This is a genomic window from Novosphingobium mississippiense (genome assembly GCF_044029535.1).
Taxonomy (GTDB): Bacteria; Pseudomonadota; Alphaproteobacteria; order Sphingomonadales; family Sphingomonadaceae; genus Novosphingobium.
Window position 1 is genome coordinate 1,537,222 of the sequence record NZ_CP147001.1, and the last position, 112,772, is coordinate 1,649,993.

Annotated in this window: 108 protein-coding genes and 3 tRNA genes (2 of these 111 only partly in view); 61 read left to right on the forward strand and 50 right to left on the reverse strand. The window is 64.1% G+C overall.

What is annotated here, in order from left to right:
* From WBP06_RS07180 to radA, 4 genes are all read right to left on the reverse strand, one after another.
* Positions 1-1,022, reverse strand: the 5' portion of a protein-coding gene (locus tag WBP06_RS07180) for an MFS transporter (RefSeq protein ID WP_395333263.1). Its footprint begins 625 nt before the window's first position; the window shows 1,022 of its 1,647 coding nt (coding positions 1-1,022); it begins with the start codon at positions 1,020-1,022; its stop codon lies beyond the left edge, outside the window.
* Positions 1,023-1,066: 44 nt separating this feature from the next.
* Positions 1,067-1,510, reverse strand: coding sequence for an iron-sulfur cluster assembly scaffold protein (locus WBP06_RS07185; RefSeq protein WP_395333265.1), 444 nt, complete (start codon positions 1,508-1,510; stop codon positions 1,067-1,069).
* A complete protein-coding gene (locus WBP06_RS07190; RefSeq protein ID WP_395333267.1) occupies positions 1,507-2,037 on the reverse strand; it encodes a CvpA family protein in 531 nt (176 codons plus the stop codon). Before WBP06_RS07190 ends, WBP06_RS07185 begins: the two co-directional genes overlap by 4 nt.
* A 72-nt stretch (positions 2,038-2,109) precedes the next feature.
* Positions 2,110-3,477, reverse strand: coding sequence for a DNA repair protein RadA (radA, locus tag WBP06_RS07195; protein WP_395333269.1), 1,368 nt, complete (start codon positions 3,475-3,477; stop codon positions 2,110-2,112).
* A 71-nt stretch (positions 3,478-3,548) separates the two neighbouring features.
* On the opposite strand from radA, the gene WBP06_RS07200 reads away from it, so the two are divergent.
* On the forward strand, positions 3,549-5,846 hold the full coding sequence (locus WBP06_RS07200; RefSeq protein WP_395333271.1) for a patatin-like protein: 2,298 nt from the start codon (positions 3,549-3,551) through the stop codon (positions 5,844-5,846).
* Positions 5,847-5,957: 111 nt separating this feature from the next.
* Here the strand turns inward: WBP06_RS07200 and dnaJ are convergent, their stop codons facing one another.
* Positions 5,958-7,094, reverse strand: a complete 1,137-nt coding sequence (dnaJ, locus tag WBP06_RS07205; protein WP_395333273.1) for a molecular chaperone DnaJ — start codon at positions 7,092-7,094, stop codon at positions 5,958-5,960.
* Positions 7,095-7,175: 81 nt separating this feature from the next.
* Positions 7,176-9,089: a molecular chaperone DnaK gene (gene dnaK / locus WBP06_RS07210; RefSeq protein WP_395333275.1), complete on the reverse strand. Its 1,914-nt coding sequence runs from the start codon at positions 9,087-9,089 to the stop codon at positions 7,176-7,178.
* A 206-nt stretch (positions 9,090-9,295) separates the two neighbouring features.
* On the opposite strand from dnaK, the gene WBP06_RS07215 reads away from it, so the two are divergent.
* Positions 9,296-9,898, forward strand: a complete 603-nt coding sequence (locus tag WBP06_RS07215; RefSeq protein ID WP_395333277.1) for a copper chaperone PCu(A)C — start codon at positions 9,296-9,298, stop codon at positions 9,896-9,898.
* A gap of 47 nt (positions 9,899-9,945) precedes the next feature.
* Complete coding sequence (locus WBP06_RS07220) at positions 9,946-10,389, forward strand: vgr related protein (protein ID WP_395333279.1); 444 nt, start codon at positions 9,946-9,948, stop codon at positions 10,387-10,389.
* Positions 10,390-10,396: 7 nt separating this feature from the next.
* On the opposite strand, the gene WBP06_RS07225 is transcribed toward WBP06_RS07220, so the two are convergent.
* The 4 genes from WBP06_RS07225 to WBP06_RS07240 all read right to left on the reverse strand — a co-directional run bounded on the left by WBP06_RS07225 (position 10,397) and on the right by WBP06_RS07240 (position 13,073).
* On the reverse strand, positions 10,397-10,651 hold the full coding sequence (locus WBP06_RS07225) for a hypothetical protein (protein WP_395333282.1): 255 nt from the start codon (positions 10,649-10,651) through the stop codon (positions 10,397-10,399).
* Positions 10,652-10,778: 127 nt separating this feature from the next.
* The gene (gene grpE, locus WBP06_RS07230) at positions 10,779-11,330 is read right to left on the reverse strand and encodes a nucleotide exchange factor GrpE (RefSeq protein WP_395333284.1); all 552 of its coding nucleotides are present in this window, start codon (positions 11,328-11,330) and stop codon (positions 10,779-10,781) included.
* Positions 11,331-11,346: 16 nt separating this feature from the next.
* Complete coding sequence (hrcA, locus tag WBP06_RS07235; protein ID WP_395333287.1) at positions 11,347-12,390, reverse strand: heat-inducible transcriptional repressor HrcA; 1,044 nt, start codon at positions 12,388-12,390, stop codon at positions 11,347-11,349.
* 8 nt (positions 12,391-12,398) lie between these two features.
* Positions 12,399-13,073: a hypothetical protein gene (locus WBP06_RS07240; RefSeq protein ID WP_395333289.1), complete on the reverse strand. Its 675-nt coding sequence runs from the start codon at positions 13,071-13,073 to the stop codon at positions 12,399-12,401.
* Between the two features lie 21 nt (positions 13,074-13,094).
* Between WBP06_RS07240 and rph the strand changes: the two genes are divergently transcribed.
* The 4 genes from rph to WBP06_RS07260 all read left to right on the forward strand — a co-directional run bounded on the left by rph (position 13,095) and on the right by WBP06_RS07260 (position 16,575).
* Positions 13,095-13,811: a ribonuclease PH gene (gene rph, locus WBP06_RS07245; protein ID WP_395333292.1), complete on the forward strand. Its 717-nt coding sequence runs from the start codon at positions 13,095-13,097 to the stop codon at positions 13,809-13,811.
* A gap of 66 nt (positions 13,812-13,877) precedes the next feature.
* Complete coding sequence (rdgB, locus tag WBP06_RS07250) at positions 13,878-14,507, forward strand: RdgB/HAM1 family non-canonical purine NTP pyrophosphatase (protein WP_395333295.1); 630 nt, start codon at positions 13,878-13,880, stop codon at positions 14,505-14,507.
* Positions 14,508-14,515: 8 nt separating this feature from the next.
* Positions 14,516-15,667 carry a radical SAM family heme chaperone HemW gene (gene hemW / locus WBP06_RS07255; protein WP_395333299.1) on the forward strand — a complete coding sequence of 384 codons (1,152 nt, stop codon included), beginning with the start codon at positions 14,516-14,518 and terminating at the stop codon, positions 15,665-15,667.
* Positions 15,664-16,575 (forward strand): tyrosine recombinase XerC, encoded by a 912-nt coding sequence (locus WBP06_RS07260; RefSeq protein ID WP_395333301.1) that lies wholly within the window; start codon positions 15,664-15,666, stop codon positions 16,573-16,575. Before hemW ends, WBP06_RS07260 begins: the two co-directional genes overlap by 4 nt.
* A 74-nt stretch (positions 16,576-16,649) precedes the next feature.
* Here the strand turns inward: WBP06_RS07260 and aqpZ are convergent, their stop codons facing one another.
* The 5 genes from aqpZ to rsmI all read right to left on the reverse strand — a co-directional run bounded on the left by aqpZ (position 16,650) and on the right by rsmI (position 20,405).
* Positions 16,650-17,348 carry an aquaporin Z gene (gene aqpZ / locus WBP06_RS07265; RefSeq protein ID WP_395333303.1) on the reverse strand — a complete coding sequence of 233 codons (699 nt, stop codon included), beginning with the start codon at positions 17,346-17,348 and terminating at the stop codon, positions 16,650-16,652.
* A gap of 113 nt (positions 17,349-17,461) precedes the next feature.
* Positions 17,462-18,061, reverse strand: coding sequence for a DedA family protein (locus WBP06_RS07270; protein ID WP_395333305.1), 600 nt, complete (start codon positions 18,059-18,061; stop codon positions 17,462-17,464).
* Positions 18,062-18,079: 18 nt separating this feature from the next.
* Positions 18,080-19,066, reverse strand: coding sequence for a glutathione synthase (gshB, locus tag WBP06_RS07275; RefSeq protein WP_395333307.1), 987 nt, complete (start codon positions 19,064-19,066; stop codon positions 18,080-18,082).
* Between the two features lie 152 nt (positions 19,067-19,218).
* Positions 19,219-19,581 carry a YraN family protein gene (locus WBP06_RS07280; protein WP_395333309.1) on the reverse strand — a complete coding sequence of 121 codons (363 nt, stop codon included), beginning with the start codon at positions 19,579-19,581 and terminating at the stop codon, positions 19,219-19,221.
* Positions 19,578-20,405 (reverse strand): 16S rRNA (cytidine(1402)-2'-O)-methyltransferase, encoded by an 828-nt coding sequence (rsmI, locus tag WBP06_RS07285; RefSeq protein WP_395333311.1) that lies wholly within the window; start codon positions 20,403-20,405, stop codon positions 19,578-19,580. The genes WBP06_RS07280 and rsmI overlap by 4 nt, the downstream gene beginning before the upstream one ends.
* Positions 20,406-20,445: 40 nt before the next feature.
* Between rsmI and WBP06_RS07290 the strand changes: the two genes are divergently transcribed.
* Positions 20,446-21,624 carry a penicillin-binding protein activator gene (locus WBP06_RS07290; protein WP_395333313.1) on the forward strand — a complete coding sequence of 393 codons (1,179 nt, stop codon included), beginning with the start codon at positions 20,446-20,448 and terminating at the stop codon, positions 21,622-21,624.
* Between the two features lie 134 nt (positions 21,625-21,758).
* Positions 21,759-23,768: a DNA topoisomerase IV subunit B gene (gene parE / locus WBP06_RS07295; protein WP_395333315.1), complete on the forward strand. Its 2,010-nt coding sequence runs from the start codon at positions 21,759-21,761 to the stop codon at positions 23,766-23,768.
* A 4-nt stretch (positions 23,769-23,772) separates the two neighbouring features.
* On the opposite strand, the gene WBP06_RS07300 is transcribed toward parE, so the two are convergent.
* Genes WBP06_RS07300 through WBP06_RS07310 form a run of 3 tightly spaced genes read right to left on the reverse strand, consistent with a single transcriptional unit; the run spans position 23,773 to position 26,381 of the window.
* Positions 23,773-24,417: a DUF2306 domain-containing protein gene (locus WBP06_RS07300; RefSeq protein WP_395333317.1), complete on the reverse strand. Its 645-nt coding sequence runs from the start codon at positions 24,415-24,417 to the stop codon at positions 23,773-23,775.
* Between the two features lie 7 nt (positions 24,418-24,424).
* Positions 24,425-25,144, reverse strand: a complete 720-nt coding sequence (locus WBP06_RS07305; RefSeq protein WP_395333319.1) for an NYN domain-containing protein — start codon at positions 25,142-25,144, stop codon at positions 24,425-24,427.
* Between the two features lies 1 nt (position 25,145).
* On the reverse strand, positions 25,146-26,381 hold the full coding sequence (locus tag WBP06_RS07310) for a glycosyltransferase family 87 protein (protein ID WP_395333321.1): 1,236 nt from the start codon (positions 26,379-26,381) through the stop codon (positions 25,146-25,148).
* Positions 26,382-26,504: 123 nt separating this feature from the next.
* Between WBP06_RS07310 and WBP06_RS07315 the strand changes: the two genes are divergently transcribed.
* From WBP06_RS07315 to WBP06_RS07340, 6 genes are all read left to right on the forward strand, one after another.
* The gene (locus WBP06_RS07315) at positions 26,505-27,350 is read left to right on the forward strand and encodes an AAA family ATPase (RefSeq protein ID WP_395334077.1); all 846 of its coding nucleotides are present in this window, start codon (positions 26,505-26,507) and stop codon (positions 27,348-27,350) included.
* Positions 27,351-27,451: 101 nt separating this feature from the next.
* Positions 27,452-28,594 (forward strand): hypothetical protein, encoded by a 1,143-nt coding sequence (locus tag WBP06_RS07320; protein WP_395333323.1) that lies wholly within the window; start codon positions 27,452-27,454, stop codon positions 28,592-28,594.
* Positions 28,591-29,031 carry a GFA family protein gene (locus WBP06_RS07325; RefSeq protein WP_395333326.1) on the forward strand — a complete coding sequence of 147 codons (441 nt, stop codon included), beginning with the start codon at positions 28,591-28,593 and terminating at the stop codon, positions 29,029-29,031. Before WBP06_RS07320 ends, WBP06_RS07325 begins: the two co-directional genes overlap by 4 nt.
* 7 nt (positions 29,032-29,038) lie before the next feature.
* The gene (locus WBP06_RS07330) at positions 29,039-29,932 is read left to right on the forward strand and encodes a DUF817 domain-containing protein (protein WP_395333328.1); all 894 of its coding nucleotides are present in this window, start codon (positions 29,039-29,041) and stop codon (positions 29,930-29,932) included.
* A gap of 201 nt (positions 29,933-30,133) precedes the next feature.
* Entirely contained in the window at positions 30,134-31,315 is a 1,182-nt protein-coding gene (locus WBP06_RS07335) for a VWA domain-containing protein (RefSeq protein ID WP_395333330.1), read from the forward strand.
* Positions 31,316-31,379: 64 nt separating this feature from the next.
* Positions 31,380-31,670: a hypothetical protein gene (locus WBP06_RS07340; RefSeq protein ID WP_395333332.1), complete on the forward strand. Its 291-nt coding sequence runs from the start codon at positions 31,380-31,382 to the stop codon at positions 31,668-31,670.
* Between the two features lie 6 nt (positions 31,671-31,676).
* Here WBP06_RS07340 and WBP06_RS07345 read toward each other — a convergent pair whose 3' ends face one another.
* Positions 31,677-32,873, reverse strand: a complete 1,197-nt coding sequence (locus WBP06_RS07345; protein WP_395333334.1) for an exo-beta-N-acetylmuramidase NamZ domain-containing protein — start codon at positions 32,871-32,873, stop codon at positions 31,677-31,679.
* Positions 32,870-33,406 (reverse strand): DOMON-like domain-containing protein, encoded by a 537-nt coding sequence (locus WBP06_RS07350; RefSeq protein WP_395333336.1) that lies wholly within the window; start codon positions 33,404-33,406, stop codon positions 32,870-32,872. The genes WBP06_RS07345 and WBP06_RS07350 overlap by 4 nt, the downstream gene beginning before the upstream one ends.
* Positions 33,407-33,552: 146 nt before the next feature.
* On the opposite strand from WBP06_RS07350, the gene tyrS reads away from it, so the two are divergent.
* The 6 genes from tyrS to WBP06_RS07380 all read left to right on the forward strand — a co-directional run bounded on the left by tyrS (position 33,553) and on the right by WBP06_RS07380 (position 40,557).
* Complete coding sequence (gene tyrS / locus WBP06_RS07355; RefSeq protein WP_395333338.1) at positions 33,553-34,782, forward strand: tyrosine--tRNA ligase; 1,230 nt, start codon at positions 33,553-33,555, stop codon at positions 34,780-34,782.
* Positions 34,783-34,900: 118 nt separating this feature from the next.
* Positions 34,901-35,239 (forward strand): PilZ domain-containing protein, encoded by a 339-nt coding sequence (locus WBP06_RS07360; protein WP_395333341.1) that lies wholly within the window; start codon positions 34,901-34,903, stop codon positions 35,237-35,239.
* A 169-nt stretch (positions 35,240-35,408) separates the two neighbouring features.
* Positions 35,409-37,544, forward strand: a complete 2,136-nt coding sequence (locus tag WBP06_RS07365; RefSeq protein WP_395333344.1) for a TonB-dependent receptor — start codon at positions 35,409-35,411, stop codon at positions 37,542-37,544.
* A gap of 63 nt (positions 37,545-37,607) precedes the next feature.
* Entirely contained in the window at positions 37,608-38,924 is a 1,317-nt protein-coding gene (locus tag WBP06_RS07370) for an MFS transporter (protein ID WP_395334078.1), read from the forward strand.
* Entirely contained in the window at positions 38,921-39,838 is a 918-nt protein-coding gene (gene cysK, locus WBP06_RS07375) for a cysteine synthase A (protein WP_395333346.1), read from the forward strand. Before WBP06_RS07370 ends, cysK begins: the two co-directional genes overlap by 4 nt.
* Before the next feature lie 20 nt (positions 39,839-39,858).
* A complete protein-coding gene (locus WBP06_RS07380) occupies positions 39,859-40,557 on the forward strand; it encodes a dienelactone hydrolase family protein (RefSeq protein WP_395333348.1) in 699 nt (232 codons plus the stop codon).
* Between the two features lie 101 nt (positions 40,558-40,658).
* Here WBP06_RS07380 and WBP06_RS07385 read toward each other — a convergent pair whose 3' ends face one another.
* The 3 genes from WBP06_RS07385 to WBP06_RS07395 all read right to left on the reverse strand — a co-directional run bounded on the left by WBP06_RS07385 (position 40,659) and on the right by WBP06_RS07395 (position 42,909).
* Positions 40,659-40,997, reverse strand: a complete 339-nt coding sequence (locus WBP06_RS07385; protein WP_395333350.1) for a hypothetical protein — start codon at positions 40,995-40,997, stop codon at positions 40,659-40,661.
* A gap of 431 nt (positions 40,998-41,428) precedes the next feature.
* Positions 41,429-41,806: a phosphoribosyl-AMP cyclohydrolase gene (gene hisI, locus WBP06_RS07390; protein ID WP_395333352.1), complete on the reverse strand. Its 378-nt coding sequence runs from the start codon at positions 41,804-41,806 to the stop codon at positions 41,429-41,431.
* 362 nt (positions 41,807-42,168) lie between these two features.
* On the reverse strand, positions 42,169-42,909 hold the full coding sequence (locus WBP06_RS07395; protein ID WP_395333354.1) for a ComF family protein: 741 nt from the start codon (positions 42,907-42,909) through the stop codon (positions 42,169-42,171).
* Between the two features lie 158 nt (positions 42,910-43,067).
* On the opposite strand from WBP06_RS07395, the gene WBP06_RS07400 reads away from it, so the two are divergent.
* Positions 43,068-43,835 carry a methyltransferase domain-containing protein gene (locus WBP06_RS07400; protein ID WP_395333356.1) on the forward strand — a complete coding sequence of 256 codons (768 nt, stop codon included), beginning with the start codon at positions 43,068-43,070 and terminating at the stop codon, positions 43,833-43,835.
* A gap of 51 nt (positions 43,836-43,886) precedes the next feature.
* Here the strand turns inward: WBP06_RS07400 and ppdK are convergent, their stop codons facing one another.
* From ppdK to WBP06_RS07415, 3 genes are all read right to left on the reverse strand, one after another.
* Complete coding sequence (gene ppdK / locus WBP06_RS07405) at positions 43,887-46,550, reverse strand: pyruvate, phosphate dikinase (protein WP_395333358.1); 2,664 nt, start codon at positions 46,548-46,550, stop codon at positions 43,887-43,889.
* Positions 46,551-46,622: 72 nt separating this feature from the next.
* Positions 46,623-48,740, reverse strand: a complete 2,118-nt coding sequence (glyS, locus tag WBP06_RS07410; RefSeq protein WP_395333360.1) for a glycine--tRNA ligase subunit beta — start codon at positions 48,738-48,740, stop codon at positions 46,623-46,625.
* Complete coding sequence (locus WBP06_RS07415) at positions 48,737-49,654, reverse strand: glycine--tRNA ligase subunit alpha (RefSeq protein WP_395333362.1); 918 nt, start codon at positions 49,652-49,654, stop codon at positions 48,737-48,739. Before WBP06_RS07415 ends, glyS begins: the two co-directional genes overlap by 4 nt.
* A 178-nt stretch (positions 49,655-49,832) precedes the next feature.
* Between WBP06_RS07415 and WBP06_RS07420 the strand changes: the two genes are divergently transcribed.
* The 5 genes from WBP06_RS07420 to ychF all read left to right on the forward strand — a co-directional run bounded on the left by WBP06_RS07420 (position 49,833) and on the right by ychF (position 54,199).
* Positions 49,833-50,726: a TraB/GumN family protein gene (locus WBP06_RS07420; RefSeq protein WP_395333364.1), complete on the forward strand. Its 894-nt coding sequence runs from the start codon at positions 49,833-49,835 to the stop codon at positions 50,724-50,726.
* Between the two features lie 7 nt (positions 50,727-50,733).
* Positions 50,734-51,588, forward strand: a complete 855-nt coding sequence (locus WBP06_RS07425; protein ID WP_395334080.1) for a TraB/GumN family protein — start codon at positions 50,734-50,736, stop codon at positions 51,586-51,588.
* A gap of 149 nt (positions 51,589-51,737) precedes the next feature.
* Positions 51,738-52,349 carry a 50S ribosomal protein L25/general stress protein Ctc gene (locus tag WBP06_RS07430; protein WP_395333367.1) on the forward strand — a complete coding sequence of 204 codons (612 nt, stop codon included), beginning with the start codon at positions 51,738-51,740 and terminating at the stop codon, positions 52,347-52,349.
* 107 nt (positions 52,350-52,456) lie between these two features.
* Positions 52,457-53,026: an aminoacyl-tRNA hydrolase gene (gene pth, locus WBP06_RS07435; protein ID WP_395333369.1), complete on the forward strand. Its 570-nt coding sequence runs from the start codon at positions 52,457-52,459 to the stop codon at positions 53,024-53,026.
* Between the two features lie 72 nt (positions 53,027-53,098).
* Positions 53,099-54,199, forward strand: a complete 1,101-nt coding sequence (gene ychF, locus WBP06_RS07440; RefSeq protein ID WP_395333371.1) for a redox-regulated ATPase YchF — start codon at positions 53,099-53,101, stop codon at positions 54,197-54,199.
* A 4-nt stretch (positions 54,200-54,203) separates the two neighbouring features.
* Here the strand turns inward: ychF and WBP06_RS07445 are convergent, their stop codons facing one another.
* Positions 54,204-54,641, reverse strand: coding sequence for a MerR family transcriptional regulator (locus WBP06_RS07445; RefSeq protein ID WP_395333374.1), 438 nt, complete (start codon positions 54,639-54,641; stop codon positions 54,204-54,206).
* Positions 54,642-54,682: 41 nt separating this feature from the next.
* On the opposite strand from WBP06_RS07445, the gene WBP06_RS07450 reads away from it, so the two are divergent.
* Together WBP06_RS07450 and WBP06_RS07455 are read left to right on the forward strand one after the other, a co-directional pair.
* Positions 54,683-55,438, forward strand: a complete 756-nt coding sequence (locus WBP06_RS07450) for a glutaredoxin family protein (protein ID WP_395333376.1) — start codon at positions 54,683-54,685, stop codon at positions 55,436-55,438.
* 43 nt (positions 55,439-55,481) lie between these two features.
* Positions 55,482-56,741 (forward strand): ectonucleotide pyrophosphatase/phosphodiesterase, encoded by a 1,260-nt coding sequence (locus WBP06_RS07455; protein WP_395333378.1) that lies wholly within the window; start codon positions 55,482-55,484, stop codon positions 56,739-56,741.
* Between the two features lie 29 nt (positions 56,742-56,770).
* On the opposite strand, the gene WBP06_RS07460 is transcribed toward WBP06_RS07455, so the two are convergent.
* Genes WBP06_RS07460 through mutL form a run of 3 tightly spaced genes read right to left on the reverse strand, consistent with a single transcriptional unit; the run spans position 56,771 to position 60,170 of the window.
* A complete protein-coding gene (locus tag WBP06_RS07460; protein WP_395333380.1) occupies positions 56,771-57,733 on the reverse strand; it encodes a DUF2167 domain-containing protein in 963 nt (320 codons plus the stop codon).
* 50 nt (positions 57,734-57,783) lie between these two features.
* The gene (locus WBP06_RS07465; protein ID WP_395333382.1) at positions 57,784-58,350 is read right to left on the reverse strand and encodes a hypothetical protein; all 567 of its coding nucleotides are present in this window, start codon (positions 58,348-58,350) and stop codon (positions 57,784-57,786) included.
* A complete protein-coding gene (gene mutL / locus WBP06_RS07470) occupies positions 58,347-60,170 on the reverse strand; it encodes a DNA mismatch repair endonuclease MutL (protein WP_395333384.1) in 1,824 nt (607 codons plus the stop codon). The genes WBP06_RS07465 and mutL overlap by 4 nt, the downstream gene beginning before the upstream one ends.
* Positions 60,171-60,456: 286 nt before the next feature.
* Here mutL and WBP06_RS07475 point away from each other — a divergent pair, with 286 nt between their 5' ends.
* From WBP06_RS07475 to WBP06_RS07510, 8 genes are all read left to right on the forward strand, one after another.
* Positions 60,457-61,503 (forward strand): rod shape-determining protein, encoded by a 1,047-nt coding sequence (locus WBP06_RS07475; RefSeq protein ID WP_132385298.1) that lies wholly within the window; start codon positions 60,457-60,459, stop codon positions 61,501-61,503.
* A 121-nt stretch (positions 61,504-61,624) separates the two neighbouring features.
* Entirely contained in the window at positions 61,625-62,524 is a 900-nt protein-coding gene (gene mreC / locus WBP06_RS07480) for a rod shape-determining protein MreC (protein ID WP_395333386.1), read from the forward strand.
* The gene (locus tag WBP06_RS07485; RefSeq protein WP_395333387.1) at positions 62,521-63,069 is read left to right on the forward strand and encodes a rod shape-determining protein MreD; all 549 of its coding nucleotides are present in this window, start codon (positions 62,521-62,523) and stop codon (positions 63,067-63,069) included. Before mreC ends, WBP06_RS07485 begins: the two co-directional genes overlap by 4 nt.
* On the forward strand, positions 63,066-65,183 hold the full coding sequence (mrdA, locus tag WBP06_RS07490; protein WP_395333389.1) for a penicillin-binding protein 2: 2,118 nt from the start codon (positions 63,066-63,068) through the stop codon (positions 65,181-65,183). Before WBP06_RS07485 ends, mrdA begins: the two co-directional genes overlap by 4 nt.
* Positions 65,183-66,295: a rod shape-determining protein RodA gene (gene rodA, locus WBP06_RS07495; protein ID WP_395334082.1), complete on the forward strand. Its 1,113-nt coding sequence runs from the start codon at positions 65,183-65,185 to the stop codon at positions 66,293-66,295. Before mrdA ends, rodA begins: the two co-directional genes overlap by 1 nt.
* Before the next feature lie 115 nt (positions 66,296-66,410).
* Positions 66,411-66,486 (forward strand) — tRNA-Lys (locus WBP06_RS07500).
* Between the two features lie 25 nt (positions 66,487-66,511).
* Positions 66,512-66,587 (forward strand) — tRNA-Lys (locus WBP06_RS07505).
* A 28-nt stretch (positions 66,588-66,615) separates the two neighbouring features.
* Positions 66,616-66,691, forward strand: a tRNA-Lys gene (locus WBP06_RS07510).
* Positions 66,692-67,191: 500 nt separating this feature from the next.
* On the opposite strand, the gene WBP06_RS07515 is transcribed toward WBP06_RS07510, so the two are convergent.
* Genes WBP06_RS07515 through WBP06_RS07525 form a run of 3 tightly spaced genes read right to left on the reverse strand, consistent with a single transcriptional unit; the run spans position 67,192 to position 74,131 of the window.
* Positions 67,192-67,377 (reverse strand): hypothetical protein, encoded by a 186-nt coding sequence (locus tag WBP06_RS07515; protein ID WP_395333391.1) that lies wholly within the window; start codon positions 67,375-67,377, stop codon positions 67,192-67,194.
* Positions 67,377-71,633, reverse strand: coding sequence for a translocation/assembly module TamB domain-containing protein (locus WBP06_RS07520; RefSeq protein WP_395333393.1), 4,257 nt, complete (start codon positions 71,631-71,633; stop codon positions 67,377-67,379). The genes WBP06_RS07515 and WBP06_RS07520 overlap by 1 nt, the downstream gene beginning before the upstream one ends.
* Positions 71,633-74,131, reverse strand: a complete 2,499-nt coding sequence (locus WBP06_RS07525) for an autotransporter assembly complex family protein (protein WP_395333395.1) — start codon at positions 74,129-74,131, stop codon at positions 71,633-71,635. Before WBP06_RS07525 ends, WBP06_RS07520 begins: the two co-directional genes overlap by 1 nt.
* Positions 74,132-74,240: 109 nt before the next feature.
* Between WBP06_RS07525 and WBP06_RS07530 the strand changes: the two genes are divergently transcribed.
* Positions 74,241-75,326 (forward strand): YihY/virulence factor BrkB family protein, encoded by a 1,086-nt coding sequence (locus WBP06_RS07530; protein WP_395333397.1) that lies wholly within the window; start codon positions 74,241-74,243, stop codon positions 75,324-75,326.
* Here the strand turns inward: WBP06_RS07530 and WBP06_RS07535 are convergent.
* Together WBP06_RS07535 and WBP06_RS07540 are read right to left on the reverse strand one after the other, a co-directional pair.
* The gene (locus tag WBP06_RS07535) at positions 75,323-76,144 is read right to left on the reverse strand and encodes a kinase (protein ID WP_395333399.1); all 822 of its coding nucleotides are present in this window, start codon (positions 76,142-76,144) and stop codon (positions 75,323-75,325) included. The genes WBP06_RS07530 and WBP06_RS07535 overlap by 4 nt on opposite strands.
* Complete coding sequence (locus WBP06_RS07540; RefSeq protein ID WP_395333401.1) at positions 76,141-76,620, reverse strand: MEKHLA domain-containing protein; 480 nt, start codon at positions 76,618-76,620, stop codon at positions 76,141-76,143. Before WBP06_RS07540 ends, WBP06_RS07535 begins: the two co-directional genes overlap by 4 nt.
* 189 nt (positions 76,621-76,809) lie before the next feature.
* On the opposite strand from WBP06_RS07540, the gene WBP06_RS07545 reads away from it, so the two are divergent.
* The 7 genes from WBP06_RS07545 to WBP06_RS07575 all read left to right on the forward strand — a co-directional run bounded on the left by WBP06_RS07545 (position 76,810) and on the right by WBP06_RS07575 (position 82,559).
* The gene (locus WBP06_RS07545) at positions 76,810-77,637 is read left to right on the forward strand and encodes a coniferyl-alcohol dehydrogenase (protein ID WP_395333403.1); all 828 of its coding nucleotides are present in this window, start codon (positions 76,810-76,812) and stop codon (positions 77,635-77,637) included.
* Positions 77,638-77,751: 114 nt separating this feature from the next.
* Positions 77,752-78,555: a crotonase/enoyl-CoA hydratase family protein gene (locus tag WBP06_RS07550; RefSeq protein ID WP_395333405.1), complete on the forward strand. Its 804-nt coding sequence runs from the start codon at positions 77,752-77,754 to the stop codon at positions 78,553-78,555.
* Positions 78,556-78,613: 58 nt separating this feature from the next.
* Positions 78,614-79,939, forward strand: a complete 1,326-nt coding sequence (gene ribB / locus WBP06_RS07555; RefSeq protein ID WP_395333407.1) for a 3,4-dihydroxy-2-butanone-4-phosphate synthase — start codon at positions 78,614-78,616, stop codon at positions 79,937-79,939.
* Position 79,940: 1 nt separating this feature from the next.
* Entirely contained in the window at positions 79,941-80,360 is a 420-nt protein-coding gene (gene ribH / locus WBP06_RS07560; protein WP_395333409.1) for a 6,7-dimethyl-8-ribityllumazine synthase, read from the forward strand.
* An 11-nt stretch (positions 80,361-80,371) separates the two neighbouring features.
* Positions 80,372-81,310: an aldo/keto reductase gene (locus WBP06_RS07565; protein ID WP_395333411.1), complete on the forward strand. Its 939-nt coding sequence runs from the start codon at positions 80,372-80,374 to the stop codon at positions 81,308-81,310.
* Between the two features lie 327 nt (positions 81,311-81,637).
* A complete protein-coding gene (locus tag WBP06_RS07570; RefSeq protein WP_395333413.1) occupies positions 81,638-81,802 on the forward strand; it encodes a hypothetical protein in 165 nt (54 codons plus the stop codon).
* 205 nt (positions 81,803-82,007) lie between these two features.
* Positions 82,008-82,559: a MarR family transcriptional regulator gene (locus WBP06_RS07575; protein WP_395333415.1), complete on the forward strand. Its 552-nt coding sequence runs from the start codon at positions 82,008-82,010 to the stop codon at positions 82,557-82,559.
* Between the two features lie 226 nt (positions 82,560-82,785).
* On the opposite strand, the gene eno is transcribed toward WBP06_RS07575, so the two are convergent.
* Complete coding sequence (eno, locus tag WBP06_RS07580) at positions 82,786-84,072, reverse strand: phosphopyruvate hydratase (protein WP_395333418.1); 1,287 nt, start codon at positions 84,070-84,072, stop codon at positions 82,786-82,788.
* Positions 84,073-84,253: 181 nt separating this feature from the next.
* On the opposite strand from eno, the gene WBP06_RS07585 reads away from it, so the two are divergent.
* From WBP06_RS07585 to WBP06_RS07605, 5 genes are all read left to right on the forward strand, one after another.
* Positions 84,254-84,802 carry a hypothetical protein gene (locus WBP06_RS07585; RefSeq protein ID WP_395333420.1) on the forward strand — a complete coding sequence of 183 codons (549 nt, stop codon included), beginning with the start codon at positions 84,254-84,256 and terminating at the stop codon, positions 84,800-84,802.
* 29 nt (positions 84,803-84,831) lie between these two features.
* Positions 84,832-85,212 carry a phage holin family protein gene (locus WBP06_RS07590; RefSeq protein WP_395333422.1) on the forward strand — a complete coding sequence of 127 codons (381 nt, stop codon included), beginning with the start codon at positions 84,832-84,834 and terminating at the stop codon, positions 85,210-85,212.
* On the forward strand, positions 85,212-85,553 hold the full coding sequence (locus tag WBP06_RS07595) for a hypothetical protein (RefSeq protein WP_395333424.1): 342 nt from the start codon (positions 85,212-85,214) through the stop codon (positions 85,551-85,553). The genes WBP06_RS07590 and WBP06_RS07595 overlap by 1 nt, the downstream gene beginning before the upstream one ends.
* Positions 85,540-86,112 carry a hypothetical protein gene (locus tag WBP06_RS07600; protein ID WP_395333426.1) on the forward strand — a complete coding sequence of 191 codons (573 nt, stop codon included), beginning with the start codon at positions 85,540-85,542 and terminating at the stop codon, positions 86,110-86,112. Before WBP06_RS07595 ends, WBP06_RS07600 begins: the two co-directional genes overlap by 14 nt.
* Before the next feature lie 126 nt (positions 86,113-86,238).
* A complete protein-coding gene (locus WBP06_RS07605; protein ID WP_395333428.1) occupies positions 86,239-86,460 on the forward strand; it encodes a DUF4170 domain-containing protein in 222 nt (73 codons plus the stop codon).
* 89 nt (positions 86,461-86,549) lie between these two features.
* On the opposite strand, the gene greA is transcribed toward WBP06_RS07605, so the two are convergent.
* The 4 genes from greA to carA all read right to left on the reverse strand — a co-directional run bounded on the left by greA (position 86,550) and on the right by carA (position 92,237).
* Entirely contained in the window at positions 86,550-87,026 is a 477-nt protein-coding gene (gene greA, locus WBP06_RS07610) for a transcription elongation factor GreA (RefSeq protein WP_147220537.1), read from the reverse strand.
* 129 nt (positions 87,027-87,155) lie between these two features.
* Positions 87,156-90,479: a carbamoyl-phosphate synthase large subunit gene (gene carB / locus WBP06_RS07615; protein WP_395333431.1), complete on the reverse strand. Its 3,324-nt coding sequence runs from the start codon at positions 90,477-90,479 to the stop codon at positions 87,156-87,158.
* A gap of 47 nt (positions 90,480-90,526) precedes the next feature.
* Positions 90,527-90,904: a hypothetical protein gene (locus WBP06_RS07620; protein ID WP_395333433.1), complete on the reverse strand. Its 378-nt coding sequence runs from the start codon at positions 90,902-90,904 to the stop codon at positions 90,527-90,529.
* A 166-nt stretch (positions 90,905-91,070) separates the two neighbouring features.
* Positions 91,071-92,237, reverse strand: coding sequence for a glutamine-hydrolyzing carbamoyl-phosphate synthase small subunit (gene carA, locus WBP06_RS07625; protein ID WP_395333435.1), 1,167 nt, complete (start codon positions 92,235-92,237; stop codon positions 91,071-91,073).
* A gap of 163 nt (positions 92,238-92,400) precedes the next feature.
* Here carA and WBP06_RS07630 point away from each other — a divergent pair, with 163 nt between their 5' ends.
* From WBP06_RS07630 to WBP06_RS07645, 4 genes are all read left to right on the forward strand, one after another.
* Positions 92,401-92,853, forward strand: coding sequence for a GatB/YqeY domain-containing protein (locus WBP06_RS07630; protein WP_395333437.1), 453 nt, complete (start codon positions 92,401-92,403; stop codon positions 92,851-92,853).
* Positions 92,854-92,880: 27 nt separating this feature from the next.
* On the forward strand, positions 92,881-94,797 hold the full coding sequence (gene dnaG, locus WBP06_RS07635; RefSeq protein ID WP_395333439.1) for a DNA primase: 1,917 nt from the start codon (positions 92,881-92,883) through the stop codon (positions 94,795-94,797).
* Positions 94,798-94,837: 40 nt separating this feature from the next.
* Complete coding sequence (gene rpoD, locus WBP06_RS07640; RefSeq protein ID WP_395333441.1) at positions 94,838-96,847, forward strand: RNA polymerase sigma factor RpoD; 2,010 nt, start codon at positions 94,838-94,840, stop codon at positions 96,845-96,847.
* A 133-nt stretch (positions 96,848-96,980) separates the two neighbouring features.
* Positions 96,981-97,574, forward strand: coding sequence for a DUF2059 domain-containing protein (locus WBP06_RS07645; protein WP_395333443.1), 594 nt, complete (start codon positions 96,981-96,983; stop codon positions 97,572-97,574).
* A gap of 9 nt (positions 97,575-97,583) precedes the next feature.
* Here WBP06_RS07645 and WBP06_RS07650 read toward each other — a convergent pair whose 3' ends face one another.
* The gene (locus WBP06_RS07650; protein WP_395333445.1) at positions 97,584-99,293 is read right to left on the reverse strand and encodes a M28 family peptidase; all 1,710 of its coding nucleotides are present in this window, start codon (positions 99,291-99,293) and stop codon (positions 97,584-97,586) included.
* 271 nt (positions 99,294-99,564) lie between these two features.
* Between WBP06_RS07650 and rpiB the strand changes: the two genes are divergently transcribed.
* The 7 genes from rpiB to WBP06_RS07685 all read left to right on the forward strand — a co-directional run bounded on the left by rpiB (position 99,565) and on the right by WBP06_RS07685 (position 103,998).
* Positions 99,565-100,002: a ribose 5-phosphate isomerase B gene (rpiB, locus tag WBP06_RS07655; protein ID WP_395333447.1), complete on the forward strand. Its 438-nt coding sequence runs from the start codon at positions 99,565-99,567 to the stop codon at positions 100,000-100,002.
* A gap of 17 nt (positions 100,003-100,019) precedes the next feature.
* A complete protein-coding gene (gene glyA, locus WBP06_RS07660; protein ID WP_395333449.1) occupies positions 100,020-101,318 on the forward strand; it encodes a serine hydroxymethyltransferase in 1,299 nt (432 codons plus the stop codon).
* A gap of 18 nt (positions 101,319-101,336) precedes the next feature.
* Positions 101,337-101,561, forward strand: a complete 225-nt coding sequence (locus tag WBP06_RS07665) for a hypothetical protein (RefSeq protein ID WP_395333452.1) — start codon at positions 101,337-101,339, stop codon at positions 101,559-101,561.
* Positions 101,562-101,608: 47 nt separating this feature from the next.
* Positions 101,609-102,094, forward strand: a complete 486-nt coding sequence (gene nrdR / locus WBP06_RS07670) for a transcriptional regulator NrdR (protein WP_395333454.1) — start codon at positions 101,609-101,611, stop codon at positions 102,092-102,094.
* Entirely contained in the window at positions 102,094-102,846 is a 753-nt protein-coding gene (locus tag WBP06_RS07675; RefSeq protein ID WP_395333456.1) for an RNA methyltransferase, read from the forward strand. The genes nrdR and WBP06_RS07675 overlap by 1 nt, the downstream gene beginning before the upstream one ends.
* Before the next feature lie 213 nt (positions 102,847-103,059).
* On the forward strand, positions 103,060-103,674 hold the full coding sequence (rpsD, locus tag WBP06_RS07680) for a 30S ribosomal protein S4 (protein ID WP_395333458.1): 615 nt from the start codon (positions 103,060-103,062) through the stop codon (positions 103,672-103,674).
* 159 nt (positions 103,675-103,833) lie between these two features.
* Positions 103,834-103,998: a hypothetical protein gene (locus WBP06_RS07685; RefSeq protein WP_395333461.1), complete on the forward strand. Its 165-nt coding sequence runs from the start codon at positions 103,834-103,836 to the stop codon at positions 103,996-103,998.
* Positions 103,999-104,046: 48 nt separating this feature from the next.
* On the opposite strand, the gene WBP06_RS07690 is transcribed toward WBP06_RS07685, so the two are convergent.
* From WBP06_RS07690 to WBP06_RS07730, 9 genes are all read right to left on the reverse strand, one after another.
* Positions 104,047-106,047, reverse strand: coding sequence for an alpha/beta hydrolase family protein (locus WBP06_RS07690; protein WP_395333463.1), 2,001 nt, complete (start codon positions 106,045-106,047; stop codon positions 104,047-104,049).
* Between the two features lie 72 nt (positions 106,048-106,119).
* Positions 106,120-107,244 carry a tRNA guanosine(34) transglycosylase Tgt gene (gene tgt / locus WBP06_RS07695; RefSeq protein ID WP_395333465.1) on the reverse strand — a complete coding sequence of 375 codons (1,125 nt, stop codon included), beginning with the start codon at positions 107,242-107,244 and terminating at the stop codon, positions 106,120-106,122.
* A gap of 19 nt (positions 107,245-107,263) precedes the next feature.
* Positions 107,264-108,292: a YdiY family protein gene (locus WBP06_RS07700; protein WP_395333467.1), complete on the reverse strand. Its 1,029-nt coding sequence runs from the start codon at positions 108,290-108,292 to the stop codon at positions 107,264-107,266.
* A 75-nt stretch (positions 108,293-108,367) separates the two neighbouring features.
* Positions 108,368-109,141: an ABC transporter permease gene (locus WBP06_RS07705; protein ID WP_395333469.1), complete on the reverse strand. Its 774-nt coding sequence runs from the start codon at positions 109,139-109,141 to the stop codon at positions 108,368-108,370.
* Positions 109,138-110,073 (reverse strand): ABC transporter ATP-binding protein, encoded by a 936-nt coding sequence (locus WBP06_RS07710; protein ID WP_395333471.1) that lies wholly within the window; start codon positions 110,071-110,073, stop codon positions 109,138-109,140. Before WBP06_RS07710 ends, WBP06_RS07705 begins: the two co-directional genes overlap by 4 nt.
* Positions 110,074-110,115: 42 nt before the next feature.
* Positions 110,116-111,150: a tRNA preQ1(34) S-adenosylmethionine ribosyltransferase-isomerase QueA gene (queA, locus tag WBP06_RS07715; RefSeq protein WP_395333473.1), complete on the reverse strand. Its 1,035-nt coding sequence runs from the start codon at positions 111,148-111,150 to the stop codon at positions 110,116-110,118.
* 50 nt (positions 111,151-111,200) lie between these two features.
* On the reverse strand, positions 111,201-111,899 hold the full coding sequence (locus WBP06_RS07720; RefSeq protein WP_395333475.1) for a peptidylprolyl isomerase: 699 nt from the start codon (positions 111,897-111,899) through the stop codon (positions 111,201-111,203).
* Positions 111,900-111,987: 88 nt separating this feature from the next.
* Positions 111,988-112,500, reverse strand: a complete 513-nt coding sequence (coaD, locus tag WBP06_RS07725; protein WP_395333477.1) for a pantetheine-phosphate adenylyltransferase — start codon at positions 112,498-112,500, stop codon at positions 111,988-111,990.
* A gap of 44 nt (positions 112,501-112,544) precedes the next feature.
* A protein-coding gene (locus WBP06_RS07730) for a hypothetical protein (RefSeq protein WP_395333479.1) crosses the window boundary here: on the reverse strand, positions 112,545-112,772 show its 3' portion. 177 nt of this gene lie beyond the right edge of the window; only the last 228 of its 405 coding nucleotides appear in the window; its start codon lies beyond the right edge, outside the window; its stop codon occupies positions 112,545-112,547.

Here is a 112,772-nt window from a genome sequence, read left to right on the forward strand (position 1 = left end):
GGGTTTGCGTAGGCACCGATCGCCCAGAACGACGGGAACAGCAGCAGCAGCGTCAGCACATAGCCCATGACGATCGGCTGCTTGCGGCCGACCCGGTCGGACAGGCTGCCGAAGATCACGAAGAACACCATGCCCAGCGCGGCGGAAATGCCCACGATCAGTTCCGCGCTGGTATCCTCCATCCGCATGGCGCTTCTCAGGAAGCTTAATGCCGAAAACATGGCGGTGTACCAGATCACCGTCAGCCCGGCGGCGATGCCGAACAGCGCGATGAAAATGCGCTTGCGATTGCCCGGATAAGTGAAACTTTCCTTGAACGGATTGCCGGATACCTCCCCTTCTTCGCGCATCGCCTTGAAGACGGGGCTTTCGGAAAGCTGCAGGCGCATCCACAGCGAAACGCCCAGCAGCACGATCGAAAGCACGAACGGCAGGCGCCAGCCCCATGCTTCCCAGGTCGCGGCGCTCATCACCGCCTTGCAGGACAGCACCACGATCAGACTGAGCACGAAACCGCCGACGACGCTGGCCTGGATGAAACCGGTGTGGAAACCACGCCGATGCGGTGGCGAATGCTCCGAAACATAGATCGCCGCGCCGCCATACTCGCCGCCGAGCGCAAGGCCCTGCAACACGCGCAGCAACAGCACGATGGCCGGCGCTGCCATGCCAATGCTGGCTGCGGAAGGCGTCAGGCCGACACCGGCGGTGGCGATGCCCATGAGCGTCACGGTGACAAGGAACGTATACTTGCGCCCCAACCGGTCACCCAGAAACCCGAACAGAGCCGCGCCCAGCGGCCGGAACCCGAATCCCACCGCGAAGCCCACCCAGACCAGCAGCGTTTCCAGCGTGACGTTACCCGCCGGGAAAAACGTCTTGCCGATGACGGCGGATAGCGTGCCGTAGATGAAGAAGTCGTACCATTCGAACACGGTGCCCATCGACGAGGCGGCGATCACCAGCCTGATGTCGGACGCACTCGGTTCCCGAGCCTGCGAATGCTGCACGGCTTTTGCCATTCCATCCCCCCAAGGCCCGCTTCCCCCCGGGCCGCCCGCGCAATCTAGCCGTTAGCAGCCCTCCCGGAAAGCGCCGAGAGAGCAGCCTTCCACGGCAGCATGACGGCACCGTGGCGCGCCGGATAATCCCGCGCCGCAGCGATCTGCGAAAGACCGGGCCATTCGGGCAGCGGCGCCTCTCCGCCAAGCCAGCGGGCAATGTCCTGCGCGGCGGCAGCGAGGTCTGCCTGCGTGCGCCCTTGCGCGGCATCGGCAAAGATCGCGGCCGCGGCCTGGCCGATGGCGCAGGCCTGGCTGCGCACGCCGACCCGCTCCACCCTGCCCTCGCCATCCAGCGCAAGGCCAAGCGCGATCGTGCTGCCGCAACTGGGCGAGCGCGCCTCTGCCTTGAACGGAAGATCACCGTCCCAGCCATGCGCCGCCAGCCTCACGGCAAGCCCCAGCACTTCGGGCGTGTAGAGTACCGCTGTCGACACCGGCGCGCTCAAGCCCCGCTGTCCTGCGCCGCCTCGGCCGCGTGCGCCTCACGCCGGCGTTCGGCCAGCATCTTCACCAGCGCTTCGCTGCTGGCATTGATGAAGGAATAGGTGCGCGCCTGCTTGATCCAGTCCGGCCGGCCGGCCGCGCCCCAGATCGTGTCGTAGCCCAGCACCAGGATCGAGAAGCCCAGCACGGCGATCAACACACCCTTCACCGCGCCGAAGCCGAAGCCCAGCACGCGGTCGATCGGGCCCAGCAAGGAGGCCCTGCTGGCGCGCCCCGCCCAGTTCGCCACCAGCTTCACTGCGGCAAAGGGCACCAACAGCAGGATGGCGAAAGCCAGCACCGGCGTGGCAGACCCGGTGCCGGTGTGCGGTTCCAGCCAGTGGACCAGCGGCGTATGCATCGTGCGGATGGCGATGACGGCGAAAACCCAGGCGCCCAAGGCAAGAATTTCCTGCACGAAACCGCGCATGAAACCCGTTATGGCGCCGACGCCGACGATGACGAGAACTGCAATATCGAAACCGGTCATGGTATCCGCAAAACTAGAGCCTGCATGGCCGAAGAGGAAGTACCGAGAACCCCTCCGGCTTTGCCGCAGGCTCTAGGCATCTGCCAGAATACGGTCAACGAGGTTGGGCAACATGGAAAGGCCCGTGAATTCCAGCCCCTTTTCGGGCTTGGCGGTCGCTACCGGGCCATAGGCGCGACCGAAGCCCAGCTTGGCCGATTCGCGCTGTCGGATCGATGAATGGGCGACGGGACGAATCTCGCCCGCCAGCGAAACTTCCCCGAACCAGACCGTGTTCTTCTGCAAGGGCCGGTCCCCCAGCGCCGAAACCAGAGCCGCCGCCACCGCAAGGTCCGCTGCCGGATCGGCCAGTCGATAGCCGCCCGCCACGTTCAGGTAGACTTCCGCGCTGGAGAAATTGAGCCCGCAGCGCGCCTCCAGCACCGCCAGCAGCATCGCCATGCGGCCCGAATCCCAGCCCACGACCGCGCGGCGCGGGGTGGCCCCGCTCTGCAATCGCACGATCAGGGCCTGGATCTCGATCAGGACCGGCCGGGTACCTTCCATCGCCGCGAAGACCGCGCTGCCCGCCATCGCATCCTCGCGGCCGGACAGGAACAGCATCGAGGGGTTGCCCACTTCGGCCAACCCGGCGCCCTCCATCGCGAAGACGCCGATCTCGTCCACCGGGCCGAATCGGTTCTTCAGGCTGCGCAGGATGCGATACTGGTGGCTGCGCTCTCCCTCGAAGCTCATCACCACGTCCACCATGTGTTCCAGCACGCGGGGGCCGGCGATATTGCCGTCCTTGGTGACGTGGCCGACGAGGATCAGGGTGACGTCGTTTTCCTTGGCATAGCGGATCAGTTCGAACGCGCAGCCGCGCACCTGGCTGACCGTGCCCGGGGCACCCTCGATCGTGTCCGAATGCATGGTCTGGATCGAATCGATCACCAGCAGCGTCGGCGCCTCCATCATCCCCAGCGTCGTCAGGATGTCGCGCACCGACGTGGCCGAGGCGAGCTGGATCGGCGCTTTCGACAGACCAAGGCGCTCCGCCCGCAGGCGGACCTGCCCGGCAGCCTCCTCGCCGCTTACATAGACTGCCGTGCTGCCCGAATTGGCGATGTGCGCGGCCGCCTGAAGCAGCAAGGTGGATTTGCCGATGCCCGGATCGCCGCCCAGCAGGATCGCGGAACCGGGAACGAGGCCGCCGCCCAGCGCACGGTCGAACTCGGCAAGGCCGCTGGCGCGGCGCTTGGGCAGTTCGCCCGGGGCATCGAGCGGCGTGAACAGGATCGGCCGGCCGCCGGACGATAGATCGTGCTTCGAAGAGAACACCGTCTGCGGCGCCTCTTCGGCCAGCGTGTTCCACTCTCCGCAATCGGCGCACTGGCCCTGCCAGCGGGTGGTGACGCCTCCACAGGCCTGACAGACATATCGACGTTTGGGCTTTGCCATGACGCATCGATTATCTGGAACGGAATGAGAACGCAATTGCCTTTCGGCGCGATGCGCTTCAAGCTAAATCCATGCGCCAAAAGGAACTGCGGATCGCGCTCGTCTGCTATGGCGGGGTTAGCCTTGCCGTCTACATGCATGGGGTCACCAAGGAGCTGTGGAAGGCCCTGCAGGCCAGCCGTGCGTACTGGGCGAACGACATCGAACCCACCGGCACCACCGCGGTCTACCTCAAGCTGCTGCGCAGGCTGGAAGCGGCAGGAAACCTGCGATTGCGCGTATTGTGCGACATCGTGGCCGGGGCCAGCGCGGGTGGCATCAACTCGATCTTCCTCGCACAGGCGATCCATTCCGGGCAGTCGCTGGAACCGCTGACCGACCTCTGGCTGGACGTTGCCGACGTGGACGAACTGCTCGATCCCGAGGCGCGGCCATGGTCCGGGCGGACCAAGTTCTGGGCCCAGCCGATCGCTTCCTACATCCTCAACCGGCCGGGCAATGCCGTTAGCGCCAGCGTCGCGCCGGAAACCCGGCAGGAAGTGCGCGACAAACTGTCGCGCCTGATCCGTTCGCGCTGGTTCGAGCCGCCGTTCAGCGGCATCGGCTTTTCACGCCTGCTCTACAAAGCCATGTCGGCCATGGGCGACACCAGCGGCCCCGCCCTGCTGCCAACGCGCCATCCGATCGACCTGTTCGTCACCGCCACGGACTTCAAGGGCCATCTGGAAACACTGCGGTTGCACTCGCCCGAACTGGTGCTGGAAAGCGAACACCGACTGACCTTCGGCTTCCGTGCGCCCAGCGGTGCGCAGGAGTTGGCGGCCCTGCCCGAACTGGTCATGGCCGCACGCTCCACGGCCAGCTTTCCCGGGGCGTTCCCCCCTCTCCAACTGGAGGAAATCGACCGGCTGGTCGCCGAAAACGGCATCGACTGGCCGGGGCGCGATGCATTCCTGCGCCGCATCATGCCCGAGCATGCGGCGCGTGGCGATCTCGATTCGGTTTCACTGATCGACGGTTCGGTACTGGTGAACGCACCCTTTGCCGATGCCATGCGCGTCCTGCGCAGCCGGCCCGCCACTCGGGAGGTGGATCGCCGTTTCGTCTACATCGACCCCGCACCCGATCGCGTCGGCGCCGACTTGCGCCGCGACACCCGGCCCCCGGGGTTCTTCACGACGATCTTCGGATCGCTGTCCTCGATCCCGCGCGAGCAGCCGATTCGCGACAATCTGGAAGCGCTGGAAGAAGAATCGCGCGAAATGGCCACGCTGCGCGCCATCGTGCGCGCGCTGCGGCCCGAAATCGAGGAGACGGTCGGCAGCCTGTTCGGCCACACCCTGTTCCTCGACCGGCCGACGCCTAAACGCCTTGCCGCCTGGCGGGCACGGGCGCAGCAGGCCGCATTCGAGCAGGCCGGCTTTGCCTATCACGGCTATGTGCAGGTGAAGTTCACCGGAGTCGTCACCATGCTGGCGCGGCTGGTTTTCGAGGCGGCACCGGCACTGGGCGTGGGATCGACCGCGCCGATTGCAGAGCGGCTCTACACCTATCTTTCGGAAAACGGGATCGACCGGATGCAACCCCTGCGCGGGGGCACGTCGCCCGGCATGGCGGCGTTCTTCCGGATGCAGGACATTTCATTCCGCATCCGCCGCCTGCGCCTGCTCGCCCGCCGGGTGACGCAGGAATGGAGCCTGGACGGCGATGTGGACGAAAGCCAGCGCGATGCCGCGAGAGAGGCGATCTACGGCGCGCTGGCCCTGTGCATCGAAGCGGAGGCAGTCTCCTTCCTGGGCAAGGAATTCGTGGAGCGGGCGGAAGGCGTGTTCGAGGATCCCGGCGCCCTGCTCGATCACGTGGCCGATCGGCGCAACCTGCTGGCGATCGACACCCGCGTGGACGAAATTCTGGCGGAGATGCTCTCCACGATGCCCGCCGGGCTGCGCAAGCGGCTGCTGCTCGCCTATCTGGGCTATCCTTTCTATGACACCGTGACGCTGCCCTTGCTGCGCGGAGAGGGATTGGACGAATTCGATCCCATCCGCGTCGATCGCATCTCGCCGGAGGATTGCCACGCCATCCGCCAGGGGCCGATGCTGCGTGGCAGCGAATTCTACAACTTCGGTGCCTTCTTCAGCCGTGCCTATCGCGAGAACGACTACCTCTGGGGCCGCCTGCACGGTGCCGAGCGGATGGTGGAACTGCTGGCGTCGACACTGGAAGGCGAACATGCGCTGGACGAACGCGAACTGGACGGCTTCCGGCGCGAGGCGTTCCTGGCCGTGCTGGACGAGGAACACGGGCGGCTCAATGCCGACCCGGCGCTGGTGGGGAATATCCGAGTCGAAGTGCTGCGTCGCGTCTAAACGATGCACGGTTCGTCATTGCGGGAGGTGGCGAGGCGCCCAAAAAATCACGCCGCCCTCGCGTGGGCGAGAGCGGCGTGATGGAATTCATCGCTGAAGGACTTGCCGAAGTTATTCGGTCAGGTCGTTCCACGCTTCCTTGATACGGTCGAAGAAGCCCTTCGAACCGGGGCACTCGTCCCCCGTCTCGGTCGACTGCAGTTCGCGCAGCAATTCCTTCTGGCGGACGGAAAGCTTCGTCGGCGTTTCCACGGTGATCTCGATGACGAGATCGCCGCGACCGCGACCTTGCAGCACCGGCATGCCGGCACCGCGCTTGCGCAGTTGCTTACCCGACTGGATGCCGGCCGGAATGTCGAGCGTGATGGGCTCGCCATCGATGCCCGGAATCTCGATCGATCCGCCCAGTGCTGCCGTGGTGAAAGTGATCGGCACGCGCGTCAGCAGCGAAGTGCCGTCACGCTCGAACACCTTGTGGCGCTTCACATGGAGGAAGATGTAGAGATCGCCCGGAGGCGCGCCGAACGGCCCTGCCTCACCCTTACCGGCAAGGCGGATGCGAGTGCCCGAATCGACGCCCGGCGGAATTTCCACTTCCAGCGTCTGCGGGCGATCCACGCGGCCTTCGCCGCCGCAGGCGCGGCATGGCTTTTCGATCACCTCACCCCGACCGTGGCAGGTCGGGCAAGTGCGTTCCACCACGAAGAAGCCCTGCTGCGCGCGCACCTTGCCGTGGCCGGCGCACATGTTGCAGGTGCGTTTGCCCGTGCCGGGTTCGGCGCCGGTGCCGTGGCAGGGTTCGCAGCTCTGCGAGACTTCGATGGTGATCTCGGTCGTCTTGCCGTGGAACGCTTCGTCCAGGCTGACTTCCATGTCGTAGCGCAAGTCGGCACCGCGACGCGCCTGCTGGCGTCCGCCGCCGCCACCGCCAAAGGCGCTGCCGAAGATGGATTCGAAGATATCGCCTATGTCGCCGAATTCGGCACCCATGCCGGGTCCGCCGCCGCCCATGCCCTGCTGGAACGCCGCATGGCCATAGCGATCGTAGGCCGCGCGCTTCTGCGGGTCCTTGAGGCAGTCATAAGCCTCGCTGATCTGCTTGAAGCGGGATTCGGAATCGTCGCAGCCCGGATTCTTGTCCGGATGGAAACGCATGGCCAACCGGCGATAGGAAGACTTGATCGTCTTGTCGTCGGCGTCGCGCGATACTTCGAGCAGTTCGTAATAATCGATTTCGGTAGCTGACACGTCTCGTTATTCCCCGCGTGCGACCTGGCCGCCACCATTACGATCCGTAACGATGGCGGCCACGCTTGTCATGAGGACTGGTCAGCCCTTGTTGTTTTCGTCGACTTCCGAGAATTCGGCGTCGACAACGTCGTCGTCACCACCGGCCGGCGCAGCGTCCGGCGAAGCGGCCGAGGCCTGCTCCTTCTCGTAGATGGCCTGGCCCATCTTCATCGCGACTTCGGTCAGCGCCTGCGACTTGGCCGTGATGTCGGCGGAATCGCCGCCTTCGATCGCTGCCTTGGTCGCGGCGATGGCCGCTTCGACTTCCGACTTCAGGCCGGCGTCGATCTTGTCGCCATGCTCGGCGATCTGCTGTTCGGTCGCGTGGACGAGGCTGTCGGCGTTGTTCTTGGCCTCTGCGGCCTCACGACGCTTCTTGTCCTCTTCGGCGAACTTTTCGGCATCCTTGACCATCTGGTCGATGTCGCCGTCCGACAGGCCGCCAGAGGCCTGAATGCGGATCTGCTGTTCCTTGCCAGTGCCCTTGTCCTTGGCGGACACGTTGACGATGCCGTTGGCGTCGATGTCGAAGGTCACTTCGATCTGCGGCACGCCGCGACGCGCCGGCGGAATGCCGACAAGGTCGAACTGGCCGAGCATCTTGTTGTCCTGCGCCATCTCGCGCTCGCCCTGGAACACGCGGATGGTCACCGCCTGCTGGTTGTCCTCGGCGGTCGAGTAGACCTGGCTCTTCTTGGTCGGGATCGTCGTGTTGCGGTCGATCATCTTGGTCATGATGCCGCCCAGCGTCTCGATACCCAGCGACAGCGGGGTGACGTCCAGCAGCAGCACGTCCTTGACGTCGCCCTGAAGCACGCCGGCCTGGATCGCGGCGCCCATGGCAACCACTTCGTCAGGGTTCACGCCGGTGTGCGGTTCCTTGCCGAAGAAGTCCTTCACGACTTCGCGCACCTTGGGCATGCGGGTCATGCCGCCCACCAGCACGACATCGTCGATGTCCTTGGCCGAAAGGCCGGCATCGGCGATCGCCTTGCGGCAGGGTTCCAGCGTGCGCTGGATCAGGTCCGCAACCATCTTTTCAAGATCGGCGCGGGTGACGGTTTCAACCAGGTGCAGCGGGGTGGTGGCGCCGCCTTCCATGCGTGCGGTGATGAAGGGCAGGTTGACCTCGGTCGTCGCGGTGGACGAGAGTTCGATCTTCGCCTTCTCGGCCGCTTCCTTCAGACGCTGCAGGGCCAGCTTGTCGCTGCGCAGGTCCATGCCTTCCTTGGCCTTGAACTTGTCGGCCAGCCATTCGACCAGCTTGGTGTCGAAGTCTTCGCCGCCCAGGAACGTGTCGCCGTTGGTCGACTTCACTTCGAACACGCCGTCGCCGATTTCGAGGATCGAAACGTCGAAGGTACCGCCGCCAAGGTCGTAGACGGCGATGGTCTTGCCGTCCTGCTTGTCGAGGCCATAGGCCAGCGCCGCGGCAGTCGGCTCGTTGATGATGCGCAGCACTTCAAGGCCGGCGATCTGGCCCGCGTCCTTGGTCGCCTGGCGCTGCGCGTCGTTGAAGTAGGCGGGCACGGTGATGACAGCCTGCGTCACGGTTTCGCCGAGGTACGATTCGGCGGTTTCCTTCATCTTCTGCAGCGTGAAGGCAGAGATCTGCGACGGGCTGTAGTCTTCGCCGCCGGCCTGAACCCAGGCGTCGCCGTTCTTGCCCTTGACGATGTGGTACGGAACCAGCTCGGTGTCCTTCTTGGTCACCGGGTCATCGAAGCGGCGGCCGATCAGGCGCTTCACCGCGAAAATCGTGTTGTCGCCGTTGGTCACGGCCTGGCGCTTCGCCGGCTGCCCGATCAGACGCTCACCATCCTTGGTGAAAGCGACGATCGAGGGCGTCGTGCGCGCACCTTCAGAGTTCTCGATAACCTTGGGCTTGCCGCCGTCCATCACGGCGACGCAGCTGTTGGTGGTGCCGAGGTCGATACCAATTACTTTTGCCATTATCCCCATTCCTCACGTCAGTGGATGACACCATGCGGATGGCCTCCCCCAGAAGAGGCAAGGCAGCTTGCACGGCTCGATGACGTTCAAGTCGTCGATCCGGCATATAGGTGCGGATTATCTTGGAACAAGAGCGTTGCAATGGCATTAGGCACGCGAAATTTTCACGGCTCCTCAAGGGCCCTATCGGAAGGGATGCTGCCGCCTTGGACAAAACTCGTTCGCTCAGCCTGATTGCCGTGGCCCTGCTCGCGACGCTAGCAGCCTGCAAGCAGGCATCTTCCCCGCAGGACAGCGCCAGCAACGCGCCAAGCGCGATGTCGAGCGAGGCGGGCGCCGGCATTTCGGCGCGCGACGGCAAACTGGTGCTTTCCCCGGTTTCGGGACGCCCCGGCGCGGCTTACTTCACGGTCCGCAACGATGGTTCCGCCCCGATCGCGCTTACCGGCGTGGAAGTCGGTGGCGCCGGCAAGGCGCAGATGCACGAAACCAGCGGCGGTTCCATGAAGGCGGTTGATTCGCTGCCGATCGCGCCCGGGGCCGAACTGGAATTCGCGCCCGGCGGCTTCCATGTGATGGTGTTCGACATTTCTCCGGTGCTGAAACCGGGGCAGACCACCGATATTACCCTCGCCTTCTCGACCGGCGAAAAGCTGAAGATGCCGGTGATGATCGACAGCATGGGCAGCAGTGACGACGACATGGACGGCATGGGTCCGATGCCGCCCGCAACCGGTGCGGCTCCGGCCAGCGATGCTAACCATGGGCATAGCGGCGGAATGGCCAACATGCCGGGAATGACCCACTGATCGCGCAAGACCGTTCGCCGCCGGCCTGCCAGGCGGGCGGCGAACGAATGCTTACGACAGGGGAAAAGGCGCTGGTTGCCGAAGTCTTCGGCAATTCCGTGGACTGCACCGATGTCCGGTTGCGCCGGCGCAAATGGTTTCCGCTACAACCCGCGAACGTGGTCATGGCACCGTGCGGGCACCTGCACTTTCATCCACGATCGCCACTCTATCTGGATGATTTTTCGGAAGCAGCACCCAGCCTGCAAGGGCTGTTCATCCACGAGATGGTGCATGTCTGGCAGACGCAAAGGCGCGGTCGCTGGTATCTTCCGCTGATGCGTCACCCTTTTTGCCGATACGACTATGCCTTGCGCCCGGGCTGGATGCTGGAACGCTATGGCATAGAACAACAGGCCGAAATCGTGCGCCACGCCTTCATGCTGGCGCGGGGGTGGCAAGTGCCCGGTGCGCCATCACTGGACAGCTACCGGGCGATACTGCCGTTCTGAACCGCGATCAGCAATCGCGATCCCAATAGCGGTTGCCATTGCGGTCATACCGATAGCATCCGTTGTGCTTCTTCTGGGTAGAGCCCACAGCCGCGCCAGCGGCGGCGCCCACTGCCGCACCGGCAGCGGCATCGCCGGCAATCGCGCCAACGCCCGCACCCAGCGCACCGCCGGCAAGAGCACCCTCGCCGCCATAGTTGCTGGCGCAACCGGCCATTCCAAGCGCCGCCACTGCAACGATGGGAATCATGAACTTGCGCATGAAAATTCTCCCGTTTCAGGTTCCATGCCTGACCAACGGGCTGCCTGCTGCGCAGGTTCCTTCAAATCGTACAAATAATCGACGACCTGCCCCTGGGCGTCGTGCGGGGGCAAGTCGTCGGAAGGAATCAGTCCGGCTTCTTGGCCACGGCAACCATCGCGGGGCGAAGGAGGCGGTCCTTGATCATGTAGCCCGACTGAAGCTCCTGCACGATCGTGCCCGGCTCGGCATCGGCCGAGGGAACTTCGATCATTGCCTGGTGCTGGTTGGGGTCGAGCGGCAGGCCCATGGCCGCCACGCGGGTGATGCCGTGATTGCCGAAGACCTTTTCGATCTCGCGGCCGGTTGCCTCGATCCCGGCGACGATGCCCTTCAGCTTCTCGTCCTCACGCAGTTCGGCGGGGATCGCCGAAAGCGCGCGCGAAAGATTGTCGGCGACCGAAAGGATGTCGCGCGCAAACCCCGTTGCCGCATAGGCGCGGGTATCGGCGATGTCCTTTTCAAGGCGGCGACGCACGTTCTGCATTTCAGCACGCGCATAAAGTGCGTCCTGCTTCGCCGTTTCGAGTTCCTCGCGCAGTTTGGCGAGTTCAGGATTGTCGATCATATCCTCGGGCACACCCTTCAGTTCTTCGGCCATGGCCGATTCTTCTGTCGACTGCGTCTTTTCTTCGGTCATTATTCTGTGTTTCCAGCTATCCGATGAGCTTGCCCAGGCTCTGGGCAGTGAAGTCCACCATGGGGACTACGCGCGCATAATTCAACCGAGTCGGGCCGATAACCCCCACTACACCAACCACACGCCCGTCGCGATCCCGATAGGGAGAGGCGATGACGGAGGAACCCGAAAGCGCGAAAAGCCGGTTTTCCGATCCGATGAAGATCCGCGTCGATTCTGCCTCCCGCGCGATGTCCAGCAGTTCGGCGACCGACTGCTTGTTTTCCAGATCGTCCAGCAGCGAACGAACGCGCTCCAGATCGGAAAGCGCGCTTTCGTCCAGCAGATTGGCCTGTCCCCGCACGATCAGCACCGGCCGGGCCAGTGCATCCTCGCTCCAGACGGCAAGGCCACGCTCGACAAGATCGCGGCTGGCCGCGTCCAGCGCCGAACGGCCCGAGGCAATATCGCCGCGCATCGCACGTGCCGCCTGCGCCAGCGTGCGGCCGGACAAATGGGCGGAAATGTAGTTGGACGCTTCCTCCAGCGCGCCAGGAGGCAGATTCGCGGGCAAGTCCAGCACGCGGTTCTCCACCACGCCATCCTCGCCCACCAGCACGGCGAGCGCCCTGCCCGGCCCCAGCCCCACCAGTTGAAGCTGCACCAGTCGTGGCTCCCGCTTGGGCACCATGACCACGCCTGCTCCGGAAGACATGCTGGACAGCAACGCGCTGGTCGCCTCCAGCGCAGCCTCGATCGGTCCGGGCGTAGCGATACGGCTTTCGATCGCGAGCCGTTCCTCCACCGTAGGTTCGGCTACTTGCATGATGCCGTCCACGAACAGCCTCAAGCCCGCCTCGGTCGGCAAACGGCCCGCGCTGGTATGCGGCGCGGCCAGCAATCCGAACGATTCGAGGTCTGCCAGAACCGAACGGATAGAGGCGGACGAAAGGTTGACACCCCCGGCCCCGGTCAATGCCTTCGACCCCACCGGTGCGCCGGTAGCAAGGTAACCCTCCACTACAAGACGGAAAATCTCGCGTGCGCGGGTGGTCAGTTCGGTGATCGGCGGGCTGGGCATAGGCTCGTTCAATCCGTGGTGAGGCGCTCGACACGGAAGCGACTTCGGGGGTCTGTGCCTGTATTGGTTGCCTCTGCGGCGATTTCAAATGCTTTCGCTATCCGATCCAACGCCGCGTCGGTCTGCCTGGTTGCACACCCCGGATGGATGACGGTGATGTCATTCTGTTCCCGCCGCTCACCCCAGTCCAGGACGATAAAATCGCCGTATTGCGGCCCATTGCATGCGATCGGCTTTTGCGCCGCGAACTGCGCCAACCCGCGGCGCCGCGCCATGTCGAGCGCCTGCGGGATGCCCCCGAAGCCCTTCATTGGTGCCAACAATTCCAGAATCCGCGCCCTCACCCGCGAATCGTGCGATGTGTGAACATCATAATAGCGCGAAAGGTCGCCCGGGGCGGCTGGAACCGGAAATCCCGTGTCGCATCCGGTGCAACTGCCAGGGCGGAAAAAAGCGAGGCGCACCTCGTCCCCGTCAACGATCAGCCCCGGAACGTCGGGCCGCGCGCCGTAAACCGCGACACGCTGGACCGATTTCTGCGGCAGCGCGAACGCCCAAGGGTCGTGCCGGCACCACACCCAGCCGCCGACAATCGCCGAAAAAACCAACGCGGCAAAGATGGAGAGGTGTAAGCGTGACGACATAGCTTGGCTCCGGCACGTAACGTGGATATGGGCAGCCATCAATTCTATCCGGAGTAATTCATGCGACCTTCCGGCCGTGCGCCCGACGAGATGCGCGCTATCGACATCCAGACCGGTTTCACCAAGCACGCCGAGGGATCGGTGCTGATTTCCTTCGGCGATACGCGCGTGCTGGTCACCGCCTCGGTCGAGGAAAAGGTGCCTCCGTTCCTGCGCGGCAAGGGTGAAGGCTGGGTAACGGCCGAATACTCGATGCTGCCCCGCGCCACCCACACGCGCGGTTCGCGTGAAGCAGCCAAGGGCAAGCAGTCCGGCCGCACGCAGGAAATCCAGCGCCTGATCGGCCGCTCGCTCCGTTCCGTGGTCGACATGAAAAAGCTGGGCGAGCGCCAGATCGTGCTCGACTGCGACGTGATCCAGGCCGATGGCGGTACCCGCACCGCCTCGATCTCGGGCGCCTGGGTGGCGCTGCGCCTGGCCGTCGACAAGCTGATGGCCGAGGGCAAGATCAAGGAAGACCCGATCCAGGGCCGCGTCGCTGCGATTTCGTGCGGTATCTGCGATGGCACCCCGGTGCTCGACCTCGACTATGTCGAGGACAGCGCCGCCGATGCCGATGCCAACTTCGTGCTGATCGAAGGCGGCAAGATCGCCGAAGCGCAGGCCACTGCCGAAGGCGCCACTTATGACGAGGAAGGCCTGCTGCGCCTGCTGCGTCTGGCCCGCATCGGCTGCGATCGCATCTTCGCCGAGCAGGCCAAGGCCGTCGGCCGCTAATCCCCAAAACTTCCTCCTGCCATCCCCGCACGAGCGCGGATGGCGGGGGGAACACCGGAAGCCCACATGACCCGCAAGCTTGGAAACACCCGCCTCGTCATCGCCACGCACAACGCGGGCAAGCTGAAGGAAATCGCGGCCCTGCTCGCGCCCTATGGCGTCGATTGCGTCTCGGCGGGCGAGCTCGGCCTGCCCGAACCGGAGGAGACGGGCACGACGTTCGTCGAGAACGCGCTGCTCAAGGCCCATGCGGCTGCCAAGGCCGCCAACCTGCCGGCGCTGGCCGATGACAGCGGCCTTTCGGTAGTCGCGCTGGACGGGCGCCCCGGCGTCTACACGGCGGATTGGGCGGAACGGCAGTGGTTCGAAGGCCCTGCCGGGCGCGACTGGTTCATGGCCATGGGCAAGGTCGAAGGCTTGCTGTGCGAACAGGGCGCGGACGTGGACCGTTCCTGCTGGTTCTCCTGCGTGCTCGCCATCGCCTGGCCGGACGGCGAAGAGGCGGTCTATGACGGCCGGTCCAACGGCACGATCACCTGGCCGCCGCGCGGGAAGATGGGCTTCGGCTACGATCCAATTTTCGTGCCGGAAGGCCATGACATGACCTTTGCCGAGCTTGCCCCCGACGATAAGCACAAGATCAGCCACCGCGCCAATGCCTTCGCCAAGCTGGTGGCGGAGCAGTTCGCAGGCTAATCTGCCCCATGGCCCGCGCGCTCTACATCCACTGGCCGTTCTGCCTCGCAAAGTGCCCCTATTGCGACTTCAACAGTCATGTTCGCGAACGGGTCGAGCACGATCGCTGGCAGGCAGGCCTGCTGGCGGACATGCGGCACGAACATGCCGTGGCCGGCGGAGAACCGCTGTCATCGATCTTCTTCGGCGGCGGCACACCCTCGCTGATGCCCCCTGCCCTGGTCGCGCGCCTGCTGGACGAAGCCCAGAAGCTCTGGGGCTTTGCCGAGGGGATCGAGATCACGCTGGAGGGCAATCCGTCCTCGGTCGAAGCGGCAAACTATGCGGCGCTGGCCGATGCGGGCGTCAACCGCGTCTCGCTGGGGCTGCAGGCGCTGGACAACCAGACGCTGCGTTTTCTCGGCCGCCTGCATGATGCCTCGGAAGGGCTGAAGGCGCTGGATGTGGCGCAGAAGCAGTTCTCCCGCGTCAGTTTCGACCTGATCTATGCCCGCCCCGGCCAAAGCCTGGATGCATGGCAGGCCGAACTGGCGCACGCGCTTTCCTACGGCACCGGCCACCTTTCGCTCTACCAGTTGACGATCGAGCCGGGCACGAAGTTCGCCACCATGGTTCGCCAGCACGAGTTCGAGCCACTGGACGAGGATGCCTGTGCGGACATGTTCGCGCTCACCCGCGAGATGACTGCGGCCGCCGGCCTCCCCGCCTACGAGATCAGCAACCACGCCCGTCCGGGTGAGGAAAGCCGCCATAACCTGACCTACTGGCGCTATCAGGACTATTGCGGCATCGGCCCCGGCGCCCATGGTCGTCGCGGCGGTGTGGCGACCACGCGGCATCGCAAGCCGGAAAACTGGCTGGACGCCATCGATCGAGCCGCCCAGGGCATCAACGAAACGCGCGACCTTGGCCGCCGCGAACAGGCGAGCGAGGCCATGCTGATGGGCCTGCGCCTTGACGAAGGTGTCGATCTGGATGCTCTGGCCGGGCGTTTCAGCCTTGCCACGACCGACCTCTGCGTAACATCCAAGGCGGCGTTCTATGAGACGCAAGGCCTTGTCTGGCGCGAGGGAAGCCGCCTTGGCGTGACCGATCAGGGCATGGCACTGCTGGACGGACTGCTCGCCGAACTCGTCCCGGCCGACCTCGTCGAGACATGACGGCAAAGGCGGATCTGCTCGAAGCCTGGGGCGATCACCTCGCCCATGCCCGACGACGCAGCCCGCATACCTGCCGCGCTTATATCGCCACTGCCGCGCGGCTGATCGACGGGATCGCCGGCATTGGCGGCAAAACCGATTGGGACGCGCTATCGCGGCTCGATGCCGGCACGCTGCGCCTGCATCTGGCCGATCGGCGTGGCGACGGGATCGGTAACGTTTCCGCCGCGCGCGAACTTTCCGCGATCAAGAGCTTCCTTGCCTTCGCGCGCGAACAGGCGGGCGTGCCGGAACGTGCCGGGCCACGCGTGCGGGGGCCGCGCGTAAAGAAGGGCATTCCACGCCCGGTCACCCCGGACGAGGCGGTGAACCTTGCCGCCTTGGTGGAGGAGGACGCGCGGGAGGAATGGATCGGCGCCCGCGATCGCGCGGTCCTGCTGCTGCTCTACGGCTCGGGGATGCGCATTGCAGAGGCTCTGTCGCTGACCGGGGCGGCGCTGCCCATGGGCGAGACGATCACGGTCACCGGCAAGGGCAACAAGCAGCGCGTTGTGCCGCTGCTGCCGATCGTGCGCGAAGGCGTTGCCGACTATGTGGCCAAGTGCCCATGGTCGCTGGGCCGCGACGATGCGCTGTTCCGCGGGGCCAAGGGCGGCGCACTGTCGCAGGGCATGGTGCAGAAAGCGATGGCCCGCGCGCGGATCGTGCTGGGCCTGCCCTCCACCGCAACACCGCACGCGCTACGGCATAGCTTCGCCACGCATCTGCTGGGTGCCGGGGCGGATCTCAGGAGCCTGCAGGAACTGCTGGGCCACGCCAGCCTGGGATCGACGCAGATCTATACGAAAGTGGACGCGGCGACGCTGCTGGACGTCTACCGCAACGCCCATCCCCGCGAACAAGGCTGACAATCTTGCTGGAAGCGTGGCGCAGCAATCCAGGCCGGCTTGAAACGCCCCGGATTGCTGCGCTCGCCACTACGTCAGATCGCGCCTTCGTCCGGCGCCAGCAGGAAGCGCCAGATCGCCGCACCGATGGCCGCGCCGATCAGCGGTGCCACCCAGAACGCCCAGAGCTGGTTGAGCGCCGCCGTTTCTGCGAACAGCGCCACGCCGGTAGAGCGTGCCGGGTTTACCGAGGTATTGGTGACCGGGATCGAAACGAGGTGGATCAGCGTCAGGCACAAACCGATCGCCAACGGTCCGAAGCCTGCCGGCGCGATCCGGGAGGTGGAGCCGAGGATCACGATGATGAAGCCCGCAGTCAGGATCATCTCGATCAACAGCGCCGCGTGCAGCGAATAGCCGCCGGGCGACAGTTCGCCGTATCCGTTGGTGGCAAAGCCGCCGGGCGTCCAGCCCGCCTTGCCCGATGCGATCGCATAGAGTGCGGCGGCAGCCACGATGGCGCCGATCACTTGTGCGATCCAGTAGGGGATCAAATCCTTCCAGTCGAGCCGGCCACCAACGGCCATGCCCAGTGAGACCGCCGGATTGAAATGTCCGCCGGAAATCGCGCCGACCGCATAGGCCATCGTCACGACGGTAAGCCCGAAGGCCAGTGCCACGCCGGCAAATCCAATGCCAAGTTCAGGAAAGGCCGCTGCCAGAACGGCTGCACCGCAGCCTCCGAAAACAAGCCAGAACGTACCGAAGAATTCAGCTGCCAGTCTCTTGGACATAACGCCTGCTCCCCAATGGTTGCAGGCGAAGAATACGTCAGTATCCCTAATCAAGAAAGCCGGGAATTACACTAAGCCGATAAGCGGGTTCATTTTTTCAACTTGGGGATCATTCAGCGCGTTGGCTTCCAGCTTATTACACGCCAAAGATACCAGATCATCGTTGCCGCCCCCAGCACCAGCGTCGCCCAGCCGATCCATGCGGCAGCCTCCGAAAACCGCCGGCCCAGCCACTGCCCACCCATCAACAGCAGCGTGTTCCACACCGCCGCGCCGGCCGCCGTGTAGATCAGGAACCGCACATGTTTCATATGCGAAAGCCCGGCGGGAACCGATATCAACGTGCGGAACATCGGCATGAAACGCATGACAAAAACCACCCAATGCCCGTGCCTGCGGAAGAACTTCCCCGCCCGCTCTACATCCTGCCATTCCATCGTCAGCCAACGCCCCCAGCGGTCCACCAGGGGCTTGAGGCGTTCGTAGCCCAGGCGGTCCGCGATCAGGAACAGGATGTAGTTGCCCAGCGTGCAGCCTGCCGTTCCAGCCAGCAGCACCGGCGCGAACGTCATCGTCCCACGCGCCAGTGCGATCCCGGCGACGCCCATGATGAGTTCGGACGGGATCGGCGGCACCAGGTTTTCCAGCACCATCAGAAAGGCGATACCCCAGTAACCACCGCCCTCGATCAACCGGATGACCCATTCATCCATGACGGTATTCCCGCAGGATCACATCGCGGCGTGGCGCGCTTCGATCGCATCCCAGATCAGCGCACCAGTATCCGTTCCATTGAACCGGTCGATGGCGACAATACCGGTAGGCGATGTCACGTTGATTTCGGTCAGCCATTTTCCGCCAATCACGTCGATGCCCACGAAAACCAGACCGCGCGCCTTCAGTTCCGGGCCCATCGCGGCGCAGATTTCCTCTTCGGTCGACGTGAGTTGCGTCGCTTCGGCCGAGCCGCCGACCGCCAGGTTGGAGCGGAATTCACCCGCGCCCGGCTTGCGGTTGATCGCACCGGCCACCACACCGTCGACCAGCACGATGCGCTTGTCACCCTCCGATACGTCGGGAAGGAAGGGCTGGACCATGAACGGCTCCACCCAGGCATTCTGGAACATCTCCACCAGTGCGCCCAGATTGCTGCCGTCGGCCGGAACGCGGAACACCGCCTTGCCGCCATTGCCGTGCAGCGGCTTGACGACCAGGTCGCCGCCCAGACCGGCTGCGACCTGACGCTCCTGAAACGCGCGCACATCCTCGATCCGGCGGGCGATCAGCGTCGGCGGCATGAAGCGCGCGAAATCGAGCACGAAGACCTTTTCCGGCGCATTGCGGACCGAGGCGGGATCGTTGGCCACGAGGGTCTTTCCGGCCAGCCGCTCCAACAGGTGCGTCGCGGTGATATAGCCAAGGTCGAACGGCGGATCCTGCCGCATCAGCACCACGTCGATATCGGCCACAAGGTCGATCAGGCGATAGTCGCCGCGCGTGAAGTGTGCACCATCCACCCGCTGCACCGTCACCGGCGCGCCCCAGCACGTCAGCCGGCCACCCGCCCCGTAGGACGCATCAAAGGCCAGCGTCCGCACGTCATAGTGGAACAGCGTGTGCCCGCGTGCCTGGGCGGCCAGCATCAGGGCGAAGGACGAATCGCCAACGACGTTGATCGTTTCGAGCGGATCCATCTGGACGGCAATGCGCAGGGTCATGAAATGAGCTTCCTCAGCGATACGGGCTCGGGGGGATTACGCCCCTGGGGCGAATACGGGGCTGGCACTTAATGAAATTCGTGGAGAGGTGCGAATAGTTTCGACCGCATCGGTGCGATCCCATTTTTCCGTTGTTACCAGACCCCCCGCTGTCACGCGAAAGGTTGCCATGCATTGGCGATCCGACGCGGCCAGCACCCCGGCGCCAGCAGAAGGACGTCTATCCGGATGCTGTCGCCGGGTTTCTGGTAACGCGGCGCCAATGCCTCGGCCGCCGCGGCAACGCGCCGCAGGCGGTAGGCATCGATCGCATGATCCAGATCCTCGGCCCGCGCCCGCCATTTCACTTCGACGAAGCACAGCATCCGGCCGCGCCGCGCGATCAGATCGACCTCACCCCGCGCCGTTTTCACGCGCGACGCCACGATGCGCCAGCCGCCAAGCCGCAGGAACCAGAGCGCGAGAACTTCGCCCCGGCGCCCCTGCCGCTCCGCATAGGCACGCCGTTCGCTCACTTCAGTTCAAGCGCCCGCGCATAGAGCGTCTTGCGATCCAGCCCGGTCGCCTTGGCCACGCTGGCCGCCGCCTGCGAAGGCTTGGCTTCTTCCAGCGCCGCGCGCAGCAGGGCATCCACATCGACGTCGCCCATCGGCTCGTCCCCCGGCGGCGCGATCAGCAGGACGATCTCGCCCTTAGGCGGATGGGCGGTGTAGTGCGCGATCAGGTCCTGCGGCGAACCGCTGCGGCATTCCTCGAACTTCTTGGTCAGTTCGCGCGCCACCGCCACCTCTCGCCCCGGCAAAACCGAATCGATCGCGGTCAGCGAATCTTCCAGACGCGGCGCGGTTTCGTAAAAAATCAGCGTTGCCGGAATTTTCGAAAGCTCCGCCAGCACCCCTTCGCGCGCCTTGGCCTTGTTGGGCAGGAAGCCGGCGAACAGAAAGCGATCGTTGGGCAGGCCGGACAGCGTCATCGCCATCACTGCCGCATTGGCACCCGGCAGGCTGGTGACGGTGATTCCCCGCTCTCGCGCAGTGCGGACCAGACGGTATCCGGGGTCGGAAATCAGCGGGGTTCCGGCATCGCTGACCAGCGCGACGGGCGCGCTTTCCATCAGCGCCAGCAGGCGCTCGCGATCGCCTTCCCCGGCGTGATCGTCATAGCGGATCAGCTTCTGTTTGATGCCCAGATGGTGGAGCAATTTGCCTGTCACCCGCGTATCTTCGCAGGCGACCGCACTCACGCCTCGCAGCGTCTCCACGGCGCGCACTGTAATATCCCCAAGGTTGCCAATGGGGGTTGCCACTATGTAGAGCCCCGGCGAAAGACTGTTTTCCATCATCGGCCTCATGGCCCAAGGACCCCGGGAGCGGCAAGCAATGTTCGACAAGAGCCTGAACGGGCGACCCAATCGGCGTAATTTTCTGGCCGGGGCCGCCATGGTGCTGCTTGCGGGTTGCGCCGTCGTTCCCAAGGCTCCTGCGCCCACCCCGGCGCCGACACCCGCCCCCAGTGGCGACAATGTGATCGCCAGCGACAACGACCGTCACCGCGTCGCCTTGCTGGTGCCGACCACGGGCCCGAACGCCGGAGTCGGCCAGTCGCTTGCCAATGCGGCGAACATGGCGATTCTCGATACCGGCGCGAAAGACCTGCGCATTACCGTCTACGACACCGGCACCAATCCCGGCGATGCCGCTCGCCGCGCCGTGGCGGACGGTAACAAGCTGATTCTGGGCCCCCTGTTGTCGGACGACATCAATGCCGTGCGCACGATCGCCAAGCCCGCGAAAGTGCCGATCATCTCGTTCTCCAACGACGAGAAGGCTGCGGAAAGCGATGTCTTCATTATCGGTAACCTGCCCGGCCAGTCGGTTTCCCGCACGATCGCCTATGCGCGCCAGCAGGGTATCTCCAGCTTCGCCGCCCTCGTCCCGCGTGGCGAATATGGTGAGCGGGTGAGCAGTTCGCTGCTTGCCTCGGTCCGCGCCAGCGGCGGCACCGTGCTGGCCATGGAAAACTATGACCGCACCGCCGCCTCGATCAGCGCCGCCGCCACCCGCATCAAGGCCAAGGGCGGATTCGGCGCGCTGCTGATTGCCGATAGCGGCAGCCTCTCCTCGCGCGCCGCCACCACCTTCCGCGCTGGCGGCAATGCCAGCCCCGTTCGCCTGCTGGGCACCGAACTGTGGAGCGGCGAAAAGGAATTGGCCACCGCGCCCGCGCTCAACGGCGCATGGTTCTCCACCGTGTCCGACGCGCGCTTCGGCCAGTTCGCCAAGAGCTACCGCGCCCGTTTCGGCACGCAGCCGTTCCGCATCGCCACGCTCGGCTATGACGCGGTGCTGCTGACCCTGCGCGTCTCGCGCGACTGGAAGCCGGGCACGATTTTCCCGACGACGGCGATGTTCGCGCCCGATGGCTTCTTGGGCGTGGACGGCGCTTTCCGCTTCAATCGCAGCGGATTGATCGAGCGCGCGCTGGAAGTCCGCGCGGTTCAGGCGGGCACCGTCAAGGTGATCGACGCGGCGCCCACTGGCTTTGCCAAGGGCAAGTGATGGGGTGAACGGGGCGTCAGAACCCGCGCCCCGCCCCTTTTGTTCTCTTTTTCTTCCACTTTTCCCCAATCCCTGCGGAAAAGCGTGGACTGCCCGCTTGATCGGGGTTTTTCCGCCTGCCTATAGTCGCGCCCATGTCCGACGACCTCTTCGACAAGCTCCCCTCCGCGGGCGGTGAAACCTACGACGGTTCGGCAATCGAAGTGCTGGAGGGGCTTGAGCCCGTCCGCCGTCGCCCGGGCATGTACATCGGTGGCACCGACGAACGGGCCCTGCACCACCTTGCCGCCGAAGTGCTCGATAACGCGATGGACGAAGCCGTCGCCGGCCACGCCAACCGTATCGAGGTGACGCTGGAAGAGGAGCCGGGCACCGCAGGGCGCCTGACCATCACCGACAACGGCCGCGGCATCCCGGTGGACGAGCATCCCAAGTATCCCGGCAAGTCGGCGCTGGAAGTGATCCTTTCCACCCTGCACTCGGGCGGCAAGTTCTCCGGCAAGGCCTATGCCACCTCCGGCGGTCTGCACGGCGTCGGCATCTCGGTGGTCAACGCCCTTTCGGTGAAGACCCGCGTGGAAGTGGCGCGCAACAAGGAGCTGTTCGCGCAGGAATTCTCGCGCGGGCAGACGCTCGGCCCACTCCAGAAGGTCGGCGCGGCGCCCAACCGGCGCGGCACCGCCGTCACCTTCACGCCCGACATCGAGATTTTCGGGGACCAGAAATTCAAGCCCGCGCGGCTGTTCAAGCTGGTACGCTCGAAGGCCTATCTCTTCGCCGGCGTGGAAATCCGCTGGAAGTGCTCGCCCTCGCTCGCGGTGGACGGCATTCCGGCCGAAGCCACCTTCCAGTTCCCCGGCGGTCTGGCCGATCACCTGGCCGAGCAGATCGGCAGCCGCGAGTGCGTGACCACGCAGTTCTTCTCCGGCAGTCAGGAATTTCCCCGCGGGGATGACGGTTCCGAACAGGGTCGCGTGGAATGGGCGATCGCCTGGCCGCTCTATTCGGACGGTTCCTATTCCTGGTACTGCAACACGATCCCGACGCCTGATGGCGGCACCCACGAACAGGGTCTGCGCGCCGCGCTGACCAAGGGCGTGCGCGCCTTCGCCGATCTCGTCGGCCAGCAGAAGAAAGCCAAGGACATCACGCCGGACGACGTGGTGACCGGCAGCGAAGTGATGCTCTCGGTCTTCATTCGCGATCCGCAGTTCCAGAGTCAGACCAAGGATCGCCTCACCAGTCCCGAAGCCGCGCGCATGGTGGAAGCGGCGGTGCGCGATCACTTCGACCACTTCCTCACCGACAACATGGAGCGCGGCAAGGCGCTGCTGGGCGCGGTGATGGAGCGGATGGACGATCGCCTGCGCCGCAAGGCGGAGCGTGAGGTCAAGCGCAAGACCGCCACCAACGCCAAGAAGCTGCGCCTGCCCGGCAAGCTGACCGACTGTTCGGGCGAAGGCGACGGCGAAACCGAACTCTTCATCGTCGAAGGCGATTCGGCAGGCGGCTCGGCCAAGCAGGCCCGTAACCGCAAGACGCAGGCGATCCTGCCGATCCGCGGCAAGATCCTGAACGTCGCCAGCGCCACGGCGGACAAGATCCGCGCCAATCAGGAAATTGCCGACCTCGGCCTCGCGCTTGGCTGCGGCACGCGCAAGGACTGCAACGCCGACGACTTGCGCTACGACCGTATCGTCATCATGACCGACGCCGACGTCGACGGTGCGCATATCGCCACGCTGCTGATGACGTTCTTCTTCCAGGAAATGCCGGAAATCGTGCGACGCGGGCACCTCTATCTCGCCCAGCCGCCGCTCTATCGCCTCACTTCCGGCTCCACCTCCGCCTATGCCCGCGACGACGAGCACCGCGCGGAACTGGAAAAGACCATGTTCAAGGGCAAGAAAGTGGAAGTCGGCCGCTTCAAGGGCCTGGGTGAGATGAATCCCCAGCAGTTGCGCGAAACGACGATGAGCCCGGACAGCCGCTCGCTGATCCGCATCACCCTGCCGCCTGAATATGAAGGTCGCGCTGCGGTGAAGGACCTTGTCGACCGCCTGATGGGCCGCAACCCCGAACACCGCTTCATGTTCATCCAGAACCGCGCGGGCGAGATCGATCCGGAACTGATCGACGCCTGAAGGCTCAGGCCGGCACCGCCCCCGGTGCCGGTCGCGGATGACGCCGCAGCCAAAGCTCGACGGCGATCAGGTTGGGCACCCAGCACAGCCACGCAATGGCGATATAGGCCGTCAGGAAATCGATACCCGCGATCTGAGAGAGCGGCAGGTAGATCCGCAAGGTAACAGCCGCGAAAGTCAGTGCGAAGCTGCGGATCATCCAGCGTCTGTGTCGCACGAAATCGCGCCGCAAGGCGGTGAACCAGCCGAGCGTGGTGCAGCTCATCCAGCTTACTGCCAGAAGGAAGAAGCCTGTCCCGGCAACCGGGCCCGCCGTCGTGCCCCACGCCAGTGCCGCACCGGCAAGGCCACCGAATAGACAGGCGCAAGCATAGATCCGGCCGATCCATCGGTGCAGCCCCCGAGCCTTGCTCCGCCAAGCCGCGATGAACTGCCATGGGCCGGCAAGCAGTGCGATCCCGGCTAGCGAAGCGTGAGCGATCAGCACCCGCACGCCCGCGCGATTGTCCGTCAAATTCGACCCGATCGACGAAGTGTCGCGAAACAGGTAGCTCAAGCCCCATAGCGCCACTGCCGTCGCCAGCATGCCCGCCACCAACCGTCCCGAAAGGCCGATCCAACGCAACGGCCTAGCAGCCGCCGTGCGCATCGCCGCCTCAGCGCATCCGCTTGATGAACAACCCGCTATCGCGCTTTTCCGTGGCGAAGTTCGGCAATGTCTGCACGAGTTCGGACAGGCGAGAAAAGCCGTAGCTGCGCGCATCGAAGCTGGATCGGTTGGCCACGCGCTGCCCCACTTCGGAAAGGCTGGCATAGCCGTTCTCGTCGCGCTTGCTGGCCCGCCACCCTTCCCCGATCAGCTTGACGAGATCGGCATCGACCGGCGGCACCGCCACTGCCTGCGCCGCATCTTCGCCGGCATCCGCATCCGGCAGCGTCTCAAGGTCGATGAAACGGGTGCAAGCCTCACGAAAGGCCTCCGGCGTGCGGCTTGTGCCGAAGCCATAGACCGGCGTGCCGTTCTGGCGGATGCGGATGGCCAGCGGCATGAAGTCGCTGTCGCTGGTCATCAGGCCGAAACCGTCGATATGGCCGCCGTAGAGAAGGTCCATCGCATCGATGGTCATCTTCATGTCGGTGGCGTTCTTGCCCTTGGTCACGTCGAACTGCTGCTGCGGTTCCAACGCGTGGCGCAGCACCAGCTTCGACCAGCCCTTCAGCGAAACCTTGCTCCAGTTCCCGTAGACCCGCCGCACGTTGACCGAGCCGAGATCGCCAAGGATGGTAAGCGCCGCCTCCAGATTGCTGGGCGAGGCGTTGTCGGCATCGATCAGCAGCGCAATGTTGCGCGCAGCGCGGGGCTTGTTCTCGGGCAAGTCAGGCTCCTTCCGGTTCGGGCTCCTCGCCGCAATGCGCGTGGGCGTGCACGTGGGCGGCCGAGGTTGCCCGCCGCCAGATTACCGCGAAAAAGGCCAGCAGCACCAGCGGCATGATCGGAACCGAAAGGTTCATCGCCAGCGGCCGGGCGAATGCCGGGGCCGCGAAGGCCAGCAGCAAGGCCAGCTTTTCATAAGGGGCAAAGCCGCCGCGCAACCCCTCACCCACCAGCCACACCATCGGGAAGGCCAGCAGCACCATGTCGTAATCGAGCACGAAGGGCGTCGCCAGCGGTGCCCCCGCCAGCACCAGCGCGGCAAGGCCTGTCCCCCAGCGCCTGCCCCACCCGGCCACGACCACAAGGGCGGCCACTACAGCTGTGATCGCCCCCTGCGCCGCATAGGCTCCAACCGTCGACACACCCAGCAGACGCAGCGCCGCGAACGGGCTGACCATCTTTCCGAACCCCACCGCTCCATCGGCCATCGCCACCTGCGCCCGCGTGGACGCCCCCAGCCAATGCACCCAGAGTTCCGGCCCGAAAGCCAGTGCGGACAGCACCGCCAGCGCCAGCGCCGCAAGGCCCGCAAAAAGGAACACCCGCCATTCGCGCGAAGCCAGCAGCGCCAGCGGCACCAGCAGGCCGAACTGCGGCTTCACCGTCGCCAGCCCAAGGCAGAGCCCGGCCAGCAGCGGCTGCCGCCGGATCATGACCACCCCCGTGCCCAGCAATGCGGCAACGAGCCATGACGTCTGGCCGTGAGTCACGACGATCGGCATCGCCGGAAACGCCGCCAATGGCAGCCAGACCGACAGCCGGGCGTCCAGGCCGTGCCACCAGACGCGCACGGCGGCGCAGTAGAGTACACCCGTCGCCAGCAGCCATGCCGCCAGCGCCGGAAAATACCCCAGCCACCCCAACGGCCAGCAAAACGGCAGGAATGAAGGTGGGTAGAAGAACGCGGTATAGCCGGTGGGAGAGGCGAACCAGCCCCGCTGCGCGGCGATGTGCGCCGCCGCGTCGTAGGGATCGCCATGCGCGATCAGCATCCGCCCGGTCGTCCAAAAACTGATGAAGTCGCTGCCCAGCAGGAAGCCGTTGGCATCCACCCCGCCATGCGAACCGACCAGCAGCCAGACCAGCATCGCCGCGTTGAGCAGGGCCAGCAGGCGCAGGTATCCCCGCACGCGCGCCACGCCCAGCCAGTTCATTTCGCGCAGGAAATCAGCCCCCATGCGCGATTGATTGCAACGCCCCGGCGGCGAAGTCCATGCCCCCCACACATCGCTTGCCATGCTGCGACGCAAAATCTACGCTTTAAGCGATCGGTTAAGGGCCGAAAAATCAAGGGACAGATGATGCAGCGTTTCGAAGGCACCAGCAGCTACGTCGCCACCGACGATCTGAAAGTCGCGGTGAATGCCGCCGTCCTGCTGCGCCGCCCGCTGCTGGTGAAGGGTGAGCCCGGCACCGGCAAGACCGTACTGGCCGAGCAGATCGCCGCATCGCTCGACGCACCGCTGATCACCTGGAACGTCAAGTCCACCACCAAGGCGCATCAGGGCCTTTACGAATACGACGCGGTCGGCCGCCTGCGCGACGGCCAGCTGGGCGATGCGCGCGTTCACGACATCAACAACTACATCCGCAAGGGCAAGCTGTGGGAGGCGTTCACCTCGCCCCGCCTGCCGGTGCTGCTGATCGACGAGATCGACAAGGCGGATATCGAGTTTCCCAACGACCTTCTGGCCGAACTCGATCGCATGGCCTTTGACGTTTACGAGACGGGCGAGCATGTCGCCGCCGCCGAACGCCCGATCGTCATCATTACCTCCAACAACGAGAAGGACCTACCGGACGCCTTCCTGCGCCGCTGTTTCTTTCACTACATCAAGTTCCCGGATCGCGAGACGATGCAGGCCATCGTCGACGTGCACTTTCCCGGCATCCAGAAAACGCTGGTCACCCGCGCGATGGAAATCTTCTACGAGCTGCGCGAAGTGCCCGGTTTGAAGAAGAAGCCTTCCACCAGCGAGTTGCTCGACTGGCTGAAACTCCTGCTGGCGGAGGACATGCCGCTGGACGTGCTGCAAAACCAGGACGCCACCAAGGCGATCCCGCCGCTGCACGGTGCCTTGCTGAAGAACGAACAGGACGTCATGCTGTTCGAAAGGCTCGCCTTCATGGCGCGCCGTGGAAGCTGACACCACCACCCAAAGTCGGTCGGCAAGGCATTGATCCATAGTTCGATTTCGGCAAGGTGGAAGTGCACCGCGCGCCGCGCGTGGTCGACGGGGGAAGTCAAATGATCATGCCTGAGAAGACGCTTAAGCCGGAATTGCGCATGGCTCGACTTTGCGCCCGACTTTGCGCCGGACTTTTCATCACCGCCATCACGGGCCTTGCATTTGCCCCGGCTCCAGCCTTGGCGGATCCCAAGGTTCTTTCGGACAAGGCGGGCAAAGAATGGCGGCACAAGGAGACGAAGCTTGCCCTGCCGGGCAGTTTCGGGCGCTTCACGCTGGAATCGGTCAAGGACTGGACCGACAGCCAGTCCGATATCGTCGCCACTTACCGCGACCGGTCGACCGACACCCTACTCAGCGTATTCCTGTTTCGCGCCGGGTTGGCCGATGTCTCGATCTGGCAGGATCGCATCATTTCGACGGTTCGCGCCAATGGCGGCGGCCTTGGCAATGTTGATGGCAACGAAACGCGCCTGACGCCCTTCACGCCGAGGGATGGGGTTGCCGGCAGCGGATCTATCGCCGCATTCCATTTGACTGGAGGCAACAGTCAGACTTCCGGCTCGGCCGTGGCGCCATTCGGGGATTGGCTGGTGGCCATGCGCATGTCTTCAGGCAGCCTTGACGAGCAGGCGCTTTTCAACGCCCTGCTCGATTTCGCATCGGGCCTGCCACTCGGCCAACCGGCCAAGGAGCGGACGCACGGTGCCAGCTACGCGATCACGCCCTGCTCCGGCACCGTGCCAATGGGAACGGCGAAGCGCAGCGAGGGCAGCATGAGCGAAGCCCTTCTCCTTTCCGTCGGTCTCGAAGCGGCGCTGGAGGATCGGCAAAAGGGCGCCGTCGAGGAAACACCGGCAGCGCCATGGTGCCGTGAAGCCACTTCCGGCAAAGAATTCTCCGTCTATTCGCGCGGCAACGCGAACGACGGTTACGTCATCGCCTACAACGATGCCGGCGTTGCCATCGAGGTTTCGAAGGCCATCTCGCTTACGCCCAGCGACTCGCAAAACTATTCCGTTGCCCTCAGGGCGGCCACGGCAACATCGTTCTTTCGAGGCTTCACGTCGCTGCCGAGTTTCCAGCAGGCGATCGATGTCATAAATTCCGAACGACCGATCGGCAGCGTTGGTCGCACGCCCAAGACCGCCAGACATATCTCGATTTCCGCCGACACGGCAGCCAAGGAAGCGAAGCAGTGAGTGCACCTTATACCGGACGCTGCGCCTGCGGCGCCGTCACCATCCGCATCGCGGGCGAGCCCATCGCCACGCGCCAGTGCTGGTGCCGCCAGTGCCAGCAGCTTGCCTCCGGCGGGCCCACCAACAATGCGATCTTCAAGGTGGAAGACGTCACGCTGAACGGCGAACTCGCCTCTTCCACATGGGCGGCGGCGAGCGGCAATACGCTGACGTTCAGCTTCTGCCCCCAGTGCGGCACGCAGATCTTCGCGCAAAGCTCCGCGCGTCCGCATTTGCAGACCTTCCGCCTCGGCGCGCTCGATGCCGGGCATGGGCTGAAGCCGGAAATGGTGATCTGGACCGACGATGCGCCGGAATGGGCGCATTTCGACACGACGCTGGAAACCTGGCCGCAACAGCCGCCTCCGCCGCCTGCTTCACCGCCCTCGCCTGCATAGGCGCCGCGTGAACACACCCTCCCACACCCGCTTCGCGGCAATCCGCGCGCGGCTCGAAGCATTCGAGCCGCGGCCGGGGTGGCGGGCGTGGATCTACGAATTCCTGCTGTTCGGCTTCAAGCAAGGCTGGGCCTGCCTGTTCGGCGGCCTGCTGCTGGCACTGCTGGTCGCCACCCATCTGTTCTATCCGCAGGATGCCGCCCTTGCCCGCTACGATTTCCTGACCCTGGCGGCATTGACGATCCAGCTTGCGATGCTGGCGTTGCGGCTGGAAACGTGGGACGAGGCCAAGGTGATCCTGGCTTTTCATGTGGTCGGAACCGTGATGGAACTGTTCAAGACCGCACACGGATCCTGGGAGTATCCAGAGGCGAACCTGCTGCGGATCGGCGGTGTTCCGCTGTTTTCCGGCTTCATGTACGCCGCCGTCGGCAGCTATATCGCCCGCGTCTGGCGCATCTTCGACTTCCGCTTCAGCGGCTATCCGATGGAGGCCGCCTCGGTTGCGCTGGCGGTGGTCATCTACGTCAATTTCTTTGCCCACCACTGGCTGCCCGATGTGCGGATCGGCCTGTTCGCCGTGCTGGGCGCGCTGTTCCTGCGTACCCGCATCTGGTTCCGCGTCTGGCGCCAGGATCGCTGGATGCCGCTGCTGCTGGGCTGGCTGTTGGTCGCCCTGTTCATCTGGTTCGCCGAAAACCTGGCCACATTCTCGCAGGCGTGGATCTATCCGAACCAGCGGCATGGCTGGGCGATGGTACACTGGACCAAGCTGGGCGCGTGGTATCTGCTGATGTACATTTCGTTCGTGCTGGTGGCGCTGGTGCACCGCCCCCAGGCGCGTGACGAGGGCGGCCCGGTTTCCTACCCCAAGGCCAAGGGTGTAGGTTCGGGATCATGAACCACGCACGATTCCTTGCACCGGCCCCTGCCCCGGCCACTTCGCCTACCTGCATCCCCGCACAAGGTGACACCGGGGAAGCAAGCGCGTTTCGAAAAGTCACACTGTCATGCGCAAAGTGACAGATAACCCATTGATTTCACAACAAGGTGACACTTCGCTTCGCTGGCGTTTCCGTGTCAACCGAGACGGGATGCTGCCATGCTGCTGAACTTCATCGAGGAACTGCGCGCGGCCGGCATTCCCGCCTCGCTCAAGGAGCATCTGGTGCTGCTGGAAGCGCTGGACCGCGAGGTGATCGAGCGGACGCCGGAAGCATTTTACTACCTCAGCCGAGCCACCTTCGTGAAGGACGAAGGCCTGCTCGATCGCTTCGACCAAGTGTTCCAGAAGGTCTTCAAGGGTGTGCTGGCCGACTATGGTCAGCAGCCGGTCGACATTCCCGAGGAATGGCTGCGCAAGATGGCCGAACGCTACTTCTCCGAAGAGGAGATGGAGCAGATCAAGGCGCTGGGTTCCTGGGACGAGATCATGGAGACGCTGAAGAAGCGCCTGGAAGAGCAGGAGAAGCGCCACTCGGGCGGCAACAAGTGGATCGGCACCAACGGCACCTCACCCTTCGGCCACTCAGGCTACAACCCCGAGGGCATCCGCATCGGCGGTGAAGGCCGCCACGGCCGCGCGATCAAGGTCTGGGAAAAGCGCGAGTTCGCCAATCTGGACAACACGCGCGAACTGGGCACGCGCAACATCAAGGTGGCGCTGCGCCGCCTGCGCCGCTTTGCCCGCGAAGGCGCGGCCGAGGAACTCGATCTGGACGAAACGATCCGGGGCACGGCCAAGCAAGGCTGGCTGGACGTGGTGATGCGGCCGGAGCGGCACAATGCGGTGAAAGTGCTGCTGTTTCTGGACGTCGGCGGGTCGATGGATCCCTACATCGAACTGATGGAGGAACTGTTCAGCGCGGCCAGCGCCGAGTTCAAGAACATGGAGTTCTTCTACTTCCACAACTGCCTCTACGAAGGTGTGTGGAAGGATAACCGCCGCCGCTGGTCGCAGCGCACGCCGACCTGGGACCTGCTCCACAAGTTCGGGCACGACTACAAGGTGATCTTCGTGGGCGACGCGGCGATGAGCCCCTACGAAGTCAGCCATCCCGGCGGTTCGGTGGAGCACATGAACGAGGAAGCCGGCGCGGTCTGGCTGCAACGCGTGGCGCAGACTTATCCGGCGACGGTCTGGCTCAACCCCACGCCGGAGATCCAGTGGGGCTATTCCAGCTCGACCCGGATGATCCGCGACCTGATGGGCGGCGCGATGTTCCCGCTGACGCTGGACGGGCTGGATGCGGCGATGCGGGAACTGACGCGCAAGAAGGCATGAGGGCCCTTTCCTAAGCGCCCGGTTTGCGCGATCATCCTGATCGATCCCAAGAGGGAGTGCGACGATGAAACAGATAGTTCTGGTTTTGGCGATGGCCGCCCTGACGATCGCGGCCGCTCCGCCCAACGGTGGGGGCAAGTCTCCATCCGCCAAGGCAAAATGCGGCTACACCATCCAGCGCGCCAATGCGGCTGCGGGGAAGACCACGCCAAACGCCGATGACGGCAAGCCAACGCTGATCCGCGCGGTGGACAAGCGGCTCGGTGGCTGTCCCGTGCTGGTGCTGGCCGATGGCAAGCTCAAGGCGCCGCCGGCGTTCAACGATGGGCCGGCAAGCAAGTCACCGGCCCAATAAACCCATTCAGTAAAGCAGCAAGTCCGCGATTTCAGCCTTCCACGCGGCCTCGTCGGCACCGGCAGCGGCATCGAGGTCACCCGGAAGTGCAGCGGGATTGTCGACCCATTCGCGCAGGCCCGGTCCGCCGTTGATCACATCGATGGCAAGGCGCGTGAACTCGTACTCGTAAGGGAAATCGCGCCAGATCGGGTAATCGGGGTAGAGGTTGCGGATCGCCTTGAACGCCAGGGCCTGAAGCCGCCACGGGCGGAAGGCGTGGTGATCGTAGAACTTGCCTTCCGCATGGATCATCAGCCCGCTGCACAGCGTCTTGGCATGTTTGTGGAAGGTCGGTTCGAACCAGCATTCGCGCACGGCGCAACCTTCCAGCCATTCCGGGGCGAAGCGCTGCATCTCGGCGAGGACCGCCTTGGCATCGATATCGGGCGCGCCGAACAGCACTTCCAGCGGGCGGGTCGTGCCACGGCCTTCCGAAAGCGTTGCGCCCTCGATCATCACCGTGCCGGCATAGGCGCGGGCCATGTTGAGATTGGCGGCGTTCGGGCTGGGGTTGATCCAGACGCGGTCCTGCGGCCAGCCGAAACCGGGGCCTTCAGGCTCCCACCCTTCCATCGCCACCACGCGGTAATCGACATCGAGCTGGAAGTGGCGGACGAACCAGTGGCCCATCTCGCCCAGCGTCAGGCCGTGACGCATCGGCATCGGGCCGGCGCCGACGAAGCTCTCCTGCCCCGGCAACAACGTCAGCCCCTCGACCGGGCGACCGGCGGGGTTCGGACGATCGAGCACCCAGACGCTCTTGCCCTGCTTCTGGGCAGCTTCCAGCAGGTAGAGCAGCGTGGTGACGAAGGTGTAGATGCGGCAGCCAAGATCCTGCAGGTCGAACAGGAACACATCGGCGCTGTCCATCATCGCCGCGCTGGGGCGGCGGACTTCGCCGTAAAGGCTGTAGACGGGGATACCGTACGTCGGGTCCAGCTCGTCGGCGGTCTCGACCATGTTGTCCTGCTTGTCGCCCTTCAGCCCGTGCTGCGGGCCGAAAGCGCTCGTGACGTTCACGCCCGCAGCGATCAGCGCGTCCAGCGAGTGGACAAGGTCTTCGGTCACCGAAGCAGGATGGGCGACGAGCGCGACGCGGCGGCCCTCAAGGGGCTTGCGCAGTTCAGGGTCCGCCAGCAGGCGGTCGATGCCGAATTTCATGCCTGCCCGGGTGCCGCAAGCGGGAGTGCGAAGCAAGATGGATCGTGGAAGTCAGGCGCATCGCCGCTGTGGGAAAGCGCCCAATAGCTCTTAACGCCGCCTTCTTCCTCGATCACCGCCGTGAAACCGTGGTTCAGCGGCAGCGTCGGCAGGCCGGAGGCGGGAATGGCGGCATCGAAGATCGCGATGTCCGATCCCTTGCGCATCGTGCACTCCGGCTCGCGCGGCATCGGGCGCTCGGCCATGCCTTCGCGGCGGCCGGTGAAGTCATAGACGTTCCAGCGCTCGGAAGGGGAGAGGTTGATCTCCACATAGGAAGCCTCGCCCGGAGGCTGGAGAAACAGCTCGAAACAAGTGGTGTTCCACAGCCCTTCCGCCCGACCCTTGCCCGCGAAAGCCGGCACCACCAGCTTGCCCGCGCCCAGGATGCGCCAGCGCACGCGCAGCCAGGCATCGTCGAAGCCAATGACGCGGGCCTCGACCGAGCGAACGAGAACGGGTGGATGTGCCGGATGGCAGGTAAGGTCGGACATGGCGGCCTCCGTAATGGCCCGCGTGACGGGCTGGCAATCCGGATCGCGCCGGATTCGGCCGGATATCACCACGCAAGCGACCAATCGCTTCATATCCAGCGCCTCACATGCTAGGCGCCCCGCTCCCATTAACAAGAAGCACGGTCATGACCTACAAATCTTCCCTGCTCCGCGTCCTCGAAGAACGCGGCTACATCCACCAGACGACGGATGCCGAGGGCCTTGACGCCCTCGCAGAGAAGCAGATCGTGCCGGGCTATATCGGCTTCGACGCCACGGCAGCGTCGCTCCACATCGGCAGCCTCGTGCAGATCATGATGCTGCGCCGCCTCCAGCAGACCGGCCACAAGCCGATCGTGCTGATGGGCGGAGGCACCACGCGCATCGGCGATCCCACCGGCCGCGACGAAAGCCGCAAGATGCTGTCCGACGAAACGATCGAGACCAACATCAAGGGTATCTTCTCGATCTTCTCGCGCCTGCTGAAGTTCGGCGACGGGCCGACGGACGCGGTGATGGTGAACAACCAGGACTGGCTGGGTCAGCTTGGCTACATCCAGCTGCTTCAGGAAGTGGGCACGCACTTCACGGTGAACCGCATGCTCTCGTTCGATTCGGTCAAGCTGCGCCTTGAACGCGAACAGCCGATGACCTTCCTCGAATTCAACTACATGATCCTGCAGGGCTACGACTTCCGCCACCTCTGCAAGGAAAAGGACGTGCGCCTGCAGATGGGCGGCTCCGACCAGTGGGGCAACATCATCAACGGCGTCGAACTGACCCGCCGCATGGACAGCAAGGAGGTCTTCGGCCTGACGACGCCGCTGCTGACCACGGCGGACGGCGCCAAGATGGGCAAGTCGGCCGCCGGCGCCGTCTGGCTGAACGAGGAAATGCTGCCCAGCTACGACTTCTGGCAGTACTGGCGCAATTGCGACGACCGCGACGTGGGCAAGTTCCTGCGCCTGTTCACCGATCTGCCGCTGGACGAGATCGCCCGTCTGGAAGCGCTTGAAGGTGCCGCGATCAACGACGCCAAGGTGGTGCTGGCCAACGAAGTGACCAGGCTTTGCCGTGGTGACGACGCTGCCGTGGCGGCGGAAGCCACCGCAAAGGCCACCTTCGCCGGCGGCGGGCTTGGCCAGGACCTGCCGACGCTGGACGTTACCGGCGAAGGCGTCCGCCTCGGTGCGGCGCTCACCGAACTGGGCTTCACCGCATCCAATGGCGAAGCCAAGCGCAAGATCGGCGAAGGCGCCGTGAAGCTTGACGATGTGACGATGGACGATCCCGGCTTCCTGATTGAGGTCGCCACCGGAGAAACCCGTAAACTGAGCCTCGGCAAGAAGAAACATGCGGTGCTGCGCAGCGCTTGATCGCTGATCAGGCACACTTCACCCCGGCGGATATACAATATTCGCCGGGGTTTACGGATTGTTTGCCATTTTGATGCACTGTTCTGCCTCACGGCCATAACCAGAGGCGGACAAGGAAATGAGTGCAGGAGCACAGCTCTCTGTAACCGACAAACGGCGTGCGGCGCGCCACCCGGTCGATCACAAGCTGATTGCCGAACATCGCCAGATGGGCGACGTTCACCTGCATATCGTGAACTTTTCGGCCCAGGGCTTCATGTGCAAGGGCGAATTGGACCTTCAGCGCGGTGAACGCCTGGTCATGCGCCTGCCGGTGGTTGGCCGAATCGAAGCGCATATGATCTGGTCGCACGAAGGCCGATCGGGCTTTCAGTTCGAACGAATCATCCGCATCGACGATTTCCTGAAGCTGGTGGATACCACCCAGCCCAATCCCAGGCTGCGTCCGCGCCGCTGACGTTCCCGCCGACGAAGGGAACCAAACCTTTCAGGACATGAAGAAAAGCCGCCCGCATCGCTTTGGGCGGCTTTTGCGCGTATCGTTCATGATGCATCGCAACATGAATTTTCCGTCATGACGCAATTGACTATTGATATAGTATATCATCACTCCTAGCCAAAGGCCCATGAAGACGCCTCACGCTCGAATCGCTTTGCTGGCCTCTGCCGGCGCCTTGGCCACTCTTGCCGCGATTGCCACTCCCGGCACCGCCTTTGCAGAGACAGGTGCCGCATCGGCCGGCGCGGCGCCGGCCGATGCGGCGACCGACACCAGCAGCCACCCGCAGGACAGCGGGCCTGAAATCATCGTTTCCGGCCGCGTGATCTCGGGAAATGCCGATCCGATCAGTGCACCCGTGGTTCTGACCGGCGAGAGCCTGACGCGCGATCTGAAGCCCCAGATCGGTGAGATGCTGTCCAGCCTGCCGGGCGTATCCAGTACGGGCTTTGCGCCAGGCGTTTCGCGCCCCGTCCTGCGCGGCTTCGACGGTCCGCGCGTTCAGGTCCTGCTCGACGGTATCGGCTCGCTTGATGCCTCTTCGGTTTCGGCAGACCACGCCGTTTCGCTCGACACGCTGAATGTGGAGCGGATCGAGGTTCTCCACGGCCCCCGCGTGCTGCTCTACGCCAGCGATCCTTCGGGCGGCGCCGTCAACGCGATCGACAAGCGCATTCCGCGGGCCGTTCCCGACAAGGCTTTCACCGTCGACGCGCTTGGCTCCTACGGCACTGCCGCGAACATGCTGAACGGCGGGATCGCCACCAATGTCCGGCTGGCAAGCCGCCTGGTCGCCCACTTCGAGGCATCCTACTACCACAGCGATGACCTGCACGTGGGCGGCTACGTCCTTTCGCCGGAACTGCGGGCCGAAACGCTTGGCCAGGCCAGCGACCTTGCCGATGCCGGCGATGCGGCGGGCGCCGCCACCCTGACGACCCAGGCCAACCAGAAGGGCAAGATCGCCAACAGCGGCACCGAAGGCTGGACGCTCGGCGGCGGCCTTGCCTTCATCGACGACGGCGGCGACATCGGCGTTTCGGTGCAGCGCCTGGCCAACGACTATGGCATTCCGCCCCGTCCTTCGACCGATCCCGCGGCCACCAGCATCTCGCTGCGCCAGACCCGTATCGATCTGCGCGCCGGCCTGAACCTCACCGGCTTCCTCAAGCGCCTGGAAGTGCGCGGCGCTTACGGCGACTACGAACATGCCGAAATCGAGGATGGCGATATCGGCACCCAGTTCCACAACAAGGCCGTGGAAGTGCGCCTCCAGGCCGATCAGGCCAAGCGCGGCATCTGGAGCGGATCGACCGGGGTGCAGTACTCGTCCGCTCGCCTCGCCATCAGCGGCGACGAAGCCTTGCTGCCGGACAACAACACCGATCGCTTCGCCGTCTTCACGCTGCAGCAGCTGGAAGTGGGCCGTTTCGATCTGGAAGGCGCGCTGCGCTATGAAAATACCCAGATTCGCACGATCCCGTCCGACGAACATCGCAATTTCGACCAGTATGCCGCCGTTGCCGGCGTCGCCTGGCATGCGACCGACACGCTGACCTTCTCCGCCAACTATTCGCACGGCGAACGCGCAACTTCGGCCGAGGAGCTTTTCGTCGACGGGCTGCACGATGCCACCCAGTCGTACGAGCGTGGCAATCCCAACTTCACGGTTGAGAAAAGCAACAGCGTCGAAGCGGGCCTGCGCTACAACGGCAGCGCCTTTGTCGGTTCGGTGACGGTGTTCGGCACCAATTTCGACAACTTCATCACCGCAGTGCCCACCGGCGAAGTGATCGAGGATTTCCCGGTCTACCAGTACCTTCAGGCCCCTGCCCGCTTCCGCGGCGTGGAAGCCGAAGGCGCCCTGACTTTCGCGCGCTGGGGCGACAATTCGCTGAAGGCCGATGCCGGCGTCGACTACACCCACGCCAAGCTGGTGAACATGGGCCCGGTACCCCGCATTCCGCCGCTGCGCACGCGCGGCGGGCTGGAGTTCGACGCGCCGGCAGTCACCCTGCGCGGCGAAGTGGAATGGAACGCCAAGCAGGACCGCGTGACCGAGAACGAGAACCCGACCAGCGCCTTCACGCTCGTCAACCTCAGCGCGACCTGGCGCCCGATGGGCGAAAACGGCCCGGTCTCGCTGATCCTGGCGGCGGACAACCTGTTCGATGTCACCGGACGCCTCGCTGCCTCGGAAACACGCGATTTCGTGCCCATCTCCGGGCGGGACGTGCGCCTGACCGCCCGCTTTACTTATTGATCGAAAACATAACCTATCGACGGGTAGCGGCAGCATGACTTGGCAAGGCCCTGTCATGCTGCCATGCACCCGATCGTGAATACGCCACCCGACTCTTCGGGCGCCGCAGCGCAGCCCGCCCCGCCGCCCAGTTCGCCCCTACGCATCGCCGATTATCGCAAATTCTGGCTGGCGCGTTTCTTCCAGGTGCTCGCGTCGACCGGCATGGTCGTCATCATCGGCTACCAGCTCTATGACGTGGCCCGGTCCGACTATGCGATGTCGATCACCCAGGCCTCGTTCCAGCTTGGCCTGCTGGGCTTCGCGCAGTTCCTGCCCATCTTCCTGCTGACGCCGATCTCCGGCGTGATCGCAGACCGTTTCGACCGGCGCCGCGTCGCCGGCTTGGCCATGGCGATCGACATCGTGGTCGCGCTGGGTCTGGGCGTTGCCACCACGCTGGAATGGCGCAGCCTGCCGGTGCTCTACGTTTTCGCGGCGGTGCACGGCGCCGTCCGCGTCTTCGTCGCCCCGTCCATGAGCGCGATCGCACCGAACATCGTTCCGTCAGACCTGATCCCGCGTGCCATCGGCTTCAACTCCATTGCCATGCAGGCCGGCACGATCATCGGCCCGGCCGCCTTCGGCTTCCTGTTCGCCAGCCATCACGCGCTGCCTTACTGGATTGCGGCGGTACTGATGGCGCTTTCCGCCACCAGCATCCTGGCGATCCGCAACCTGCCCCCGGTCTCCAAGGATGCCCGCAAGGCGCATCCGCTGCGCCAGATCGTCGACGGGTTCAACTTCATCTGGCGCGAGCGCTTCCTGCTGGGCTGCATCACTCTGGACCTGTTTGCGGTCCTGCTGGGCGGCGCGACCGCGCTGATGCCGGTCTTCGCGCGTGACATCCTTCATGTCGGCCCCGAAGGCCTTGGCCAGATGCGCGCAGCGACCGCCGCCGGCGCCGCTGTAGTCGCGCTGTGGCTTTCGTTCCGTCCGCTGGCGAAGAACGTCGGCGTGAAGATGCTGGTCTCGGTCGCCGCTTACGGCGCCATGACCGTCGGCTTTGGCCTTTCGCGCAGCTTCATGGTCTCACTCGGGTTCCTCGCCTTGATCGGCGCGGCCGACATGATCTCCGTCTTCATCCGCAGTTCGCTGGTCCAGCTTCGCACGCCGGACGACAAGCGCGGCCGCGTCTCCGCCATTTCCGGTCTGGCCATCTCCGCCTCGAACGAACTGGGCGAAATGCAGTCCGGCGTGGCCGCCGCCCTGCTCGGCGCGACCGGAGCTGTTGTCTTCGGCGGCACCGCTGCCATAGTCATTACCGCCATCTGGGCCTGGGGCTTCCCCGAAATCCGCCGGGCCCGAACCTTCGCACCACGTTGGGAGCACGCATCATGAAGGCCGACAGCATTCTCTCCACGATCGGCAACACGCCGCACATCCGCGTATCGCGCCTGTTTCCGGACCATGAGGTCTGGATCAAGGCAGAGCGCGGCAACCCCGGCGGATCGATCAAGGACCGTATCGCCCTTTCCATGATCGAGGCTGCGGAAGCGGACGGTTCGCTGAAGCCCGGCGGCACGATCATCGAGCCCACATCGGGCAACACCGGTATCGGCCTGGCCATGGTGGCCGCGGTCAAGGGTTACAAGCTGATCCTGGTCATGCCCGAATCGATGTCGATCGAGCGTCGCCGCCTGATGCTGGCCTATGGCGCCACGTTCGACCTCACCCCGCGCGAAAAGGGCATGAAGGGCGCGATCGAGCGCGCGAAGGAACTGGTTGCGGAAACGCCAGGCTCCTGGATGCCGCAACAGTTCGACAATCCCGCGAACGTGTCCGTCCACGTGCAGACCACCGCACAGGAAATCCTGGCCGATTTCGCCGATACGCCGATCGACGTACTGATCACCGGCGTCGGTACCGGCGGCCACATCACCGGCTGCGCGGAAGCGCTGAAGAAAGTCTGGCCCTCGCTCAAGGCCTATGCGGTGGAGCCCACGCTCTCGCCGGTCATCTCGGGCGGCCAGCCCGGTCCGCACCCGATCCAGGGCATCGGTGCCGGCTTCATTCCCGGCAACCTTCATACCCAGTCGATCGCCGGCGCCATCCAGGTGGAAGCGGCCGATGCCAAGGAATGGGCGCGCCGCTGCGCGACCGTGGAAGGCATGCTGGTGGGCATCAGTTCCGGCGCCACGCTGGCCGCGATCGCGCAGAAGCTGCCGTCGCTGCCGGCCGGTTCGCGCGTGCTGGGCTTCAACTACGACACCGGTGAGCGTTACCTCTCGGTGCCGGATTTCCTTCCCGAGTAAATGACGGCCGGAGCAAATTGATGGACGCTATTGCCTATACCCACGCCGGCGTGGGCCTTACCGGGTGGCTTGCCCGCCCGGAAGGAACGCCGCGCGCGGCCGTGATCGTGTTCCCCACCATCGCCAACTACAACGCGCCCATGGAAAAGCGGGCGCGAATGCTGGCGGAACGCGGCTACCTCGCGCTGGTCGCGGATTTCTATGGAGAGCCGGTCGAAAGTTTCGAGGCGTCGTTCCCGCTTGCGGAAAAGCTGCGCGCCGATCTCGACCATTATCGCGGCCGGATTGCGGCTGCGATCGATACCCTGCGCAGCCTGCCGGAAGCGGCGGGCCTGCCGTTGCTGGGCATCGGGTACTGTATGGGCGGGCAGGCCGTTCTCGAAGCCGCGCGCGACGGGCAGGATCTGCTGGCCGCCGTCAGCTTCCACGGCACGCTTTCGACGGCCCGACCGGCGGAGCCGGGCACGATCAAGCCGCGCATCCTCGTCTGCCATGGCGATGCCGATCCGCTGGTGCCGCGCGAACAGGTTTTGGGATTCTGGGACGAAATGGACCGGGCCGGGGCCAACTGGCACTTCCATTCCTATTCCGGCGTCCGCCACGGCTTCACCGACCCCGGCAGCGACGCGCGCGGCATGGCAGCCATCGGCTATGACGCCAGCGCCGATCGCCAGAGCTGGGCGGCCATGGTCAGCCTGTTCGACGAAATTCTCGGCTAAAGCGCTTTCCAATCAGGTGGAATCACCTGATGAATGGGAAAGCGTGGCAAACCAAGATCGTGGCCGCCACATTCGGGCGGCCACGATCCCGTCATTCGGCCTTAGCAGCCGTGTGACTTGTCACCACCGCCGTGATGGCCGTGGTCGTTATCGTGACCCCAACCCCAGTGGTTGCCGTTGTCATGGCCACCCCAGTGGTTGCCATTGTCATGGCCCCAACCCCAGTGGTTGCCATTGTCATGGCCACGACCCCAGTTGTTGCCGTTGTCATGGCCGCGACCCCAGTTGTTGCCGTTGTCGCGACGGTCGTCGCCCCTGCCGAAGTAGCTGGCCAGATTGTACTTCTGGTTGCTGACGACAGAGTTACCGGGTTTCTGATCCGCCAATGCGGCGGTTGGAACGCCGGCCAGGAGGCCGACGGTCATTGCAACGATTGTCACTCGTCGGTTCATGACATTTCCCTTCCTTCTAATGCCCCGCGAAGCCTGTCCGACTTCCCTCTCCCTTGCCGACGCCGGGAAGACAGACGTTTCCGCCGAAGTTTCCCCGATGAAGGCACACGCACCTGACGACTGGTGACGGGGCAGGACACCAGCCTTGAAGCAGCCACGCGATTGCTTCTTGTCATCGTAGGACAGCGGATTTCCGCTAGAAATCAGTGCTGTCGCCAGGGAGCTTCGTCTTCCGGCATGATCCATACGAGCCCATTGCGGTCATCCGGACGAATGATGGGCTAAGCCGAAATTGCCAAAATCGGCGTCGATCCGAACAGGCCGCCGAAAGGCAAATTAAATCACCATTTTAAATGGTTAATGGAATCGCAACCATAATTCCCCGACGCCCCCCGACGACAGGATCTTTTGCGCGTCCGTCAGCTTTCGAATGATTCGAGCTGGTTATCGACGATTCGGCGGTAGAAGCAGCTGCGCGCGCCGGTGTGGCAGGCAGGCCCTTCGGGCTGGACCAGCAGTTCCAGCGCGTCCTGATCGCAATCGACTCGAATTTCCTGAACGCGCAGGAAATGGCCCGAGGTTTCGCCCTTCAGCCAAAGTCTCCCGCGCGATCGGGAGTGGAAATGGGCAAGCCCCGTCTCCCGCGTCTTGGCCAGCGCCTCTTCATCCATATAGGCAACCATCAGGATTTCCCGAGTGCGGGTATCCACCGCGATCGCGATCAGCAACCCATGTGCATCGAACTTCGGAAGAAATTCGCTGCCCTGTTCGCGTTCTGCCTTGCTGATCTCTCGCATTCTGGAAATTTCCCTCCGCTTTTCCCGCAGGCCATGAATGTTGCAGGATAACCACAGCCGGTGATCAAAATCCCCGTAACGCCCTCAAGCCTCTTTTCAACCCCCGGGTTTACGTCGATTGTCGACCTGCAGCTGGGGGGCTGCTTCCGACCACAGGTCGCTGACCGGTAACCACGCTTCACGCGAAGGTTTCCAGGAAACAAGCGCCACGGTTCAGGGAATGTCGGCCGGTCTGGTCGACGCAGAATGAGGGATCGGACCAGGCGGCCTGCAGGGGGGCCGCCGAACCGCGAAAGCGGGGTCTACCAGTTTCGTCACGAGAACGCCCGGAGCCTTCGGTTCCGGGCGTTTTCGTTTTCCCGTCACACGCTGTCCAGCGCCTCATCCAGCACACGTGCAAAGCAGGCGATCACCACCTGTTCGGCGCCGCCGCGCTTCAGTGCGGACACGCAAGCCTCGCTGGTGGCGCCGCTGGTGAGCACGTCGTCCACCAGCACGATCCTGGCGCCTTGCACGCGCTGCCGATGGCGCGTGGGAATGGTGATCGCGCCCGACAAGGCACGCTGCCGCGCCTTGCGGCCCAACCCGCCCAGGGAAGGCGTGGCCTTGCGCCGCTCAAGCAGGTCGACCGCAAGCCGCGCCCCACGCAACCGTGCAATCGTCCGCCCCAACTCCGCCGCCTGGTTGTATCCGCGATGCCAGATCCGCCAACGATGCAGCGGCACCGGCACGACCAGCCACGCCTCATCGACCTGCGGCAGGCGGGCTGCCATGAAGCGCCCCATCATTCCGGCCAGCGCCAGGCGGTTGCCATGCTTCAGCGCAAGGATGAGCTTGCGCGAGGTTGCATTATACAGCGTCGCTGCCGCGATCCCGTCATGGCGCGGCGGTTGCGCCATGCAAGGCGCGCAGATCAAGCCATCCGGAATGTCTTCGGCAAAAGGCCGGGAACAAGTGGCGCAGGACGGATCGCCCGGTATCGCCAGCGTGTCCCAGCACTTCGGGCATAGCCCGATCTGCGCGGCGATCGCGGCACCGCACAAGGGGCAGCGCGGCGGGTAGACCAGATCGATCACAGGGGCAAAGGCGGCGGCAAGTGACATTGGTCCGCCAACTTATTTCCGCGCGAGGCAAGCTCAAGCTACAAGCTGTTCATCCTGGCCCCCAGTTTCGCCAATGTCCCGCCCATGTGCGTCCAATGTCCACCTCATGCCGCTCAGCATGGTTGCGCAAGCCGCGCCGACGCGGCAGGGATCGCTCGATGGCTGAAACCGCTCCCCCCGCTCCGCCCCGCATCTTTTCCGCCCCTCGCCGCGTCGCCACCCGCCGCCGCGCGCTGGCGCTTCAACGGCTGCCGGATGCGCCGCATTACCTGCTCGACGACATGGTGGAGGACGTGGAGGAGCGCCTGTCTTTCCTCCGGTTCGAGCCCAAGCGTGCACTTGTCATTGGCGACTGGACCGGAAGGCTGGCGCAATCGCTGGCAGCGCAAGGCGTGGACGTGGTCGAAGCCGAACCGGCCGCCGGGTTCAACGAGGAAGTGCCCTATCCTTTCGACGGCTTCGACCTGATTGCCAGCCTGGGCACGCTGGATACCGTGAACGACCTTCCCGGCGCACTGATCCACGCCCGGCGCGCGCTTGCGCAGGGCGGAATGATGATCGCCAGCTTCCTGTCCTCGGGCAGTCTGCCCAAGCTGCGCGAGATCATGCTGGCCGCCGATGGTGATCGCCCCGCCGCCCGCATTCACCCGATGGTGGACGTGCGCGCCGGCGGCCAATTGCTCCAGCGCACGCTTTACGCCGATCCCGTGATCGACCAGCGTCCGCTTCAGGTATCTTTCCGCAGCCTAGATCGGCTGATCGGCGATCTGCGCGCGCAAGCCCTCAGCGGTGTGCTAGCCGACCCCGGGCCGCCGCTCGGAAAGGAGGGGCTTGCCCGCGCCCGCCAGGCTTTCGCGGAATCCGGCGAGAATGGGCGGACCATCGAAACGTTCGAAATCCTGACCCTATCCGGTTGGAAGAAATAAGAAAAAGGCCGGGAGTTACCCCGGCCTTTTTCGTTTTCAGTGCAATGCCCGTCAGGCCAGTGCGGCCTGCGCGGCAGCCAGTCGCGCGATTGGCACGCGGAACGGCGACGCACTGACGTAATCGAGGCCCACCTTCTCGCAGAACGCGATCGACGCCGGATCGCCGCCGTGCTCGCCACAAATGCCAAGCTTCAGATCGGCATAAGTCGCGCGGCCACGTTCGGCGCCCATCTGCACGAGCTGGCCCACACCCTCGATATCGAGGCTGACGAACGGATCGCGCGGGTAGATACCCTTTTCGACATAGGGGCTGAGGAAACGCGCCGCATCATCGCGCGAAACGCCCAGCGTGGTCTGCGTCAGGTCGTTGGTGCCGAAGGAGAAGAACTTCGCTTCTTCGGCAATCTCGCCCGCCATCAGCGCAGCGCGCGGCAGTTCGATCATCGTGCCGACCATATAGTCGAGCGTGCGGCCCTTCTCGGCAAAGACCTTTGCGGCGGTCTCGTCGACGACTTTCTTGAGGATCTGCAACTCGCGCTTGGTGGCGACGAGCGGGATCATCACTTCCGGTACGATGGCCTCGCCCGAAGCGGCAGCGACTTCGCAGGCAGCTTCGAAGATCGCGCGAGCCTGCATCTCGTAGATTTCGGGGAACGTGATGCCCAGACGGCAACCGCGATGGCCCAGCATCGGGTTGAATTCGTGCAGTTCATCCGCGCGGCGCTTCAGCGTGTCGATGCCGATGCCGATCGTTTCCGAAAGCTCCGCAAACTCGGCATCGCCGTGCGGCAGGAACTCGTGAAGCGGCGGATCGAGCAGGCGAATGGTCACCGGCAGGCCGGCCATGACCTCGAAGATGGCGATGAAATCGGCACGCTGTTCGGGCAGCAGCTTTTCCAGCGCGGCGCGACGGCCGGCTTCGTCTTCGGCCAGAATCATCTGGCGCACGGCGGAGATGCGGCCGGCGTCGAAGAACATGTGCTCGGTACGGCACAGGCCGATGCCTTCGGCGCCGAACTGGCGGGCCATCTTGCAGTCGGCAGGCGTCTCGGCGTTGGTGCGCACCTTCATGCGGCGGTGCTTGTCGGCCCAGACCATCAGCGTGGCGAAATCGCCCGCCAGTTCCGGCTCGATGGTGGGCACTTCACCGGCCATGATGTCGCCGGTGGCGCCATCGAGGGTGATGATATCGCCTTCCTTCAGCTCACGGTTGCCCATGCGCAGGGTGCGGGTCTTCATGTCGATCGACAGGCCCGAAGCGCCCGAGACGCAGGGACGGCCCATGCCGCGCGCCACGACCGCCGCGTGGCTGGTCATGCCGCCGCGCGCCGTAAGGATGCCCTTCGCGGCGTGCATGCCGTGAATATCCTCAGGGCTGGTCTCGACGCGGACGAGCACCACGGCCTCGCCCATTTCCGCGCGCTTTTCAGCGGTATCGGCATCAAGCACGATCGCGCCCGAAGCCGCGCCCGGCGACGCCGGCAAGCCCTTGCCCAGAATGTCGCGGGCAGCTTTGGGGTCGAGCGTGGGGTGCAGAAGCTGGTCCAACGCCATCGGGTCCACGCGCTTGATCGCGGTGGCTTCGTCGATCAGGCCTTCTTCCACCATGTCGACCGCCATCTTGAGCGCGGCCTTGGCGGTGCGCTTGCCCGAACGGGTCTGCAGCATCCACAGCTTGTTGCGCTCAACGGTGAACTCGATGTCCTGCATGTCGCGGTAATGCTTCTCCAGAAGCTCGAACACCGCGGCAAGCTCGGTGTAGGCCTCGGGCATCGCCTCTTCCATCGACAGCGGCTTGGCACCGGCACGCTCGCGCGCAGCCTTGGTCAGGTACTGCGGGGTACGGATGCCGGCAACGACGTCCTCGCCCTGCGCATTGACCAGCCATTCGCCGTAATAGGCCTTCTCGCCGGTCGCCGGGTCGCGGGTGAAGGCAACGCCGGTGGCCGACGTATCGCCCATGTTGCCGAACACCATGGCCTGCACGTTGACGGCCGTGCCCCAGTCGCCCGGGATGTCGTTCAGGCGGCGATAGACCTTGGCACGGTCCGAATCCCAAGAATCGAACACGGCCTGGATCGCGCCCCACAGCTGCTCATGCACATCCTGCGGGAACGGGCGGCCGAGTTCTTCCTCGACGATGCCCTTGTATTCCTTGACGATGGCCTTCCAGTTCGACGCCGTCATTTCGACGTCGTTCATGTAGCCATTGTCTTCCTTGGCGATCTCCAGCGCTTCTTCGAAGCGGCCGTGGTCGAGGCCGAGAACGACGTCCGAATACATCTGGACGAAGCGGCGATAGCTGTCCCACGCGAAACGCTCATCGCCGGAAGTCTGGGTCAGACCCTCTACCGTGGCGTCGTTGAGGCCCAGATTGAGAACGGTGTCCATCATGCCCGGCATCGAAACGCGCGCGCCCGAACGGACCGAGACGAGCAACGGATCGGCGGCATCGCCGAAGTTCTTGCCGACGGTTTTCTCGATATGCGTCAGCGCCTGGGCAACGTCGGCACGCAATTCGGCCGAGAAGTCGCCGCCTTCGGCAAGGTACTTCACGCATTCTTCGGTGGTAATGGTAAAACCCGGGGGCACCGGCAGGCCGATCCCGGCCATTTCGGCAAGATTAGCACCCTTGCCGCCGACTACGACTTTGTCGCGCGCGCGTGCGTCTTCATTTTTGACACCGCCGCCGAACGTGTAGACCTGCCTGCTCATCTATCCCCTGACTTTCCTGTCCTGGTTGATAAAACTCTTCGAGAACTGGTCCGAAGTTATGTGGACCAGCCCCTAGCCTTCGATCTTCGAAAAATCCGCCACGTTGTGCACTGCAGCACGGAATCGATCAAGCAAGGCCAGCCTTGAATGGCGCTTGATCGGGTCGGCGTCGTTCACCGTGACATGTTCGAAGAAAGCATCGATGGGCGCGCGCAGCGAAGCGAGCGCGGACATCGCCGAAGCAAAGTCCTCTGCCTCAACCGCGCGGGCCGCCTGCGGTTCCGCCGCCGTCAGCGCATCGATCAGCGACTGTTCGGCAGGCTCCGCCGCGTAGGGCAGCACCTGCTCCGCCGCGTGACGGTCCGCCATCTTGGCGGCAACAACCGAGGCGAGGTCGGGATCGTCGACAGTTGCGAGTGGATCCTCTTCGCCAGTGCGGGAGATTTCGCCCTCGATGCCGTGCCAATCCTCCTTCTTGAGGATGTTGGCGGCGCGCTTGTAACCGGCCAGCAGGTTCACGCCGTCGTCGGTCGAGACGAAAGCCTGAAGCGCATGGACACGGGCGAGAAGGCGGACGAGATCATCTTCACCACCCAGCGCGATCACCGCGTCGATCAGGTCGTGACGGACGCCCGCCTCCTTCTGCTGGACCTTCAGGCGGTCCACGAAGAAGTCTAACAGATCACCCTCGGCCACTCCGAAGCGCAGGTTGTTGTCGGTGATCAGGCGAATGATGCCCAGCGCGGCACGGCGCAACGCGAACGGATCCTTGGATCCGGTCGGCTTCTCGTCGATGGCAAAGAAGCTGCGGAGCGTATCGAGCTTGTCGGCCAGCGCCACGGCCACCGTCACCGGGGCGGAAGGCACTTCGTCGCCCTGCCCAACCGGCTTGTAGTGATCGCGGATGGCATCCGCCACGGCACCGGGAAGACCTTCGGCACGGGCGTAATAACCACCCATAAGCCCTTGAAGTTCAGGGAATTCACCGACCATCTCGGTGACGAGATCAGCCTTGCAAAGTTCCGCTGCCTGACGCGCCAGCACCGGATCGCAGTTCAGCACCACGCCTTCGCTCGCCAGCCATTCGGCCAGCTTGGCCACGCGCTCGACCTTGTCGGCGACGGTGCCCAGCTTTTCATGGAAAGTGATGCGGGCCAGCTTTTCGGCATGGACCGAAAGCGGGGTCTTGCGATCCTGCTGCCAGAAGAAGCGCGCGTCGGAGAGGCGCGCGGCCAGCACCTTACGGTTACCATCGACGATCGCCGCGCCACCATCGGTCGCGACGATATTCGCCGTGCAAATGAATGCGTTGGCAAGCGAACCTGCGGCGTCCTCGCAGACGAAATACTTCTGGTTCACGCGCGCGGTAAGCTGGATCGTCTCGGGCGGAACTTCCAGAAAGTCTTCCTCGAAACGTCCGAGCAGCGGCACCGGCCATTCGGTGAGGCCGGCGTTCTCGATCACGAGGCCTTCGTCGTCCACCAGCACGAGGCCGGCAGCAGTTGCCGCTTCGTGTGCCTTGGTGCGGACGATGTCCTGGCGTTCCTCATGGTTCACGAGGACGTGGGCAAGGCGCAGCTTGTCCGCATAGTCATGCGCACCGCCGACGGTGATTTCACCGGGCGCGTGGAAGCGATGGCCCTTGGTCACGTAACCAGAGGCGACGCCGCCCACTTCGCATTCGACCAGATCTTCACCCAGCACCGCAACGATGCCCGAGAGCGGGCGTACCCAGCGCAGCGATTCGGTTGAGAGCGAGGCCTTGCCCCAGCGCATGGACTTCGGCCACGGGAACGCGCGAACGATGGCGGGGATCGCCTCTGCCAGCACGTCCTTCACCGCACGGCCGGGCTTTTCGACGACCGCGAAGTAGGTGTCCTTGCCCTTGAGGTCGCGGATTTCCAACTGGTCCTTGGTGAGACCGGTCTTGCGCAGAAAGCCTTCCAGCGCCTGCTCGGGCGCGCTGGTGGCGGGGCCCTTGGTTTCCTCATGCACGGCTTCGGTTGCCAGCGGCAGGCTGCGCGCGATCAGCGCGAGGCGGCGCGGCGTGGACCACACCGAAACCTCGGAAACGGCAACGCCGGCCGTTTCCATTTCCTTGCGGAACAGCTTTTCCAGGTCGGCGCGGGCGCCGGCCTGCATGCGGGCGGGAATTTCCTCGGAGCGGAGTTCGAGAAGAAAGTCGGTCATGCGCTCCACCCCGGGAACTTGGCTTCCCACTGGTCCTTGTTCTTGTCGATCCAGGCCTTGCACGAACCCTTGGCAAGTTCGCGCACGCGGCCGATGTAGCTGGCACGCTCCTGCACGGAGATCACGCCGCGCGCCTGCAACAAGTTGAAAAGGTGCGAAGCCTCGATCGCCTGGTCATAGGCCGCCAGCGGAATTTCCGCCTCGATGCAGCGCAAGCACTCGGCCTCTGCCGCCTTGAAACCGGCGAACAGCGCTTCGGTGTCGGCAATCTCGAAGTTGTACTTCGACTGCTGCTGCTCGTTGGCGAGGAAGACGTCGCCGTAAGTGACGCCCTCGTTGTTGAAGCGCAGGTCGTAGACCCAATCCACGCCCTGAATGTACATCGCCAGACGTTCAAGCCCGTAGGTCAGTTCGCCTGCGACCGGCTTGCAGTCATAGCCGCCAACCTGCTGGAAATACGTGAACTGCGTCACTTCCATGCCGTCGCACCAGACTTCCCAGCCCAGGCCCCAGGCGCCCAGCGTCGGGCTTTCCCAGTCGTCCTCCACAAAGCGGATATCGTGCGCCAGCGGGTCGACGCCGATCGCGGCGAGGCTCTGCAGGTAGAGTTCCTGCAGGTTCTCTGGATTCGGCTTCAGGATCACCTGATACTGGTAATAGTGCTGAAGACGGTTCGGATTCTCGCCATAACGACCGTCGGTCGGGCGGCGCGAAGGCTGGACGTAAGCCGCCTTCCACGGTTCGGGCCCCAGCGCGCGCAGCGTGGTCGCGGGGTGGAACGTGCCCGCCCCCATGCGCATGTCGTAGGGCTGAAGAATGAGGCATCCCTGCTTGCTCCAGAAATCATGGAGCGTCAGGATCATATCCTGAAAGCTGAGCGGCTGCCTGTCAGTGGAGGGCGCGGCGGTCGACATCGAAATCCCGTCAAAACTCATGGGCACGCGGCCTTTGGCGGATCGAACCCGGCAAATCAACCGCGCAAAACGACGGTATGATGACTGAGAGCGCTACCCTGAGCTTATCGGGCCCGCTAATGCGCTGTGCGACGGGTTGTTAATGCCGCGTTTGTTCCTGCCCCTTCATGGAATGACGATGATATCCTTCCGAAAGTCCCGCTTCCGCCTTGCCCTGGCAACCGCCCTCGGCCTTTTCGCCGCGACGCCCTCTATCGCGCAGGAAACCGCGCCCGCGCGCCCGGCGATGTGGAAGATCGCGGACAAGGACACGACGATCTATCTCTTCGGCACGATCCATATCCTGCCGGAAGATACGCACTGGTTCACCGGGCCGGTGAAGGACGCCTTCGATTCGTCAGACCTGCTGGTTACCGAAACCAACACGGACTCTCCCGAATCGCTGCAGAAGCTGTTCATTGAAAAGGGGATGCGCGCCGATGGCACGTCGCTGAGGGCCAGCCTTCCGCCTGAAGAGCGCGCCGCCTTCGAGAAGGCGCTCAGCGGCATGGGCCTGCCCACTGAAGCCTTCGATCCGTTCGAGGCCTGGTACGCCGGCCTGCTGCTTTCGTTGCTGCCCCTCAAGGCTGCCGGTTTCGACAAGGCCAATGGCGTGGAAACGCTGATCGACGCCAAGGCTGCGGAAGAGCACAAGGCGCGCAAGGCGCTGGAGACGCCCGAATACCAGATCGAACTGTTCGACGGCATGCCCGTCGACAGCCAGAACCGCTATCTGGGCGAAGTGCTGGACCAGTTGCCCACGCTGCGCGAGGATGTTGCCAAGGTGGTGACCGCATGGAAGGCCGGCCGGGCCGACGAACTGGCACGCCTGTTGAACGAGGACGAATCGGACGAAGCCATGCGCAAGGCCTTCATCACCGACCGCAACGCCACGTGGGCCAAGTGGCTGGAAGCCCGCATGGAGGAACCCGGCACGGTCTTCGTTGCAGTGGGTGCAGGGCACCTTGCCGGCGAGGGTAGCGTGCAGGATCAACTCGCGAAGGCCGGCATCAAGGCAACAAGGGTGCAATAACAAGGTGATGCGCGCATTCTTTGCCCTTCTGGCGAGCATCGCACTCGCCGCCTGCGCCCAGCAGCCTGAGCCCGCAACGCCGGCGCTCTGGCATGTCGAAGGGCCGAACGGCCAGCAGGCATGGCTATTCGGCACGATCCACAGCGTGAAGCGGCCCATTGCGTGGGAGACGGCGGAAGTGCGCAAGGCGCTCGCCGGGTCAGACATCATCATGGTCGAAGTGGGCAACCTTGCCGATGAGAAAGCCGTCGCTGCCACTTTCGCCCGGCTTGCCAAGAGTGATGACCAACCAGCTCTTTCACAACGTATTTCTGCACAACAACGCCCTACCCTGGCCGCCCTTCTGAAACGTGGCGGTTATTCCGACGGCGACTTCGCGCAGATGGACACCTGGGCCGCCGCCCTCACTCTCGCCCGGATCGGCGCCAGCGATGAGGACAGCCGTAACGGCGTCGATCGCGCGGTGATGGGCGAAGCGGGCGCGAAGCCCGTCGTCGAACTGGAGGGCGCCGAACGCCAACTCGGCCTGTTTGACAGCCTGCCCGAACGCGACCAGCGCGACTTGCTTGGTTTCGTCGTCACCGACCAGCAGGGGGACGACGACAGTCGCCTTGCCGACAGCTGGCGCAAGGGTGACATGGCGGCGATCGAGAAGGAAACCCGCCGCGGAATGCTGGCCGATCCCGAACTGCGCGCCGTGCTCTTCACGGGCCGCAATCAGGATTGGGCCGGTAAAATCGGCCACGCCATGCAAGAAGGCCGACGCCCCTTCGTTGCCGTGGGCGCAGCACACATGGCCGGGCCGGATGGTTTGCCCGCGATGCTCGCCACACAAGGCTTCAAGGTCACCCGCATCGAATAGCGGTTACCGCACTTCGCTTGCATTTCCGCCGATTCCGCATTAAGGGCGCGCGCTTCCCGTCATGGTCATCCCTGGAGGCGTGGCGGGACGGCGCGGGCCGATGAGCGGACCGATGCCGTATTGATATCCAGTTTTGAAAGGCAAGTCCCATGAGCGATACGCTTAACCTGCCGGCCGAGACGCGTGAACGGGCTGGCAAGGGAGCCTCCCGTGCTCTGCGTCGTGATGGCCGCGTTCCCGCCGTCGTCTACGGTGGCAACGAAGAACCCATCGCGATCCACGTCGAGGAAAAGGAGCTGACCCGTCAGCTCATGACCGGCCACTTCTTCAACTCGATCGTCGAAGTTGAAGTTGGCGGCAAGAAGCTGCGCACGCAGCCCAAGGACGTTGCCTTCCACCCGGTCAACGACCGCCCGCTCCACGTCGACTTCCTGCGCCTGGGCGCCAACGCGACCGTGCACGTGAACGTGCCCGTCGTGTTCGCCAACGAGGAAGCTTCGCCGGGCCTGAAGCGCGGCGGCGTGCTGAACGTCGTCCGTCACGACCTTGAACTGGTCTGCGACGCCGACAAGATCCCGCACGAAGTCTCGATCGACGTGACCGGCTTCGACGTGGGCGAATCGATCCACATCAGCCACGTGAAGCTGCCCAAGGGCGTTGCTTCGGCGATCACCGACCGCGATTTCACCATCGCGACGATCGCTGCTCCCTCGGCTCTGAAGAGCGCCGAAGGCGACACGACCAAGGACGAAGCCGAGTAATCGGACCGTTTTAGCAATCGGCCTCTTCCGCCCCGGTTCGTCCGGCGCGCGGGAGGGGCCTTTTGTTTTTGGGGGATCGACCCCGCTCTTTCTGGATCAGCTAAGCCATGCAGCTTTGGGTCGGCCTCGGTAATCCCGGACCGCAATATGCGATGAACCGCCACAACGTCGGCTTCATGGCGGCGGATGCGATTGCCGAAATCCACCGCTTCGGCCCGGTCCAGAAGAAATTCCAGGGCTGGCTGCAGGAAGGCCGCATCGGCACCGAAAAAGTGCTGCTGCTGAAGCCCGCCACTTTCATGAACGAAAGCGGCCGCGCCGTCGGTGAAGCGATGCGCTTCTACAAGCTGGCGCTGTCCGACCTCACCGTCTTCCACGACGAGCTGGATCTTGCCCCGTTCAAGGTGAAGGTGAAGCAGGGCGGCGGCCATGCCGGGCACAATGGCCTGCGCTCGATCGACCAGCACCTTGGCCCCGATTTCCGCCGCGTGCGTCTTGGCATCGGCCACCCCGGCCACAAGGATCGCGTACACGGCTACGTCCTCGGCAACTACGCCAAGGCCGAAATGGATCCTCTTGCCGGCATGCTGGGCGCCGTCGCCGCAGAGGCCGATCGCCTGACCGCCGGGGACGACGTTCGCTTCATGAACGATGTCGCCCTGCGCCAACAGGACTGAAGCGGGTCGCGGACTCGCCATTCGGCGCGACTGACGCTAAGGCGCGCTCAATCATTTCTTCCGGAGTTACACATGGGTTTCCGTTGCGGAATCGTGGGCCTGCCGAATGTCGGCAAGTCGACCTTGTTCAATGCGCTCACCGAAACGCAGGCGGCGCAGGCGGCCAACTATCCGTTCTGCACGATCGAGCCCAACGTCGGCCAGGTCGGCGTGCCCGATCCGCGCCTCGACAAACTGGCCGCGATCGCCGGTTCGGCCAAGATCATCTCCACCCAGCTTTCCTTCGTGGACATCGCCGGCCTGGTGCGCGGCGCATCGAAGGGTGAAGGCCTGGGCAACCAGTTCCTGGGCAACATCCGCGAAGTGGACGCCGTCGTCCATGTGCTGCGCTGCTTCGAGAACGACGACATCCAGCACGTCGACAACAAGGTCGATCCGATTGCGGACGCCGAAACGGTTGAGACCGAACTGCTGCTTTCCGACCTCGAAAGCCTGGAAAAGCGCGTTCCCGCCGCCCAGAAAAAGGCCGCGCAGGGCGACAAGGAATCGAAGATCATCGCTTCGGTCCTCGGCCAGACGCTGGAACTGCTGCGCGACGGCAAGCCAGCGCGCCTGACCCAACCGAAGGACGACGATGAGGCCCGCGTGTTCGCGCAGGCCCAGCTGCTGACCGCCAAGCCGGTGCTCTACGTCTGCAACGTGGAAGAAGAAGCGGCTGCCGAAGGCAATGAGTTCTCCGCCCGCGTGTTCGAAAAGGCCAAGGCTGAGGGCGCCACCGCCGTCATCGTTTCGGCCGCGATCGAATCGGAACTCGTCGGCATGGATATCGAGGAACGCATGGTGTTCCTGGAGGAAATGGGCCTGCACGAAACCGGCCTCGCCCGCATCATCCGCGCCGGTTACGATCTGCTGGGCCTGCTGACCTTCTTCACCGTCGGCCCCAAGGAAGCCCGCGCCTGGACCGTGCACAAAGGTGCCAAGGCCCCCGAAGCCGCCGGCGAAATCCACTCCGACATGCAGCGCGGCTTCATCCGCGCCGAAACCATCGCCTATGACGACTATGTCGCGCTGAACGGTGAAGCCGGCGCCAAGGAAGCCGGCAAGCTGCGCCAGGAAGGCAAGGAATACATGGTGCACGATGGCGACGTCATGCACTTCAAGTTCAACGTCTGATTGTTCAGGCGGCGCAGGGTTTCGGCCCTGCGCCGCATGTTGCCGTTTCCTCGAACGCTTCGAGGATCGGACACGGCCCCTCTTCCGACCCCGCACATTCGTGGGCAAGTCGCCGCAGCGACTGACGGGCCGCTTCCAGTTGCGCGATCTCGCGATCAAGCGCCGCCAGTCTTACCTCCGCCATTTCGCGCGCCCTCGGCCGGTCTCCGGTGTGATCGAGGCTGATCAGCTCGGCAATCTCGTCGAGGATGAAGCCCGCCGCCTTGGCCGATCGGATGAAACGCAGCCGCCGCACATCTTCATCGCCGTAGTGCCGCTGCCCTTTCGCGCCGCCGGTCGCCGCCGGGCGAGGATCGTGCAGCAGTCCCTTGCGCTGATAGAACCGCACCGTCTCGACACCTACACCGCCCGAGCGGGCCAATTCGGAAATCGTCAGGGCCATGCTTGACTCCGTACTATGGTACGGAAGGTATAGCCTTCTCCATGACGCAGCAACAGAACGGAAAACCGACGGCGGTACTCCACCGCATGGTCATGGAAAAGCACTCGTGCCCCTGGGGCATCAAGTCGAAGCACTTGCTCGAAAAGCTGGGCTACAAGGTGGAGGATCACTGGCTCACCACGCGCGAGCAGACCGATGCCTTCAAGGCCGCGAACGATGTCGCCACCACCCCGCAGATCTTCATCGGCGGCAAGCGCATCGGCGGCTATACGGACTTGCGCGCGCATGTCGGCCTGAAAGTCCACGATCCGAAAGCCACGACCTACCGCCCCGTGCTTGCCGTGTTCGCCACCGGCCTTGGCCTTGCGCTAGCGGCCAGTTGGGCGGCGTTCGACACGCCCTTCACACTGCGCACCGCAGAATGGTTCGTCTCAATGACGATGATGCTGCTCGCCATGCTGAAGCTGCAGGATGTCGAGCAATTCTCGACGATGTTCCTTGGCTACGACCTGCTCGCCAAGCGGTTTGTGCCGTACGCCTACGCCTACCCGTTCCTGGAATTCGCAGCCGGCGCGCTGATGACCGCGCATGCCCTGCCCTGGCTGTCGATCCCCATCGGCCTCGTCATCGGCGGCATCGGCACAGTCTCTGTATTCTACGCGGTCTATATCCAGAAGCGCGAGTTGAAGTGTGCCTGCGTCGGCGGATCGGGCGCGGTGCCGCTGGGCTTCGTTTCGCTGACCGAGAACCTGTTCATGGTCGCCATGGCGATCTGGATGCTGGCACGGATGGCCTAACCCGCCATCGACCTGTCATGATCGGGGGGCTAAGGGCGCGGGCATGAAGACGCTCCTCCCCCTGATCGGCGCGCTCGCCGCGCTCTCTTCGCCTGTCATCGCCAAACCGAATGACGCAAAACCGGAAGTCAGCCGCGAGCCGGTGGTCATCCTCGTTTCCATCGACGGGTTCCGGGCCGACTACCTTGACCGTGGGATCACGCCGAACCTCTCGGCGCTTGCCGCCAAGGGCGTGAGCGCATCGATGCGCCCCTCGTTCCCCAGCAAAACCTTCCCCAACCATTGGGCATTGGTGACTGGCAAGGTGCCGGACCGCAACGGCATCATCGCCAATGGCTTCGAGGATCCTGCCCATCCCGGCGAGAAATTCACGATGTCGAGCGATGAGCCCTATTGGTGGGACGAAGCCGAACCGATCTGGGTCACCGCCGAAAAGGCCGGCATCCGCACTGCGACGATGTTCTGGCCGGGATCCAACGTGGCATGGGGCGGCACCTGGGTGACCGAGCCGTGGAAGGAAGCCGTCGGAGGCACGCGGCCGAGCGATTGGCAGCAGTACAACCGCGCCGTCTCTCCAGCGCAGCGCGTCAACGCCGTGCTCGACTGGCTGCGCCGCCCGGCAGCAACACGCCCCAAGCTGGTCACGCTCTATTTCGACGATGTGGACACGGCCGGCCACCACTATGGCCCGGACGACGCGCATACCAATGCCGCCGTGACCGAAGTGGACAGCGACATCGGCAAGCTGGTCGCCGGGCTGCGCGAACTGGGCCAGGCCGCCAACGTGATCGTCGTGGCCGACCACGGCATGGCCGCCGTATCGAGCGAGCGCAGCATCGCGCTCGACCAGGTGGCCGATCCCGCACTTTACAAGGCGGGCGACACCGGGCCTTTCGCGGCGCTCACGCCGACCGAGGGCAATGACGCGAAGCTCGCCGCCGTACTGCTGAAACAGCACGATCATATGCAGTGCTGGCGCAAGCAGGACATTCCCGCCCGCCTGCACTACGGCCGCAACCCACGCATCGCGCCCTATTTCTGCCTTGCCGAGACCGGCTGGATGATCAACGCGACCAAGCCGGACAAGCCCTCGACGGGCGGCGCCCACGGGTTCGACAATGCGGCACCGGAAATGGCGGCGCTGTTCATCGCATCCGGCCCGGCCTTCGCGGCCGACCGCAAGCTGGCGGCGTTCGACAATGTCGACGTGGCCCCGCTGCTGCGCGACCTGCTCGGCCTGCCGCAAGCCACGGACGGCGATGGCGATGACGCACCGTTCAAGCCGGTGCTGAAGGCGAAGTAGGAAAACCTACCCCGCCTTCCGAAATGTCATCAGGCGTCTGAAACGTCGCTGCCGGCCGGTTCGTCCCGGTCGGCAGTTGCCTGTTCGGCAGCCGCGCGGCGGCCGAACAGGCCGCCGATCTTCTTGCGAAGTACGGCAAAGCCGGCGATCACGGCGACGGCTATCGGCTTCAGGAACTTCAGCAGGATCGCCAGCAGGCCCAGCTTCTTGGCGACGGCAACACCCACACCCGCCGCAACCAGACCGCCGATGCCGTATTCGGCCGTCTTGTCGGTTGAAGAATCGTAATCCTGATAGCGCGAACCCGCGTCGAACGCCGCGTGATCGGCAAACGCCGTCGCCGCCTGCCGCACGTCGCCAAGGTGGTCCATCGATGAAACGAGATTGAGGCTCAGCACGCCGTGTCGCCCCAGCGTGCGCACATCGTAGTTCAGGCTATGGACCTTCTCGTCGCCGAAGGCGATATCCTGCGCCCAGACCACCGAATGCGTGCCGGCGTCGTACTTCGGCTGTTCCGCCCAACCGGCCAGATGCATCGGCGAATAGCCGTCTGCCTTGCGCTGTTCGTTGCGCTCGTCCTCACCCTCGCGCATCTGCGACAGCAGTTCGGTGTAGTCCACCTTGCCGGCATCTTCGTCGTTTACGAAGCCGGTATCCTCATAGGTGACGACCGCGCCCCAGGCATCGCTCAGCGGCGATGTGCCGGCCGGCATCACCAGCCCCAGCACGCCTTCCGCCACTTTCGGCGGATTACCCCAGATTTCGACGATAATCTTGCGCGCATCGTCCGGCCCGTAGAAGTCGTAGGCCGATCCCAGATCCAGCGTCGCATGGGCCGCCGCAATGGCGATCTTGCCATGCTGCGGATGAAGCGATTTCGCTGCCGCCACTGCGGCGGGCGGCAGACTGGCTTCCTCTTCCGCGGCCCATGCCGGCGAACCGGCAACACCAATGAGCGCCGCAACCGCGACGCCCAGCAAACGCACCTTCATGAATTTTCCCCATTCAATGAATGGGCATAATGCCGATGCAGCCCAGCGGGTCAATCGCCAGAGGCAGTATCCCCGCCGGTTTCATCAGCAGTTTCAGATGCTTGCCCCGGCGTGGCGGTACACGTCACCTCTCCATCGGCAAGGAAGGCCACGCGCTCCTGCGAATCGTGAAGGACCAATCGCGCCGGCCAGTGCGTATGGTTCGATCCGCCGACGCGATCGGGCAGGCTGACCAGATCGACCCATGTTGAGAGGCCGACGTAAGTTGTGCGCGCATTACCCGGTAATTGCGCACTTTCCAGCTTGGCAGCGTAACGCTTCAAGTCCCCTTCGATGCGCATGAAGCCTTCTTCGGCATTGCCGATGAAGATCGGATCGGCCTCACCCTGCTTGCGGAACCGGCAGCCGGGCTTGTCGAGGCCGTAGCGTTCCACGTCAACGCTGGTGATGGGCTTGGGAACGATGGGCTTGAACGGTTCCTTGCTCATCCGTTCGACCATCGCGACGTCATGCGCGTCCTCGGCATCCTTGCGGGCCGGATCCTCCCGACCGCAAGCAGAAAGGGAAGCCAATGCGGCAAGGCTGAGGCCAAGGGCAAGCACGGTGGAGCGCGTCATTTTCGTCCGAACAGCTTCTCGATATCCTGATGTGCCAGCTTAACCCACGTGGGGCGGCCATGGTTGCATTGACCCGAACGCGGGGTACGCTCCATTTCGCGCAGCAAGGCGTTCATTTCGGCTACCGAGAGCGAACGCCCTGCCCGCACCGACCCGTGGCAGGCCATCGTCGCCAGCACCAGATCCAGCTTTTCACCCAGCAACAACGCGTCGCCGTTCTTGGCCAGATCGTCGGCAACGTCCTGGACCAGCGCGTGGACATCGCTCTTGCCCAGTACCGAAGGGACCGCGCGGACCAGCATCGCGCTGGGCCCGAAGCGTTCCAGCGTCAGGCCGAATTTCGCCAGATCGACAATCTTGTCTTCCAGCGCATCGCAGGCCGCTTCTTCCAGTTCGACGACTTCGGGCAGCAACAGCGCCTGGCTGCGCACCATCGCGTCCTCGGCACCGGCCGCCTTCAGCCGTTCCAGCACAAGGCGTTCGTGCGCGGCATGCTGGTCGACGATGACCAGCCCGTCTTCCGCCTCCGCGACGATATAGGTTCCCGCCACCTGCCCGCGCGCGACGCCCAGCGGATAGCTGATTTCTTCCTGCGGCTCCTCGGGCGCGACTTCGGCGCGGCCCGAAGGCTCGGCCATGACTTCGGCCTCATAGGAACGCCAGGCCGTGCCTGCCTCGGCCAGTCGCGGCGCGGCAGGGCGCGTCGGCGTGGGCGCATATTGGCGCGCGAACAGCGAACCAAGCGCCGGGGCGGGTTCCGGCGCGCGCGGCGCCACTGGCTCGACCTGCCACATGTTCATCGCGGCGGCTTGCGGCGGCTGCGCGCTCTTCTGCCCGGACGATTCAAGCGCATGGCGCAGCGCGCCGACCAGGAAGCCGCGAATGAACGCGGGATCGCGGAAACGCACTTCCGTCTTGGCGGGATGGACGTTTACGTCGACTTCCTCAGGTGGAAGCTCAAGAAACAGCGCCAGCACCGCGTGACGATCGCGCGCCAGCATATCCGAATAAGCGCCACGCACCGCGCCTACCAGCAGGCGATCCTTCACCGGCCTGCCATTGACGAACAGATACTGATGATCGGCCACGCCGCGATTGTAGGTGGGCAATCCTGCCACGCCGGTCAGCCGCGCGGTGCCGCGCTCGGCATCGATCAGCACGCCATCGTCGGCCAGTTCGCGCGCGACCAGACGGGCCACGCGCGATGCCAGTTCCTCACGCGGCTGCACCGCCAGAACGCGGCGGCCTTCGTGTTCCAGCACGAAGCCGATGTCGGGCCGGGCCATGGCAAGCCGGCGGACGACATCCTGACAGGCGGCATATTCCGAACGCGGCGAACGCAGGAACTTGCGCCGCGCGGGAACCTTGCCGAACAGGTCCTCCACCCGAATCCGCGTACCCGGGGGCAGCGCCGCAGGCGAATCGGTGGCGACCTGTCCGTGATCGACCACGCGCTTCCAGCCTTCGGCGGCATCGTGCGGGCGACTTTCGATGGTCAGCCGCGCGACCGAGCCGATGGAGGGCAGCGCCTCACCCCGGAATCCCAGCGTGGTCACCAGTTCGATCGCTTCGTCGGGCAACTTCGATGTGGCGTGACGCTCCAGCGCCAGCGCGATTTCGTCCGGCCGCATGCCGCAGCCGTCGTCGGTGACCTCGATCAGGTCCAGCCCGCCGGAGGCAAGGCGCACGGTGATCTCGGTCGACCCGGCATCGATGGCGTTTTCGACCAGTTCCTTCAGCGCCGCGGCAGGCCGTTCAACCACCTCGCCCGCGGCGATGCGGTTGACGAGATGCTCTGGCAGGCGACGGATCGTGGGCATTTTCAGGTCTCGCGTTCGGCCAATCGCCAAGGGGCGGGAGGAGGGCATGGGGGCGCTCGGCAGCGCGCAGATCATTGACGCGAAGCCGCATTCACGAACTGTTCCAGTCCCTAGCGACGAACCGCAGGGATTTCGAGACGGAGCCTTGCGGATTCCCACGAAAAATCGTCACAAAATTTTGGCCTTTCGCAAATCGATCGGCTAAGGGGCTGTCTCTCCTTCAAACAAGCCGGCCACGCCGTCCCCCAACAGGGCGGCAAGCGGCCTGAAAGACAACGGATTACTGATGGCTTCGCTCGTCTCGCGATTCTTCAAGCTCGGCTCCCAGAACATGGCTATCGACCTGGGTACCGCCAATACGCTCGTCTATGTTCAGGATCGCGGCATCGTGCTGAATGAACCGTCGGTAGTCGCCATCGAAACGCTGAACGGCGTCAAGAAGGTCAAGGCCGTGGGCGATGACGCCAAGATGATGATGGGCAAGACGCCCGACAACATCGAAGCCATCCGCCCGCTGCGCGACGGTGTGATCGCCGACATCGAAATCGCGGAAGAGATGATCAAGCACTTCATCCGCAAGGTGCACGGCAAGAAGAACCTGTTCCGCTATCCGGAAATCGTGATCTGCGTGCCCTCGGGCTCGACTTCGGTCGAACGCCGCGCGATCCGTGACGCTGCCTCGAACGCCGGCGCCAGCCAGGTCTACCTGATCCTCGAACCGATGGCCGCCGCGATCGGCGCCGACATGCCGGTTACCGAACCGGTCGGCTCGATGGTTGTCGACATCGGCGGCGGCACCACCGAAGTCGCCGTGCTTTCGCTGCGCGGCCTTGCCTACACCACCTCGGTGCGTGTCGGCGGTGACAAGATGGACGAAGCGATCGTTTCCTACGTTCGCCGCCACCACAACCTTCTGATCGGAGACGCCACGGCGGAACGCATCAAGAAGGACTACGGCATCGCCACCATCCCGGCCGACGGCATCGGCGAAACGATCCACATCAAGGGTCGTGACCTCGTCAACGGCGTGCCGAAGGAAATCACCATCAGCCAGGCGAACGTCGCCGAAGCGCTGGCGGAACCGATCGGCGCGATCATCGAAGGCGTGCGCATCGCGCTTGAAAACACCGCTCCGGAACTCGCAGCCGACATCGTCGACCAGGGCATCGTGCTCACCGGCGGCGGCGCGCTGATCCAGGGCCTGGACGACTATCTGCGCGAAGAAACCGGCCTGCCGGTCAGCGTCGCCGAAGATCCGCTGTCCTGCGTCGCGCTTGGCACCGGCCGCGCGATGGAAGACCCGGTCTATCGCGGCGTCCTGATGTCCGCATAAGCGTTCGCGCGGGCGGCGCGGCCCCAGGGCACGCGCCGCCCGCATTTGATTCCGGCGAAGGTTTCGTCGGCAAGGCCATTAACGGCGGCCCGTCCGCCCTTGTTTCAGGAGTGCATGGCGCATGGCGCCGCCCGCAAACAGGCGCTCCAGCTATTCGCGCAGAGCGCAATATTCCACCTTCCTGAGCTATTCCGCGGGCGTGTTGGGCGCTGTCGTGGGGTTGGGGCTCGTGGTGGTCTCGCTGGTCAACCCCGACGTGTTCTCCCCGCTACGCGGCCTTGCCTCCGACGCGACCGAGCCTGCCAGCCAGGCTGTCGCAGGCGGACGCGAGATGGGCCGCAACGCGATTGCGGACGTTTCCGGTTTCTTCCATTCCGGCAACGAGAACGCACGTATCCGCCGCGAACTGGCTGAGGCGAAAGTGCGCCTTGTCCAGGCCGATGCCACGCGTGTCGAGAACCAGCGCCTGAAGGCGTTGATGGGCATTCCCGAAACCGACGCCACGCCGGTCGCCTTCGCGCGCCTCACCGCGTCGACCGGCAGCAGCACCCGCCGTTACGCCACCTTGGGCGCCGGGCACGATCGCGGCGTTATCACCGGAATGCCGGTGCGCTCGCCGATGGGGCTTGTCGGCCGCGTGCTCGAAGTGGGGGCATCCAGTTCCCGCGTGCTGCTGATCACCGATAGCGAAAGCCTGGTGCCTGTCCGCCGTTCAACCGACGGCGTTCCGGCATTCGCGCAAGGCGCTTCGGACGGCACGCTGCGCATCCGCCTGATCAACCTGGGCATCAATCCGCTAAAGAAGGGCGACGTGCTCGTCACCTCGGGTTCGGGCGGGCTCTATCGCCCCGGCACGCCGATGGCGATCGTCACCGAACTGCTGCGCGACGGCGCCATTGCCCGCGTGCTCAGCAATCCCTCGGATACCGATTACGTCATGGTCGAAAGGGCCTGGGCGCCGCCGCCCCCGCCACCTCCGGCCCCGACAACCGATGGCATCAAGCCGGCGGGCAAGCGATGAACCTGTTCCGGGCCGGACACAGCCAGACCCGTCGCAGCATCAACCGCGCGCCCTGGCCGCCGCTGGCGCGCGCTTTCCCGTGGCTGACGATTATGTTGGCATCGATTGCCCCGTCGTGGCTGCTGGTCGCGTCGGCCCCGGTCATGCCGCCGCTCGGTTATCTGGTCTTCCTGTCGTGGCACCAGTTGCGACCGGGACTTCTGCCGATCTGGGCGGGCCTGCCGCTGGGCCTGTTCGACGATCTGTTCTCCGGCCAGCCTTTCGGTTGTGCCGTACTGCTCTGGTCGGCCTCTTCCATCGTGCTTGATCTTGTCGAAACCCGCCTGCCCTGGCGCAATTTCGTGATCGAGTGGCTGGTGGCGAATGGCCTGATCCTGACTTATATCGTGCTGTGCCTGGGCCTCGCCAATGTCGGCGGGGCGGATGCCCCCCTCCGTGTGATCGTACCGCAGATCGTGATTTCCGTGCTCGCTTATCCCCTTGTCGACCGCTTCGTCGCCATTGCCGACCGCTTCCGCCTGAAGCCGTTCCTGGTCGCGCGATGAAGATCAATTTCCGGCGCCTTATCCAACCGCGCCACGTCAGTGCCGGCACGCTGCGCAACAGCTTCGACCGGCGCAGCCTGGTCATAGGCGGCATCCAGGGCGGCATTGGCGTGCTGCTGGCCGGCCGCATGGCCTATCTCGCCATCGGGCAGAACGAGAAATACAAGCTTGAGGCGGAAAGCAACCGCGTCAACCTCTCGCTGATCCCGCCGCGTCGCGGCTGGATTCTCGACCGCAACGGCACTCCCCTCGCCTCCAACCGCGCAGACTTCCGCGTCGACGTGGTGCCGGAACGCATGGAGGACAAGGCCCACACCCTGAACGTGCTCGGCCAGCTTCTCAGCATGTCGCCCATCGCCATGCAGGATCTGGAGGACAAGATCGAGAAGTCGCGGGGGTTCGCCCCCGTCGAAGTCGCCAGTGGTCTTGATTTCGAGCGGTTTGCCGCCGTCAGCGTCCGCCTGCCGGATCTGCCCGGCGTGGTGACGCAGCGCGGCTATTCGCGATTCTATCCGCTGGGGCCCGACGTGGGCCACCTGATCGGCTACGTCGGCCCCGCTTCCGCCGAAGAGTATGAAAAGGACCACGACCCGGTCCTGATCACGCCCGGCTACAAGGTCGGCAAGGACGCGCTCGAAAAGTTCTACGAAAAGGAACTGCGCGGCACCCCCGGCGCCCGCCGGGTGGAAGTCACCGCATCGGGCCGCATCGTGCGCGACCTCGACACGCGTGAGGACATTCCCGGCAAGACCATCAAGCTCACCATCGATGCCGGCATTCAGGAGTATGCGTCGCGCCGGATCGGCATCGAATCGGCGGCGGTGGTGGTGATGGACTGTCAGACGGGCGACATCCTGGCGATGTGCTCCATGCCCAGCTTCGATCCCAACAGCTTTTCCGACGGCATCGGCCGCCTCGAATGGAAGATGTTGGCGGACGACGATCATGTGCCACTGCGCAACAAGGTTCTGCGCGGGCTCTATCCGCCGGGCTCCACGGTCAAGCCAATGGTCGCGCTCTCGTTTCTGGAAGCCGGGCTGGACCCGAACGAATCGGTGTTCTGCAGCGGCGGCCTGCGCGTAGGCAACCGCGTGTTCCACTGCTGGCAACACCACGGCCACGGCCAGGTCAACATGGCCAAGGGCATCTACCAGAGCTGCGACGTCTATTTCTATCACTTCGCGCAGCGCATGGGCATGGACCCGATCGCCGCGATGGCGAGCCGGTTGGGCCTTGGCCACGATTTCCCCCTCCCGGTTTCCGGCCAGTCCTACGGCACGGTGCCCAATCCGGCATGGAAGCTGAAGAAGTACGGCAAGGAATGGCAGACCTTCGACACGGTCAACGCCACGATCGGTCAGGGCTACTTCCTGGTGAACCCGCTGCAGCAGGCGATCCAGGTTTCGCGAATCGCCAGCGGCAAGATCATCATGCCGCGCCTGATCCACGGCCATGATTACCAACCGCCCAAGCCGCTCGGCATTCCCGACGAGCATCTGGCCTATGTTCATCAGGCGATGTCGGACGTCGCCAATGGCCCGGGTTCCGCGCGTCACGCGGCATTGCCTTTCCCCGACATCAAGCTGGCCGGCAAGACCGGTACGGCGCAGGTCGTCGGCCTCAACATGGGCAACGGCAAGGGCGGCCAGTGGAAGCACCGCGACCACGGCCATTTCATCTGCTTCGCGCCGGTTGAAAACCCGCGCTATGCCTGCTCGGTCGTTGTCGAGCATGGCGGCGGTTCGCCTGCCGCCTATCCGATCGCCCGTGATATCCTGACCTATGTGTTCGACAAGCAAAGGGGCATGGATATCCTGACCGAGCTTGAGAAAGGCTGGGGAGGCACTCCGAAAGAGCGCCTTGACGCGCGCTATCGCAAGTATGCGGCCGAGTTCGGCGTCGGCGCGCCTGCGGTTTCTCCTGAGCAGGAAAATCAGGCTGTCGATCAAGGCGCTTCAGGCGCCGAACCACAACAGCCGATCGTGCGAGACGCTCAATCCCCGGCACCGGAACCCGGTGGCGGGGATAACCCGGCACCGGCCGCAGCACCCTCGCCCGCTCCCACTGCAACTGCTACGCCCGGACCCGTGCAAACTCCCGGAACTCCGCAATGATCAGCCGTTCCATCGTCCCCGACACCATCGCCCGCCAACCCTGGGGCATGCTGGTGCCACTGACGGGACTGGTCTCGCTCGGCGCGGCGGTGCTCTATTCGGCGGCCGGCGGCAGCCTGCAGCCCTATGCGCTCAGCCATGTGCTGCGCTTCTTCGTGTTCCTGTGCATGGCCATCGTGATTTCCCGCATCAGCCGGGATTTCTTCCGCATGGTGGCCTATCCGATCTACGGTGCGATCGTCGTTCTGCTGGTTCTGGTGGAAGCGATCGGCGCGGTGGGTGGCGGCAGCCAGCGCTGGCTCAATCTGGGCTTTATGACGCTGCAGCCGTCGGAACTGATGAAACCCGCCATCATCCTGGTGCTGGCGCGGTTCTATGAGACGCTGCCCCATGCGATGACGGCAAGCTGGCGCGGCCTGGTGCCGGCCGGCGTGCTGATCCTGCTGCCCGTGGCTTTCGTTGCCATTCAGCCCGATCTCGGCACCGCGCTGGCAATCTGCTTCGGCGGCGGCGTCCTGATGTTTCTGGCGGGCCTTCCGATGTGGTGGTTCGTGGGCGCGGGCATCAGCGGACTGATCGCCGGCCCGATCGCCTTCTTCACGCTGCTGCATGATTACCAGCGCAACCGCGTGCTGACCTTCATGGACCCCGAAAGCGATCCGCTGGGCACGGGCTATCACATCACCCAGTCCAAGATCGCGATCGGATCAGGCGGCATCTTCGGCAAGGGATTCGGCAACGGATCGCAAAGCCACCTGCAGTACCTGCCAGAGCCGCATACCGACTTCGTGTTCGCCACCATGGCGGAGGAATGGGGCATGATGGGCGGATATTTCGTGCTGTTCGTCTTTGCCATCGTGCTGACCTGGGGAATGCGCGTTGCCCGCAACGCACCGGACCGGTTTTCCAGCCTGCTGGCCGCCGGCATGACTGCGACGATCTTTTTCTACGTTGCAATCAACCTGATGATGGTGATGGGCCTGGCACCCGTGGTGGGCATCCCCCTGCCGTTCATGAGCCACGGCGGCACGTCGATGATGACGAACATGATCTGCATCGGCACGCTGATGGCTGTTCGCCGCTGGAGCAACCGTCCAAGCAGCCTTTCCTGAAAAAAATCTGAAACTACCCCCTTCCCATCCAAATTTTTGCCGCTATAGGGGCCTCTCCGCCGCCGAGGAGGAGCCCGCAAGGCTCTGAAACGGCAGCCCGGCCAGGGCAAAGTGTGGACGCATAGCTCAGTTGGTAGAGCAGCTGACTCTTAATCAGCGGGTCCTTGGTTCGAGCCCAAGTGCGTCCACCAGTCCTGTCCTTACGCGGAAACGCGTGGACGCATAGCTCAGTTGGTAGAGCAGCTGACTCTTAATCAGCGGGTCCTTGGTTCGAGCCCAAGTGCGTCCACCATTTCCGTACCTTACGCGGCAACGCGTGTGGACGCATAGCTCAGTTGGTAGAGCAGCTGACTCTTAATCAGCGGGTCCTTGGTTCGAGCCCAAGTGCGTCCACCACCGCGTATTTCCCGGCAATTGCCGTAGTGGCGTATTCTGGCCACCTCCCCCCCATCATATTGTCAGTCAGCAGCCGTGCGACTTCCAGTTGCCTCTGGCGCCACGCTGAGTTCCGTCATGGGAACGGCCTGCATCCTGTCCCTGAAAATCGACCCGATTCGAATCGGTTACACGCGAATCACGCTGGTTGCGGGAACTCGAATGTCCGCCTGTATCACCGGGCGGCGCATGTCCGATTCGCGTGTCGGGCACCGAAGTCGACGCCTTTATACCTGCATAGGCCTGTCCAGCACCTCCCAGCGCCAAAGCGCATAGGGAAGCCGATATGAACGCCCTCTTCACCGAACACCTCCGTTCGAGACGACCACGCCCATAAGAGGCCATCCGTTCTGCGATCATGCATCGGATCCAGTTAAGGCAGGCTTGCAAGGGCATATCGGGATGAATGCCGGATTGCGGGCAATTCGCACCATATCCGGAACATGTTGCGCAGCGACGGACTACTTCGCGTCGGCTTCATCCTCGTCGATCGCGGAAGGCACGCCCGAACCCATTGCCTGGGTATCGATCTCACGCGCCTTCTGGTCGATTTGCGTCTGTGCGGCCTTGTAGCGCTCGTCAAAGGTCGGCTCGCGGTGACATCCGCCCAGGGCCAGCACAGCGGCGGCAAGAAGCAGCCGTCGCATCAGTAGTCCTTCTTGATCTTCACGCTGACCGAGTTGACGCCCGAGCCGCCGGCCTGGCTGAGCACGGAGAGCCAGCGCGTCACGCTCACTTCGATCTGGGTGGCCGTGAAGCCGCGCGCATCGGTGATCAGTTCGACGTAGATGTCGTCCGTCAGATATTGCCCGGCCGCAAGCGCAGTACCGCGCCCGCTGGCCTCGTCCGGGCTGAGGATCCGCAACCGGTCGATACCCGTAGCCGAACGCAGCTTGCCCAGCGGGTTGAGCCCGCCGCCGCTGGCCCGCAGCGAATTCAGCGACGTGGCCAGCTGTACCGCCTGAATGGCCGAAAGGTTCGCGATGGAGCTGCCGAACAGGATGCGTGACAGGATCTCGTCATCCGGCAGGCTGGGCTCGGACGTGAATTCGATCTGCGGGTTGTAGGCGCGGCCGCTGACCGAGACGGTCACGTTCACATCCTCGATCGTCTCGGTAGCCTTGATCGAGACCGAAGGATCGATCGTGCGGCCGCCGTTGAACGAGATCTTGCCCTCGGAAATGTTGAACGAGCGTCCGGCGAAATCAAGATTGCCGCGCACCAGCGTAACGTCGCCCGTCAGGCTTGGCGCCGAGCTGGTGCCGCCAACGGTGAAATCGGCGCTCCATTCCGAATCGAGGCCCATGCCCGAGACATAGAGCTTGTCCGGAGCCTTCAGATGCAGGTCGAGCCGCAGCGACGAGAATGCGGTGCCGATCTGCTCCACTTCCTCATCCCCGGTCACACGGGTGGGCCCGGTCTTCGGCTTGAAGCGAACGCCGGTCAGGTGCGGCACTTCCACCGCGCCTTCGCGTACGATCTCGTACCGGGTTTCCGGAAGGATCAATTGGCCGGACAGCAGCGCCGTCTCACCCTGGCGCTTGGTCAGGTTCAGCGTGCCGGTCGCACTGGCGGACAGCGAAGCGCTGCGCGCAAGCCGCGCCCGGTCCAGCTTCACGGTCAGATCCATCGGATAGCCCGCCGCAGCGGCCAGGCTCATGCGGCCACTGGCGCTGACCGTACCGCTGCCTGCCGTCGCATTCAGCGATTGAAGTTCGAAGCTGTTCCCGTTGAAGCGGCCTTCCAGGCTCATGCTGGTAAGCTTGGTGCCATAGGCCAGGTTTTCGTAGGTCAGATCCCGCCCCTTCACGAGGCCGTTCACGCAAGGGTCCGACAGCTTGCACGAGAAGTCCGCCGCCAGGCCGATCGGACCGCTGAGCGTCTGCCCGGCCTGTCCGACGAACGAGAACAGCGTATCGGCCGGTCCGTTGTAGCGGATGCCGCCACCCAGCGGCGCCTCCATCAAGCGCGAAACCCAGGATCCTTCACCGGGGGGAAGCGGACGCAGCGTCGCCTCCATCCGGCCGATCACGCTGCCGCGCTTGCGGATGACGGCGTGAGCTTCGGCCCCGTCCGAAACCAGCTTGCCCAGGAAATTGATGTCCACCGGCTGGCTGACCGTGCTGGAACTGGTCCGGGTGAAATCATTCACCGACAGGCGCGCATCCACTTGCGGGAAACTGCCCGCGCCGGCCTGTTCGAAATCGAAGCTGCCGTTGGCGGTGCCGCCCAGTCCGTAACCGGGAACGAAAGCGTTGAAGACGCCCACATCGAAGTTCTCGAACCGGCTCTCCAGCTTCATGCCGGCGCCGTACTTGCCCGCCACGCGCGCCTTGCCGCGTCCGAGCGAGAGCGTGGTGGGCAGCAGTTCGTAGCCGTCCTTGCCCGGAACGATGCGCGCCGGGCTCAGCGTGCGCAGCGACTGGCCACGCACACGGCCGGACAGCGCCACGCGCCACAGTTCGGGCGCCAGATCGGCGTTCACGCCCAGACGGAACGGCACGCCGCTGACACCTTCGATCAGTGCCTTGGCCTGCCCGCGTCCGTCACGATAATTGACCAGCACACGTGCCGCCGCCAGATCGAGCGCACCCAGCGACGTTCCCGCCAGCTGCGCATCCGCAATCACCAGCGGCTTGTCATAAAGCACGGCCCGACCATCGATCAGCGCGGAGCCGATGGTGAGCTTCGCAGGCCCGGGGAACACGGCATCCTTGGCGCGCAGGTTGAAATCCACCGCCTGATACTTGCCGTCTGCCGAAAGCCGTAGGGCACCGCCGATGCCATTGCCGGTCGCGGTCAGCTGACCGGCGAAGGGCCCCGTCGATGTCTGCGTAAGCTGGCCGGCGAAATCGACGCCGGAAAGATTCGCGCTGTTGATCTGGAGAGCCATCTGCCGGCCGGTCGTCAGAGTGACGTCAGCCTTGAGCGGGCCGTAATCGGTATCGCTCTTCACGTCGAAACGATAGCCGCCGCGCACGCCGGTGATCCGCGCGTCCAGATTGGCAAGGCCGATGCCGAAGCCGGGATGTTCCGCAGTAACGTGTGCGTCCGGATTGGCGATGGTGCCCGTCACCCGCACGCCCAGAGCGCCGTAACGGTCTGAAGCCCCCCGCGCGGCAAGCGCGATCCGGCCATCGGGCGACCAACTGCCCTGCCCGTCCACAATCCGAAGATCCGGCGCGTTCAGCCTTACCGACGAGAAATGCACGATCCCGTCGGAACCGTAGCGCACGCGAGACGATGCCGCGAAATTGCCGCCCAGATATGTCTCCAGGCTGGAATTCAGCAACTTGCGCGAACGGGCGTGAACAGTCCCTTCCAGCGCGAAGCCATTCTTCTCGCTCTTCAGGTCCATGTTCGTGCGGATGTCGAAGATCCCCACGCTTTCCAGGCGGTAATTGTCGAGCTTACCGTCGATGGCGCCGGTATAGAAACCCTTCGCCAGGTCCGCCGCCAGGATCAGCTTGGCATCGATTCGATCGGATCTGAGGCGCATGTTGTCCGACAGGACGCGGGTGCCGTCGATGGCGATATCGCCATCCAGCCGGACATTGTTCAGCGTGCCGCCGGCGACGGTATCCAGTCCGACGATCCGCTGGACGTGGGCACTCACCGGGATCAGGATCTTGTCCGCATCCACCCGGGCCGCGCCCTGAGCGCTGAAGCCTTGCAGCCCCATGTCGTCCATCATGATCTGCGCGGCGTTGATGCGATAGGCCGCCTTCGGCCGGGTGAACGCGCCATCGAGCGCAAGCGATGCGGTAAGCCCCGCGCCGCTAAGGTTCTTGGCGATCGCCGTGGGCTTCAGCAGGGCGAATTGCAGGCGCAGATCGTCGAACGTGTTCTGCGAAAGGTCGATCGTGCCATCCGGGCGCAGCGTGAAGGCATCGCTGGAAACCAGACCGGAAAGCTTCGCCCGCCGCTTGTCGAGCACGGCCGTCAGGTCAAGATTGGTGATCGGCCCCAGCAGCCCCGCCGTGGGGCCGGTGAACAGCCGCGCGATCCGCGTCGGCCCCTTGACCACGAACGTGCCGTCCCGCGCGGAAAGCCCCAGCCGGGCCAACTCGCCGCCGCCCAGATCGGCTTCGAACGCCCCGTTCCAGGCTTTCCAGTCCCCCTTGCCGTCCAGACGAAGCGCCAGCGGTTGCTTGAAACCGCCCAATGCCGCGATCACGCCGCCCGTCGGCGCATCGAGATCGACCTTCAGCGCCAATCGGTTCTTCGCCGGCACCGCATCCAGCACCAAATCGAAGCGATCGCCACCTTGCTTGCCCTCGATGGCGATCGTGCCGCCCTTGGCAAAGACTTCCGCCCGCCCGTCGGCGATATGTGCACGGCCGTCGACGGTAAGGATACGACGCACGCCCGCAACCGGCGGCTCGGCAATGAAGCGGGCGATCCGCAGGCGGCCAACGTCGATATCGAGGTTGGGCAGCAGCGGTTCGTTGCTGGGCGGCGTCGGTTTGAACTTCGGCGTGCGGCGCAGGATCATCCGCTCCGCCATGGCGCTGCGCACATCCACATGATTGCGCAGATAGGCGAAGGGCCGCCAGTCAACGTCGATCTGCGGAGAGAACAGGAACTCGCCCTGCGGATCGCTGACCGAAAGGTCGTGCAAGGTCATCTTGCTGTAGAGCGAACCCTCGATCCGCCCCACCTTGATCCGCATCCCGTTCTCGAACCGCAGCGCGGCGATCTGTTCGGCCACGAAGCGATGACCCGGCCCGGTATCGATCCCGAAGATCACCACCGCGGCAAGGACGACGACGCCCAGGAACAACCCGACAATGGTCTTCAGCGCACGAATGCGCAGGCGGCGGCCCAGCGTGGGGCGCTTGCGCGCCGGTTCTGCTGCTGCGTTTTCGCCTTCGGGCGGCAGGACTTCGCCGTTCTCTTCCATCAGAACGCCTGTCCGATCGATACGTAGATGTTGATGCGTGATTCGCCGGGCTGCCGGTCGATCGGGGTCGCCAGGTCCAGCCGGACCGGGCCGAAGTTGGTGTAGAAGCGCCCGCCGATGCCTACGCCGTAGCGCAAGTTATTGAACTGCGGAATCTTTTCCCGATAGGCTTGGCCGGCATCGACGAAGGCCACCACGCCGTAAGTGCCGAAGCGATAGCGCGCCTCTACCGAGGCTTCGTTGAGGCTGCGCCCGCCGACGGCCTTGCCGTCTGGTGCCTGTTCGCCAAGCGCCTGATAACTGTAGCCGCGCACCGAACCGCCGCCGCCGGCGTAGAGCCTGCGCGACGGCGCAATGTCGAACAGTTGTGCGCCCTGGATCGTACCCAGCCGCACGCGCCCGGCCAGCACCAGCCCGTCCGTCACCGGATAATAGCCCGAAGCATCGACCCGGCTGCGCACGTAGGGATTGAAACCGCCCTTCACCGTCGCCTCGGGCTGGACCAGAGCCGTGAAGCGGAAACCGCGTGTGGGATCGAGCAGGCTGTCGGTCCTGTCAAACCCGGCCTGCCCGTTAACACCCACCACATAGTAGAGCTTGCGATCGCGCGTGCCGGTATCGACGTTGTAGTCCGTCTCCCCGGTGATCAGCGCTTCAGCCCCGTAAGCGTAGGTGAATTTCTTCTGCCACAGCGGGGTGGAATCGCGCGCCATGCGCACGGCGATGCGGCCGGTATAGGCGCTGTAGGCGTCGTAATCGTTGTGGAACGCTTCGGCCACGAGTTCGAACGTACGATCCCGCTTGCCCGCGTTGGACCGCCGGAAGGTAGAGCTGAGGCCCTGTTGGCGCGTACCGGCAATGCCGCTGAAGATCAGCGCGCCTTCGGGCGGGAACATGTTGCGATTCGTCCAGCTTGCCTGTGCGCTGAGCCCTTCGCCCGTGGCATAGCCCACCGTTCCCGCAATCGTGCGCGGCGGGCCGGCATCCTGCTGGACGTGGAGCGTCACATATTCGGTGCCGTCCGGCCCGGCCGATTCGCCGGTCTTGCGCGGTTCGACGGAGACGGTGGAGAACAGGCTGGTGGCAACCAGCGCCTTGCGCAGGTCGTCCACCTTGCGGCTGTCGTAAAGCTCACCCTTCTTGAAGCGGGACAGCACGGCGACGTGCTTCACGTCGAAAGCCAGATCGCCCGCCGTGGTGAACCCGCCGAAGCGGCCGCGCGGGCCAACGTCGATGGGCAGCGTATAAGCGCCGTCTCCGGTATCCTGGTCCAGCAGGATGTCCCGGTCCCCCACTTGCGCGAAGGCATAGCCGTTTTCGGGCAGGGCCAGCGCCACTTGCGCCTCTGCCCCCTGCACTTTCTCAGCAATGATCGGGTCGCCGACCTTCAGGGCCAGATTGTCCGCGATCAGCGTCGGCGGGATGGTGGGATCGGCCTTCACCACGATGTCGGAGAAGACGTATCGCTTGCCGGGCGCCACGGTGATCACCGCAGTCAGCGGCGGCCCTTCCTGCCCGTTGCGATTGCGTTCGATCCGCGTCGTAATGGTGGGCGAATACCACCCTTCGGACGCGAGCACGGTCTGCATCAGCGTCGCATCTTCGGAAAGGCGCGCGCGCAGCATGGCGATATTGGCTGCCTTCCCGGTCTTCTTCAATGCCGAGTGGGACTTGAATTCGCTCTTCAGGTCGATATCGGTCGCGTCATCGGCCGCTTCCAGCCCATCCACGCGGACAGCATAGGCCACCTCGGTATCTTTCGAGGCTTCCTCACTCTCGGCAAACTGCACCGGCGTCACTTCGAACTGGTCGATCGGCGGCAGCGGCGCGTTCAGTTCGGGATCACGGGCCGGCGCCTGGCCGACCGCTTCGGTTGCGGCCGAAGAGGCTGTTGCAGGCGCGCCTGCATCGGCAGCCGATTGCACGGTCCCATCGGCAGCAGCCGCGCGTGCGGCGCCCTGCCCGGATTTCTCGCCGGGCGTTTCGCCAGCCTTGTCGCCGATATTGTCGCCGGTATTGTCGGCCGCTTTTTCCGCCGGCTTCTGCGTCGCCAGTCGCTGCTCGAATGCCTCTATCGATTCGAGTGGCTTGTCGAGTTCCGGATCGTCTTCCGGATCGAGCTTGGGGACGGAGCGGTTGAATTCGTCATCCGGGATGATCGGCTTCACCTCCGGCAAGGTCACATCGGCCGGAGGTGCGGGAACGTCCAGCTTGCCGGCTTGCAAGTCGTCATCGTTCTGCGAAGCTGCCGCCGCATCTGGCTGAACGGTGCCCGACTGGGCTGATTTAGGCTGAACGGGGCCCGATTGCCCGGCCTTGTTCGCAGCCTCGCTGGATTGCCTTGCGGACGGGGAATTGAGCCGTCCGGTGGACGTGGTCGCGTCCTGCGCAAACGCAGGCACGGAAGAGGCCGCCAGCACCAGAGCCAGCGTGACCAGTCCCGCACCTTCACGCACCCGCCGGGAACCGGCGCCGTCGTGATGGCTTAGCATTGGCATGAGCGGCGCGATTGATCATCCCCCTGTCGAGACTGGGCAACAGGCCCCCTCGTGCTTTACCGTATCGCATTGCAACAGCGAAAGTTCCCGCCTGCAAGGGGGTACGTAAATGGATACCCACGATGGATCAACCGACCGTGGCGTAATGGATACGGTTTCCAACGCTTCAAACAGTGCCCACGCGCATCCCGGCGCCGATGCCAACGCGCCCTGGGCGCTTTCCGGACGGGCATGGTGGCGTGTGATCCGCCGCGTCTGGGTGATGAGCGGATTTCACGAACTGGGCCTGCTGGCGGCGGGTCTGGCCTTCTACTGTTTCCTGGCGCTCACGCCGCTGATCGCGGCCACCGTGATGACTTACGGCCTGATCGGCGACGTGAACACAGTGCGCGAACAGATGCAGAGCATCGTCGAGGTGGTGCCCCCCGAAGTGGCGCGAATGCTGGAGCAGCAATTGATCCAGATCGTCACCACCAGCCGCGGGGTGACCGGCTTCGCGTTGTTGATTGCATTGTTCTTTGCGATCTACGGCGGCATGCGTGCGGCCAGCGGAATGATCAGCGCGCTGAACGTCATCAATGAAGAGCGCGAGACGCGCGGCGTGATCGTGCTGACGTCCCGCGCGGCCGGGTTGACGCTCTCCGCCGTTCTCATCGCGCTGACCGGGATCCTGTCTGGCGGCGTGTTCGCGTGGCTGCAAACCCAGGCCAGCACCTACCTTGGCGATGCCACGCAGACGCTCTTCAATTGGCTGACGTGGATTGCCGCCATTCTGCTGGGCAGCCTGGGGTTCGCGCTGATCATGCGCTATGGACCGGATCGACGCCCTGCCAAATGGCGCTGGCTGGCGCCGGGCGCCCTGCTGGCGACATTGCTATGGATCGCCGTGTCGTTCGGTTTCTCGCTCTATGTCGCGTACATCAGCGACTATAACGCCACTTACGGATCGCTTTCGGCCATCGTGGTGTTTCTGATGTGGCTGTTCCTGTCCGCCTACGGCGTATTGCTGGGCGCATTGCTGAATGCGGAGATCGAGCGACAGACCTTCTGCGACACCACGCGCGGGCCCCCGCTTCCGGCCGGACAACGCGGCGCGGTGCTGGCGGACGTGATCGACGACCACGTACCCTCGCTGGAAGACCTGCAACGCAAGCGCAATCGACGGGCAGACAAAGTGCGGCGCGAAGCGAGTTAGCGCGCCGTGATCTCCAGCGGCTGCCGCGCTTCGTCCAGATGGATCACAAGGTCGGCACGTGCAGGCATCTCGGCCAGGATGACGCGGGTGATCCGCTCATAGTGCGCGATGAAGCGGGCGATTTCCCCCTCGTCCATCACGTGCGCTTCCGGCCCGGCCCTCGCAGCTAGATCGCCTTCCTGCTCACTGCGCCAGCGATGGACAACCTCGAAACCCGGCGCGGCAAGCATCACCAGACGGTCCAGCCGGGCGAATAGCCGCTGGTACGAATCACCCAGCATGTCGTTCACCCAGCGTCGCCAACGCCCGTCCGCATCCTCATCCGCCTCCAGCGCATTGATCGGATCGGCCAGATCGCGTGCCCGCTGCGGAAAGGCGCCCATGCACCAGCCCTCGAACAGCAGAACCTGACAACCCGGCGCAACGATCGGCCAGTCGCGCTCCGCAACGCGATCATCGCGCGCCTTGTCGAAGCGGGGCAACGCCACCGGGCCGCCTGCCTCCAACTGGTCGAGAATCTCAAGCCCAAGCGCGATGTCATGCGTTCCCGGCACCCCGCGCGTGGCCAGCAGCGGATGGACGTCGCGCGCCAAATCCTGCCGCTCTGCGTGTGTGAGGTAGAGATCGTCCAGCGAAAGCACCGCACCGGCCAATCCTTCCGCGCTGCACCGTTCCTGCACGGCTTGCGCCAGCGTCGACTTGCCGGAACCTTGCGCACCGCAGATCCCGGTCACCACCGGGCGGTGTCGGGCCGCCGCCAGCGCGCCGTGCACTTGACGCACGACCGCCTCCACCTCGCGCGCATCAACCTTGCTCATGGCGCGAACGTCGCCGCCTGGCCGCTACAGATGCCGCCTGCATCGACAAGATTCCAGACGGTGGCCGGCCCGATACGAAACCGCCGCCCCGTCGCGCTGATGCGCAGGCCGGAATAGTCGTCGATGAACCCATGCACCGTCACGCGGTCCAGCAGCGCTTGCCGCTCCTCGCGCAAAGGTGCTTCGGCCGAAAGGCGCGATGGCATTCCCACGAACCGGGCCGGATCGCACTCGAACGCGGCAAGCGCGATGGCATTGCCGAAGAAGAACAGCGGGTCTGGCTCCGCCCCATGCGCGACAACAGCAAACGGCGCCCGCCACAAGGCAGCCACGGGGTCACCGCCGGGCGCGACAAGCGGCTTGCGCAGCAGACGCTGGAAGCTTTCCGCCACCAACGCGATCCGCCCAGCGGACGGTACCGCGCGATAGAGCGCGGGAACCGGTCCCGCCTCGATTGTCGCGTCATGCCTGTGCACCCCATTCTCCCGCCAATTTCGCCACCCGGCCTAGCAGCGCGACGCGGGCTTTGCGACCCATCGGGGACCATCGTACCGGCGATCAGCCCGGTGCATGGTTGAAGCCCCCACCCCACTGCGACTAGCTATCCTGCAACAAGAGATTGGGGCCGGTCCTGCGTCCGCGCCCGAGAGAGGAAGGATAAGCGGATGACCGACATTCTCGGCTACAAGGGCAAGCGCGTAATCGTCAGCGGCTGCTTCTCGGGCATGGGCGAAGCGACGGCGAAGCTGCTCGTCGAACTCGGCGCTGAAGTCCACGGTTTCGACTTCAAGGAAAGCGCCGTTCCGATGGCCTCCTTCACGCAGATCGACCTGCGCGATCCGACCTCGATCGAAGCGGCCGTGGCCGGCGTCGGCGGCAAGGTAGACGCACTGTTCAACTGCGCCGGCCTTGCCGGCGGCGGCGGTTTCCCGGCGATCGACGTGATGAAGGTCAATTTCCTCGGCACCCGCCACCTGACCGAACAGGTGGTGCCACTGATGGGTGAAGGCGGCGCCATCGTCTCGATCGCCTCCACCGGCGGCCTCGGTTGGAGCCGCCGTATCCCGGTCCACATGCAGCTGCTCGCCACCAAGGGCTTCGATGCCGGCCTTGCCTGGTGCGAAGCGAACATGGATCAGGTGAGCGAGGGCTACGCCTTCTCCAAGGAAGCGGTGATCGTCTGGACCCAGTTCATGGGCGCACAGCTGATCAAGAAAGGCATCCGCATCAACTGCTCGCTCCCCTCGCCCACGCAGACGCCGATGATGGCTACCTTCCACGCCACTTCGGGCAAGGAAGTGGTCGACGCGGCGGCAGAGCCGCTGGGCCGCTATACCACCCCCGCCGAACAGGCCGGCCCGCTGGTGCTGATCTGCAGCGACCTTGCCGCCGTGGTGAACGGCATCGTCATGCCGGTGGACGGCGGCTTCATGGGTGGCCTTGCGACCGGCCAGGTGGACATCACCAAGATGATGAGCAAGCAGCCCGCCTGATCCCGCACATCACGTAAAAAATCGAAAGGGGCTGGACGGGATTGCGTCCGGCCCCTTTTACGTATGCGTCAACCTGCTAAGGCGGGCGCAAGAACAAGGAGCAGGACCCACAGCATGACCGACGCCGTACTTTACGAGATCGACGCCGAAGGCATCGTCACGATCACGCTCAACCGGCCGGAACTGCGCAATCCGATCTCCGATCCCGAAGTGATCGAGGCGCTGCTGGGCGCGCTGGAAAGGCTGGACAGCGATCCCGCCGCACGCGTCGCCATCCTGACCGGTGCCGGCAAGGGCTTCTCCTCTGGCGGCAACATCAATGAGATGAAGCCCGGCGGCAACGTCAACGGTGGGGAACCGGTCCGTACCCGCCTCAACTACAAGCGCGGCATCCAGCGTCTACCCCTCGCCTTCGCGGCACTCGAAGTGCCCGTGATCGCCGCCGTCAACGGCGCCGCCGCCGGTGCCGGCTGCGACCTTACCTGCATGTGCGACTTGCGCATCGCCGGCGAGAGCGCGCGCTTCGCCGAAAGCTTCGTGAAGATCGGCCTGATCGCCGGCGATGGTGGCTCGTGGCTGCTACCGCGCGTGGTCGGCTGGTCGAAAGCGGCGGAAATGGCGCTGACCGGCGACATGATCGATGCGGCAGAGGCGCTGGCCTGCGGCCTCGTCTCCAAGGTCGTGCCCGACCATCTGCTGATGGACGAAGCGCGCGCCCTCGCCCGCCGCATTGCCGCCAACCCCCCGCACGCCGTGCGCATGACCAAACGCCTGCTTTGGGAGGGCCGTCGCGCCGATCTGGCCACGCTGCTGGAAATGGCCGCCGCCATGCAATCCGCCGCCCATGCCACGCACGATCATGCCGAGGCGGTAGATGCCTTCCTCGAAAAGCGACGGCCCGAGCTCAAAGGCACTTGAATTTCGATGTGATCGGTTCATATCGCCCTCACACCAAAATGTGAGAATGGATAATCCAATGGCAGGCAATGTGATCGAACAGGTCCGCAAGCTCGTCGCCGAAGGCGGCATGAGCAAGTCGGGCCTTGCCCGCGCAGCCGGGCTTCACGCCAACACGCTGCGCGACTGCACCGAGCCCGACTGGAACCCCACCGCCGAAACGCTGACCAAGCTGGAGCGGGTGCTGTTCTCCAACGACGATCGCCAGATGCTGGTCCCCATCGAGGAGATCATCGACGAGGCGCGCAACGGCCGCATGTTCATCCTAGTCGATGACGAGGACCGCGAGAACGAGGGCGACCTCGTGATCCCGGCACAGATGGCGACCCCGGCGGCAATCAACTTCATGGCCACGCACGGCCGCGGGCTGATCTGCCTAACGCTGACCAGCCAGCGCGTCGACGAACTCGGCCTGGACCTGATGAGCCGCCACAACGGCACCCGGCACGAAACCGCCTTCACCGTCTCGATCGAGGCGCGCGAGGGCGTGACCACCGGCATCTCGGCTGGCGACCGCGCGCGCACCATCTCCGTTGCGATCGACGGCACCAAGAGCAAGGCCGATATCGTCACCCCCGGCCACGTCTTCCCGCTGCGTGCCCGTGACGGCGGCGTGCTGGTCCGCGCCGGCCACACCGAAGCGGCCGTGGACATCTCGCGCCTTGCCGGCCTGAACCCCTCCGGCGTGATCTGCGAGATCATGAAGGACGACGGCACCATGGCCCGCATGGACGACCTGATCGGCTTCGCCCGCATCCACGACCTGAAGATCGGCACGATCCGCGACCTGATCGCTTATCGCCGCAAGCATGACCGCATGGTCGAAAAGAAGAACGAGATCACCTTCCAGAGCCGCCACGGCGGCCAGTGGCTTGCCCGCAGCTACTTCAACAAGGCCACCGGCGACGAAACGATGGCCCTGATCAAGGGGCGCATCGATCCGTCGAAGCCGACGCTGGTGCGCATGCACACGCTTTCGATGTTCACCGATGTCTTCGGTGAGGAATCGCCCGAACGCGGCAACCTGCTGCACCGCGCGATGGAAATGATCGCGGAAGACGGCACCGGCGTGATCGTCGTGATCAATCGCCAGATCGGCAGCTCCATGTCGAAGGTCATGGATATCAAGCAGCAGATTCGCGCCGGCGAAATGCCTGACATCGAAGAACTTCGCGACTATGGGGTGGGTGCGCAGATTCTCGCGGAACTCGGTGTCCACGACATGATTCTGCTCACCAATACGCATCATTCGCTTGTCGCGCTGGAAGGCTATGGCCTGAACATCGTGGACGAGCGACCGATCCCTTGCACTTCCGAAGATGCTGCCCCCGAAGGAGCGAACTGACATGGCCCGTTTTCTCATCGTCGAAGCCCGCTTCTACGACCATCTCAATGACCAGCTGATCGCCGGCGCCAAGGCCGCACTGAAGGCTGCAGGCCACAAGGGCGAAGTGATCACCGTCCCCGGCGCGCTGGAAATCCCGGCCGCCATCTCGATGGCCGATGCCACCGGCGATTATGACGGCTACGTCGCGATCGGCGTCGTCATTCGTGGCGAAACCTACCACTTCGAAATCGTCGCAGGGGAATCGGCACGCGGCATCATGGCGCTGACGATGGACGGCATTGCCATCGGCAACGGCATCCTTACCGTGGAGAACGAGGAACAGGCGCTGGTCCGCGCCGATCCCGCACAAAAGGACAAGGGCGGCGAAGCCGCCAAGGCCGCAATCGCGCTCTACGACCTGAAGGAGCGCTTCGCCTGACGGAGAGTTGAATGGCTGATACGATCCCGGTCGCAGACCTGAAGGACATCCCCCACCCCGGGCACCCCTATCTTGGCGGCATCCGCCTGGTGCTGGGCGGAAACGTCTTCGGATGGACAATCGACCGGGATCGCAGCTTTGCGGTTCTCGACGCATTCTACGAAGCCGGCGGCCGGATGATCGACACGGCCGAGGGCTATTCCAACTGGGTTCCGGGCCACAAGGGCGGCGAATCCGAAACGATCATCGGCGAATGGCTGGAAAGCCGTGGCGTGCGCCCCGAAATGCGGATCGCCACCAAGACCGGACAGGGCCTCACCCCCGGAATGCTAGCGCCGGACAAGGTTCGCTCTGCAATCGCGGGTTCGCTGGAACGCCTGCGCACCGACTACGTCGACCTCTACTACGCCCATCGCGACGATGCACAGACGCCGCTGGATGAAGTCGCCGGTGTCTACGGAGAACTGTTCGCCGCAGGCAAGGCGCGCGAAATCGGCGCCTCAAACTATTCCGCCGAGCGACTTTCCCAAGCGATCGCCGCAGCCGACAGGCTTGGCGTCCAGCATTTCACCGTACTCCAGCCTCTCTACAACCTGGTCGCCCGCAGCGAATTCGAAGGTCCGCTTATGGCGCTTTGCCAGGCGCGGGGGATCGCGGCCCTGCCCTATTACGGTCTGGCCGGTGGCTTCCTGACCGGGAAGTATTCCAGCGCTGCCGATTGGGAAGGCTCGTCGCGCGCGCATACCCTGAATGCGGCCGTCGCCAATGGCGGCTGGGCCATCCTAGAAGACCTCCGCCGCCAGGCCGGCCAGTCCGGGGCCACCCCGGCGCAGATCGCGCTTGCCTGGCTCAACGCGCAGCCGACGGTTGCCGCTCCGCTGGCCAGCGCCACCAGCCCTGAACAGGTGCGCGAACTGGCCGGTGCCGCTGCGATCATCCTTTCTGATTAAAGGCAGAACGCCTCGGACCCGATCGCGGACTTCATCAACGCGCGGCTATCCGCATAGATTACTGATTTTACACAAACAGTTTAGCTGCAAGCAATTCGCCACGGCTTAGTCATTGATCCGGGGACTGTACCCAAGTTGGACAATCCCGATTCCCCGGTTTCAAAAATTTCACAATGAAGTACGCCGTTCGAGAGAAATATCCGATCCGACTGTATTCGGCGGAAACTTCACCAGAAACACCACGCCGGAAAGGCGCGGGTCGCAAACCCAGGCCCGGGGGATCGGGCTCTGTCGAGCCACATGGTTCGACTGGCGGAGTAATTGCCAGTGAACACCGAACACAAACGCGCTGAACTGATCGAAGCGCTGATGGCCAAGCTGCCCGAACTCGAAGAATTCGGCGCGCCGATTGCCGCCGCACACCTCCAGGCGGCGATTGATGCACTGCGCAAGCCCTCCGACACGGAGCAAGATTGGACCGATGTGGAGTAAGCTGCGCAAGACTGACTGCCCTACCTCATGCCACAACCGTACGTGGAAAGTGCGATACGGACTTCAGGCAAAAGGTTAATTCCAAACCAGAGCCCCGAAGCGCGGAAATCCACGATCCGGGGAGTAATTGCTGCAAACAGTATTCGTGTTTCGACGCATTTCGACACGCTACTATTGCAGCCTGGCGTCTGGTGGGCTCTGGCTTATGGAGAAGACCGATCAACTAATGCGCAGCCGGGCGAAGGCCATTCGGCTTATCGGCATCGCCAACGAGCTCCTCGCCATGGCGCGGGAACTCGAAATCGGACAGACCATCTCCACCGACGCCGCGCCCGGCCCGGAACGCGATGGAGCCAAGGCCGCCAGCCAGGACCACCCTATTTGGGTGGAACTTGCCCGCCAGACTTACGACGATCGCCGTCGCCGCACCAAGATCTTCGGCTCCGAAGATCTTTTCGGCGAACCGGCCTGGGACATTCTGCTGGACCTATTCATCGCCGCCAAGGAACGCCGCCGTGTTTCGGTGACGAGCGCGTGCATCGGCTCCGCCGTGCCATCCACTACCGCGCTGCGCTGGATCACGATCCTCGAAAAACAGGGCCTGCTCGTGCGGGAGGCCGACCCCGGCGATGCTCGCCGCGTCTACGTCAAGCTGAGCGCGCGGGGCTATGCCGCGATGCTCGAATACTTCGCCTCTGCATCGCGCTCCGTCGTGCTGCTCGACGATCCCCGCATGGAGTTCTCGGCAGCGCGCTGAACTTCCGGTAGCCAACCCGTTCTGCCCCTGGGGGTGGGGATCCGGGCACGGAACCGATAGAGGCGACCGGGTGGCTGGCTTTCCCTGACCGGAGCCGGCCACCCGGCTTCCATTTACCGGCCGGCGTGTACCACCTGGCGCCATGACGTCAGCCACCGGCAGCAGATATGCAAAAGGCCCGGCTCCCAAGGGGAACCGGGCCTCTCGCTTAATGCAGATCGAGCGATCAGCGTGCCAGACGGCCGAATGCCGCAGCGCCGGCGAACTTGGCGGCCTTGCCCAGTTCTTCCTCAATGCGGATCAGCTGGTTGTACTTCGCAAGCCGGTCCGAACGGGCCAGCGAGCCGGTCTTGATCTGGCCGCAGTTGGTGGCGACGGCAAGGTCGGCGATCGTCGCGTCCTCGGTTTCGCCCGAACGGTGCGACATGACGGCGGTGTAGCCGGCGCGGTTGGCGATCGAAACCGCTTCCAGCGTCTCGGTCAGCGTGCCGATCTGGTTGACCTTCACCAGCAGCGAGTTGGCCATGCCCTTCTCGATGCCCATGGTGAGGCGCTTCGGGTTGGTCACGAACAGATCGTCACCCACCAGCTGCACCTTGTGGCCCAGCTTTTCGGTCAGCGCGGTCCAGCCCTCGAAGTCGTCTTCGGCCATGCCGTCCTCGACCGAGATGATCGGATAGGCACCGCAGAGGTCGACAAGGTAGTCGGCAAACTGGATCGGGCTCAGCGAAAGGCCTTCGCCGCTGATTTCGTACTTGCCGTTCTTGAAGAATTCGGTCGCGGCGCAGTCGAGCGCGAGCTGCACGTCCACGCCCGGCTTGAAGCCGGCCTTTTCGATCGAGGCGAGCACGAAGTCCAGCGCAGCGCGGGTGCTGGCAATATTCGGTGCGAAGCCGCCTTCGTCACCCACGGCCGTCGCCAGGCCCTTTTCGTGCAAGCCCTTCTTCAGGGTGTGGAAGATTTCCGAACCCCAGCGCACGGCTTCGGCGATCGAATCGGCGCCGACGGGCATGATCATGAATTCCTGGAAATCGATCGGGTTGTCCGCGTGCTCGCCGCCATTGATGATGTTCATCATCGGCACCGGCAGGACATGCGCCGAAACGCCGCCGACATAGGAATAGAGCGGCAGACCGCGCGCATTGGCAGCAGCCTTGGCCACGGCAAGGCTGACGCCCAGGATCGAATTGGCGCCCAGACGGCCCTTGTTCTCGGTCCCGTCCAGCTCGATCATCGCAAGGTCAAGGTCGCGCTGGTCTTCGGCGTCCATGCCGACAAGTTCCTCGGCGATTTCGGTGTTCACCGAATCGACCGCCTTCAGCACACCCTTGCCGAGGTAGCGGCTCTTGTCGCCATCGCGCAGTTCCACGGCTTCATGCGCACCGGTCGAAGCACCCGAAGGCACCGCGGCGCGGCCGAAACTGCCATCTTCAAGAAGAACGTCGACTTCAACGGTCGGGTTGCCGCGGCTGTCGAGAATCTGGCGGCCGTGGATATCGATGATCGCGGTCATGCTGAGATTTCCTCTTGAACGGCGCCAATGAAATAAGCCCTGGCGCTCTTGAGCGCGTCTTAGCAGGGGAACTTGAGGTTACAAGTTGCGTTGCAGCAAGCAGGACAACTTGTGTTACCCTGTCGGCACATCGCATATAGGCGAAAGACCGGGGTATCCCGAGAACGAGGAGGATTACGCCATGGCCGAACCTACAAGCGGCATCGGAAACGGAACCGAAAACGGCGCCCACGACGCCAAGGGCCACTTCAGCAAGGCCGTGGAAGAAGCCCGCGCAGGCGCCATTGCCCTGGGCAAGGAAGCGCAGGCCGCGGCCGAGGGCTACATCGGGAAACTGAACCAGGCGAAGGGCGAATGGTCGAGCGAGGCCAAGGTCCGCTCGGAAGACGCGAAGACCAAGGCCAGCGCCTTTGCCGATGACGCCAAGGTCAAGGCGGCCGATCTGGCCAACCAGGGCAAGGCCAAGACCAGCCAGGCGATGGTCGGCCTGTCAAAGCTGATCGACGACAATGCGGGCCTGATCGACGAGAAGGCCGGCCCCAAGTACGGCGACTACGCCCGATCGGCCTCCAAGTCGGTGGCCGATGCCGCCGCGCGCCTGGATGAAAAGTCGCTCGACGAACTGGGCGAAGAAGCGCGCGAATTCGTGCGCAAGAGCCCGGGCGCCGCGATTGGCATTGCGGTGGCGGCAGGCTTCCTGTTCGGCCGCCTGTTCAAGAAGAGCAGCTGACAAAGCCCGCCCAGGCACGAAAGGCGCCAATGCTCGACCCCGCACCGTCGCTCGACCTTGAGGTTGAGGACATCTCGTTCGCACAGGATTTGCGCCTCCTCGCCGAGGAGGCGCGAACGCTTGCACAGGCGGAACTGGCTTTCCAGAAAACCCGCGCCGCCTATGTCGGCGCGGAAGTCCGCACGATCGCGCTGTTCGGGACGCTGGCCGCCGTCTTCGTCTTCTTTGCGCTGATGGCGTTGGTGTTCGGGCTGGTGCTGTCGCTGGCATCGGTCATCGGTCCCTGGGCGGCGACGGCCGTGGGCACGCTTGCCCTGCTCGCCATCGCCCTTGCTCTCGGCATGAGCGCACGCGGCCGGGTTCGGCGGATGCGGTCGGCACTTGGCAACGATGGCGGGGGTGACCTCTGATGGCGTCGCTGGCTACCCAACTGGCCGAACACCGCGCCGTGCGCGATCTGGCGAAAGCCGCATTCGACACCCACTATGCCGCGCTGAAGGCCGACATCGAAGAGCGCGGCATTGCCGGGCGTCTTGCCGACGAGGCGATCGACAAGGCGCTTGACGTGCTGGATGAGGCTGTCGCCGTCGTGGAAGAACATCCCGCCGTGATCGGCGGAACTTTCACGGCGCTGGTGGTTTGGCTTTTGAGAAACCCCATCCTTGCCTGGATCACGGAAATATACGGCGCGATCTCCGGCGGGGACGATACCGACGAAAGCGAAAAGGAGCCTCACGGTGAGCGACGCTGAAACCAAAAAGCCCGCCCAATCCGCAACCGACGCCAATCTGGGAGCGGTCGTGCCGATCCGTCCGGCGGCCGAGGCGAACAGCCCATCCCGCAAGGTTATCGCCTTCGTGAAGGAACATCCGGTTCTTGTCATCGCCGGTGGCATCGCGGCCGGTGCGGTGGTGAGCGCCCTGCTTCCGCGCCGCATCACACGCAAGGCAGCCTCTCGCACCGTGGAACTGGCCGAAGCGGCAAGCAGTGCAGCCCTGCTGTTCGGGCGCAATGCCTCCAGCAAGGCGCATGACCTGGGCATCGGCGCCAAGCGTGAGGCAGGGCATTTCGCCGATCGGGCGGAAAAGGCCAGCGGCAATGCTGCCGAACGCCTCGAACGGTACGGCATGGCCGCGTTGGCCGCTGCCGGCGCGCTGGGTCGCGCAACGGCGGACCGTGCCGAGAAGGTGAGTGACGCCGCTGCCAAGAAGGCCGGAAAGATCACTCACGATGCAGCCGAGGTTGCCGGGGAGAAGTCCTTCCGTTTCGCTCAGCGCATGCAGGATTTCGCTCAACGCATCAGTCATTGAGAAATTGTTGCTATTGATTTAAAGGAGCATTTTGAGCCGTATCGCGCAAGCGATCGGCTCTTGCCCTGTGCACCGTCTGGACTTATGGGGACGCTCGTCTCTCCCAAAGGAAAGCGGTCTCTCCCCATGCAGAAACTACACCTCGTGATGGGTGGCCGGGTCAAGGATCCGCGCAGCCTCGAATTCGCCGATCTTGATGCCATGGATCTGGTTGGCGTCTACCCGGACTACGCCTCTGCCGAAGACGCCTGGCGTTCGGCTGCCCAGCGCACGGTCGACGATGCGGAAATGAAGTACGTGATCGTCCACCTCCACCGCCTGCTCCAGCCGGACCAGTCGGAAGCCTGAACGGGCTCCCCGTCACCACACGGCGACGGACACGAAAAAGGCCGGCTTTCGCCGGCCTTTTCTTTTGCCCTCGGTACGGAGGACCGGGTTCAGATGAACTCGATCTTCTGTACGAGGTAGAACTTGTCGCCCGCAGGAACAGTCACTTCGACTTCTTCCTCGATCTTGCGACCGATCAGGGCCTTTCCAAGCGGCGAGTTGTAGCTGATGCGACCGACCCGCGCATCCGCCTCGTAAGGGCCGACGATCTGGTACTTCACCGGCTTGTCGTCTTCATCCAGCAGCGTAACCGTGGCGCCGAAGATGATCTTGTCACTGGAAAGCGTGGCCGGATCGACGATCTGGGCGCGCGTAATCTTGTCTTCCAGGTCGGCAATCGTCGCCTCGACCTGACCCTGACGTTCCTTGGCGGCGTGATACTCGGCATTTTCCGAGAGATCGCCGTGGGCGCGCGCCTCCTCGATCGCATCGACGATCCGGGGGCGCTCTTCGCGCAGCGCCTTGATCTCGGCGGTAAGCTTCTCATACCCTTCCGCGAGCATGGGGAGCTTTTCGATACTGGCCATCAAACACTTCCTTCCTGCTGCCTCCCCGCACGCGAAACCAGTCGGGGGAGACTAGTTTCCTGTCCCGTCCCTCAGGTCATTCCCGGGGACTGGGCCGATCCGCAGCGATGTGGGGAGGCTAGATCGATTTCAGTTATAATAATCCTGCAACGAACGCACTTCAAGCTGGCTCCCGCGTTGCGCAGAAATTGCCTGTGCAGCAGCCACGCTGGCTGCGGCGGTCGTGAAGTACGGCACCTTGCCGGTCAGGGCGGAAGCGCGGATCGACTGCGAGTCCTTCAGGCTCTGCCAACCTTCGGTGGTGTTGAAAATCAGCGCGATGTCGCCATCGACGATCTTGTCGACGATATGCGGACGGCCTTCCGCCACCTTGTTCACCAGCTCAACCGGCAGCCCGGCTTCACTCAGGTACTTGTGCGTGCCTGAGGTGGCGACGATGCGGAAGCCTTCCTTCACCAGGATCTGAACGGCAGGCAGGATAACCGGCTTGTCGCTGTCCTTCACCGACACGAACACCGTGCCGCTGTCCGGCAGGCGCATGCTGGCACCCAGCTGGGCCTTCAGGAACGCGCGCGGGAAGTCGGCATCGATACCCATCACTTCGCCGGTCGACTTCATTTCGGGGCTCAGCACCGGATCGACGCCGGGGAAGCGCGCGAAGGGGAATACCGCTTCCTTGACTGCCATGTACGGCAGTTCGCGCTTGAACGGCGGGAAGTCCGCCAGCTTTTCACCCGCCATCACGCGCGCGGCAATCTTGGCGACCGGCTGGCCCAGAGCCTTGGCGACGAAGGGCACCGTGCGCGATGCGCGCGGGTTCACTTCGATCAGGTAGACCTCGCCATCCTTCACCGCGAACTGGATGTTCATCAGGCCGCGCACATTGAGCCCGAACGCCAGCGCTTCGGCTTGACGCTCCATCTCGGCGATGGTTTCGGCCGGCAGGCTGTAAGGCGGCAGAGTGCAGGCGCTGTCGCCCGAGTGGATGCCCGCTTCCTCGATATGCTGCATCACGCCGGCCACGACGACTTGGTCGCCATCGCAAAGGGCGTCGACGTCGCACTCGATGGCGTCGCGCAGGTACTGGTCGATCAGCACCGGGCTGTCGCCGGAAACCTGCACGGCCGTGGCGATGTAGTCGTCAAGCTGCTGTTCGCTGTCGACGATCTCCATCGCGCGACCGCCAAGCACGTAGCTGGGGCGCATGAGGACCGGATAGCCGATGCGGTTGGCGACGTTCACCGCCTCGTCACGGCTGCGGGCAATGCCGTTGGCCGGCTGCTTGAGGCCCAGCTTCTCGACCAACGCCGAGAAACGCTCGCGGTCTTCGGCAAGGTCGATCGCATCGGGCGAGGTGCCCAGGATCGGAATGCCGGCGTCTTCCAGCGCCTGTGCCAGCTTCAGCGGGGTCTGGCCGCCGAACTGGACGATCACGCCGACCAGTTCGCCCTTCGACTGTTCGACGCGCAGGATTTCCAGCACGTCTTCGCCGGTCAGCGGCTCGAAGTAGAGGCGGTCGGACGTATCGTAGTCGGTCGACACCGTCTCCGGGTTGCAGTTGACCATGATGGTCTCGTAGCCGACTTCGGCAAGCGCGAAGCAGGCATGGACGCAGCAGTAGTCGAACTCGATGCCCTGGCCGATGCGGTTGGGGCCGCCGCCGAGGATCACGACCTTCCGGCGATCGGAAGGATTCGCCTCGTTCTCCGGCTCACCGAAGATCGGCGCTTCGTAGGTCGAGTACATGTAGGGCGTGATCGCCTCGAACTCGGCCGCGCAGGAGTCGATGCGCTTGAACACCGGGTGGACGCCCAGCTTCTCGCGCAGCGTGCGCACTTCGGCTTCGCTGGTGGCACCGGCCATGGCGCGCAGCGCGTCATGCACCAGGCCGGAGCTCTTGGCCTGGGTCTCGCCCATGCCGCCAGCCACGCCGACCGAGCGCACGGCCAGGGTGGCAAGGCGCTTGTCCGAGAAGCCCATCGCCTTCAGGCGACGCAGGCCCTGCGCATCGACCGGAAGGCCGTGCTTCATGACATTCGCCTCTTCGGCGATGATCTCTTCGATGTGGCGCAGGAACCACTTGTCGTAATGCGCAATGGCGTGGATCTCGTCGACCGAGAAACCTTCGCGGAAGGCCTGTGCGGCCACCAGCAGACGGTCCGGCGTCGCCTTGGACAGCGCGGCGGTGATCACGTCACGCCCGGCGCCTTCCAGCTCGACCACGCGGTTGAAACCGTCGAGGCCGGTTTCCAGGCCGCGCAGGGCCTTCTGCATCGATTCCTTGATGTTGCGGCCGATCGCCATGACTTCACCCACCGACTTCATCGCGGTGGTCAGGTCGTTCTTCGCGCCCTTGAACTTCTCGAAGGCGAAGCGCGGGATCTTGGTGACGACGTAGTCGATGGTCGGCTCGAACGCCGCCGGCGTGGCGCCGGTGATCTCGTTCATGATCTCGTCCAGCGTGAAGCCCACGGCCAGCTTTGCCGCGACACGCGCGATCGGGAAGCCGGTGGCCTTCGACGCCAGCGCCGACGAGCGCGAGACGCGCGGGTTCATCTCGATGACGATCAGGCGACCGTCCTTCGGATTGACCGCGAACTGCACGTTGGAACCGCCGGTCTCGACGCCGATCTCGCGCAGCACCTCGATCGAGGCGTTGCGCATGATCTGGTATTCCTTGTCGGTCAGCGTCAGCGCCGGGGCGACGGTGATCGAGTCGCCGGTGTGGACGCCCATCGGATCGACGTTCTCGATCGAGCAGATGATGATGCAGTTGTCGTGCTTGTCGCGCACGACTTCCATCTCATACTCCTTCCAGCCGAGCAGCAATTCCTCGATCAGCACTTCGGTGGTGGGAGAGGCATCGAGGCCGGAGCGGACGATCGCCTCGAACTCGGCCTTGTTGTAGGCGATGCCGCCGCCGGTGCCGCCCATTGTGAAGCTGGGACGGATGATCGAAGGCAGGCCGGTACGCTCCAGAACCGCGAACGCCTCGTCCATGGTGTGGGCCACGCCCGAACGGGCCGAGTTGAGCCCGATCTTGTCCATCGCATCGCGGAACCGCTGGCGATCCTCGGCCTTGTCGATGGCGTCGGCGTCCGCGCCGATCATCTGCACGCCGAACTTCTCCAGCGTGCCATCGTTGAACAGCGCCAACGCGCAGTTGAGCGCGGTCTGACCGCCCATCGTCGGGAGCACCGCATCCGGGCGCTCCTTCTCGATGATCTTGGCGACCACTTCCGGGGTGATCGGCTCAACATAAGTGGCGTCGGCCATGTCCGGGTCGGTCATGATCGTCGCCGGGTTCGAGTTCACCAGGACGACCCGGTAGCCCTCTTCCTTGAGCGCCTTGATCGCCTGCGTCCCCGAATAGTCGAATTCGCAGGCCTGGCCGATGATGATCGGGCCGGCGCCGATGACGAGGATCGAGGAGATGTCTGTGCGCTTGGGCATGGGCTGTCCTGGGGTGTCCTGTGTGTCTTGTATGTCGGACTGGCGGCCTAGGCCACCAGCTCGCCAAACGCCTTGTCCCAGTAATCCGGGCCTTCGGCTTTGGCTTGAAGAATGATCGGGTTGCTGTCCTGCTCCTCGCGGATCACCGCGCGGTATCGGTCAGCCTGAAACTGGTGCATCGAACCGCCGTACTCGCCCTCCGTGGTCGACCAGGCGCCCGTTTCGAGCATCCGGTCGATGAAGGTCTTGCCGGCTTCCTTCGAATGCTTGCGCACCTTGGGGCCGAACTTGCGAACGGCTACCGAGACTTTGTCCTCGAAGATGAGCTGCAGTTCACCGTAAGGGTAGAACCGCGGCGCAACCGAGAGTTCGGCAGCCTGTCCGGCAATATAGTAAGCGAGCATGTGGTCGATAAGGTCGGTCATTGCATGGCACCTTGCTTTGCTTGGGTTTCCGGCGCGAAGGCCGGGCTCCCGTCTGCATAGGCAAAGTGCGATACCGGGTCGAAAGCTCGCTGGGCCGCATCGGCAATGATCGCCGATGCGGGGTGCGGCACGAATGCCGCCAGAAGCGCCCGACCCGTTGCGCCCATCAGGCCAGCATCCCCACGAACTTCTCGAAGAGGTAGAAGCTGTCCTGCGGGCCGGGGCTCGCTTCGGGGTGATACTGCACGCCGAAGGCCTTCTTGCCCTTGATCGAGATGCCGCAGTTCGAACCGTCGAACAGCGAGACGTGCGTCTCTTCCACGTTCTCCGGCAAGGTCTGGTTGTCGACAGCGAAGCCGTGGTTCATCGAGGTAATCTCGACGACGGCGTCGTCCAGGCGTTTCACCGGGTGGTTGGCGCCGCGATGGCCCTGATGCATCTTCGAGGTCTTGGCGCCGGCCGCTAGGCCGAGCATCTGGTGACCAAGGCAGATGCCGAAGATCGGCACGTCGCGCTCCAGCAGCGAGCGGATCACCGGCACGGCATATTCGCCGGTCGCCGCCGGATCGCCCGGGCCGTTCGAGAGGAACACGCCCGCCGGCTCCAGCGCGAGGATCGCGTCGAAGGAGGTTTCGGCAGGCACCACGGTAACGCGCGCGCCGGCCTTCACCAGGTTGCGGAAGATGTTGTCCTTGGCGCCGTAGTCGATCGCGACCACGTGCGGCAGGGCATCGCCCTCAGCGCCACCGAAGCCCTGGCCGAGTTCCCAGGTAGAGCCTTCCCAGCCCTCCTGGATCTCGCGGCTGACGATCTTGGCAAGGTCCATGCCTTCCAGGCCCGGCCATTCCTGCGCACGCTTGATCAGCGCGGGAATGTCGAATTCGCCTTCCGGGTTATGGGCGATCACCGCGTTGGGCGCGCCCTGAAGGCGGATGCGGCGGGTCAGCGCGCGGGTATCTACCCCGGCAAGACCAACCTTGCCCTTGGCGGCAAGCCAATCGCCGAACTCACCGGCAGAGCGGAAGTTCGAAGGCAGGGTCACATCCTCGCGGACGACGCAGCCGACAGCGCCATCGACCTTGGATTCGAGATCCTCGTCGTTGACACCGACATTGCCGATGTGAGGGAAAGTGAAGGTGACGATCTGGCCCGCGTAGGACGGATCAGTCATCACTTCCTGATATCCGGTCATCGCGGTGTTGAAGCAGACTTCGCCGACTGCTTCGCCGACGGCTCCAAAGCCGCGGCCCCAGACCACGTGTCCATCGCTCAGGACGAGAACGCCTGTCGCCCCTTCAGGTTTGGGCGCAAGCGTATATGCGGCGTCGGCCATGGTGGGTCGCTCCGTTTACGGCGTTTCTGACTATGTGTGCTAAGGCCCGCCCGCTAGACAGGGTTGTGCACCGCGTCAAGGCGGCAAGGGTGCAAAATGCCGCGCGGCTTGCTAGTTTTGCGGCACGATATCCCTCCAACTCTATCAGAACAGCAGGAAACCAATGCTTCGTGATTCGATCAAGGCCGCCCAGATCACTGCGATGAAGGCTGGCGACAAGCCGCGCCTCGCCGCGGTCCGACTCATCCTTGCCAAGGTCAAGGACCGCGACATCGAACTGCGCACCGCCGATTCTCTTCCGGACGACGATGCCATGATCATCGACGTGCTGCAGAAGATGGTGAAGCAGCGCCGCGAATCGATCCAGCTGTTCGAGGAAGGCGGTCGACCGGAGAAGGCTGCGGAAGAAAAAGCCGAGCTGGAAGTGATCGAGACGTTCCTCCCCGCCCAGCTCTCCGAGGAAGAGACCAAGGCCCTGATCGAGGCGATCAAGGCCGAAGTCGGCGCCGAAAGCATGAAGGACATGGGCAAGGTCGTCGCCGCGCTGAAGGCGCGCCACGGCACCCAGCTCGACATGGGCAAGGCTTCGGGCTGGGTGAAGGCGGCACTGGCCTGACCTGACACGATATCGGGCGGCAGGACCGTGCTTACCCCTCAATGGCTTGACCAGCTTCGCACGCGGATCACCCTGTCTGCGCTGATCGGTCGCTCGACCCGCCTCACAAAGGCGGGGCGCGAGTTCAAGGCCTGCTGCCCGTTTCACAACGAGAAGTCTCCCAGCTTTACGGTCAACGACGAAAAGGGCTTCTATCACTGCTTTGGCTGCGGCGCACATGGAGATGCGATCCGCTGGATGACCGACCATCAAGGCCTGTCGTTCATGGACGCGGTCAAGGAACTGGCGGCCGAGGCGGGGATGGATGTCCCTGCCCCCGATCCGCGCGCGGCCAAGGCGGCGGAGAAGCGCGATACCCTTCATGACGTGATGGCCGCCGCGCAAGGCTGGTTCGTTCAGAACCTGTCCTCGCCCGGCGGTGAAGCGGCGCGCGCCTACCTCGGCACGCGTGGCTTCGATGCGCATACTCTCCAGCGCTTCGGCTTCGGCTTTGCCCCCGAAGGCCGACAGGCGATGAAGGAGGCGCTCGGCAAGTTTCCCGAGGCGATGCTGATCGAGGCGGGCCTGCGGATCGAAGTGGAAAACCGCGATCCCTACGACCGATTCCGCGGCCGCCTGATGCTGCCGATCGAGGACGCCCGCGGACGCGTCATCGCGTTCGGCGGGCGCATCCTCACCAAGGAGAAGACGGATGCACCGAAGTATCTGAATTCCCCCGACACTCCCCTCTTCGACAAGGGCCGCACGCTCTACAACCTGCACCGCGCCGCGCCTGCCGCGCGCCAGTCCGGCCGGATGGTGGTGGTGGAAGGCTACATGGACGTGGTTGCGATGGCGGCGGCAGGAATCGGCGAATGCGTCGCTCCGCTGGGTACCGCCCTGACCGAACAGCAGATCGAGATGTTGTGGCGCCATGTCGAAATGCCCGTTCTCTGCTTTGACGGCGACGCCGCCGGCCAGCGCGCGGCGATGCGCGCCGTCACCCGCGCCCTGCCCTTGTTGCGCCCTGCCCATTCCCTGCGAATCGTGCGCCTGCCCGAGGGGCTGGACCCCGACGACCTCATCAAGCAGCGCGGTGCGCGGGCGATGGAAGAGACGTTGGGCTCGGCAAAAAGCCTGATCGAAGTATTGTGGGAAGTGGAGCGCGATGCCCAACCATTGACCACGCCGGAAGACAAGGCCGGCCTCAAGGCCCGCCTGATGGCGCATGTCGATGCCATCCAGCACCCCGATATCGCCAGCCTCTACCGCCGCGAATTGCAGGATCGCTATTCGGAATTCGCGTTCCCCAAGCGTGAAAGCCGTTGGCAGCAGGGTGGCGGCAGCGGAGGTGGCGGCGGGGGCCAGTTCCGCCCTAATCCGCAGCGCGGCGGCGGACGCGGCAACTTCCAGAAAGGCCGCTGGAGCCCGATTCCCGAATCCGATCCCGAATCGCTCGAACGCCTGCGCCGCGCCATGGCGGGCGGCGCGCGCGATGCCCTGTCGTCCGCGATTCTTGCCGGGCTGATCCAGTGGCCCGAACAGATCGCGCGCCACGCCGAAGCGCTGGCACGCACCCCGGGCCTCGATCCGCGCTTCGGCTTGCTGCTCGATTGCCACGATGTGAGCCATCGTGTGCACGAACCGCTTGAAAGCGATAGTCTTGCTACCATATTGACGAACAACGGCCTGGAGATCCCCGGCACCGCAGAATACTCAGGATTGCGCTTCGGGTTCCTGAATCCCGATACCGGCGCGGACCAGGCGGCAGAGGATTTGGCCCAGGCGATCGATCTCTTGGTGGAGCGTCCGGTATTGGAAGCGGCATTGGCGCAAGCGACGGCCCGGTTCGAAAGCGAACTGTCGGAAGAAGCCTTTGCCGAACAGCAGCGTCTGCTCAAGAGAAAGCTGGAATTTGACAGTCGTCTCAGGCAAATGGCGACAAGACAGGCGGCTTCTTCCTGATGGTATAATCGGGATGAATGCACGGGGACCACGGCGAAGAATGAGCAAGAACGACAACACCGGCGACACCAACGACGATGCGCCGCTGATCGACCTCAACGAAGCGTCGATCAAGAAGCTGATCGCCCGTGCCAAGCGTCGGGGCGTCATCACTGTTGACGAACTGAACGAGGCCCTGCCCCAGGACCAGATGTCCACCGACCAGATCGAGGACATCATGGCGGCCATCTCCGAGATGGGCGTCAACATCGTCGAAAGCGACGAAGACGCCGATGGTCAGGCCGATTCGGACGACGATGTCGAGGAAGTCGATTCCGACGACTCCGCACCGCGCATGGTCGTGGACGCGAAGAAGAAGGAAACGGTGGAGCGCACCGACGATCCCGTGCGCATGTACCTGCGCGAAATGGGCGCCGTCGAATTGCTCAGCCGCGAAGGCGAAATCGCCATCGCCAAGCGGATCGAATCCGGCCGTGACATGATGATCCTGGGCCTCTGCGAGAGCCCGATCACTTTCCACGCGATCATCCAGTGGTCCGAAGCGCTCAACAACGGCGAGATGCAGCTGCGCGAGATCCTTGATCTCGATGCGATGCTGTCCAAGGAGCCGGCGCCCGAAAGCCTCAACGAGGATGGCGAGAGCGACGACGACGAGATCAGCGAGAAGACCGCCGGCCCCTCGTTCAAGGAAGAGGACGAGGTAGAGGAAGACAATTCCGAAGAAGTCGACGAAGACGGCAACCCGATTCCGAAGCGCGAAGCCGAGGAAGAGGAAGAGGACAACACCCTCAGCCTTGCTCAGATGGAAGCGGCCCTCAAGCCCGAAGCGCTTGAGAAGTTCCTGCTCATCACCGAGCTGTTCCAGGCTTTCGAGCGCCTGCAGTCGGAGCGTCTAGACGCGCTGGCGCTGGGCATCGACTTCCCGGCCGCCAAGGAAGAACAGTACCAGTCGCTGCGCGAGGAACTGACCGCGCAAGTGGAATCGGTGAAGTTTCACGCGACCAAGATCGAATTTCTGGTCGACAACCTCTACGCCTTCAACCGCCGCCTGACCGCCCTTGGCGGCCAGATGCTGCGTCTGGCAGAGCGTCACAAGGTCAAGCGTGCCGACTTCCTTGAGACCTATGTAGGTCGCGAGTTGGACGACACCTGGCTCACCGACATGTCCAAGAAGGACAAGAAGTGGGCCGCTTTCGCCGAAAGCGAAGCCGACTCGGTCGAACGCATCCGTTCGGAAGTTTCGGACATCGCCGCCGCTACCGGCATGGCGCTTCCCGAATTCCGCCGCATCGTCAACATGGTCCAGAAGGGGGAGCGCGAAGCGCGCATCGCCAAGAAGGAAATGGTCGAGGCGAACCTGCGTCTGGTGATCTCGATCGCCAAGAAGTACACGAACCGCGGCCTGCAGTTCCTGGACCTTATCCAGGAAGGCAACATCGGCCTGATGAAGGCGGTCGACAAGTTCGAGTACCGCCGCGGCTACAAGTTCTCGACTTACGCCACCTGGTGGATTCGTCAGGCGATCACGCGTTCCATCGCGGATCAGGCCCGCACGATCCGTATTCCGGTGCACATGATCGAAACGATCAACAAGCTGGTCCGCACCAGCCGTCAGTTCCTGCACGAGCAGGGCCGCGAGCCCACGCCCGAGGAAATGGCCGAGCGTCTGTCGATGCCGCTCGAAAAGGTGCGCAAGGTGATGAAGATCGCCAAGGAGCCGATCAGCCTCGAAACGCCGATCGGCGACGAGGAAGATTCGCACCTGGGCGACTTCATCGAGGACAAGAACGCGATCATCCCGGTGGACGCGGCGATCCAGGCGAACCTCAAGGAAACGGTCACCCGCGTCCTTGCCTCGCTCACCCCGCGTGAGGAACGCGTGCTGCGCATGCGTTTCGGCATCGGCATGAACACCGACCATACGCTAGAGGAAGTGGGCCAGCAGTTCTCGGTCACCCGCGAACGTATCCGCCAGATCGAGGCGAAGGCACTGCGCAAGCTCAAGCACCCCAGCCGCAGTCGCAAGATGCGCTCGTTCCTCGACCAGTAAGCCACCGGAATCGAGAGACTTTCAAAACGCCCGCAACCCCGGTTGCGGGCGTTTTAATTTGCACCTGATCTCCCCGCCGCATAGCGAAGCGAACCACCGCGCGTCCGCGTGGTTCGAACGGGGGAAATACCTGATGTTCCGTGCTTCTTGCGCAGCGGCCGTTCTCGGCCTTTCCGCTCTTGCCATCGCCGCTCCGGCGCAAGCCCAGTCGGCACCTTCTCCGGCCAATTCGCAGCCTGTCGATCAAGGGCGTCTAGCGGTCGCACACGATATCGTCACGCTGGCATGGCCGCCCGAACAGCGCGATGCGATGATGCAGAAGCTGCTGACGGTGATTAGCGCCCAGTTCAAATCCGGTGCCCCGATAGACACCATTCACGATGCCGGCCTCAGGCAGATCATGAACGATTACTTCAATTCGATCCCAGAGCTTCTGAAGCCGGCCGTCAGTGCATTCCTGCCCAAGCAGATGGATGCCATCGCCAAGGCCTATGCCCGCAAGTTCACCCTGACGGAGCTGCAGGACGTTCGGACATTCGCCCAGACGCCCAGCGGCTCCCGCTTCCTGCAGCAAAGCATGGAAGTGATGTCGGATCCTGATGTCGCCGCCGTAAACACCGCCTACTTCAAGGACGTGACCGTACTTTCGCAGCAGATTTCCCTCGATCTCAAGACCAAGGTGGAAGCCTACCTGAAGACGCACCCACAGGCTGTACCCAAAAGCTGATCAGCCTGCTCAACGCCGACCAGTGTTCTTGCGCTGGTCGGTATAGGCCGCGACCGTAGGCGCCGGCGCGTCAAGACGAACCCACAGCGAAACCGCGATCGCCGCCAGCATCAGCAGCACCGCCAGCGTTCGTGACCCGCGCAACGAAAACGGTGGACGCAAAGGCACCAGTGCACATGCGGCGATCGCCAGCGGCAGCACGGCAACCGCCGGCATCGTCGGCCCCACCGCCTGCAGCAGCGAATAGCCCAGCATGAGCGCGTATCCCGTCACCACACCGGCAACCACCACGCCAGCGGCTCGCGCCAAGCTGTCGGGGCCAAACGCGCGCAGCAGCGCCACCGCGCCGCCCAGCAACAGCGGCACCGCCAGAACATAGGCCGCCGTGGGCGCGAAAGCCTGAAACGCCGTTCCCGCCACCAGCACCGGCAGCACCAGCCCCGCCTCACCCGCGACACCGTCCGGCTTCCTGCCCAGCACGATCAGGGCAACGGCAATGCTCGCGCAAAACGCCATGATCTGCAGCCTGGGTATCGCGGCAAGCCGGTCGTAGTAATTCACCAGGCTTCCATTCGACAGCATGTTGAGCAGAACCAACACGCCCGCCGTCGCCACGATCAGGCCCAGCATCCGCGCCGCGCCGCCAAGGAAAGCACGCCCCTCAAAGCGGCGTAGCGCCAAAGTGCCATAGCCCACGAAGCCCACCGCCAGCATCGCCCAACCCCACCACGCCGCATAGTGCACGGCGAACAGGCCGAACACGTCGAAGAACACGATGTCAGGGGACTTGCCGGGCAGTTCCGGCGCCTTGGCCATCGTCCGCGCCAGCCCCAGGGTCTGTTCGCCCATCTGCTGCAGCGAACCGCGATCGAGATTGACCGGCGTCGCCATCGGCGAATGGTAGAGCCCCGGCCGACCGATGAATGCAAAGTTCCACGCCGCGTAGCCATGCGGCAGCGCCACCGTCAGGTCTGTGTCGTTGGGCAGCACGCTGTAGATGAATGTCGCCAGCGAAGTTCCGGCCGGGTGCGGCGCGGTCGCCGCCCAAAGCCGCGCAACATCGCCGTTCATCGCCGAAGTCTGGAACAGGTTGGCCTTGCCCCCACCCCCGCGCGTTTCCAGATTGATCAAAGCGCCGATCCGCTTCGCCTCCGGCGCCTGCCCGAAGAACAGCTTCGCACCGTTGAGCCCGGCTTCCTCGCCATCGGTGAGGATGACGATCACGTCGCGCCGGCGATCGCGATCCTGCGAAAGGGCGCGCATCGTCTCCAGGATCGAGGCGACGCCCGCACCATCGTCGGCCGCTGCGGAAGAGCCCCAGACGCTGTCGTAATGGGCCATCAGCGCCACCGCCGGCAGGTCCCGATCCTTGCCGGGCAGCACGGCGACTATGTTGACCAGCGGAATCTGCGCCATCTGCGCACCGCTGCGGTGGTTCAGAACGTCCCGCGCGTCCGCAGGAAAAAGGGCCTCCTGCGTATGTACCGCCATACCGAAGGCGCCGAGTCGGTCCATCAGATAGCCGCGCAACGCTGAAAGCTGCGGCGATCCGCTTGGGTGCGGGGCACGCCCGATCTCGGCCACATCGGTCATGACCCGGCCGACGGCAAAGGCCTCTTCCGGTGCGGTGGACGGCGCGGGCGAAGGCGGCGTGGTTCCCACTATCGCAAGGACGACCGCCAGAAGCAGTGAAACGATCAGAAGCTTTGCCGACTTCACCGCTAACCTCTTCGCAGAAAGGGAGAACATCCGTCCTGCAGCCATGACTGTCAATCACAGGGGCCGAACAGGCCACACTCCCGCTGGTTCGAATGCAGCATAGGTGCGCCAACCCGATGCCGCCTCCCGCGAATTTCTTCGGAAATCCCCTTTGAATGCCCCACTTCCGGCAATTGCAAACCGGCATGTCAACAATGGTGGCATTGCGACGAACTCACGACTAAGGGGGTGCGCAAACGACTCCCCGCATCAGGACAGGCAAACCGATCCCATGCGCATTGCGATTGCTTCAGACCACGCCGCCGTCGACCTCAAGGCGACCCTGCGTGAATACCTCATCGAAATCGGCCACGAAGTTGCCGATCTCGGCCCCGAAACCGCCGACCGCGTCGACTATCCCGATTATGGCTACAAGCTGGCCTCGGTCGTTGCCGATGGCACCGCCCAGTTCGGCGTCGCACTCTGCGGTTCGGGCATCGGCATCTCGATCGCCGTGAACCGCGACCCGGCCTGCCGCTGCGCGCTCGTCTCCGAGCCGCTTTCGGCCGCGCTGGCGCGTGAGCACAACGATGCCAACGTCATCGCCATGGGCGCCCGCCTGACCGGCGAAGACATGGCCAAGGCCTGCCTCGATGCCTTCCTTTCGACCGAGTTCGGTGGCGGACGCCACGCCGGCCGCGTCGAAAAGCTTTCCAACCCCGTCTTCTGAAACGGAGAAGCCCGAACATGACTGTAGAAACCGCCATCCGTTCCGCCGGCTTCTTCACTGACGGCGTTGCCGACAGCGACCCCGCCGTCGCCAAGGCCATCGGCCACGAACTGAAGCGTGAGCGCAAGCAGATCGAACTGATCGCCTCGGAAAACATCGTTTCCAAGGCCGTGCTGGAAGCCCAGGGCTCGGTACTGACCAACAAGTATGCCGAAGGCTACCCCGGCAAGCGTTACTACCAGGGCTGCGAGCCTTCGGACGAAGTCGAGACGCTGGCCATCGAACGCGCCAAGCAGCTGTTCGACTGCGGTTTCGCCAACGTCCAGCCCCACTCGGGCGCGCAGGCCAACGGCGCGGTTCTCCTCGCCACCGTGAAGCCCGGCGACACCATCATGGGCATGAGCCTCGATGCCGGTGGCCACCTTACCCATGGCGCCCGGGCCGCGCTTTCGGGCAAGTGGTTCAAGGCCGTGCAGTACGGCGTGACCAAGGACACCCACCTGATCGACTACGATGAGGTTGAGGCCCTGGCCAAGGAACACCAGCCCAAGCTGATCATCGCGGGTGGCTCCGCCTATCCGCGCGTGATCGACTTCAAGCGTATGCGCGAGATCGCCGATGCCGTGGGCGCGCTGTTCCAGGTCGACATGGCGCATTTCGCCGGCCTCGTCGCCGCTGGCCTGCACCCCTCGCCCTTCCCGCACGCGCACATCGCCACCACCACCACGCACAAGACGCTGCGCGGCCCGCGTGGCGGCATGATCCTCACCAATGACGAGGCGCTGGCCAAGAAGATCAACTCGGCGGTGTTCCCCGGCCTTCAGGGCGGCCCGCTGATGCACGTCGTCGCCGCCAAGGCCGTCGCCTTCGGTGAAGCGCTGCGCCCCGAGTTCAAGGATTACGCTGCGCGTGTGATCGAGAACGCACAGGTCCTCGCCGCAACGCTCAAGGAGCGTGGCGCCGCGATCGTTTCGGGCGGCACCGACACCCACCTCGCCCTGATCGACCTCTCGCCACTGGGCGTTACCGGCAAGGACGCGGATGAGGCGCTGGAACGTGCGGGCATCACCTGCAACAAGAACGGCATCCCCTTCGATCCGCTGCCGCCGATGAAGACCAGCGGCATCCGTGTCGGCTCGCCTGCCGGCACCACCCGCGGTTTCGGTCCGGAAGAATTCCGCGAAATCGGCAACATGGTTGCCGACGTGCTGGACGGCCTTGCCAAGTGCGGCGAAGCGGGCGACGCTCAGGTGGAGCAGAACGTGCGCGCGCGCGTTGAGGCTCTGTGTGATCGATTCCCGATCTACGAGGACTGATTCAGGAGCCTTGGTGCCATGACCGACCCCGACCGCCCCAACGACACCGGTGACTTCATTGCCGACGCACGCCACGAGCTTGCCGGCATGTTGCAGGATGGCCTTGACCATCCATCGACCAAGCCGGTGCTGATCTGGGGCGCGGCGGGGGCGGTCGCCGGCGCCGTGCTGCCGTTCGTCTCGATCCCGCTGGGCCTTGCGGTCGGCGCGGGATACCAGTTCTACAAGCGCGTGCGCCCCTGAGCACACACCAAGCAGACTGTGCTCAAGAATTGAAAGTAACTGACTGAATGCGCTGTCCTTTCTGCGCCCACGACGATTCCCAGGTCAAGGACAGCCGCCCGACCGAGGACAACACGGCAATCCGCCGCCGCCGCCAGTGTTCCAGCTGCGGCGCGCGGTTCACCACGTTCGAACGCGTCCAGCTTCGCGAGATCACCGTCGTGAAAAGCGACGATGCGCGCGAACCGTTCGACCGCGCCAAGATCGAACAGTCGGTTACCCTGGCCTGCCGCAAACGCGGGATCGAGCGCGAGAAGATCGACCAGCTCGTCTCCGGCGTGCAGCGCCAGGTGGAAACGCTGGGCGAATCCGAAGTCCCCTCGCGCGAGATCGGCGAGATGGTGATGGAGGGGCTGCGCCAACTCGATTCGGTCGCCTATATCCGCTTCGCCTCCGTCTACCGCGCCTTCAACGAAGCGCGCGATTTTGAGGCTTTTGCCGGCACCGTGCGTGACGTCGCCGGTCAAGGCAATAATGGCAGGGACGCCGAATAATGGCTGACGTGAACAAGCCGGTCATCGTGCTGGTCCGCCCGCAACTGGGCGAAAACATCGGCAAGGCCGCCCGCGCCATGCTCAACTTCGGCCTCACCGAGATGCGCCTCGTCGCCCCGCGCGATGGCTGGCCCAATCCCTCGGCCGGTCCTGCCGCTGCCGGCGCCGACGTGGTGCTGGAACACGCGAAAGTTTACGAGACGCTGGCCGAGGCCGTGGCCGATTGCGCCAACGTATATGCCACCACCGTGCGCAAGCGCGGCGTCACCAAGCCGGTCGTCACGCCCGAGCAGGCCGCGCGTGAAGTGCATGAAGCGGTGCGTGTATCAGGGGGCCGCTCCGCCTACGTGTTCGGTCCCGAGCGTTCGGGCCTCGAAACCGAGGATGTCGCGCTTGCCCGCGCGATCCTGACGGTACCGATCAATCCGGAATTTGCCTCACTCAATCTGGCGCAGGCGGTGATCCTCTGTTCCTACGAATGGTCGAAGGGCGTCGTCGCCTCTGGCGAACTGGCGCAGCCGACCGTGGAGGAACTGCTTCCCCCTGCTCCGCAGGAAGAATTGGAAGGCCTTATCGGCCACTTCGAGCAATTGCTCGAACCCAAGAACTATTTCTGGCCCGAAACGCGTGCGGCAGCCAACCGGCTGACCTTGCGCAATCTTCTCACGAAGCCGGGCTGGAATCACCTCGAAGTGCGCACCCTTCGCGGTGTGCTCTCTGCCCTCGGAAACAGCCGTCGCCCGCGAGATTGATGGGGTTTCCCGCCAGTCTTGCTTGACATTCCTGCCCGAGCCCGTATGGGGCACCCCTTCACATGGCGCCTGCCTTCTTGACAGGTCCGTCCATTCGGCCCCGCACCCCGGTGAAGCGGCGGCCGCATTCCGCGAAATAGGCGGAATGGTGCGCCCCGGGAAAACACGGATCGCTTTCGCAGTGAAAGCGGCAAGCAGAAAAGGAGACGACTTATGTCGAAGCGCAAGAGCGCCAAGTACAAACTCGACCGTCGCATGGGCGAGAACATCTGGGGTCGCCCGAAGAGCTCGGTCAACCGCCGCAGCTACGGCCCGGGCCAGCACGGCCAGCGCCGCAAGGGCAAGCTGTCGGACTACGGTCTGCAGCTGCGCGCCAAGCAGAAGCTCAAGGGCTACTACGGCGACGTGACCGAGAAGCAGTTCAAGGCTACCTACCAGGAAGCCTCGCGCATGAAGGGCGACACCGGCCAGAACCTGATCGGCCTGCTTGAGCAGCGCCTGGACATGGTCGTGTACCGTTCGAAGTTCGCTCCGACCATCTTCGCAGCCCGCCAGATCGTTTCGCACGGCCACATCCGCGTGAACGGCGTGAAGTGCAACATCGCTTCGCGTCGCGTGAAGGTTGGCGACATCATCAGCCTGGGCAACAAGGCCAAGGAAATGGCCCTGATCGTCGAAGCTCAGGCCCTGCCCGAGCGTGACGTTCCCGACTACGTCGCTCAGGACGGCACCGACAAGGTGACCTTCGTTCGCGTCCCGACGCTGGACGAAGTGCCCTACCCGGTGAAGATGGAACCGAACCTGGTCGTCGAGTTCTACTCGCGCTAAGTTTCGGGTCTTTCGACCAGAAATAGGAAGGGCGGCTCTTCGGAGCCGCCCTTTTTGTTTGTGAGGAATCGTTTCCCCTGCGACGAAGTGCCTGAATTTGCGCCGAGACGAGCAGACTGTCAGGGAACCGACACGGATTGCAGGCATTGGACCAGCACCATGTCTCGATTCAGATTCGTAACCCCGCATCACACCGGCAAATGGTACGCCACGCTCGAAATGGCACAGCGCTTCGCAAGCCGCATCGGCGCCGGTTTCTTCGACGCCCGCTCGGGCCGTTTCGTGGCCTATCCCGAAACGACGCTGGAATGCAGCAAGGCCTGACGTGAGGTAGCGGATTCGGCCTGCCCGGATCCGCCACTCGATTGCCCGTTACAGCCCCATCGCCTGACGCAGGAAGCTGTCGCTCTGCTGCAAGAGCCGGGTTCGCGCCGCGCTGTCATCCAGCGAGTGCGCAAGTCCCGGGAACGTGACCAGCTGCACCTGCTTTCCAGCATCGCGCAGGCGGCGCTCCATCATCTGCGATTGGTGGACGCTGACGTTCAGATCCCACTCCCCGTGGAACATCAGCACGGGGACCTGGATCGCGGCAGCGTTCTGCGCCGGTGACCCCTGGGAGACGTGCGGACCGTCGCCGATCTGCTGGTCGACCAATCGGTAGTCCGAGAGATTGAGATGATCCTGCCGCAGGGAACTGAGGTCGGTCACCGGCGCAATCGCCACGATCGCCTTGTAGAGCCCCGGATCGAGTACGCCGGACTGCAGCGCCGCATAGCCGCCATAGGACCAGCCGACGATCGCCAGCTTGCCCTTCGCGGCAATCCCGCTGGACAAGAGCCAACGCCCGGCATCGTCCACATCGCCCACAGCCGTGCGCCATGACTGGAAGCCGTTCTTTTCGAACCACGCCTCACCAAAGCCGGCGGAACCGCGGAAATTCGGCTGCAGCACGGCAAAGCCACGCGCGGCGAAGAACTGCACCAGCCAGTCGAAGCCCCATTCGTCGCGTGAGGCGGGGCCGCCGTGCGGCATGACGATCGTGGGCAGGTTCCTGCCGTCGCTGCCCGGCGGCAGCGTCAGGTAGGCCGGGATCATGGTGCCGTCGGCCGCAGGGAACTGCACCGGCTTCATCGCTGCAAGCTTGCGCCCTTCAAGCGCCGGCCGCAGCGGCAACACTTCCTCAAGATGCCGCGTTCCCTTGTCGTAAAGATAGTAACGCCCCGGATCGACATCGCTGCCAACAAAGGTCACCAGCTTGCTCTCATCCTCGCTGGAGGCGATGAAATCGACCGACGGACCACCCGGCAGCGCCTTGCCCAAGGCGTTGCGCAAAGCCGCCAGTTCCGGATCGAAATAGTCGACCTTGCGATAATCGCTCGCATAAGAGACCCCGACGACGCGCTGGCCGCGACCCAGGCGAACCAGATCGTCCACTTCGATCCCGGGCTTGCTGAACACCAGATCGCGCGTCTTGCTGCCATCCAGCTTCTGCCGATAAAGCGCCAGATAGCCGTCCTTGCGCTCAAAGCCGTAGGCGGCATCCATCGTCGGATCGACCGCCACCGGCTGGAATCCGGTCGTCGTGCCGGACGCATTGAAGGTCACCTTGCTGAGCAGATCCCACGAACGCGAATCCTTCGTGCGATAGAAGTAGTTGACGACGTTGGTATCGTACCCCCCGCTGGTGGTGGGGTTGAGGCCGCGGATGCGGACCGTGCCACGTCCGTCGGTGATATAGTCCATCGCATCCGGAACCGGCTTCTCAATCGTGGTGCGGCGCAGCGTTCGAACGTCCACGCTCTCGACGCCGATGCCTTCCAGCGTGCTGGCGAGATGCGTGCCGATTTCCCGTTCAGGCACGAACTGACGCATCATCAGCACTTCGCCGGGCTTCGAGCCCGTCCAGTCGATAACGCCGCCGCCGTACCAGGTGAAGCCCAGCGCACGCGAACTCTCCGACGGCGTGACGACCTTCAGCGGCTTGCCGTCCAGATAGACTGCGACAAGGCGCGAATAGAGGTTCATCTGATTGTCCGCCACGGAAACGCTGCAAATCAGCTCGCTATCCGATGGCCAGGAGCAATGCCGGATCTTCTCGGCCGAGCGGTTGGAAACCAACAGGGTGCGAAGCTTCGGATCCTTGTCGTATTCCGCGACGGCCACGGCAGTACCCGCCGTGCCGATCGACTGCACCATCGCGATCTTCATGCCGTTGGGCGAAAGGCTGGCTTCCTGCACCGCTTCACGCGCGCCGAACAGCGCCGCGACAGTTTCGGCACTCTCCTCCTGTCCCGGGGCGGCAGCCTGCGCCACCGAACCCAACCCGGCATAGGCAAGCGCCGCCAACGATGCCGACGCAACGAACCTTTTCATGAAATCCCCCAAAATCAAACCCGGCGCGATAGGGCCGAATTCATCGGGGGAGGAAGTTAAAATATCGACACGTCAGCCAAAGTATTCGCGGCGGAAATCGGCGGCAAAGGCGGCAAAGCGGCTTTCGGCGATCGCGTCGCGCATCCCCTGCATAAGCTGCTGGTAGAACGAGATATTATGCTCGGTCATCAGCATGGAGCCAAGGATCTCGCCGGATTTCACCAGGTGGTGGAGGTAAGCGCGGCTGTACGTGGCGCAAGTGGGACACTTGCAGCGTTCGTCCAGCGGGCCGTTGTCTTCCGCGTGCTTGGCATTGCGCAAGTTCAGCGGGCCGGTCCAGGTGAAGGCCTGTCCGTTGCGGCCTGAGCGGCTGGGCAGGACGCAATCGAACATGTCCACGCCGCGCTCCACCGCGCCCACCAGGTCGTCCGGCTTGCCCACGCCCATCAGATAGCGCGGACGGTCCGCCGGAAGCTGCTGGGGCGCGAATTCCAGTGTGGCGAACATCGCCTCCTGCCCCTCGCCCACGGCAAGGCCACCGATGGCGTAACCGTCGAAGCCGATATCCATCAGCGCATCGGCCGATGCCTTGCGCAGTCCTTCGTCCAACGCACCCTGCTGGATGCCGAACAGGGCGGAGTTGGCGGCATGTTCGCCGCCGCTGTCGAAGCCGTCGCGGCTGCGCTTCGCCCAGCGCATCGACATTTCCATGGAACGTGCGATCACATCGCGCGGCTGGTCGATCTTCGGGCATTCGTCGAAGCACATGACGATGTCCGAACCGAGCAGGCGCTGGATTTCCATCGAGCGCTCAGGCGTCAGCAAGTGGCGCGAACCGTCCAGGTGGCTGGCGAACGTCACCCCGTTCTCGGTGATCTTGCGCAAGTCCGACAGGCTCATCACCTGATAGCCGCCGCTGTCCGTCAGGATCGGGCGATCCCAGTTCATGAACTTGTGCAGCCCACCCAGCCGCGCCACGCGCTCGGCGCCCGGCCGCAGCATCAGGTGATAGGTATTGCCCAGGATGATGTCGGCGCCCGTGGCGCGCACGTCCTGCGGCTTCATCGCCTTCACCGTGGCGGCCGTGCCGACCGGCATGAAGGCGGGCGTGCGGATTTCGCCGCGACGCATCTTGATGACGCCGGTGCGGGCCTTGCCGTCGGTGGCGTGGATGGAAAATTCGAAACGGGGGTTCATGCCCCGCCCGTTATCCAATTCAGAAGCCATAGACCAGCGAGAAGCGCGAAATCGTGTCCGTCTTCAGCGTTCCGTCGGGCGGAGACGTCTCATGTTCGAACGAATAGGACAGCTTGGCCTTCAGGTGTTTCGACATGCCGGCCTCGATCCCGGTGAGTGTCGTGAACGTGCTGTTCCCCGTTTCGATGTAGGACGATGCCGTCTGCGTGAACTTCAGCGCATTGTCGACGTTCCAGCTGAAATCCAGCGATGCCAGCGTCGACCACGTGGTCTCCGCCGGATCGGTGACGTAGAGTGTGCGTCGCACGGCCGGACCGAGTTCCATCGAAAGGGTCATGTCCTTGCGCTTGATCACGCGGTAGCCAAGCCCGGTCGAAAGCGAATAGCGGTCGTAATACCCCTGGATCTTGTTGCTTTCCCACTGGGTGCGGCCGAAGGTGAACAGACCGTCGTTCAGGGTGTAGCGGGCCTGGTAGCTGGCAAGGTACTGCTCACGCGTAACCGCACCCCGGTCCTTCTGGTAATCGGCGGTGGCCTGGATCGTGTGCTGCCAGTTGATCCCCTTGCGATCGAGATTCAGCGCGCCGCTATAGCCGAAATTGCTGGTGTTCCCGGTCGCGCGGAAGGCGCCCAGTTCCACTTTGCCGGTCCAGAGTTCGAGAATGTCCGAATTGCGGATGCGTTGCGTTTCCGCATTGGCCTTGGCGGCAAGCTGGCGGGCCATATCGTCGTTGAAGGCCTTCTGCATCGCCCGGATCTCGTCCTTGTCGTAAGGCTGCGTGTCGATCGCAACTTTCACGACGGCGGCCACCGTTGCCGAATCACCGGTACGCATCGCCGATTCGAGCATGGCGCGCACATTCTCCGCCAGACGCGGCGGGCCGGCGGGAACGAAAGGAATGGGCCAGGGATAGGCCGGCAGCGCCACCGGCCAGACCGGCACGATGAAGGGCACCGCTTCGGGAGCGGGGGGGAGATGAATCAAGGGCTGCGCCTGGGCCGGAACGGCAGCGAACAGCAGTGGCAGACCCATCAAACGCATCGACATAGCAATCAAGTATCCACTTAGATCCCTGCCCCCTCAGGCCGCCTCCCCTCAGCCAATCAATTCGGGCCCTAGCCGTCAGGCACGCAAACGCCAACCCGTCCGGAAAATCCACGCGATCAAGATCACGCAGGCCGCCAGGAAGCTCAGCGTCATCGCCAGCGAAATGAAGATCGGGAAATCCGACTTGCCGTAGAAGCACCAGCGCAACCCGTTGACCAGATAGACCACCGGATTGATCATGGCCACCGACCGCCACGGTTCGGGCAGCATGTCGATCGAATAGAAGGTGCCGCCCAGGAACGTCAGCGGCACCATGAACAGGGCCGGCACGATGCCCAGTTTCTCGAAACTGTCCGCCCAGATGCCCAGAATGAAGCCGAACAGCGAGAACGTGGCCGAAACCAGCAGGATGAAGCCCAGCGTGTAGAACGGGTGGACGATCGTGTAATCGACGAAGAAGGTCGCCGTCGTCAGGATGATCGCGGCCAGGATCAGCGACTTGGTTGCCGCCGCGCCGACGAAGCCGATCAGTGTTTCGCCCACACCCACCGGGGCCGAGAGCAGTTCATAGATCGCGCCGGTGAACCGCGGCATGTAGATGCCGAAGCTGCCGTTGGAGACGCTCTCGGCCAGCAGCGTCAACAGCAGCAGACCCGGCACGATGAAGGCGCCATAGTTCACGTCCCCCATGCCCGAAGGCATCCGGCCGCCGATCGCGGCACCGAAGACGACGAAATAGAGCACGGTGGTCAGCACCGGTGCCAGGATGGACTGCATCGCGGTGCGCAAGGCACGCATGACTTCGCGCTTGTAGATGGTCCAGGTGCTGCGCGCGTTGAAGGCGATCATGCCGCCGCTCCTTCCAGAAGATCGACGAAGATGTCTTCAAGGCTCGATTCACGAATGTCGATCGAGACGTAGTCGATGCCCGCCGCGGCAAGGCGCTTGGTCAGTTGCGCCACTTCGGCCTTGCCCTGCCCCGATCCGTCGCCACCGCGATAGACCAGTTCCGATCCGTCGTCGGTCAGCGAGACGTTCAGGCCGTCCAGCACATCGGGCACGGCGGTAAGCGGGGTGGCCAGCGCGATATGCGCCTCCGTCCGGCCCAGCCGCTTCATCAGCGAGCGGGTTTCCTCAACCATGCGGATACGGCCATCCTGGATGATGCCCACGCGATCGGCCATTTCCTCGGCCTCTTCGATATAGTGGGTGGTCAGGATGATGGTGGTGCCCCGGTCGCGAAGCTGGGCGATCTGCGCCCACATGTCGCGCCGTAATTCCACGTCCACGCCGGCGGTGGGCTCGTCCAGGAACAGCAGTTCCGGTTCATGCGCCAGAGCCTTGGCGATCAAGACACGGCGCTTCATCCCGCCGGACAGAGCACGGATCTGGTCGTTGCGCTTGTCCCACAGGCTGAGCGCACGCAGGATTTCCTCGATCCGCGCCGGATCGGGCGCAAGGCCGAAGAGGCCGCGCGAGTAGTTGACCGAGTGAATCACGGTTTCGAACATGTCGGTCGCCAGTTCCTGCGGAACCAGCCCGACCTTTGCCCGCAGGCGGCGCCAGTGGCGGCCCATGTCCTCGCCAAAGGCGCGGATCGTGCCGCCCGATGGCCGCACCAGACCGCAGACGGCGCCGATCAGCGTCGTCTTGCCCGCACCATTGGGGCCGAGCAGCGCGAAAATCTCGCCCTTGTTGATCGAAAGGTCGACACCGTGAAGTGCGGTGAAGCCGCTGTCATAGGTCTTTGTCAGACCTTCGATTTCGAGAATGGCATCCATGGACCGCGTGATGCGCGAAACCGATGACGGTTCCAAGTCCCTTCACGGCAAAAGAATGCTCGAATCCCCATAGGAATAGAAGCGATAGCCGTCGGCGATGGCATGGGCGTAGACAGCCTGCATCCGGTCCAGCCCCATCAGCGCCGAAACCAGCATGAACAGCGTGGACTTGGGCAGATGGAAATTGGTCATCAGCCCGTCGATCGCCCTGAAGCGATAGCCCGGCGTGATGAAGATCGCGGTGTCGCCCTCGAACGGACGGATCACGCCATCCTCGCCCGTGGCGCTTTCCAGCAGGCGCAGGCTGGTCGTGCCCACGGCGATTACCCGGTTGCCGGCGGCGCGCGCGGCGTTCAGGCGATCCGCGGTTGCCTGATCGATGCTGCCCCATTCGGCGTGCATCCTGTGATCCTGCGTATCGTCCGCCTTCACCGGCAGGAAGGTTCCCGCGCCGACGTGAAGCGTCAGCGTCTCGCGCACGATCCCGGCAGCCTCCAGCCGCTCGATCAGTTCCGGCGTGAAATGCAGCGATGCGGTCGGCGCGGCAACGGCACCATCCTTTTCGGCAAACATCGTCTGATAGTCACTGCGGTCGGCCTCGTCAGTTTCGCGCTTGCCGGCGATATAGGGCGGCAGCGGCATCCGCCCTGCCCGCTCCAGCAGCACTTCCACCGGTTCCTCGCCTTCGAACAGCAGGATCCAGCTGCCATCGTCCAGCCGCTCTTCCGCGATCGCGACGACATCGGCAGGGAATTCGATGCGGTCGCTCGGCTTCAGTCGCTTGGCGTTGCGCACGAACGCCTGCCAACGACGCAAGTCCACGCGCTTGTGCAGCGTGGCCCCGATCTTCGCCTCTCCCCGCCGACCTTCAAGCTGGGCGGGAATGACACGGGTGTCGTTGAACACCAGCACGTCGCCGGGGCGCAGGATGTCGGGAAGATCGTGGACCTGGCGGTCGACCAGTGGGCCTTCGCCCGCCCCTTCCACCACCAGCATCCGCGCGGAATCGCGCGGACGAGCGGGGCGCAGGGCAATATTCTCGGGCGGCAGATCGAAATCGAAAAGGTCAACGCGCATGGCGCGCGTCTAGGCGCGCGCCATCGTCAAGTCACCCTCTTTCGGGGAATTCAGTTCGACTTCGACTTGCTCAGCTGATCGGCCGTGATCGTCGAGGCTGCCGGAACCGCAGGCGCAGCCGGCGGCGGCGCCTTGTTGTCCGAAGCCATCGAAGCCTGAACGATCTTGGTCGGATTCGCAGGCGGCTCGCCGCGCTGGATCGCATCGACATACTGCATGCCGCTGATCACGCGGCCGAACACCGTGTACTTGTGATCGAGCGAGAAGCGCGGATAGAACACGATGAAGAACTGGCTGTTCGCGCTGTTCGGATCGTTCGTGCGGGCCATCGCCACGGTGCCACGCACATGCGGCATCGCGTTGAATTCGGACTGAAGGTCGGGCAGCTTCGATCCGCCCTGACCGGTTCCCGTCGGGTCACCGGTCTGCGCCATGAAGCCGTCGATCACGCGGTGGAAAATCTGGCCGTTGTAGAAGCCCTGCTCGGTCAGCGTCTTGATCCGCTCCACGTGATGCGGCGCCCACTGCGGCATCAGGCGAATGGCAACGCGGCCGCCGTCGGACAGATCAAGCAGCAGCACGTTTTCAGGATCGTGGCTGATATCCGGATCGACCACGGTAGGCAGAACCACCGGGATCGGTACAGCAGCGGGAGCGGGTGCGGGCGCTTCCTTCTTCTTGGCCATCGCCGGCGTAGCCGCCAGCGCAAGGCCGATCATCGTCGTGGCAAGAGTCTGGCGAAACGTCATCGATTACTCACAGAAGGAAGCCGTGCAGGCTCGCGGCGATAGAGCGCGCGGGCTGACGTGACAATGAATGAATTTGTCGCAAGCGTTCTCAGTAGTCGCCCTGAAGACCTTGCGCAGCGATACGGGCCACCACGTCCTCGCGCACGGCGGGACTGACGAAGCGCGAGATATCGCCGCCGAACGTGGCGATTTCCTTGACCAGCTTCGAAGCGATCGGCTGAAGGCCGACATCGGCCATCAGGAACACGGTTTCGATGTTCGGATTGAGCTGCTGGTTCATCCCGGCCATCTGATATTCGTATTCGAAATCGGCAACGGCACGCAGGCCGCGCACGATCACCGTCGCCCCCTGCTTCTGCGCGAACTTCATCAGCAGCGCGTTGAAGCCAACGACCGTCACGTTGTCGATCCCCATGGCGGCAGCTTCACGCGCGACCATGGCCATGCGCTCCTCAGGCGTGAAGAGCGGGTTCTTGGAGGGATTGGTGGTCACCCCGATGATCAGCCGATCCACCAGCTTGGACCCGCGCCGGATTATATCGGCGTGCCCCAGCGTGATCGGATCGAAAGTGCCGGGATAGACCCCGATTCGTTCAGACATTTTTACCCCGCTCCGCGCCCCTTCCCGGGCGATCTAGATCCGCGTCAGAATTCCGCGTTATCGACGTAGTGCATTCCAGGTGTGGCCGAAGGATGGCGCCAGCTTATGGTAACAGTATCACCCCTAGCCCCAGCGATCAGAAACTCGCGATCATTGCTGCGGACATACATCGGGCAACCGTGCTCGTCGTACTCGCACCAATCTTTTCCATCGAGTGATTTCTGCCATTTTTCAATGCAATCGGGCGTAGCCGACACTTGAACCACGTCACG

What these genes read in the sequence shown, in the direction of transcription:
- WBP06_RS07190 (WP_395333267.1), bottom strand. Translation starts at nt 2,037, where the DNA reads ATGACCGGTTTCGATATTGCAGTTCTCGTCATCGTCGGCGTCGGCGCC.
- radA (WP_395333269.1), bottom strand. Translation starts at nt 3,477, where the DNA reads ATGGCAAAGCCCAAACGTCGATATGTCTGTCAGGCCTGTGGAGGCGTC.
- WBP06_RS07200 (WP_395333271.1), top strand. Translation starts at nt 3,549, where the DNA reads ATGCGCCAAAAGGAACTGCGGATCGCGCTCGTCTGCTATGGCGGGGTT.
- dnaK (WP_395333275.1), bottom strand. Translation starts at nt 9,089, where the DNA reads ATGGCAAAAGTAATTGGTATCGACCTCGGCACCACCAACAGCTGCGTC.
- WBP06_RS07220 (WP_395333279.1), top strand. Translation starts at nt 9,946, where the DNA reads ATGCTTACGACAGGGGAAAAGGCGCTGGTTGCCGAAGTCTTCGGCAAT.
- WBP06_RS07225 (WP_395333282.1), bottom strand. Translation starts at nt 10,651, where the DNA reads ATGCGCAAGTTCATGATTCCCATCGTTGCAGTGGCGGCGCTTGGAATG.
- grpE (WP_395333284.1), bottom strand. Translation starts at nt 11,330, where the DNA reads ATGACCGAAGAAAAGACGCAGTCGACAGAAGAATCGGCCATGGCCGAA.
- hrcA (WP_395333287.1), bottom strand. Translation starts at nt 12,390, where the DNA reads ATGCCCAGCCCGCCGATCACCGAACTGACCACCCGCGCACGCGAGATT.
- WBP06_RS07240 (WP_395333289.1), bottom strand. Translation starts at nt 13,073, where the DNA reads ATGGCTGCCCATATCCACGTTACGTGCCGGAGCCAAGCTATGTCGTCA.
- rph (WP_395333292.1), top strand. Translation starts at nt 13,095, where the DNA reads ATGCGACCTTCCGGCCGTGCGCCCGACGAGATGCGCGCTATCGACATC.
- rdgB (WP_395333295.1), top strand. Translation starts at nt 13,878, where the DNA reads ATGACCCGCAAGCTTGGAAACACCCGCCTCGTCATCGCCACGCACAAC.
- hemW (WP_395333299.1), top strand. Translation starts at nt 14,516, where the DNA reads ATGGCCCGCGCGCTCTACATCCACTGGCCGTTCTGCCTCGCAAAGTGC.
- WBP06_RS07260 (WP_395333301.1), top strand. Translation starts at nt 15,664, where the DNA reads ATGACGGCAAAGGCGGATCTGCTCGAAGCCTGGGGCGATCACCTCGCC.
- aqpZ (WP_395333303.1), bottom strand. Translation starts at nt 17,348, where the DNA reads ATGTCCAAGAGACTGGCAGCTGAATTCTTCGGTACGTTCTGGCTTGTT.
- WBP06_RS07270 (WP_395333305.1), bottom strand. Translation starts at nt 18,061, where the DNA reads ATGGATGAATGGGTCATCCGGTTGATCGAGGGCGGTGGTTACTGGGGT.
- gshB (WP_395333307.1), bottom strand. Translation starts at nt 19,066, where the DNA reads ATGACCCTGCGCATTGCCGTCCAGATGGATCCGCTCGAAACGATCAAC.
- rsmI (WP_395333311.1), bottom strand. Translation starts at nt 20,405, where the DNA reads ATGGAAAACAGTCTTTCGCCGGGGCTCTACATAGTGGCAACCCCCATT.
- WBP06_RS07290 (WP_395333313.1), top strand. Translation starts at nt 20,446, where the DNA reads ATGTTCGACAAGAGCCTGAACGGGCGACCCAATCGGCGTAATTTTCTG.
- parE (WP_395333315.1), top strand. Translation starts at nt 21,759, where the DNA reads ATGTCCGACGACCTCTTCGACAAGCTCCCCTCCGCGGGCGGTGAAACC.
- WBP06_RS07300 (WP_395333317.1), bottom strand. Translation starts at nt 24,417, where the DNA reads ATGCGCACGGCGGCTGCTAGGCCGTTGCGTTGGATCGGCCTTTCGGGA.
- WBP06_RS07310 (WP_395333321.1), bottom strand. Translation starts at nt 26,381, where the DNA reads ATGGGGGCTGATTTCCTGCGCGAAATGAACTGGCTGGGCGTGGCGCGC.
- WBP06_RS07315 (WP_395334077.1), top strand. Translation starts at nt 26,505, where the DNA reads ATGCAGCGTTTCGAAGGCACCAGCAGCTACGTCGCCACCGACGATCTG.
- WBP06_RS07320 (WP_395333323.1), top strand. Translation starts at nt 27,452, where the DNA reads ATGATCATGCCTGAGAAGACGCTTAAGCCGGAATTGCGCATGGCTCGA.
- WBP06_RS07335 (WP_395333330.1), top strand. Translation starts at nt 30,134, where the DNA reads ATGCTGCTGAACTTCATCGAGGAACTGCGCGCGGCCGGCATTCCCGCC.
- WBP06_RS07340 (WP_395333332.1), top strand. Translation starts at nt 31,380, where the DNA reads ATGAAACAGATAGTTCTGGTTTTGGCGATGGCCGCCCTGACGATCGCG.
- WBP06_RS07345 (WP_395333334.1), bottom strand. Translation starts at nt 32,873, where the DNA reads ATGAAATTCGGCATCGACCGCCTGCTGGCGGACCCTGAACTGCGCAAG.
- WBP06_RS07350 (WP_395333336.1), bottom strand. Translation starts at nt 33,406, where the DNA reads ATGTCCGACCTTACCTGCCATCCGGCACATCCACCCGTTCTCGTTCGC.
- tyrS (WP_395333338.1), top strand. Translation starts at nt 33,553, where the DNA reads ATGACCTACAAATCTTCCCTGCTCCGCGTCCTCGAAGAACGCGGCTAC.
- WBP06_RS07360 (WP_395333341.1), top strand. Translation starts at nt 34,901, where the DNA reads ATGAGTGCAGGAGCACAGCTCTCTGTAACCGACAAACGGCGTGCGGCG.
- WBP06_RS07365 (WP_395333344.1), top strand. Translation starts at nt 35,409, where the DNA reads ATGAAGACGCCTCACGCTCGAATCGCTTTGCTGGCCTCTGCCGGCGCC.
- WBP06_RS07370 (WP_395334078.1), top strand. Translation starts at nt 37,608, where the DNA reads ATGCACCCGATCGTGAATACGCCACCCGACTCTTCGGGCGCCGCAGCG.
- cysK (WP_395333346.1), top strand. Translation starts at nt 38,921, where the DNA reads ATGAAGGCCGACAGCATTCTCTCCACGATCGGCAACACGCCGCACATC.
- WBP06_RS07380 (WP_395333348.1), top strand. Translation starts at nt 39,859, where the DNA reads ATGGACGCTATTGCCTATACCCACGCCGGCGTGGGCCTTACCGGGTGG.
- hisI (WP_395333352.1), bottom strand. Translation starts at nt 41,806, where the DNA reads ATGCGAGAGATCAGCAAGGCAGAACGCGAACAGGGCAGCGAATTTCTT.
- WBP06_RS07395 (WP_395333354.1), bottom strand. Translation starts at nt 42,909, where the DNA reads ATGTCACTTGCCGCCGCCTTTGCCCCTGTGATCGATCTGGTCTACCCG.
- WBP06_RS07400 (WP_395333356.1), top strand. Translation starts at nt 43,068, where the DNA reads ATGGCTGAAACCGCTCCCCCCGCTCCGCCCCGCATCTTTTCCGCCCCT.
- ppdK (WP_395333358.1), bottom strand. Translation starts at nt 46,550, where the DNA reads ATGAGCAGGCAGGTCTACACGTTCGGCGGCGGTGTCAAAAATGAAGAC.
- glyS (WP_395333360.1), bottom strand. Translation starts at nt 48,740, where the DNA reads ATGACCGACTTTCTTCTCGAACTCCGCTCCGAGGAAATTCCCGCCCGC.
- WBP06_RS07415 (WP_395333362.1), bottom strand. Translation starts at nt 49,654, where the DNA reads ATGTCGACCGCCGCGCCCTCCACTGACAGGCAGCCGCTCAGCTTTCAG.
- WBP06_RS07420 (WP_395333364.1), top strand. Translation starts at nt 49,833, where the DNA reads ATGATATCCTTCCGAAAGTCCCGCTTCCGCCTTGCCCTGGCAACCGCC.
- WBP06_RS07425 (WP_395334080.1), top strand. Translation starts at nt 50,734, where the DNA reads ATGCGCGCATTCTTTGCCCTTCTGGCGAGCATCGCACTCGCCGCCTGC.
- WBP06_RS07430 (WP_395333367.1), top strand. Translation starts at nt 51,738, where the DNA reads ATGAGCGATACGCTTAACCTGCCGGCCGAGACGCGTGAACGGGCTGGC.
- pth (WP_395333369.1), top strand. Translation starts at nt 52,457, where the DNA reads ATGCAGCTTTGGGTCGGCCTCGGTAATCCCGGACCGCAATATGCGATG.
- ychF (WP_395333371.1), top strand. Translation starts at nt 53,099, where the DNA reads ATGGGTTTCCGTTGCGGAATCGTGGGCCTGCCGAATGTCGGCAAGTCG.
- WBP06_RS07445 (WP_395333374.1), bottom strand. Translation starts at nt 54,641, where the DNA reads ATGGCCCTGACGATTTCCGAATTGGCCCGCTCGGGCGGTGTAGGTGTC.
- WBP06_RS07450 (WP_395333376.1), top strand. Translation starts at nt 54,683, where the DNA reads ATGACGCAGCAACAGAACGGAAAACCGACGGCGGTACTCCACCGCATG.
- WBP06_RS07455 (WP_395333378.1), top strand. Translation starts at nt 55,482, where the DNA reads ATGAAGACGCTCCTCCCCCTGATCGGCGCGCTCGCCGCGCTCTCTTCG.
- WBP06_RS07460 (WP_395333380.1), bottom strand. Translation starts at nt 57,733, where the DNA reads ATGAAGGTGCGTTTGCTGGGCGTCGCGGTTGCGGCGCTCATTGGTGTT.
- WBP06_RS07465 (WP_395333382.1), bottom strand. Translation starts at nt 58,350, where the DNA reads ATGACGCGCTCCACCGTGCTTGCCCTTGGCCTCAGCCTTGCCGCATTG.
- mutL (WP_395333384.1), bottom strand. Translation starts at nt 60,170, where the DNA reads ATGCCCACGATCCGTCGCCTGCCAGAGCATCTCGTCAACCGCATCGCC.
- WBP06_RS07475 (WP_132385298.1), top strand. Translation starts at nt 60,457, where the DNA reads ATGGCTTCGCTCGTCTCGCGATTCTTCAAGCTCGGCTCCCAGAACATG.
- mreC (WP_395333386.1), top strand. Translation starts at nt 61,625, where the DNA reads ATGGCGCCGCCCGCAAACAGGCGCTCCAGCTATTCGCGCAGAGCGCAA.
- WBP06_RS07485 (WP_395333387.1), top strand. Translation starts at nt 62,521, where the DNA reads ATGAACCTGTTCCGGGCCGGACACAGCCAGACCCGTCGCAGCATCAAC.
- mrdA (WP_395333389.1), top strand. Translation starts at nt 63,066, where the DNA reads ATGAAGATCAATTTCCGGCGCCTTATCCAACCGCGCCACGTCAGTGCC.
- WBP06_RS07515 (WP_395333391.1), bottom strand. Translation starts at nt 67,377, where the DNA reads ATGCGACGGCTGCTTCTTGCCGCCGCTGTGCTGGCCCTGGGCGGATGT.
- WBP06_RS07520 (WP_395333393.1), bottom strand. Translation starts at nt 71,633, where the DNA reads ATGGAAGAGAACGGCGAAGTCCTGCCGCCCGAAGGCGAAAACGCAGCA.
- WBP06_RS07525 (WP_395333395.1), bottom strand. Translation starts at nt 74,131, where the DNA reads ATGCCAATGCTAAGCCATCACGACGGCGCCGGTTCCCGGCGGGTGCGT.
- WBP06_RS07530 (WP_395333397.1), top strand. Translation starts at nt 74,241, where the DNA reads ATGGATACCCACGATGGATCAACCGACCGTGGCGTAATGGATACGGTT.
- WBP06_RS07535 (WP_395333399.1), bottom strand. Translation starts at nt 76,144, where the DNA reads ATGAGCAAGGTTGATGCGCGCGAGGTGGAGGCGGTCGTGCGTCAAGTG.
- WBP06_RS07545 (WP_395333403.1), top strand. Translation starts at nt 76,810, where the DNA reads ATGACCGACATTCTCGGCTACAAGGGCAAGCGCGTAATCGTCAGCGGC.
- WBP06_RS07550 (WP_395333405.1), top strand. Translation starts at nt 77,752, where the DNA reads ATGACCGACGCCGTACTTTACGAGATCGACGCCGAAGGCATCGTCACG.
- ribB (WP_395333407.1), top strand. Translation starts at nt 78,614, where the DNA reads ATGGCAGGCAATGTGATCGAACAGGTCCGCAAGCTCGTCGCCGAAGGC.
- ribH (WP_395333409.1), top strand. Translation starts at nt 79,941, where the DNA reads ATGGCCCGTTTTCTCATCGTCGAAGCCCGCTTCTACGACCATCTCAAT.
- WBP06_RS07565 (WP_395333411.1), top strand. Translation starts at nt 80,372, where the DNA reads ATGGCTGATACGATCCCGGTCGCAGACCTGAAGGACATCCCCCACCCC.
- WBP06_RS07575 (WP_395333415.1), top strand. Translation starts at nt 82,008, where the DNA reads ATGGAGAAGACCGATCAACTAATGCGCAGCCGGGCGAAGGCCATTCGG.
- eno (WP_395333418.1), bottom strand. Translation starts at nt 84,072, where the DNA reads ATGACCGCGATCATCGATATCCACGGCCGCCAGATTCTCGACAGCCGC.
- WBP06_RS07585 (WP_395333420.1), top strand. Translation starts at nt 84,254, where the DNA reads ATGGCCGAACCTACAAGCGGCATCGGAAACGGAACCGAAAACGGCGCC.
- WBP06_RS07590 (WP_395333422.1), top strand. Translation starts at nt 84,832, where the DNA reads ATGCTCGACCCCGCACCGTCGCTCGACCTTGAGGTTGAGGACATCTCG.
- WBP06_RS07595 (WP_395333424.1), top strand. Translation starts at nt 85,212, where the DNA reads ATGGCGTCGCTGGCTACCCAACTGGCCGAACACCGCGCCGTGCGCGAT.
- WBP06_RS07605 (WP_395333428.1), top strand. Translation starts at nt 86,239, where the DNA reads ATGCAGAAACTACACCTCGTGATGGGTGGCCGGGTCAAGGATCCGCGC.
- greA (WP_147220537.1), bottom strand. Translation starts at nt 87,026, where the DNA reads ATGGCCAGTATCGAAAAGCTCCCCATGCTCGCGGAAGGGTATGAGAAG.
- carB (WP_395333431.1), bottom strand. Translation starts at nt 90,479, where the DNA reads ATGCCCAAGCGCACAGACATCTCCTCGATCCTCGTCATCGGCGCCGGC.
- WBP06_RS07620 (WP_395333433.1), bottom strand. Translation starts at nt 90,904, where the DNA reads ATGACCGACCTTATCGACCACATGCTCGCTTACTATATTGCCGGACAG.
- carA (WP_395333435.1), bottom strand. Translation starts at nt 92,237, where the DNA reads ATGGCCGACGCCGCATATACGCTTGCGCCCAAACCTGAAGGGGCGACA.
- WBP06_RS07630 (WP_395333437.1), top strand. Translation starts at nt 92,401, where the DNA reads ATGCTTCGTGATTCGATCAAGGCCGCCCAGATCACTGCGATGAAGGCT.
- rpoD (WP_395333441.1), top strand. Translation starts at nt 94,838, where the DNA reads ATGAGCAAGAACGACAACACCGGCGACACCAACGACGATGCGCCGCTG.
- WBP06_RS07645 (WP_395333443.1), top strand. Translation starts at nt 96,981, where the DNA reads ATGTTCCGTGCTTCTTGCGCAGCGGCCGTTCTCGGCCTTTCCGCTCTT.
- rpiB (WP_395333447.1), top strand. Translation starts at nt 99,565, where the DNA reads ATGCGCATTGCGATTGCTTCAGACCACGCCGCCGTCGACCTCAAGGCG.
- glyA (WP_395333449.1), top strand. Translation starts at nt 100,020, where the DNA reads ATGACTGTAGAAACCGCCATCCGTTCCGCCGGCTTCTTCACTGACGGC.
- WBP06_RS07665 (WP_395333452.1), top strand. Translation starts at nt 101,337, where the DNA reads ATGACCGACCCCGACCGCCCCAACGACACCGGTGACTTCATTGCCGAC.
- nrdR (WP_395333454.1), top strand. Translation starts at nt 101,609, where the DNA reads ATGCGCTGTCCTTTCTGCGCCCACGACGATTCCCAGGTCAAGGACAGC.
- WBP06_RS07675 (WP_395333456.1), top strand. Translation starts at nt 102,094, where the DNA reads ATGGCTGACGTGAACAAGCCGGTCATCGTGCTGGTCCGCCCGCAACTG.
- rpsD (WP_395333458.1), top strand. Translation starts at nt 103,060, where the DNA reads ATGTCGAAGCGCAAGAGCGCCAAGTACAAACTCGACCGTCGCATGGGC.
- WBP06_RS07685 (WP_395333461.1), top strand. Translation starts at nt 103,834, where the DNA reads ATGTCTCGATTCAGATTCGTAACCCCGCATCACACCGGCAAATGGTAC.
- WBP06_RS07690 (WP_395333463.1), bottom strand. Translation starts at nt 106,047, where the DNA reads ATGAAAAGGTTCGTTGCGTCGGCATCGTTGGCGGCGCTTGCCTATGCC.
- tgt (WP_395333465.1), bottom strand. Translation starts at nt 107,244, where the DNA reads ATGAACCCCCGTTTCGAATTTTCCATCCACGCCACCGACGGCAAGGCC.
- WBP06_RS07700 (WP_395333467.1), bottom strand. Translation starts at nt 108,292, where the DNA reads ATGTCGATGCGTTTGATGGGTCTGCCACTGCTGTTCGCTGCCGTTCCG.
- WBP06_RS07705 (WP_395333469.1), bottom strand. Translation starts at nt 109,141, where the DNA reads ATGATCGCCTTCAACGCGCGCAGCACCTGGACCATCTACAAGCGCGAA.
- WBP06_RS07710 (WP_395333471.1), bottom strand. Translation starts at nt 110,073, where the DNA reads ATGGATGCCATTCTCGAAATCGAAGGTCTGACAAAGACCTATGACAGC.
- queA (WP_395333473.1), bottom strand. Translation starts at nt 111,150, where the DNA reads ATGCGCGTTGACCTTTTCGATTTCGATCTGCCGCCCGAGAATATTGCC.
- WBP06_RS07720 (WP_395333475.1), bottom strand. Translation starts at nt 111,899, where the DNA reads ATGACGTTTCGCCAGACTCTTGCCACGACGATGATCGGCCTTGCGCTG.
- coaD (WP_395333477.1), bottom strand. Translation starts at nt 112,500, where the DNA reads ATGTCTGAACGAATCGGGGTCTATCCCGGCACTTTCGATCCGATCACG.